Here is a 110,425-nt window from a genome sequence, read left to right as displayed (position 1 = left end):
AAGGTCTCTCTGTCGGATCGGTTTGGCCTGTGGCTGGGCTTTCATCCCTGCTCTCAGGATGAATATCTGTCCATGATTTCAGGCTATTGTGAGGCTTATGGGGTCAGGGTTGACCCGGATACACTGCGCGCGGAAGCAATCGAATGGCAGGCCACGCGCGGTGCCCGGTCGGGCCGGGTGGCGTGGCAGTATTTCGTGGATCTGGCGGGGCGCAAAGGGGTTGCGCTGGGCTGATGGGGGAGGGGCTCTGCCCCTCGGCTTTCAGCCTCACCCCGAGGTATTTGACGCAAGAAAAAGGCATAAGAAAAAGCCCGGCAGGTTTGGCCGGGCTTTTGTTTTTTAATGAAATCAGCCTCTTAAGCCAGCTCACCCTCGGCGGTGATGCGGGTTTTTCCGCGCAGGTAGGGGTGCAGGGCTGCGGGCAGGTCAACGGATCCGTCGGCCTGCTGACCGTTTTCCAGGACAGCAATCAGCGCGCGGCCCACGGCGAGCCCTGATCCGTTCAGCGTGTGCACGAATTGTGGCTTGCCGCCTTCGGCCGGCTTGTAGCGCGCGTTCATGCGGCGGGCCTGGAAATCCCCGCAGGTCGAGACGGAGCTGATCTCGCGATAGGTGTTTTGCCCCGGCAGCCAGACCTCGATATCATGGGTGCGTTTGGCGCCGAACCCGATGTCACCCGTGCAGAGGTTCACGGTGCGGTAGGGCAGTTCCAGTCGTTCGAGAATATCCTCGGCGCAGCGGGTCATACGGGCGTGTTCTGCCTCGCTTTCCTCGGGTTTCGTGACCGACACCATTTCGACTTTTTCAAACTGGTGCTGGCGCAGCATGCCGGCGGTATCGCGCCCTGCGCTGCCTGCTTCTGAGCGGAAGCATTGGGTGTGGGCCACATAGCGGCGCGGCAGGTAGCCTTCGCTCACGGTTTCGCCGTTGACGATGTTGGTCAGGGTCACCTCGGCCGTCGGCACCAGCCACCAGCCATCTTCGGTCTTGTAGCTGTCTTCGCCAAATTTCGGCAATTGCCCGGTGCCATACATCATCTCTTCCTTGACGAGGACCGGCGTCCAGGTTTCGGTCAGGCCGTTTTCTTCGGTGTGCACGTCGAGCATGAATTGCGCCAGCGCCCGGTGGGTGCGGGCCACGGCACCCGAGAGCACCATGAAGCGCGAACCGGACAGTTTGGCGGCGGTTTCGAAATCCAGCCCCGACTGCACGGCGGGCAGGTCGTAATGTTCAACCGGTTTGAAATCCATCTCGCGCGGGGTGCCCCAGCGGTTGATTTCCACGTTGTCGTCTTCGTCTTCGCCAGCCGGCACATCGTCATAGATCGTGTTGGGCAGGCCCATCAGGATCTCGGTGAGCTTGGCATCAAGCGCCTTGGCTTCGTCATTCAGGCGGGCGATTTCGGATTTCTTTTCCCCCACCAGCGCGCGCAGGCGTTCAAACTCTGCCTCATCGCCACGGCCCTTGGCGGCGCCCACTTCCTTGGCGGCTTTGTTCGCCTCGGCCTGCGCGGTCTCAGATGCGAGGATGGCGGCGCGGCGGGTCTCATCCAGCGACAGCAATTCACCTGAGACACCGTCGAGGCCCCGACGGGCCATCGCGGCGTCGAACGCATCAGGGTTGTCACGGATCAGGCGAATATCATGCATGTCATTGTTCCTTAAACACAGGTGGGCGCCCCCTAACGGGCGCTATCGCCCATATGCCAGTTTGGGCGCGGCAGGGGAAGGGGGGATTAGTCGTTGCGGTGTTGGGGCGGGATGTAGGCGTCGGGATCGCTGAGGAAACGCCGATACTCCTCCTGATAGGTCTCATTATCCAGTTTCGCATCCGGCCAGCGATCTATCGGGAAGGGCACATCATCTGGCAGGATCACAGAGCGATCACCGAAAGCTGATTTGACAAACTCTGTGACATATTCAGCATCAGATAGGTTCACCGACCTTAGAGCTGAGGCAGTTGTTTCGGCATCTTTGAGGTCGATGGATTTATCGAACGTTGCCCAATGAAGCCGTGCCCTATTGAGCTTAGCCCCGTTGAGCTCTGCCCCACCGAACTCTACCTCGTTGAGCTCTGTCCCAAAGAGCTTTGCCCTATTGAGTTCTGCCTCATTGAGATGGGCCTGCCTGAGCTTCGCGCCATTGAGCCTTGCCTCATTGAGCTCTGCCCAAATGAGCCTTGCCCCATTGAGTTCTGCCTCATTGAGCTTTGCCTCATTGAGCTTCGCGTTATTGAGCGTTGCCTCATTGAGCTTAGCCCCATTGAGCTTTGCCCCATTGAGCTTTGCCCCATTGAGCAACGCCCCATCCAGATGGCAGTCGTTCAATATCGCATGTTCAAAGTTGAGGTGCTCCAGCCGCATGGCCTGTAGATTAACCCCGGATAAGTCGATGGCGAGATCCTTGGGGGGAATGCCGGTTTTCTCAGACAGGCGCCCCAATACCTGTGCGGCGGATTCCATGTCTGAACGTTTTACCTGTAGATTTTGCGCCCAGTGCCGGATCCCATCTGGGGTTGCGCCCTCTGGTGGTGTCTCCGGCCGGTGTTCGCGGGTCAGTTCGCGCAGATGAACACAAAGGGTGCGGGCGATGCGGGGGGCTTCGAAGGGTCGTTCAATTGCCAGTGCTTCCAACCGGTCAATGGCCCCGTTGCGTTTGATAATGTCGTCTTTCCAGATGTCCACATAGCCGTCATCGCCTTGCCTTTCCGTGACTTGATAGCGGGCATGAAGGCTTTCAATTGCTTCGTTCAGTTTGTCATTGAACAGTTCGTCGCGTGCCGTTTCGACTTGCCTGTGAGCGACGACAGATCTCCAGACGATAAAAGGAAAGCCAACAACAGCCGCGAGGGCGAGGCCTGCGTCTCGGATGTTTGGTATTTCTTTCGAGAACAGAATGGATTGGGCAAGGCGAGTGAAAATGCCGACGATAAGCAAGAAAACCAGCAGAACAAGGATCACCCCAATCAAGCTTCCCAGCCAGCGGGCTTTGGTGAACTCTTTTGGAACCCGGTAACCCAACCAGCCCAGAAGTGATGAATCGTCGTTGCGCATAAATAACCCCAGATTGAATGCGCCCCCACAAAACACCATTGCCCGCCGCCTGTCACCCGCCTTCTTGGTCGCTTGTGCAAACCTTCCCGCGCTCCCTTGCTGGACAAGCAATGGGCCCCCATATAGGGTGCGCGCCAGACAGGTGGGGCGGGTTCTTTGTCGCCCCGGGAAGAAAAGGAAATAAGATGTTTGTAACTCCGGCTTTTGCCCAGGCAGCGGGTGCGCCTGCGGGCGGTATCCTCAATTCGATGCTGATCCCGATGCTGCTCATTTTCGCGATCATGTATTTCTTCATGATCCGTCCGCAGCAAAAGAAGATGAAAGAGCATCAGGCGATGCTGGGGGCGCTGCGCCGCAATGACAAGGTGGTGACCCAGGGTGGCATCATCGGCAAGGTTACCAACGTCAAGGACGAGGCCGAAGTTGAGGTCGAGATTGCCGACGGTGTGAAAGTGCGCGTGATGCGCTCCACCATCGCCAAGGTGGTGTCGAAAACCGAACCGGTCGAGGGTTAAGCCCCTCATCGCGCGGCCCGGGCAAGCCCCCCGAGGCCGCGTTTTCTTTGTTACACGGGCAAATTCGGGCAGGCACATGCTGCAAATTCCGCTTTGGAAACGACTGGTGATCTGGGGTCTGGTGATCCTGGGTCTGTATTTTGCGTCCCCCAACGGGTTTTACACCCGTGTGGAAGTTCACAATGACGCGGTGAAGGCGATTGAAACCACGGGCACCACGGCCGAGCTTGAGGCGGATCGTTCCGCCTGGCCGGACTGGGCGCCGAGCGGCCTTGTCAATCTCGGGCTGGACCTGCGTGGCGGCGCACATTTGCTGGCCGAAGTGCAGGTTGAGGATGTCTATGGCGCGCGTATGGATGCGCTTTGGCCCGAAGTGCGCAACCTGCTGCGCGATGAGCGCGACACGATTGGCACCATTCGCCGTCAGGACAGCAAGCCTGATGAGTTGCGGGTGAAGATCTCACGCCCCGAGGCGCTGCCTGAGGCCATTGCAAAAGTGCAGACACTGGCCCAGCCGGTGGTCAGCCTTCAGGGTGTCGGGTCTACCGATATCGAGGTGAGCGCGGGCCGTGAAGGCGAGTTTGTGGTGACGCTGTCGGAGGCGGAACGCATCGCAACCGACGACCGCACCATCCTGCAAACCCTTGAGATCATTCGCCGCCGTGTGGATGAGGTGGGGACGCGGGAACCGACCATCCAACGGCAGGGGCGGGATCGGATCCTGATCCAGGTGCCGGGCATCGGATCGGCCTCGGAGTTGAAAGAAATCATCGGCAAGACTGCCAAGCTGACCTTCCACCCGGTCACCTCGCGTACGTCGAATGCCAATGCAGATCCCGGTCCCCGGGGCGTTCTCTACCCGTCGCTGGACGAGGAAAACACCTATTACGCGCTGGAAAAAACCGCGGTTGTGACCGGGGAAGAGCTGAATGATGCGCAGCCTGCCTTTGATCAGAACGGCCGGCCTGCGGTGAATTTCCGCTTCAACGTGTCCGGTGCGCGCAAATTCTGCGACTATACCGGCGAAAATGTTGGCTCGCCTTTTGCGATTGTGCTGGATGAAGAGGTGATCTCGGCCCCGCGCATCAATGAGCAGATCTGCGGCGGGTCGGGCATTATCACCGGCAACTTCTCAATCGAGGAATCGACCAATCTGGCGATCCTGCTGCGGGCGGGCGCCTTGCCGGCCGAACTGACCTATGTGGAAGAGCGCACCATCGGCCCGGAACTGGGGCAGGACAGCATTGATGCGGGCAAGATTGCCTCGCTGGTGGCGTTTGCCGGTGTGCTGATCTTCATGGGGCTGGCCTATGGCTGGTTCGGCATGATCGCCAATGTGGCGCTGATCCTGAATGTCGGCATGATCTTTGGCCTTCTGTCGATGATCGGGGCAACCCTGACGCTGCCCGGTATCGCCGGGATCGTGCTGACCATCGGGATGGCGGTTGACGCCAATGTGCTGGTGTTCGAACGGATCCGGGAGGAGCTCAAGGCGGGCAAAGGGCCCGCGCGGGCGATCGAGCTGGGGTATGAAAAGGCGCTGTCGGCCATTCTGGATGCCAATATCACCACCTTCATCACCGCCGTGATCCTGTTTGTCATGGGCTCTGGTCCGGTGCGCGGCTTTGCGGTCACGCTGGGGCTGGGGATCATCACCTCGGTCTTCACCGCGATTTTCCTGACCCGGCTGATGATTGTCATGTGGCATGAGCGAAAAGAGCCGCGTGATCTGGAGATCAAGGGCATTCGTCTGGCGCCGCAAAACCGTGTGTTCGATTTTTTCAAAACCACGCTTGCGACGCTTGGGGCGTCGGGGCTGGCGATGGTGGCCTCGGTTGTGCTGTTCTTCGTGATCGGCCTGAATTTCGGCATCGATTTCCGTGGCGGCACCACGATCCGCACGGAAAGCACGCAGGCCGTGGATGTTGGGGTCTATCGGGATGCACTGGCGCCGCTTGCGTTGGGGGACATCACGATTGTGGAAGTGAATGACGTGAATTTCCGCGACGACCAGCATGTCAGCCAGATCCGCATCGAGGCGCAGGAAGGTCAGGAGGCGATGACGCCCGAGACCATGGCGACCATCGAAAACGCGCTGGCCACGGTGGATCCTGCGATCACCTTTCCAAGCGTGGAATCGGTTGGCCCGAAAGTCTCGGGAGAGCTGATCCTGACGGCGATCTATGCCGTTCTGGCAGCGATCGGCGCGGTGCTGGTCTATATCTGGCTGCGGTTCGAATGGCAGTTCTCGCTGGGGGCGGTGGCCGCTCTTGTGCATGACGTTGTGCTGACCATCGGCGTGTTTGCGCTTCTCGGGATCAAGTTCGACCTTGCGATTATCGCAGCCCTTCTGACCATTGTCGGCTACTCGCTCAATGATACCGTGGTTGTGTTTGACCGGGTGCGTGAGAACCTGCGCCGTTACAAGACGCTGGAGCTCAGGGAAGTGTTGAACCTGTCGATCAATGAAACCCTGTCGCGCACCCTGATGACCTCGCTTACCACGCTGATCGCGCTGATCGCGCTTTACGTGCTGGGCGGTGACGTGATCCGTGGGTTTGTGTTTGCGATGATCTGGGGTGTCGTTGTCGGGACCTACTCGTCGATCTTCGTGGCCTCGGCCATCCTGTTGCGCCTCGGTGTGAAGCGCAATTGGGACAAGACCGAGACGAAGGATCTGGGCAACGAGTTTGCCAATATTGATGCCTGATATCCTGCTCCAAGCCCTGGCCCTGCCGGGGCTTGGAGGACTTTTGGCTGCGGCCTTTCTGGCGGGGCTCGTGCGCGGGTTCGCAGGCTTTGGCACCGCGCTTATCTTTCTTCCCATCGCATCACAGGTGATTGACCCGGTGGCCGCCGTGGCGGTGCTGATTGTGATGGATATTGCCGGCCCGCTGCCTGCCTTGCCCGGCGCGTTGCGTGACGGGCATCTGCGGGACCTGATGCGCCTGATCGGCGGGCTGATCCTCGCTTTGCCGCTGGGGCTTGCGGTGTTGTTTGCGGTGGACCCGTCCGTGTTCAAACTGGCGGTTTCACTGGTCAGCCTTGCAATGGTCCTGGCGCTGGTTTCGGGGTTTCGGTATCACGGCGAGCTGACCCCACGACTGGTCTGGGGCACAGGGGGGATGGCGGGGTTGCTGGGCGGGGCGGCTGGCATTCCCGGCCCGCCGGTGATCCTGCTCTATATGGCCTCCCCCCTTCCGGCCAGGGTGATCCGCGCCAACAATACGGCTTTCCTGCTGGCCTATGACGTGATCTTGCTGGCGGTGTTCTTGCTGCTGGGCCGGCTTGTCGGCCTGCCGCTGGTGCTGGGGCTGGTTGCGCTGTTGCCCAACCTTGCCGGAAACCTTCTGGGCAACTGGCTGTTTCGTCCCCGCCTGAGCGGGCTTTACCGCCGGGTTGCCTATATCATCATCGCGGGATCCGCCCTGTCCGGGCTGGTTTCGGTTCTGAACAGCTGAGGAGTGTCACCCGATGCAATTCCATGAAGTCACGTTTGCGGGGGCCACCCCGGTGGATGGCTATGGCCCCGGTTTCTTTCGTGTGGGCGGTGAGGTGATCCGCGGCCCGATCCTGCTGACGGCAGAGAAGGTGATCAGCTGGGATGGCGAAGACGTGACCCCGCTTGCGGCCTTGGCCGGCGGGATCGACGTGCTGTTTTATGGCACCGGTGCCGAGATTGCCCATGCCCCCACCCCCCTGCGCGAGGCGCTTGAGGCGGCGGGGATCGGCATTGAACCCATGGCCACCGCCGCTGCCTGCCGCACCTATAATGTGCTTCTGGCCGAGGGGCGGCGCATTGCCTTGGCGGCCCTTCCGGTCTAAGCCTCTGGCATGACTGATTTGCCCCGACATACCGCCCGACTCGCGGCCGAGAACCTGACCGTCACCCGTGGTGGCGTGCCGATCCTGCAAGGGGTGGGCTTTTCGCTTGATCCCGGTGAGGTGCTGATCCTGCGCGGGCCGAACGGATCGGGCAAGACCACGCTTCTGCGCACCCTTGCCGGGTTGCAGCCCCCGTTGCACGGAGAGGTTCTGTCCGAGCCGGAGACCCTGACCTATGGCGCCCATGCCGATGGGTTGAAAGCCACGCTGACGGTCGAGGAAAACCTGCGTTTCTGGGCATCGGTGCATGGGCAGGAAGACATTTCCGGCGCGGTGGAAGGGTTCAACCTGGCCGGGCTCTTGAGCCGCCCATCCGCAAATCTTTCCGCCGGACAGAAGCGGCGCCTGGGACTGGCACGGCTGCTGGTGACCGGGCGTCCGATCTGGCTGCTGGATGAGCCGACCGTATCGCTTGACGTGCCTTCGGTCGGGCTGTTTGCCGATGCGGTGCGCGCCCATCAGGCGCGGGGTGGGGCGGCGCTGATCGCCACCCATATTGATCTGGGGCTGGACGCGGCAAGTTTTGATATCGGCCCTTATAAAGCGGATCCAACCACCGCTGCTGATCTTGCCCATTCCGACGGTTTTGACGATGCAGGTGAGGGGGCCTTCCTATGATTGCACTTCTGATCCGAGATCTGCGCCTTGCGATGCGCGCGGGCGGGGGCTTTGGCCTTGGGCTGGCGTTTTTCCTGATCGTGTCCACATTGGTGCCATTTGGCGTCGGGCCAGAGGGCGATATCCTGTCGCGCATTGCCCCCGGTATTCTGTGGGTGGGGGCGCTGCTTGCCTGCCTTTTGTCGCTTGACCGGATCTTTCAGCTCGACTTTGAAGACGGCTCGCTCGACCTGCTGGCCACGTCCCCGATCCCTCTGGAGGGGATCGTGGCAGTGAAGGCCTTGGCGCATTGGCTGGTCACCGGGTTGCCGCTGACGCTGGCTGCTCCGTTTTTCGGGGCGCTGATGCAGTTGGAAAGCCCGGGATTTTCATGGATTTTCGTCACGCTTTTGCTGGGCACACCCGCCCTTTCCATGATCGGTGCCTTCGGGGCTGCGCTGACCGTCGGGCTGAAACGCGGCGGGCTTTTGATGTCGCTTCTGGTGCTGCCGCTTTACATCCCGACGCTGATTTTCGGGGCCGAGGCCGCCACCCGTGGCATGGCCGGGTTTTCCGCCACCACGCCGCTTTTGATGATGGCGGGCATCACGGCGGGGTCCATTGCCCTGCTGCCATTTGCCGCCTCGGCTGCTTTGCGTGTTAATCTTAGATAAGCCTGAGATAAATCAAGTCACCCACTTGTGACCTGGGTTAATGTTGCGCCCAGACCTGCCACCGATTATGGGAGCCGTAGAGGAAACCCGATGACACAAACAACGACCAACCGTTCCGAAAAAAGGTCGCTGGGCCAGCGCATGAATGCGTTGTGGGAATATGCAAACCCGGTGAAATTCATGGCCCTGTCGGGCAAGGTGCTGCCCTGGGCCATTGCCCTGTGCGTCCTCACCCTTGTGCCGGGCCTGATCTGGGGCTTCTTCTTCACCCCGGAGGCGGCGAATTTCGGCAATTCCGTCAAGATCATCTATGTGCATGTGCCGTCGTCAACCATGGCGATCAACATCTGGGTGATGATGCTGGTGACCTCGCTGATCTGGCTGGTGCGCCGCCACCATGTGTCCGCGCTTGCGGCAAAGGCGGCTGCGCTGATCGGGGTGACCATGACGGTGATTTCGCTGATCACCGGGGCCGTATGGGGTCAGCCGATGTGGGGCACCTATTGGGCCTGGGATCCGCGCCTGACCTCGTTTCTGATTCTGTTCCTGTTTTACCTGGGCTACATGGCGCTTTGGGCCGCGATCGAGAACCCGGATACAGCGGCTGACCTGACCTCTGTCCTCTGCGTTGTTGGGTCGGTCTTTGCGCTTTTGTCGCGCTATGCGGTGAATTTCTGGAACCAGGGCCTGCATCAGGGCGCGTCCCTGTCGCTTGATAAGGAAGAGCACGTGGCCAATGTCTATTGGCAGCCGCTTGTCCTGGCGATCATCGGGTTCGGTTTTCTTTTCGTGGTGCTTTTGCTGATGCGCACCCGCACCGAGATCCGCCGCCGCCGCCTGCATGCCCTGATGGCCCGTGAAAGGATGATGGATGCTTGAGCTTGGAAAATATGCGGACGCGATTCTGTGGTCCTGGGGACTGACCCTGGCCCTGGTGGGCGCGTTGATTTTTGTCACGATCCGGTCGGGCCGCAAGGTGAAGGCTGACCTGAATGCCGCTGAGGAGCGTCGTAAAAATGGCTGAGAAAAAGAAGATATCTCCTCTGATGATCCTGCCGCCACTGTTGTTCGCGGCCCTTGCAGGCATGTTCCTGTGGGGCATGTCAAACGGCAAAGACCCGCGCGCACTGCCCTCGACCCGCGAAGGGGGCACGGTGCCCGCGCTGAGTGTGACCCCGCTGGGAACGGGGGTTGAGTTCACCGAGCAGGACCTGAAAGAGGGCGGTGTGAAACTGGTCAATTTCTGGGCCAGCTGGTGTGCGCCCTGCCGCGCGGAACATCCGCAGCTGGAAACACTCGCCCGCGAAGGCGTGACCATCTATGGCATCAACTACAAGGACGAAGACACCAAGGCCCTGCGTTTCCTTGAAGAGCTGGGCAACCCCTATGCCGCGTTGATGGCTGACAAGAAGGGGCGCACCGGCCTGGACTGGGGGCTTTACGGCGTGCCGGAGACCTTTGTGATCGACAAGGACGGGGTGATCCTGAAACGTTTTGCCGGCCCAATCACCGAAGAGGTGCTCGACAGTATCATCCGCCCGGCAATTGCCAAGGCAGGAGAGGTGCAGAGCTCTGACGCGGGTAGCTAAAGCGTTTGTGCTTACCTGAAACAGGGAAAAGCCCACACGGCGTAAGAGATATCACTTCCCTGGGCGTTTCAGAACAAACCCGTGTTTCACGCCTGTTCCCAAACGCGTTACGCCGCGAGGTGCAGCAGGATCAGAAACCCGGTAAAACCGAGGGCTTCGATGATAGGAAAGGGGATATGTCGCAGAAGACGCCGCATATCCCCTTTTTGCATCCGAAGCTTAAGATATGGTGAGTGTCAGAGACGGTATCCGCCAGAAACCGTCAAAACCTCACCGGTGATGAAACCGGCAGCGTCGCTCAGCAAAAATCGGGTGGGTCCCACCATATCAGATGGCAGGCCATTTCGTGCCAGGGCGGTGTTCGCGCGGACCTCAGCCTGCAACGCATCCGGACGTGGCGCATGGGCGCTTTCGACCGGGCCCGGTGCGAGGGCATTGACCCGGATCCCGCGTGGCCCAAGTGTCTTGGCCTGCGCCTTGGTCATGGCCACCAGCGCCGCTTTGCTCGCCGCATAGGCGCCTGCGGTTGCGGGGGGCGACGCGGCATTGACGGATGCAATGTTCAGCACGGCAGAACCGTTTGGCATATGCGGCAGGGTCGCGGCGAGAATGGCCGCGGGGGCGGTGACATTGACCTGATAAAGTGCCGCATGCTCTGCCGGGTCCACGCTGTCGCAGGCCGTTTCGGTGACCCGGCCTGCATTGTTCACGATCGCGTCGATCTTTCCAAAGGCGGATATGGCCAGTTTGACCACCTCCGCAGGCTCTTCGGCATTGGTGAAATCGGCGCGGATGGCGAGGCTGCCGGGATGTTTGACTGCAAACATCTTGCCCGCTGTTTTATCTGAAAAATAGGTGATGATGACGTGATGGTCGCGCGCCAGATCGTCGGCGATTGCGCGCCCGATGCCGCGCCCCCCGCCGGTGACGAGAACGGTTTTACGCATGTGTTCCTCCTGTTCGCCTGTCGTGGATAACAGCTTGCCCTTCTCAGGAAAACGCAAATCCGATTTGTGCCGCTGGCTGGCCCGGGGGGATGCCCCGCAAGCGTGGCTATTTCGCCATGCTGCAAACTGTAACAAAACGCTCGCAAAACCTTGATTGGTCCCGGAGGGTGGCCTGCGCTATTACGGGGTAAGACGAAAAAAGAGGTGTCCGAATGCGGGTGATTTTTGGGGCTGCTATGGCCATGGTAATGGCGGTTGGGGTGGCCACGGCGCAAGATCGGTCGTTGATGGTGGTTGAGCTGTTTACCTCACAGGGCTGTTCCTCCTGCCCGCCGGCGGACCGGCTGCTTGCCGATATGTCCGACCATCCCGACCTGCTGCCGCTGGCGTTCCACGTGGATTACTGGGACTATATCGGCTGGAAAGACACCTTTGCCCAGCCGCAATTCACCCAAAGGCAGGAAGGGTATCGCCGGGTTGCGGAAGCCCGTTACAAATACACGCCGCAAATGGTGATTGGCGGTGTGACGCAGGTGGTGGGCAACCGTCCGATGGATGTTTTTGCAGCACTTGACGATCACCGGGATCGAATGGGGCAGGTGATGTTGTCCTCTCGCGAGACGGATCAGGGCATGGTCGTTCTGGCCAAAACGGTGACCCATGCGGCACTTGAGGCCGAGATGGTTGCGCTTTTGGTGCGTTTCACCCCCTCGGAAATGGTGACAATCACCCGTGGGGAAAATGCCGGACAACAGATTGAATACACCAATATCGTGACCGAACTGACCCCCCTGACAACATGGGACGGGGCGGGGGAGCTGGAACTGACCTTGCCGGTTCTGGAGGATCAGGCCGCAGCGCTGGTGCTTCAGTCGCTAACCCCCAAAGGGTATCCGGGGCCGATACAGGCGGCCATTCGGCTGAAGTGACCAGCGCGCGCGGGCCGTAAGAGATGCCACTGTCGTGGGGGCTCGGAATAAACACGTGGTTCAGTTTTGCCCAAAACGCCTTAACTGCCGTCCTGACGGCGGGCCGGAATGTGCCAGCGGTTATGAACCCAAAGGAACTGCCCCATATTCTGACGAACCTGTGCTTCCAGACTGTCATTGATGGCCTGCATCATCTCGTTGGGATCACCATGCGGGATCGGTTCTTCGATCACCATGTCGAAATCGACCCCGTTGGCGCGCCGCACCCCATAGGCGCAGAACAGATGTGCGTCATATTTCAGGGCCATCTCCGCCGCTGAAATCGGTGTCAGCGCGTCCTGTCCGAAAAACTTCAACCGCTCGCCATCATTGGCGCGCTGGTCGGCAAGGATGGCGATCATGTTGCCGGATCTGAGATGCCGCAACATGTCGGCCAGACCTCTGCGCCCCTGAGGAAAGACCGGCTTGGCCACGGTTTCCAGTGCGCGGCGATAGAACATGTCGAAATATTTGTTGGTAAAGGGGCGATATAGCCCCCCGATCGAGAACCCGTTCTGAACCATGGCAAGGCGCATCACGTCGTAATTCCCGAAATGCCCGGATACGCCAATGATCGGGCGTCCCGCGTCGCGTGCCTTGAGAAGGGCCTCAACCCCCGGACCTTTCAGCTCCAGCTTGCCAAGATGGCGCACGAAATCATCCGAGGAAAACAGCTCCGCCAGCACCCGCCCCGCGTTGTTGGGCACCTCGCGTTCCAGACGGGCCACTTCGGCAGGGGGCATGTCCGGAAACACTTTCAACAGGTTGTTGCGCACCCGCTTGCGATACCCGGCTATGGGGGCGACAACAGCGGATGTCAGCCAGCCAATGGTGGCGATGCGGGTTGTGTAGGGCAAAAGCCGGGGGAGACCAAGAACCGCGCGAAGGCCCAGATAGGCAAGATAGGCCTTGGGTTCAAATTTCGTTTCGGCCATGGGATCCCTTTATTGCACTAAACCTTTCGAGATCAGGTTGCATAGCAGCATACTCTCGAAACGCACGAAACATCGACATGGCATGGGCGTTTCTACTTATTATTGTGATCTAACAATATGTAGAAACGCTTTATCCAATCTGACGGGCAGATTGCCGCATTCTTTCCATGGTATAAAAGCGGCTCTGGCAAAGGGCAAGCTGTGGGGTGGTTTGTGCAGCGAAGGAAACGCGTTTTGACTGGGGCGGGGTGTTTTGGTTTTGACCGGAGACCGGGGGAAACTGAAACACGGGGAGGTCTCAAACCTGCTGGCGGTTCAGGACGTGGAACCGACACAGGGTGATCGCGAAATGCCCTACTCTTCATCCTCCGCGATCAGAAGAATTTCTCCCGCGCCTTCCATCTCTCGGATGCGCGAGATAACGGCATTCATGGCAGCCTCGCCATCTGCGGCTTTGACCTTGCCAAGGCTTTGCATTTCTTCGCGGATCTGCTCTGCCATGCGTTTCGACATGGCCCCGAGGATGAACTCGGCCGAGGCTTCCAATTCGCCGGTTGCAGCCGTCAATGCCGTGATCAGCACCGCCTGATCAATATCCTTGGTGATCTTCGGCACATCGCGCGGGTCGATGCGGGCGGGAATATTGGCGAAGGTAAAGATCGCCTTGCGCACTTCCTCGGCAAAGACCTGATCTTCTTCGTCCAGCCCGTTCAGCACATCGTCGCGGGTGGCCGCGGGGGAGAAGTTGAGGATCGCGCCGACGCGTTCCACCGGCCCGTCAGAGAAGGCGCTGACAGGTTGAGCATCAAGCTGCTCGGCCAGAGACCGGCCAATTTTATGCACCACTTCCGGCGAGATATTTCCGGTCAGTGAGACCGCATAAGCCACTTTTCGCGCGCGCGGGCCGGGCAATTGCCCCAAAAGCTCGGCCGCCACAGAGACTTTGAGCTTCGACAGCAGAACCGCGGCCACTTCGGTGCTTTCCTCTTCCAAGATGGGCAACAGCTTCTTGGGGTCGATCCCTGCAATGGTTTCCCACGGATTGCCCGTGATCTTGACGCCAGCATTTTTGCGCACGCGCGCGATCATGGTCGGGTCCAACGTGCCATCGAGAATGTCCAACGCCCCTTCCAGCCCGCCGGGGAAAGCAAGACCCACCTCCTGCATTTCGCTGATGAACTCTTCGACCACGGCCGCCACGGTGCCTTTGTCGATGAGGCGCATTTCTGACATGTTTTCAATTAGATCGCTCTGCATGGCCTCAGGCAGGCCGGAGAGGGGAAGCTCCGCCCCTTCTGCAAGCAAAAGGCGGATGATGATCGCCGCCTTTTGTTTCTTGGACAATTGTCGGGGCGGGGACATGAAGGGGGGCTGCCCCATGGGGGCACCTTTTGGCATCACGCCAAATTCCGGCAGCTCACCGGGCAAAACCACATCATTGTCCATCGGTGTAAGCGCGTTGTTCAAGGCCTGCTCCTCAATCCCGTCTTGCGGGCATTGTGGCAGAGCGATGTTAACAGCCGCTTACCCCCTGAGAAGAAACTGCAATTCGGCAGGCCGGGTGTCAGCTCGACACCACCGGCACGCAGGTCTTGGCATCCTCATTCCACTCATGCCCCGCCAGGCAGCTTTGCGCCTGTTTTTCATGCTGTTCGCAGGCATAGGCAGGGGTGAGAAACGCGGTGACGGTCAGGACGCACCCAACCAGACATCTCTTAAAAAACATGGGGCCCTCCTTGGTGAAGGGCCCCATGATAGCACGGAACACGATTTTTTCGAAATCGGGTGGTGGTTATTCGCCGAACACCCGTTTGAAGATCGTGTCGACATGTTTGGTGTGATAGCCCATGTCGAATTTCTCGTTGATCGCGTCGACACCAAGAGCTTCAACCACGGCTTCATCGGCCAGCAGCAATTCGCGGAAGTCCAGACGTTCTTCCCAGACCTTAAGCGCGTTGCGCTGCACCATCGAGTAGGCATCTTCACGCGACACACCGGCTTGGGTCAGGGCCAGCAACACGCGCTGCGACATGACCAGACCGGGGAATTTGTTCATGTTGTCCAGCATGTTGTCGGGGAAGATCAGCATCTTGTCGACCACACCGGCCAGGCGGTGCAGGGCAAAATCCAGGGTCACGGTGGCATCCGGCCCAATGCCGCGTTCAACCGACGAGTGCGAAATATCGCGTTCGTGCCAGAGCGCCACGTTTTCCATCGCCGGCACCACGGCCATGCGCACCAGACGGGCCAGACCGGTCAGGTTTTCGGTCAGGACCGGGTTTTTCTTGTGCGGCATGGCGGATGAGCCTTTCTGGCCCATCGAGAAGAACTCGGCGCCTTCCAGAACCTCGGTGCGCTGCATGTGGCGGATTTCCACGGCGATGTTTTCGATCGACGAGGCAATCACACCCAGCGTGGCGAAGAACATGGCGTGGCGGTCACGCGGGATCACCTGGGTCGAGATCGGCTCGGGGCGCAGGCCCAGCTTCTCACAGACATGTTCTTCAACGGCGGGGTCAATATTGGCGAAGGTGCCAACCGCGCCGGAAATCGCGCCGGTGGCCACTTCCCAGCGGGCCTTTTCCAGACGGTTCTTGTTGCGGTCCATTTCGGCGTAGAAACGCGCGAAGGTCAGCCCCATGGTGGTGGGTTCGGCGTGGATACCGTGCGAGCGGCCCACGCGGACCGTGTCCTTGTGCTCCAGCGCGCGTTTCTTCAGGGCGGCCAGAACCTTGTCCATCCCATCAAGCAAGATGTCAGCGGCGCGCACCAGCTGCACGTTCAGGCAGGTGTCCAGCACGTCGGATGAGGTCATGCCCTGGTGCACAAAGCGCGCCTCTTCCGAGCCCACATGTTCAGCGAGGTGGGTGAGGAAGGCGATCACGTCATGTTTGGTCACCGCTTCGATCTCATCAATGCGGGCGACGTCAAACTCGACATCTTTGGCTTTCCAGACGGCATCGGCGTTTTCGCGCGGGATCACGCCCAGATCGGCCATGGCGTCGCAGGCATGGGCCTCGATCTCGTACCAGATCTTGAACTTGGTTTCGGGCGACCAGATGGCGACCATTTCGGGGCGGGAATAGCGTGGGATCATGTCACGGCCTTTTTTGCGTTGTGGCTCCGGTTGGCGGTGTCATAGACTGCTGCGGTGCGGCAGATCAAGAGAAGGGGAGGCAGATGGGGCGGATTGCGGTGCTGTTAGCGACAATCATGCTGGGAAATGTCCAGAATGCGCAGGCCGGGGACGCTTTTCTGCCCATGCGTGGGGATGAGATTCGCGCCGCCCTTACGGATGCACGTGTGGTGTATTCCGGCAAGGATCAGGGTCGCTGGCAACTGTTCCACGCCGATGGGCGCACGCTTTACGTGGCCGGCGCAGAGAGCTGGGGGCGGTGGTTTGTCAAAGAGGATCAGTATTGCTCCTCCTGGCCGCCTGCATCCCATGTGGACTGCTATGACATGCTGCGCGCCGGGGATCAGGTGCGCTTTGTCGGCGTGCGTTGGGCGATTTATGAAGGAGGGATCAAGTGACGCTGCAACTTTCCGATTTCGAAGGCCGTTGGCACCTGACCCGGCGGATAGAAGATGCCAAGGCAGGCAGCACCGGATGTTTCGAAGGGGTTGCCACGTTCACGCCGGATGCGGAGGGGCTGCGCTATGACGAAGCGGGAGAGCTGCGTCTTCCCGCCGGTCCAAACGGCCCGACGGCCATGCAGGCCACCCGCCGCTACCTCTGGCGGCCGGATGCGGATGGGGTGCTCGTGCTGTTTGAAGATGGGCGGGATTTCCACCGTATAGGCCTGTCGGGGGATACCGCCACGGGGTTTCATCACTGCCCCCCTGACGATTATGAAGTCAGTTATAATTTCTCGCGCTGGCCAGACTGGCGCGCCACATGGCGCGTCACCGGCCCACGCAAGGATTACATGATGATCACAGATTTTCGCCGCTGACCCGGCTTGCTGCGGTCCGGCCCCGCGCCGCCGGGGGCTGAGCCACGGCCAGTCGCCGGGGCAGCGCTGCCACTTTTTTCTTGTCTTAAATATCCCCGCCGGAGGCACCGCACATCACGCCTTGGCGCAGGTGGCGGAATGGGCGCTCAATCGATCACCGTCACGCCCTTTTCCGGATGTGCCCGGTAATGGGCCAGACGGGTTTCGAGATCCCCCAGATGCAGCTCCAGCCGATGCCCGTCCGGATCAAGGAAATAAAGCGACGCGCCGTGTGAGCTGTTCTCCTGCCACAGCGCGGCCTGCGTCTGGATGCGATCGGACAGGGCCGCAAACTCAGCCGCTTCACAGGAAAAGGCAAGGTGGGTGTAATCTGTGCGGAAGGGGATGTCGTCCGCCGTTTGCATCAGGCATAGCCAGATGTCCCCCAGCTCCAGATAGGCGCCGCCAGCCCAGTGGGCGCGCAGGGTGGCGCCAAGCAGGTCACGATAAAACCCGACGGACCGGGCGAGGTCGGAGGTGGCCAACGTGATGTGGTTCAATCCTGTCACCACCATCCGTTGTCCTGCCTCCTCCTCATGGGCTGTCTTGCCCTACTGCTCTCTGGCCGCCGGATCGTTCGCCGTGGCCATCTGCTCGATAGAGGGTCCGTGAGTGGAAGCCCTCACCTGTGTTGGGGCGTCAGAACTGCTGATCCGCCCCCTGCTGCCATTCCTTGACCAGATTGCCAAATCGGGTAAAGCGCGCCTCGAAGCTCAGCTCCACCGTGCCAATCGGACCGTGACGCTGCTTGCCCAGAATCACCTCGGCCTTGCCATGCAGGCGCTCCATCTCTTCCTGCCATTCGGCAATCCGGTCCAGCTCGTGATCACCGGGTTTCTCACGCTCTTTGTAATACTCGCCGCGATAGACAAACATCACCACGTCGGCATCCTGCTCGATCGAGCCCGATTCCCGCAGATCCGAGAGTTGCGGGCGTTTGTCATCCCGGCTTTCCACCTGACGAGACAGCTGTGAAAGCGCAATCACCGGGATGTTCAACTCTTTCGCAATCGCCTTCATCCCCATGGAAATCTCGGCAATCTCGTTCACGCGGTTGTCGGCCATGCCGCGACACAGCTGCAGATAGTCGACGATCAGCAGGTCCAGCCCGTGGGTCCGTTTCAGACGCCGCGCCCGCGCGGCCAGTTGCGAAATGGGCAGGGCCGGGGTGTCGTCAATGAAAAGCGGGCAGCTTTCCAGATCCTTGGCGGCCTGCACCAAGCGGCGGAACTCATCCTCCTGGAAATCCCCCTGACGAATGGTGTGGGATGAAATCTCGGCCGCCTCTGCCAGAATCCGGCCCGCGAGCTGTTCGGCCGACATCTCAAGCGAGAAGAACCCGACCACGCCGCCATCAATCGCCCCTTCCGACCCGTCCGGTTTCAGCCCCTTTTTATAGGCTTTGGCAACGTTGAAGGCGATGTTGGTGGCCAATGAGGTTTTCCCCATCGACGGACGCCCGGCCAGAATGATCAGGTCAGACGGGTGCAGCCCGCCCATCTTTTTGTCGAGGTCAATCAGCCCGGTGGAAATCCCGGCCATGCCTCCGCCGCGCTCATACGCGGCATTGGCGTTTTGCACCGCACCGGTGACGGCCTTGAGAAAGGATTGAAACCCGCTGTCGACCTGTCCGGCCTCGCCCAGCTTGTAAAGCTGCTGCTCGGCCTCGACGATCTGTTCCTTGGGTTCCGAGGAAATATCGACCTTCGCGGCCTTGGCGGAAATATCTTCCCCCAGCCGGATCAGCTCACGCCGGATCGCCAGATCGTAAATCATCTGCGCATAATCGCGCGCCGCAAAAGAGGAAATCGCAGCCCCGGCCAGACGCGCCAGATAGGCAGGCCCGCCCAGTTCCTTCAGACCCTCGTCATCTTCCATGAACGCCTTCAGCGTGACCGGAGAGGCCAGCGCGTTCTTGGCAATGCGGCTTGCGGCGATTTCATAGATGCGCTGGTGTACCGGCTCGTAGAAATGGCTGGAATTGATGATCGAGGCGACCCGATCATAGACGTCATTATTGGTCAGGATGGCGCCCAGAAGCTGCTGTTCCGCCTCGATATGGTGCGGCAGGATGCCCTGCACCTCGTCCGGGCGCGCATCTGTTGCAGCGGGCAGGTTGCCCGGTATCGTGCTGATCTCGTTCATGCCTCTGTCCCTCGGCGGAGCGGTGGCAGCTCCCGTCGGGGGGAGTATTACCCCCGATCCCTGCCTCAACGCAAAATGTATGTTTCTGTGAACAATCTGTGGATAAGTCAAAGCACCGGCAGGACCCTACCATATTTGGTGGGATCCTGCAAAAGGGTGCCTAAACTTGGTGGGTTCGGGTTAGCCTTCCATCCGCGCGGCCTGCCAGGCGCGGGGGTCTTTCAGGAACCGCTCCACCTCGTCCAGCGTCTCGGTTGAAAACGCTTCCTGCGCCTTCGCCTCCGCCAGAACATCCCACCAGGTGCACAGGTGGATAAGCTGAACGCCATGATCGGACAGGGTTTTCTCGGTCTCGGGGAAAATGTCGTAATAGAATACAACGGCGGTGGCGCCGCAGGTGGCGCCGGTGTCGCGAATCGCATCGACAAATGACAGTTTCGATCCGCCATCGGTGGTCAGATCCTCGACCAGCAGCACGCGCTGCGCTTCGGACATGGCCCCTTCAATCCGCGCGTTCTTGCCATAGCCCTTGGGCTTCTTGCGCACATAGGTCATCGGCAGGGCCAGACGTTCAGCGACCCAGGCCGAAAAGGGAATGCCCGCAGTTTCGCCACCCGCGATATTGTCAAACGCCTCGAACCCCGCTTCGCGCATGATCGTCACCGCCATGAAATCCATGAGCGTTGAGCGGATGCGCGGGAAAGAGATCAGCTTGCGGCAGTCGATATAGCTGGGCGAGGGCAGACCCGAGGCCAGTGTGAACGGCTCATCCGTGTTGAAATTCACCGCGCCGATCTCAAGCAGCATACGGGCTGTCAGGCGGGCAATTTCGTCTTTGGCGGGGAAGGCGGAAGGGATCATGTGGCAGCGTCCTGTTCGTGTGTCTCAAACTCCCCCGAGATTTGCTCCCGGCCCGAAGGGGGGGCGGTGTCGCACCCGACCTGGGGGGCGGCCGGGTGCGACGCGGATCAGGGATCCGCTCTGTTCAGGTCTCTACCGACCAATGCAGCGGGAAGCCCGGATCAAACACGGTGATCGGGCCGGCGGCACTGTCGATTTTGGTTGGGTAGGTGACAGGTGCCCCCTTGCGCAACGTGATTGTGGCCGCGTTGGCGGGCAGGCCGTAAAAGGCCGGACCATTGAGCGAGGCAAAGGCTTCGAGCTGGTCCAGCGCGCCCTCTTCCTCGAACACTTCCGCAAGGCAGGACATGGTATTTGTCGCGGTGAAACAGCCCGCACAACCACAGGCGCTTTCCTTGTTCGGGTCCGTGTGCGGGGCGCTGTCGGTGCCAAGAAAGAAGGTGGCCTCGCCAGAGGTTGCCGCCTCTCGCAGCGCCAGGCGATGCTCTTCGCGTTTGGCCACCGGAAGGCAGTAGTAATGTGGCTTGATCCCGCCCACGAGGATGTGGTTGCGGTTGATGATCAGGTGGTGCGTGGTGATCGTCGCCCCCAGATTGTCGCCGCCGGCGCGCGCGTAATCGACACCGTTTTTCGTGGTGATATGTTCCATCACCACGCGCAGATCGGGATGGGCGTGGCGGATCGGATCCAGCACCCGGTCGATGAACACGGCTTCGCGGTCGAAGATGTCGATGTCGTGGTCGGTCACTTCGCCATGAACGCAAAGCGGCAGGCCAATCTCGGCCATCTTCTCAAACACCTTTGCCACCTTGGTGAAATCCTGCACCCCCGAGGCCGAGTTGGTGGTGGCCCCGGCGGGGTAGAGCTTGACCGCTTTCACCAGACCGGACGCATGGGCGCGGGCCACATCCTCGGGGTCGGTGTCTTCGGTCAGGTAAAGCACCATCAGCGGGTCAAATGTCATGCCCTCGGGCAGCGCCGCCATGATCCGACCGTGATAGGCCTGGGCGTCGTCAAAGGTCACCACGGGGGGGACAAGGTTGGGCATGATGATACCACGGCCAAAATGGCGTGCGGTTTCGGGCAGGACGGCGTTCAGCACCTCGCCATCGCGCAGGTGCAGGTGCCAGTCATCAGGGCGGCGGATTGTCAGAGTCTGGGTCATCGGTCCCGTGATTAGACCAAGCCTGTCACGCTGGGAAGGGCTTTATTGCCTCAATCCCCGCGCAGAGCCTCAGAAAACAGGTCTGGCGCCCCGAACTCTTCCCCGTCCGGACGATACCGCAGCCCTTTGCCGGAAAAGAGCCCCAACCGTCGTGCCGGACGCTCTGTTGGCAACACGCAGACGCGGGTCTGTTCTCGTGTCGCAAAGAACCTGGGATTTGACTGGATGGCCGGGGGCAGCAACGTGGTATCAAACACCTTGCTGCGGGTGGTTTTTATCACCACGCGGTGCAGGGGACCCTCGCGCGCATCCGGATCGGTGCAGCACAAAAGGTGGTGGCGCAGCTCCGCCTCTCGTTTTCTGAGGCGAGAGATCTGGCGGCGAATATCGGCCAGTTCCTCGGCCGGGTGCAGGGGGAAAAGCGGCAGATCCCGGGGAGTTTCCGCATTGATCGGTGTGCCGCTGAACGGGTGACATGTCTGTTCCATGCGGCCAGATTGCACGAGATTTGATTAAAGTGTTTCGACTTATTATTGAGACACAACAATGAGGCGAAACGCCCGAAACCTACTGATGTTGCGGGCGTTTCGAAATCACCTTGTGTCTCAAGTTCATCTCGAAACGCTTTAAGGTCTGGTAAAAGGTCGTGTCAGAAGATCAGGCATCTTCGAGGATGCGCTCGGCCTCGGTCAGTGCCTTGCGGAACCTGGGGGCGCCGCGCCGTTCGGTCACGTGACGTGACAGGGCGGCCACCAGACGGGGGCGGTCTGTCTGTTGCAGCCGGTCCAGCAGTCGGCGCAGATAGGGCAGGTGGGTGCGGCGGTTGCGCAGGATGTTTCGCGCCACATGGGGGGAGAGCTGGCCCTCGGTGGCGGCTTCGATCATCTGCGGCAGGGCAGCCATCGACCACAGCTCCTCCACCAGCGTGTCGCCCATGTGGCGGCAGGTCAGGTGGTGAATGTGCTCGGCCTGAAACAGGCTGGCATGCATTGCATCCTCGGCATTGGCCGGATCATGTAAAAGATAGACAGCCTCGGCGCCTTCGACCATGTCGGGGGCATAGCCGTAACGGGTGGTGAAATCGGTGCGGCGCATCTTGGGAAAACGTCGGTCCCAGGCGACGCGGGTCATGTCGAGTGTCGCCTGCGGGGAAATGGCGATTACCGTCGCCCCCGGCGCGGCCACGCTATAGGCGCAGGCGGCGTAGCCACTGGGGCCAGCCCCGTAAAACACGACCTGATCGAAATCTTCGAAAAACCCGTCATCCACAAGCCGGTCGAAATAGCCATAAAGGTCCGGGTCGCGAAACCAGCTTTCCTCATGGGCAAGGATGCAGAGATTGGACCACCCGTTTTCTTCGGCAAGATCCCAGCCCAGCGGGCGGGCCTCTTTGCTCTGGCGCACGGATTTGGCGGTTTCGAATGTGACCACCAGGGTTGGGCCGTCATCGGTGAGGATGGCCGAGTGGCGCTGTCCGACAGGTTCGAAATAGCCGCGCTCTTCGCCCATTTCGTCAATCATACTCAGCCACTTGTCAAAATCCACCCCGGCGAGATCACACTCGCGCTGGTCGCGCTCATCTGCCTGGGTCGGGGTGTCGTCCATCATACTGATACCTTTGGCTCGGCCATCCTTAAAGCGTTTCGGGATAAACTTACGATACACGTTTATCCTGAAACGCCCACAACATAGATCTCTCTTGCGGCGTTTCGGTTTGCCCTTTGTCAGGTTGAAACCGAACCGCTTTATAGATGTGCTAAAAGGTAATGCGGGCGGGATTGGGTATGCAATGGGGCAAAAAGGTGAAATGCCGGGTGCGATTTCGTGACTGTCCCGGTCTGGTGGTCAATCCCATCCACCGCGGGCATTTTGTGCATGCTTAAACAGCTCTCGCGCCAGTTTCAGGGGCAGCGGGCGCGCCGGGGGAGACATCATCAACCGCCCCATCAGGGCGCGATTGGGTTCTTCTGCCATCAGGGCCTGAAAGCGGGTCTTGCGCCAGTCAACCGCCTGGGCATGCAGCGTTGCGAGGGTGGGATCGCTGCGATAGCGCCCAAGATGCGGATCGCGCAGCCCGTCGCAGGCCCGGATCGAAAGGTCCTCGACATCGCTCCAGTTGCGTTCGGTCCAGTAATCCAGCCCCAGCAGGTCACCGTCATGCACCGCGCGCCCCCGGGCCCGTTTCAGCACATAGCTTTCCATCGCCCCAAGCGCATAGTGATTGATCTGTGCAAGCCCGTAATTGGCCTGTCCAAACGGGGAGAAGATCTGACCTTTCTGGAACCTCTGGTCCATCTCGCGGCCCTGGCCGTCAAACCAGCGGGTGTGCTCGACCTTGCCATCAACCGGGTCGCGCGGGCGATGCACCCCCAGTTTGCGATAGGCCCCGGTGTTGCGATAAAGGGTTTTGAACATGAAGGCGCGCCAGGGCCAATACATCACTTCGGGCGCGGCGCGGGTGAATTGTTCGCTCACCGGCCGGTCCTGATAGCGCAGCACCCCTGCATTGCCGAAAAGCCGCCATGTGAGCGGGATCGCGTCGGCCTCGGGCAGGGCGGCCCAGAGCGATGACAGGCTGTGATCCCCCACATGGATGTTCACAAACTCATCAATATCCAGCGTCATCAGCCAATCGGATTGCTGCACCAGCGGGTGTTTGTCCGCCAGCTTGTAGCCGGTCCACTGGATGCCGCCATTCCCATACGGCCCGTCATTGCGGATATGGATCAGTTCGCCCATATCCTGCAGCCGGTCCAGCATCGTATCCGTGCCGTCGTCGCAATCATTGGACAGCACCAGAAAATCGGTAAAGCCAATGCCCCGGTGATGGGCCAGCCATTCCAGCAAAAACGCGCCTTCATTGCGCACGCACAGGATGGCGGTGGCGCGCATCTACCAGCCCTTCTTGAAGGTCACGACCTTGGCGTTCGAGTGGCGCGGGAAATAGGTCAGCCCGGCCTTGTGCATGGTGTCAAACACGGTCTGCACCCCGGTTTGCCCGATCCATTGCGGATGCAATTCGATCACGGCGGCCCGGAGACCACTAAGATCCGCCCCGGGCAGAAGGTCTGCCTCGGCCCCTTCGATGTCGCAAACCAGCACCGTTGGTTTGAGCTCTTTCAGGACCGTGTTGAAATTGCGCACTTCCACGTCGACCACATCGGTCACTTCCGCCTTTTCCCCTTTGGGGTTTTCCTCAAGCGAACTGGCAAGGAAGTTGGAGCGCACATAGAATTTGGCCGCCCCTTTGCGCTTGCCCAAAATGGCATTGTGGATATGCGCGGTTTCGACGCCGTTCTCGCGATACACCTCTTCGATATAAGGGATCATATGCGGGTTGGCCTCGTAGGCATGCACCTCTTTCACCTTCATTTTGCGGGCCATGAAGGTGGACATGAACCCCATGCCGGCGCCCAGCTCCAGCACCACGTCGTCGCGGTTGACCGTGGCCTTGACGGCGTCCGCCTCGCGCTCTTCATAGGCGTTGGACCGCAGGGCGCGGCGGCGGGCCGGTGTCAGGTAACGGGGATCATTGGGAAAGCGCATGCCGCGGGATTTCACATAGCGCGGCCCGTCATCGGGATATTGAATGACCGGTTTGGGGTCAGGTATCTGCGGGTTGTGTTCTGTCATTTTTTTACTGCTCATTTTTATCACCCCCTTCTGTTTCGCGTCAAAGGGACCTTAGCTTTCCATGTCCAGGGCCAGCGCATAGGCCACACGTTCCATTTCTGTCAGCTTGGTGTCCAGGGCCTGATCGTAAAGATCTGAAAACTCGGGGTTCTGCCGAAGCTCTGCCGCCTTGGCCCGGTGCCAGTCGACGCCGGATTGATGCAATGCCGCCAGCTTTTTATCGGCCATCAGACGGCCAAGCTCGGCCACCGTGCGCGGGATATTGCGCTTGATGGTCACATCCGTGTTGCCGCCCCAGTCCATCCGCACCCAATAGTTGATGCCGATGGAGCGGTCCACATGCAGCGCACGCCCCCGCTGGCGCTTGATCAGATAGCTTTCCGCCGAACGCAGCGCGTAGTGATTGAGCTGCAGCAGGTCATACCCAACGGTCTTGAGGTCCGAGCGCCAGCCCTTGTCCTTATACCCGTCGGTCATCACCTGGCCGGATCCGTTGACCCAGACCACCTGATCGCGGTGGCTGTCACGCAGCTTGTTCGGGCGGTGGCAGGAAAGCTTTTCATAGGCGCCGACATTCTTGGTCATGGTCTTGAACCCCCAGACCGTATGCGGCTTGGGCGCATATTTCGGCGCGGCGGTGTCGAACTGGTCTATCACCAGATCGTCTGCAAATTCGGTCACGCCATTATGGCCGAACAGGCGCCAGGTCATTGCCACATTGGTGGCATCCGGCACGCGGTCAAGGAAGTCCTGCATCGTGCCATTGCCACAGCGCACATTGATGAACTCATCCACGTCAATATGAATGACCCATTCCGCGTTCAGGATCACGTTTTCCTTCAGCGACTGGTTCAGTGCGTATTGCTGGGGGGAGTTGCCCTTCCAATTGTCATTGTTGCGATGCTGCAAAATGCCCAGATCCTGCAACCGGCCCAGGATCTCTGACGTGCCGTCGGAACAGTCATTGGTGTAGATCAGGAAATTGTCGATCCCCATGGCGCGGTGATAGGCGACCCATTCAAGGATATAGGGGGCCTCGTTCTTCATGCAGCCCACAATCACCCGCCCGGAATTGCCGCCTTTTTTCAGGGCATCCGGCAAGGCGCGCGGGGAAATTTCTTCATACTCCGCTGCCAGCTCCGTCTCATTGACCCGGCCGATATTGTTATGCGGCGCAAACCGTCCGCCGCGCAGGTGGAGGAAGTTTTCCTTGGCCCGCGCACTCATCAGCTTCTCGGCCACCGGGCTGAGCGTGTCGGAAGAGGTCTCTCCCGCGGGGGGCGGGGTCCCGTTGATCTGCCCGGTGATCTGGGTATCTGCCGCCACAACCGGGGCCGGGGCCTTGCCCGCCTTGCGCTGTTCACGGGTGGCCTGATCAATACGCGGCAGCAGGGCGGCCACATATTGCGTGGCGCGAAACCCCATGGTCGGGTCGGCCTCCTGCCAGCCGCCGGGCACGGCCCGGTCGCGTTTCAGGGTCTCAGGTGTCAGGGTTTTGTGGTTTTTTAAAAGCTCTTTATTGCTTTTTTCAAACTCACGGGAAAACTCCACCAGTTCCCCCGGAGCGATGGGGGCGCCGGGCACCAGAACCTGCCCCAGAAGCCTGCGCCACAGCACCGGGGGGATCAGGCGCCCCTTGGCAAGAAGGGCCACAAGCACCTCGTTCATCATGCGTGCGCGGGTCAGGCTGGCGGCGGGGGGACGGGGATAGCCCGATCCTTCCGGGGCCTTGCCGATATTGGCGCGGATCCCGGCCATGCTGCGGATCTCTTCCGTCAGGGCGGCAGAGGCAAACAGATCGGCATCATAAGGGCGCAGCGTGACCGCGCCCGTGCCAAACACCTTTTCCCACCGCTCAACCAGCGAAAGGTAATCCAGCCAATGAGGGGGGGACTGCAATTCGTCGAATTGCTGATGCTCCGGCGCGGGCACCCCCCAGCTTGCCAGGGCGGCCTCGGCCCAGCTTTCCTCACCCTTTTGGGTCACGTTCTGTGCCAGCGTGATTTCGCGTGACAGGGGGGCGGTGCGCCCGCTCAGGATCGTGGCGGCATAATGACGTGTCATCACCCGGCCCTGTTCATCCACATGGGCAATGACCTGAATATCATCCGACAGCGGTTGCAGCAGGGATTTCAGCCGGGCAATCTCGCTGTCATAGGGCAGGGTGCAGAGCTGGCTTGCGGACAGGATCAGTGTCTCGGGCCGGTGCTTTTCAACTTCCTTGAGCAGATCCTCTCCGACCTGCCGGCGCAGCATGTCCTGCTTGTCAGCAGAGGCATAGCCGCGATTGTGGCGCAGGATGTCCACCCGGTCAGGGTCGGTGACCGCCATGTAAAGCCGTGTGTGGTTCTTGCGGCCGGGACTGCGGGCGTAAAGCACACCCTTGTCGGTCAGCTGATCGCGCTTGGCGTCCAGCACCTCCTGCAGACGCTCCGCGCCGCATTGTTCCAGACCGATATGGAGCACAATCCGCATCAGCTGTTTTCCTTACTCTTACGCATGTCACTACTCTCAGGGGCAGGCGGCCCGTCCTGTGCCGCTTCGGCGGGGCGGTTCTCATTGGCGTTTGCCACCCCCCACCAGGGCAGGTCGAGCCCGAGGAAATCCGACAGCCGGTCGCGGGCGGTGTCGTCCTCAATGTCATATTCCAGAAAATCATCGGCCCCGGCGAAAACCTGTCGGCAAAAGGTGAAATGCCCCTCGATCCAGCGGATCCGTTCCGCATCCGTCCTGCCATAGCCTTCCGGCAGGCCGGGAATGGCGTTGGAGGGAAGGCGGGTGCGGCCCAGATTGGACCACCGTCCCATACTGTCGGACAGCTTGACCGGGTCACGATGGGTCAAAACAAACTTGGCCCCCGGATGATGGGCACGAATGGCCGCCAGTAGCCCCCAGTCGCATTGTGGCCAGAGGTTCAGCCCTTCGCGCACCACGTCGATTTCGGTGAACGCATCAAACTCGGCCATTTTCGACAGAGGATCCCCGTCCAGGAAATAGCCATCATACATCAGCTTGCCGACAAAGGTGCGGGCCAGGCGATCATCCTTGCTCTGCCCGCGCCGGATGCGCCAGTCCGCAACATTCATCCCGGCCTGTTTCAGCGCCTGACCCAATGTGGTGGTTCCGGATTTCGGCAGGCCGAGATTGATGACTTTCAGCCCTTTCGGAAATGGCGGTGTGCTCATGGCTTGATCAGCTCCTTCAGGGCGAGTTCCGCCGGGCTTTGTTTCGGGCAGGCTTTCAGCTGGTCGCGCAGGGCGCGGTAATCCGCATCTGCCATCAGCCGCGCAAGCGTGGCGCGATGGGCCGCCACGGCCTCCTCATGCAGGGCGCGGATCTCGGTATCTTCCAAAAGATGCGCCATCTCTTTCTCAAGCCGTGGCAGATAACGCTGGATCGACAGGTCCTCATAGGCGTCGTCATTGCGTTCGCGCCAGTAGGTGTCGTCGAAATTGCGGTTTTCCCGGTTCACGTCACCGCGGTCATTCTTGACCAGATAGCTGTCAAGCGAGCGCAGCGCGTAGTGGTTGAGCGTGGCCAGGCTGCGGGCGCCATCGGCTGGAAATTTGCGGATCCGGCGTTTGTTGGCGGCGGTGCGGAATTTCCATGGCACATCGCGTCCCCCCCCATCTTTCCAGACAGGACGGCGATCCTTGGGCAGCCCTTCTTTCATGAAGGGGCGGTGCGCGCCGTAATATTTCACGGGAAAATCATGGCGGATCAGGGTCTTGACCTCTTGCGCGGTCTGGTCGCACCAGATGTCCGGGTTATGGGACCGGGTGAATTGCGCAATGACCGGACGGTCTTCGAACGCGTCGATATCGCCATTGGCAAAGAACTGGAACGTGACCGAGATCGCATGCGGGTTGTCGCAGGCCTCGATCAGTTCGGGGATCGTGCCCTGACCGACATGAATGTTCAGAAACTCGTCCACATCGGCAATCCAGATCCAGTCCGAGGACAGCACGAGGTCATGGGATTTCGCCGCCTTCAGCGCCTCCATCTGGTAATTGCGCCCCTCGGCCGGGTTGGGCAGATGGCTGACGATGCCCCGCGCCGCCAGCGCATCAAGAAGCCGGTCGGTCGCATCGGTGCAGTCATTTGAATAAAAGAGGAAATCCGTGACGCCCAGCACACGGTTGAAGGCGATCCATTCGATCAGGAACGGGCCCTCGTTCTTCACACAGGTCACGGCTGTTATGCGCATGGGATGCCCTCGGCCGGGAAAAGAGAATACTTGGTCATTACACTGCCTGTTGACGGCCTGTTGTGGCAACTTTTGGGCCGTTTTCCGGGGATTTCATGCTTATCGCGCAAAATCCTTAATATTGTTTCCGTATTTCTGTCAGAGCGGCGAAAATTCGTCAACTTATGCAAATAGATAAACAGTTCCTGTGCTCCTCCTGCCGCAGCCCGCCCTGAGGTATGGCAGCTGGTGTGATGGGGAGAGTTTGCCCGGAAGGGTGCATTGACGCACGGGTAAAATCGAAATAATAAAAACATATGAATATATGAAAGTGAGGATGCCATGCGCATGAACTGGAAACTCGGAGGGGTGGCGCTGGGCCTTGTGTTCTTCCTCGCCGTCGCTCTGGTCAAACCCATTGGCGTATCGACGCAATTCGTGATCCTGAACGGCATTGTCGGTGACGCCGTGAACAGTGAGTTGGTGACGCAAACCGAAGATGGATACAGCTCGACCAACGCCTATCTTGCGAAATCCGGTGGGAAATATGCCAAATCCGTGGCGAACCCGCTGAATTACAGCTTTGTTTTCGTGGTGGCGATGATGGCCGGGGCGGCCCTGTCGATGCTTCTGCGGGGCGGCAATGGCAAGGATGAGAACACGCTGCCTGCGATCCATTATGACAATTTTGGCGACACGCCGGTGACGCGGTATGCCATCGCCCTGGTGGGCGGGTTTGTCGTGCTTTACGGGGCGCGGCTGGCAGGCGGCTGCACCTCGGGCCACATGATGTCCGGCATGATGCAGACGGCGCTGTCGGGCTATATCTTTGCTGCCGGGGCCTTTGCTGCCGCGGTGCCCGTGGCCATGCTGATGTATAAGAAAGGATAAGCCATGCAGATCATACTTGCTCTTGTGATTGGTGCGTTGTTTGGCTTTGTGCTGGACCGCATCGGGGCCACCAACCCGACCGTGCTGATCCGTATGCTGAGCCTGCGCGCGCTGGGCTTGATGAAAGCCATCCTGCTGGCCATCGGGGTCGGGTCGATCCTGATGTTCGGCGGGCAGATGGTGGGGCTGATTGACGTCGGGCACATGTCGGTGAAAACCGCCTATCTGGGCGTGTTTGTCGGTGGGCTGCTGCTCGGTGCGGGCTGGGCAATGTCCGGGTTTTGCCCCGGCACCGGTGTGTGCGCGGCGGCCACGGGCCGGAAAGATGCGCTGTTTTTCATTCTGGGTGGGCTCTTGGGCGCGGCGGCCTACATGATCACCTACCCATCGGTGAAAGCCACCGGGCTGCTTGACGCGATTGCCGGGGGGAAAGTGACCCTGGGCACGGTGCCGGGCGCCAAATATGACGGGCTGACCGCGCTTCCCGGCGATGTTCTTGGCATCGCGCTGGGGCTTTTGTTTATCGTGATCGCCTTTGTGGTGCCCGAGGCACCGCGAGGGCAGGAAGCCGAGGTGCAACCGGCTGAATGATCCTGTCCCGAGACGTCCCTTCGGACGGGTCAGAAAGGTCGCGGTTCTGCCGCGGCCTTTTTCTTTGCGAGCTTGAAGCTGTGACATTTTGCATATAATTTGTCAGCAAGTCTACCTGAAGAGGCCCGCATGACCCCCAGCCGATTTGATCGCATCCCTGAAATCGCCCTCGAATGGCACCGCGCGGATCGCGCCGTGGCGATTGCCACCGTTGCCGCCACCTGGGGCAGTGCGCCACGTCCTGTCGGCAGCCAGATGGTGGTGGCGCTGGACGGCGCCATCGAAGGCTCGGTTTCCGGGGGCTGTGTGGAAGCCGCGGTGGTGGTCGCCGCGCAGGAGGCGATCGGGCAGGGCCGTCCCCGGCTGCTTACTTTCGGCGTCTCCAGTGAGGATGCGTTTGCCGCCGGGCTGGCCTGCGGGGGGGAGATCACGGTGCTGGTCGAACCGGTTGGTGCGCAGGGGGCGGGGCAGGGACTGTCGCCCGCGATGCTGGAACAGATCGTCACGGCACGGTCCTCGCGCGCACCGCTTGCCTATCGGGTTGGGGTCTGGGACTGGTCCCGCCAGATTGCCGTGGCGGACCCGGAGGATGTGACGGGACTTGAGGGGGCGTGCTTCACGCATCTCCACCGTCCGCCCTTGCGGCTGGTGATCGTCGGGGCCGTGCATGTGGCGCAGGCGCTGATCCCGATGGTGCAGGCGGTGGGATATGACATTGCCCTGATCGACCCGCGCAGCGCCTTTGCCACGGAAGATCGGTTTCCCGGCGTGGCGCTTCACGTGGATTTCCCGGAGGATGTGTTGCCCGCGATTGGGCTTGATGCGCATACGGCCCTGGTCACGCTGGCCCATGATCCCAAGATTGACGATCCCGCACTTGACGCAGCCCTCGGGTCCGAGGCGTTTTATATCGGTAGCCTCGGGTCGAAACGCACCCAGGTGCAGCGGCTGGAGCGGCTGGCCGCGCGCGGTGTTTCTGCTGAAAACCTGTCCCGTATCCATGGCCCGGTCGGGCTGGATATCGGCGCGGTGGGACCTGCGGAAATTGCCGTGTCGATTCTGGCGGAGCTGGTGGCCCGCCGTCGATTGTCACGCAGGTGACGGCGGGATGCGGCGCAGCACCACAATGCGTGCCAGCAGGATCAGGGCAAAGCTGACTGTCGCGGCCATGCTTTCCTCCATCCGCCCCAAAAGCAGAAGGTAGATCCCGCCCCCGGCAAGGGAAAGCGTGGCGTAAAGGTCCTCTTTCAACAGGCTGGGGGTCATGTTGCACAGCAGGTCGCGGATCATCCCGCCCGCCGTGCCGGTGATGCATCCGATAACAATGGCCAGAAGCGGTGAAATCCCCGCATCCAGCGCCACCTGAACACCGGTCAGCGTAAAAAGCGCCAGCCCGATTGCATCCAGGTGCATCAGCACCTGAAACCGCCGCCCATTGCCGGCCGACATGCGGGTGGCGATGAAAAAGCTGATCAGGGCAACCGGAACCACCACCGCTAAAAACCGTTCATCCCGCAGCCAAAAGACCGGGGTCAACCCAAGAAACAGGTCGCGCAGGGTGCCGCCCCCCATCGCCGTGGCAATGGCCAGAACAATGGCCCCAAACGGGTCCATATGGGCGCGATGGGCCTGAATTGCGGCAGAGGCGGCCATCACGGCCGTGGCCAGAAGGGATAGGGGAACAAAGAGAAAAGACAGGGTTTCCATGGTGTCAGCTAATGCGTTTTGCGGCGGCAGGACAAGGTGCAAAGAAAAACGCCGCGCGAAAGGCGCGGCGTTTTGTGCGGCTTGGATGGGGGACCCCATCGGCCCGGGCTTACATGCCCAGAGCGGCTTTCACCTGATCAAGCGTGGCGCTCAGCAGTTCCGGGTTGTTGGCGGCCTGCTGAACGGCGGTTTTCAGCGCCAGTTTCTGCACATCGCTCAGCGAGGACCCGTCGATCATCTCAGCCACTTTGCCAGCGTCAAAGCCTTGCGGGGTCAGCACGGCGTTGGGCGCGCTTTCTGCGGCGGCTTCGGTTGCTGCTTCAGTTGCCGCTTCGGTTGCGCCGCTTGCGGCATTTGCTGTCTCTGCAGCGGTTTCGGTGGCGGCACCGGTGACGTTTTCCATGGCGCCTTCAACCGCACCGGTCACGGCGTCGGTTGCGGCCTGGGTGGCTGCGCCAAGGGCGCCGGTCACGGCTTCGCTTTCCCCGACAACCTCGGTCACTGCGTCGCCCACAGCTTCCATGGCGCCTTCGACGGCATTGCTTGCGGCTTCGGTTGCGGCCTCGGTGACCGCGGCGGCAGCAGATGCGGCCTCAGCGGCAGCTTCTTCGGCGGCTTTGGCAGCAGCAGCGGCAGCCTCTTCAGCAGCCTTGGCGGCTTCTGCGGCAGCAGCCTCTTCCTGTGCCTTGGCTTCGGCGGCGGCCTTCTCGGCAGCTTCTGCCTGTGCGGCGGCTTCTTGCTGCGCGGCGGTTTCGGCCTGTGAGTTCTGATACCACTTATACCCGCCAAAGGCGGCAACGGCGGCGATGACGATGGCGATCAGGGACTTGTTCATTTAAATCTTCCTCGAAATCCTGGATTTGGAACGGTGGTACTTGGCCGGTTTGTCCGGCGACAGGGGTGAAATGGGCCATTTGGGTCTCGCGCTCAAGGGGAGTTTCGCGAATGCGACGTCAAAACGCGAAAACCCGCGCGTTTTCAGCTTGAAAGCGCGGGTTCCCGCCTTTACCTTTCGCAACCAGAGAGATTTGAAACTTCAGAAGGAATGGCACAATAGCCCGCAGACCTCATAATGCGCCCCCGCAGCGCGACACTGGCCCACGGATCAACGAACGTATCCGTGCCCCTGAAATTCGCCTGATCGGAGCTGACGGCGAAAACGTGGGCGTTGTGCCCCCGTCACGAGGCATGGAACTGGCAGAGCAGGCGGGGCTGGACCTCGTCGAGATTTCGCCCAACGCCGTGCCGCCCGTGTGCAAGATCATGGATTTCGGCAAGTTCAAATACGAAACCCAGAAACGCGAGGCCGAGGCGCGCAAGAAGCAAAAGACGATCGAAGTCAAAGAGGTCAAGTTCCGTCCGAACACCGACACTCATGATTATGACGTCAAGATGCGCAACGTGGTGAAATTCCTGGAAAAAGGCGACAAGGTCAAAGTGACCCTGCGCTTCCGCGGTCGTGAAATGGCACACCAGAACCTTGGGCGTGAGCTTTTGGAGCGTGTGGCTGAGGACATCAAGGAAATCGGCAAGGTTGAAAATATGCCGAAGATGGAAGGCCGCCAGATGGTGATGATGATCGGACCGGTGCCGAAATAAGCGCCCACCAGATCATGTTCGATTGAAAACGCCTCGCTTTTGCGGGGCGTTTTTTGTTGGCGGAGCAAAAGCGTCTCTCCCGGCCGGTGTTCTTTATGCTGGGGCGTTTCGGCAGGGTCAGCCGGAACGCGGGTCGGTCCAACGAAAAAAGGGACAGCGCCCGGCTGTCCCTTTGTTATTCTGTGCCTGCGCGGTTCTCGGCGATTGCTGCGCATTCGCCTGTCACCTGTTGTGCGAAAGCTGTGCTTTCGAACTTGGCGGCTCTCGGGGATTGTGCCAATCCCCTGCGCCTTATCGGTGAGTTCTTCGAATTCCCCTTAATCAAGGAACGCCTTTTCCACCACGTATTCTGCGGGTTTGGAATTTGCCCCCTCGGTCAGACCGTATTCCTCCAACATCTCTTTCAGTTCGAGGTTGAAGGCGAGGTTGCCACAGATCATCGCACGATCGTTTTTCGGGCAGATCGGCTCCACACCCAGATCCTTGAACGCCTCGCCCGAGCGCATCAGGTCGGTGATGCGGCCCATCTTGGGGCTCTCTTCGCGGGTGGTGGTCGGGTAGTATTTGATCTTCTTCCAGAAGCCTTCGCCGATCACCTCGTTCAGGAGCTCATCGTCTTTCAGCGCCTCGATCAGGTCACGGCCATAGGTCAGCTCCCCCACTTCGCGGCAGGTATGGGTGATGATCACCTCGTCGTAATCCTCATAGGTCTGCGGTTCGCGCAGAAGCGATGCGAAGGGCGCAAAGCCGGTGCCGGTGGCAAAGAACCAGATCCGTTTGCCGGGGATCAGCGCATCATGCACCAGCGTGCCCACCGGTTTCGGGCGCAGGATCACCTCGTCGCCGGGCTGGATGTGCTGCAGTTTGGAGGTCAGCGGGCCGTCCTGCACCTTGATCGAGTAGAACTCCATCTCCTCGTCCCAGCTGGGGGAGGCAATCGAATAGGCGCGCAGAAGCGGCTTTTGCTTGCCGGTCTTGGGATCCGGGTCGCCCATCAGCCCGATCATCACAAACTCGCCCGAGCGGAAGCGCAAGCTTGCAGGGCGCGTGCAGCGGAAGCTGAACAGGCGGTCGGTGTAATGTTTCACCTCGGTCACGGTCTGCGCATCGGGCAGGGTGGGCACGGGTCTTGCTTTGGTTTCGGCATCCATAACGGCGGTCACTTCATTCATGAGCTTTACCGGGGCAAAACACCCCGGCCTTTCATGTTGCTATATATGTTCTGTGCGAGGAAGGGTCTAGGCCGAAGCCGCCCCCATCAGCCGCGACCTATAGTCATAGGCGCGCCAGTCCGCGCGATAGACCCATTCCTGTTCCGGCTGGCGGGCCGCCAGCTCGTCCGAGATTTCCACCTCGTCGAAACCGGAGCGGCGGGCCATGGCATATTGGTCGCTGATCACGTGGCCTGCCGCGCGCAGACGCCCCTGGAACCCCAGGTTGCGCAGCTGGCGGGCAAGGGTGAAGCCGCGCCCATCGGCAAAGGACGGAAAGTCGATACGGATCGCTTCGACACCAAGCATCAGGTGGCCAAGCTCCGCCGGATCGGTGTCCGATGCCAGGTCCAGCCCGCGCGCGTCATTGGCGGCGCGCTCCCCGGCCGGGGCAAAGCCGTAGTCCCAGGTTTCCGGGGTAAAGCCCTCATCACGTACAATCACAGTCATTGTTCAGCTCCAATCCGAACCATCTTGCCATCCACGAAATGGATGCCGCATTCTGTTTTCTCCGCACCGCGCCAGCGGCCCGCCCGCGGGTCCTCACCCGGTTTCACCTCGGATGTGCAGGGGGCGCAGCCGATCGAGGGAAAGCCGCGGCTGACCAGCGGGTGGCGGGGCAGGCGGTTGTTGATCATGTATTCCTGCACGTCTTCCGGCGCCCAATGGGCCAGCGGGTTGACCTTGACCCGACCGTTTTCGATCTCGAAAAACTGCAGATCGACCCGTTTGCCACCCTGAAAGCGTTTGCGCCCGGTGATCCAGCCGTCAAAGGGTGCGATGGCATTGGCCAGCGGCTCCACCTTGCGCAGGTTGCAGCAGGCGTCGGTATCGGCCAGATGCAGGATGTTGTCCGGGTCACGCTTGAACACCTGATCGGCATCCGGGTGAATGACGCGCACATCGGTCAGGCCCAGCTTTTCGCTGACCTCAACCTGATAGTCGAGCGTCTCCTGAAACAGCATCTGCGTGTCCAGAAAAATCACCGGGGTGGTGCGATCAGCCAGCGCCACCATATGGAGCAGCACAACGCTTTCCGCGCCGAAGCTCGAGACCATGGCCAGCGGACCGATTTCCGGGGCAGCCAGTGCATCGCGCACCACCTGCGTGGCGGAATGGTGCTTGTAGCGCGCGTTCAGATCGGCCACGCGCTCTTCAAGAGGGGCGAGGGGGGCTTCAAGCGGCATGGCTTTTCCCTTCCGGATAGAGCGCGGCCTTGAACGGGGCCTCCCCCAGACGGCGGAAGGCCTCGAGGAAGGTTTCCTCGTCACTTTCGCGCAGGTCCAGATAGGCCAGCAGGATCCGTTCGATCGCCGGAACAATCTCGTCATAAGAGAAGCCCGGCCCGGCACGCTTGCCGATCACCGTGTCTGCCCCGCCGTCACCGCCAAGGGTGATCTGGTAGTTTTCAACGCCGGCGCGATCCAGCCCCAGAATGCCGATATGGCCCAGGTGGTGGTGCCCGCAGGCATTGATGCAGCCCGAGATCTTGATCTTGAGTTCGCCAATCTCATGTTCCAGCTTCAATTCGTCAAACCGTTCGGCAATGTTCTGTGCCACCGGGATGGCGCGGGCCGTGGCCAGCGCGCAGTAATCCATGCCAGGGCAGGCGATAATGTCCGAAATCAGCCCGGCATTGGCCGTCGCCAGACCATGGGCGCGCAGCGTGGCATAAAGCGCCGGCAGGTCCGACTTGTGCACATGCGGCAAGATCACGTTCTGCTCATGGCTGATGCGGATATCATCATGGCTGAATTGCTCACCCAGATCGGCGATCACGCGCATCTGCTCGGCGGTGGCGTCACCGGGGGTGGCCCCATGCGCCTTGAGCGAGATGGTCACGATCGCATGTTCCGGGTGGCGATGCGCGGACAGGTTGGTGTCGGCAAAGCTGCGAAAGCCGGGGTCGGTTGCATAGGCGGCGTCAAAGGCGCCGGTGTCGCGGGATTTCAGCTCAGGCTGCGGAAAGCTGGCCTGAATGCGTGCGAAATGCTCCTGATCCACGCCGGTGAATTGCGGGCGGATCTGGGCGAATTTCTCATCCACAAGGGCGCGGATCTTCTCGATCCCGTTTTCCATTGTGGTGATCTTGATGCGCGCCTTGTATTTGTTGTCGCGACGGCCCAGCACGTTGTAAACGCTGACGATGGCCTCGAGATAAGGCAGCAGGTCCGCCTGCGGCAGGAACTCATTCAGCACCTGACCAATGATCGGGGTGCGGCCCAGACCGCCGCCGACGATGATCTGATAGCCGATTTCGCCCGAGCGTTCGACAATCCGGATGCCAATATCATGTGCCTTGGTCACGGCGCGATCCGCCGTTGACCCGGTCACGGCCAGCTTGAACTTGCGTGGCAGGAACTGGAATTCCGGGTGGTCGGTGGACCATTGGCGGATGAGTTCGGCCGTGGGACGCGGATCTGCGATCTCATCCGCCGCTGCGCCCGCGAAATGATCCGCGGTCACGTTACGAATGGTGTTGCCCGAGGTCTGGATCGCGTGCATGCGCACGTCAGCCAGAGCTTCCAGCATATCGGGAATATCCGTCAGCTGCGGCCAGTTATACTGGATGTTCTGACGGGTGGTGAAATGGCCATACCCCTTGTCGAACCGCTCTGCCAGATAGGCGAGCTGACGCATCTGGGCAGAGACCAGCGTGCCATAGGGAATGGCCACCCGCAGCATATAGGCATGCAGCTGCAGATACACGCCATTCATCAGGCGCAGGGGGCGGAACTCGTCTTCGGTCAGCGCGCCCGAAATACGACGCTCCACCTGCTTGCGGAACTGCGCGGTGCGGTTGCGGACAAAGGCGTTGTCGAAATCAGCGTAATCATACATTTGCGTGCACCTCTTCTGCGCGTTCCTGTTTGCCATGAAGCCGGTTCGACGGGCCACGCGCCCGGAACGCTTCGCGGAAATGGATGGGTTCAGGGCCCTTCTCGCCCCGTTTGGCATCGGCCAGATAGGCCCCGACGGTGATATGCGGCTGGGCCACGGCCTCCGCCAGACGGGCATTTGCCACGTCTTCTTCGTCCAGCAAAACGGCCATACACATGTCACGCACCCAGCTGCCATCTTCGGCGAGATAGATCACATCGCCGGTCACAAGATCATTTGCGGTCACAATTTTGGGTGTAAACGGGCGCGGCATGGCCAGTCCTTTCCTGTTGCATTCTCGGGTTATATAGGACATTTTCCCGATAAATGGCACTCACCTGCGGTAGATAAGGAAAATTGTTCCCCTTTGGGCGCCGCATGGAACGCTGGACCTGAAAAAGAGGAAAAACCGGAATGTCCGTTCGGCTCGATGAAATCGACAAGAAAATCCTGCGCGAGCTGCAAAGCGATGCAGGTCAGTCGCTCGACGTGATTGCACGCAAAGTGGGGTCGTCAAAGACACCCGTTTGGAATCGGATCCGCAAGATGCGCGAAGCTGGCATGATCGGCCAGAACACCGTGATCCTGGACGCGGAAAGCCTTGGGTTTGAGGCCTGTTTTTTTGTGCTGATCCGCACCGCCGAGCATGAAGCGGACTGGCAGAACAAATTCCTGAAAGCCCTCAGGGAACGCCCCGAGGTGATGGAAGCGCACCGGCTTGCCGGTGAGATCGACTATATTCTCAAAGTGCGCGTGAAAAACGCCCGCGCCTATGACGAATTTTATCAGGCGCTGATTTCCGAGGTGAAGATTTTCAATGTGACCGCGCTTTTGTCGATGGAAGAGATCAAGTTCTCCACTGAATTGCCGGTCTGAAGCCTGGAAGGGGCGCTGCCCCTCGGCCCCTCTTTGCAAGAGGGCCCTCACCCCGAGGTATTTTGAGCAAGAAAAAGGCGCAATGAATTGTTAACCTTCAGCTGACAAAATGGGTGCGCGGTACAGGCGGAGGCGCCGATGACCGCGCAAGGAAAAAGCAGCAGCTTTGAAAGAGAGGGCCCCCCTCTCTTTTTTCTTGCCGCAAATACCTTCGCCGAAGGCAAGAAAGCTGCCGAGCGACGCGAGGCCATGCCGGTCAGGCAGCAGGGGGGGGCGGACGCCGGTCGGGCCGCGCAGATGACCAGCAAAAAAATGAAACCGGGTGGTCAAGTGGCAGCTGCGTTTCTATGCTCCGCTCATGGTCAAGTCTTTGCGATCCATATGGGTTCTTGCCTTTCTTGTGACGGCTTTGCTGTTTTCAGCAGGGGTCTGGCTTGTTTCGTGGCAATCTGCGTTGACGGCATTGGAAGAACGGGGGCGTATCGACCTGACGCTGGCCTCGGACCGCCTGACCCGCCACCTGCTGCGCTATCGTGAACTGGCGGTTCTGCTGGCCGATCACCCGGAGATGGTGGCACGGCTCAAGGGGCAGGGGGGGGCCAGGGACGCATCGGACCTGCTGCGTGAGATGGTGGACAAGACCGGTGCTGCGGCGATCACCCTTGTGGATCGTGACGGGCAGGTTCTGGCCACCACCAAACCGGGTGCCTCAGCGCCGGATCCGAAAACAGCCCCGCTGGCGCGTGCTTTGAACGGGGCGCTGGGCCGGGCAAATGGGACGCGTTTGGCGACCAACGGCATGACCCGGCGTATGTTCTCCTTTGCGGCGCCGGTTTTTGCGGGGCCGGGGCCTGCGCGTGGCGCCGTTGTCGCCGAGGTTGATATCTGGCTTTTTGAACAGAACTGGCCAACCAGCGCCGCCGCGGTCTATTTCGTCAATGATCAGGGACAGGTTTTTGTGACCAACCGCTCTGAACTGACGCTGACAAACCGGTTCGGCGATGAGGGGTTTCCGGATCACAGCAAGACCCGCTGGTTTGGTCATGACATCTGGTCGCTGAGCGGCGGCCCCTATCTGCCCGGACATGCGTTGCATCTGGCGGCCGATTTGCCGGTGATTGACATGACCGGAGAGATCCTGCTCGACACCTCTCCGACCATTCGCACCGCAAGCCAGCAGGCCGCCGTGGCGGTGGCGGTCTTTCTCGTCTTCGGTGCGGTGCTTTTGGTGCTGGCGGAGCGGCGCCGTGCCCTGTCTGATCGCCTGTCGGTGGAAGCGGCGGTGAATGCGCGGCTTGAGGCGCGGGTCGCCGCGCGCACCCGTGCCTTGCGCGAGGCCAATGACCACCTGCGCCAGGCCCAGGCGGATCTGGTTCAGGCGGGCAAACTGTCGGCTTTGGGGCAGATGTCAGCCGGGATCAGCCATGAGCTTAACCAGCCGCTGATGGCCATTCGCAGCTTTGCCGACAATGGCACGGAATTCCTCAACCGGGGCGCGCCGGAACAGGCGGGCGTCAATCTGGGGCGGATTTCGGAACTGGCGGGGCGGATGGACCGGATCATCAAGAACCTGCGCGCCTTTGCCCGCAATGAAAGCGAACCCCTGGGACGGATCGACATTGTGCATGTCCTTGATACCGCTGTGGATCTGACCGGTGCGCGGCTGCGCGCAGAAGGGGTGGCGCTGCGCTGGGCCCGCCCGTCAGGCCCGGTGTTCGTGCGCGGCGGAGAGGTGCGGCTTGGGCAGGTATTCGTCAATCTGATCAACAACGCCGCGGATGCCATGATCGGACAGGAGCGCCGGGAAATCACCCTTGAGCTGACCCGCGCGGACCGTATCAGCGTCAGTGTCTGCGACACCGGCCCCGGCATCGCGGACCCGGACAAGATTTTCGAACCCTTTTACACGACCAAGGAAGTGGGCGAGGAAGGGATGGGCCTCGGCCTGTCGATCTCTTATGGTCTGGTGCAAAGTTTCGGCGGCGACATTCGGGGCCGCAACAGTGATCAGGGTGCGGTGTTCACCGTGGAACTCGACCGATGGGAGGAGGGTGCATGACCACGCAGGTGCTGCTTGTAGATGATGATGCGATGGTGCGCGAGGCACTGGGTCAGACGCTGGAACTGGCGGGGTATGACGCGGTGCTGGCGGGCAGCTACATCGAGGCGAAAGACCATGTGGCGCGCGATTTTGCGGGCGTGGTGGTCAGCGATATCCGGATGCCGGGCAAGGATGGGTTCCAGCTTCTTGATTGGGTGCAGGGGGTGGATGGCGACCTGCCGGTGATCTTGCTGACCGGCGAAGGTGACATTCCGATGGCGGTGCGGGGCATGACCGCCGGCGCCTTTGATTTTCTGGAAAAACCCTGTGATACCAATGTGTTCCTTTCGGTGGTGGAGCGCGCCCTGGCGACGCGCTCGCTGATCCTTGAAAACCGTGCGCTGAAACATTCGCTGGAAAAGGGCGATGCCGCGTCACGTCTTTTGTTTGGCGAAAGCGTGCTGGCCGAGGAGCTTCGGGCGCGGGTGCGGGCGGTGGCCAAGATGCAGGCCGAAGTGTTGATCTGCGGCGAGCCGGGATCGGGCACTGCCAAGGTGGGCGAGGTGGTGCATCTTCTTTCCGCAGGGGCGATGCGGCCCTTGGTGAAACGCCCGGCGGCGGGGCTGACGCCGGAGGGGTTGGCGGAGGCGTATGAGCGGGCCGAAGGGGGGACATTGTTCCTCGATGAGATTGCCGCTCTGGACCCATCGACGCAGTTTGCGCTTTTGGACCTGTTGGAAAAACAGGGGCAGACCCGTGTGGTGGTGGGCACTTATCGCGATCTGGCCGCGGAGGTCGCGGAAGGCCGGTTCAACCCGGATCTTTTCTACAAGCTCGACGTGCTGCGCGTGCGTATCCCGGCCATTCGCGAACGCAAGGACGATATTCCGGTTCTGTTTCGCCATTATGTGTCGATCGCCAGCGAACAGGCGGCACTGACCCCGCCGGAAATCAGCCAGGAGGTGATCTCGCAACTGATGGCGCAGGATTGGCCGGGCAATGCGCGGGCGCTGATGAACACGGCGATGCGCTTTGCCATGGGATTAGGCTTGGGCGACGTGGAGGATGGTGAGGGCGAACGCCCGGGCCTTGCCCAGCAGCTCGCCCAAGTGGAACGCACCCTGCTGATCGAAGCCCTGCGGCGACACGGCGGCGGCGCCACGGCGGCGGCCCGCGACCTGAAACTCCCGCGTAAGACCTTTTACGATAAGCTCACCCGCCATGGGATTCGGGCGGAGGATTATCGGGGGTGATTGCCCGGATTGCGGACGATTTGTTGCCATCCTGCGAGTTGTTAAAATTGGGGCTTGTTCACCAACGCGAATTTCCGCGCCCGTTGAGCGCAGTAGTGGGAGGGTGCAACTGAGGCCACTTTCCCATCTTCAGTCGGCTACGCACCTGATTTTTGTAGGCATCCGGTGAAAGGGGTCGCTTTGCGCGATGGCGAGTACTGTTACAGTATTTACAGGCCGCCACGATGTTTGTTGGAGAGGTGGGCCCACCTTCAGATGCGGCTACTAAATGTTCTGCAGTGCATTGGTACAAACTTGCCAAACGCCTGGATATGGAATGAGTCGAACAGAAATTTTCTGACGACCCCAGCCACATAGGCTGGTTGCAATAAAAGCAGAGGCCATCTTGAGAAGCGTATTTTTGATTTCGGATTTTTTGTAGTTTTTTTGACATTTCACAACCAGTTTTCGAAAAATTCGAGAACTGGTCGCGAAGGTTTGTAACCTTTTCACAGGCACCGCCTACAGGTTTCTTCAATGCCTTAGCTCTTCACCACGGAAGATGCCATCTTGGCTATTCTTCCGCATTTCGTAAACTAGGACCATTGTAATTTTTGTCAATTGCAGAATGAACTTTCTGGCGTTGGTCAACTTAATATGTGAAGGCGAAGCAGCTATGTCACGATTTTCCTTGGACACACCTATGGAGAGGAAATACATCCGGTATTAGATGTGAGTTATAGACACTCTGGGCTCATTCCGGCCACTGGGTATGCGATGCGACCTCATCCACGATGAGCTGATTCGTTCCAGTTTGCTGCAAAAGCCATGGTGATTCGCCCGATCCGGTCTCGCGCAATGTGCGAAAAACCGCACACACTGAAAATGCCCTGTGTGGAAATTCGCCCACTTGACCAGCCCACGCAATTCCCAATCTGCCATTAACTCAGGCAATCTCATGAAAAATAACGTAAAAATTCAGCGTTAGCGCAACCTCTGCCTCTCCCCTTGGCAGGTCCGTCCCCCCATGCCCCAATGGCTGCAACATCCGTTTTCAGGATGTAGGAAGCAATTCTGTCTGGGAGGACATCTTATGAAATTCCTTACTCTGGCCGTATCGGCCCTCGCTCTGACCGTTTCCATGGGCACCGCGCAGGCCGCCTGTGATGACGGTGAGATCGTGATCAAGTTCAGCCATGTGACCAATGCCGACAAGCACCCGAAGGGGATCGCCGCGTCGCTCTTGGAGAGCCGCGTGAACGACGAGATGAACGGCAAAGCCTGTATGGAGGTGTTCCCGAACTCGACCCTTTATAACGACAACCAGGTGCTGGAAGCGATGCTGCAGGGTGACGTGCAGATGGCCGCCCCGTCGCTGTCGAAGTTCGAAGCCTTCACCAAGAAATTCCGCATCTTTGACCTGCCCTTCATGTTCAAGAACATGGATGCGGTGGACGCGTTCCAACAGTCGGAAACCGGTCAGGCGATGAAAGAAACCATGACCCGTCGTGGCCTTCTGGGCCTCGCGTTCTGGCACAATGGTCTGAAACAATTCTCGGCCAACAAGCCGCTGGAAATGCCGTCTGACGCAGCAGGCCTGAAGTTCCGCGTGCAGACCTCGGACGTGCTGGTGGCACAGATGGAAGCAATCGGGGCAAGCCCGCAGCCGATGGCCTTCTCAGAAGTATACGGCGCGCTGCAGACCGGCGTTGTGGATGGTCAGGAAAACACCTGGTCGAACATCTATGGCAAGAAATTCTTTGAGGTGCAGGACGGCGTGACCGAAACCAACCACGGCATCATCGACTATCTGGTCGTGACCAATGTGGACTGGTGGGAAGGCCTGCCGGGGGATGTGCGTGACCAACTGGCACAGATCCTGAAAGAAGTGTCCCAGCAGCGCAACGGCGAAGCCTTTGCCGTGAACGAGGCCGCCAAGCAGTCGATCATCGACGCCGGTGGCGTGGTGCGCCAGCTGACCGACGAACAGCGCGCGGCCTGGGTCGAAGCCATGAAACCGGTTTGGGCACAGTTTGAAGGTGACGTAGGCGCCGAGAACATCGCTGAAGCACAGAAAACCAACGCAATGTACTAAGCCACTCACGTGTTACGAGTTTCTGCGTGACATCCGGGGCCTGTCCAGAAAATGGGCCCCGGGTTTTCCCAAAATCCTGACATAGCCGCCTGCAATCAATCGACCGGAATGAGGGTTTCAACCGGGTTGCCAGGCCGTGAGCGGGGACGAGAAGGGGGCGAAATGAGCCATTCATCCACACATAAAACAGGTTTCGAAGAGACGGCGATTGCCGTGCTGCTCGGCCTGATGACCATGATCACCTTCACCAACGTGGTACTGCGCTACGTGTTCAACAGCTCGATCATCTGGGGGCTGGAGGTGGTGCTGATCCTCTTTGCCTGGCTTGTGCTGTTCGGTGTGAGCTACGGGGTCAAGATCACGGCCCATCTGGGCGTCGACGCGCTGACCAATGTGTTGCCCACAGGGGTCCGCAAGACGGTTGCGCTGATCGCAGCGGCGGTCTGCATCGCCTATGCCTTCCTGCTGCTCAAGGGGGCGTGGGATTACTGGGCGCCTTATGCCGCGCTTGACCGGACCTCGGGGCGCTGGTTCCCGACCGGGTTCGAAAAGACCCGCGACCAGGCCTGGTATATCACCGATCAGGTGCCGATGCCCGATTTCCTGCGCTTTTTGGAAGGCTGGATCAACCAGGGTGAGGCCTATGACAAGCTGCCACGCGTGATCCCCTATGCCATCCTGCCGATTGGTATGGCGCTGCTTTTGTTCCGGTTCTTGCAGGCCACCCTGCGGATCTGGTCTGGGCGTCAGGACAGCCTGATCGTAAGCCACGAGGTCGAAGACGAAATCGACCAGCTTCAACATGATGATGATGACGGCGATGACGCCGCACAAAAACCGGGGACCTGATCCATGGATGTAGTCTTTCTTTTTCTGATGGTGATCGGGTTTCTGATGATCGGCGTGCCCATTGCGGTGGCGCTGGGCATGAGCTCGATCCTCTTCCTGCTGCTCTTCTCCGACACCTCGCTCGCGTCGGTGGCGCAGAGCTTTTATCAAGCGGAAGCGGGGCATTATACGCTTCTTGCCATTCCGTTCTTCATCCTTGCCTCCAGCTTCATGTCCACCGGCGGCGTGGCGCAGCGGATCATCCGCTTCTCGATTGCCTGTGTGGGCCATATGCGCGGTGGTCTGGCAATTGCGGGTGTGTTTGCCTGTATGCTGTTTGCAGCCCTTTCCGGATCGTCGCCCGCCACCGTGGTGGCAATCGGGACCATTGTGATCGCGGCGATGCGCCAGGTGGGCTACACCAAGGATTTCGCCGCCGGTGTGATCTGTAACGCGGGCACGCTGGGCATCCTCATTCCGCCCTCGATCGTGATGGTGGTTTACGCCTCCGCCGTTGAGGTATCCGTGGGCCGCATGTTCCTGGCCGGCGTTATTCCCGGCATCATGGCCGGTGTCATGCTGATGATCGCGATCTACGTGATCGCCACGATCAAGAATATGCCGAAAGGTGAGTTCGCGGGCATCAAGGAAGTGCTTGAGAGCTTTGGCGATGCGGTCTGGGGTCTGTTGCTGATCGTGATCATCATGGTGGGTATCTATGGCATCCCCGGCATCACCGGTGCGCTTTTCACCCCCACCGAAGCGGCGGCTGTTGCCTCCGTGTATGCGTTCCTCGTGGCGACCTTCATCTATCGCGATATGGGGCCGCTGGCGGACAAGGGTAATGGCAAGAAAACCGTGTTCCAACGCCCGCAGGCGCTGATCACCGCGTTTTTCCACGAAGACACCCGCAAGACGCTGTTTGACGCGGGCAAGCTGACCATCACGCTGATGTTCATTATCGCCAACGCGCTGATCCTGAAACATGTGCTAACCGACGAGCAGATCCCGCAGCAAATCGCAGGCGCGATGCTGTCGGCTGGTTTCGGCAAGATCATGTTCCTGATCATCGTCAACGTGATCCTGCTGATCGGCGGGCAGTTCATGGAGCCCTCGGGCCTGATCGTGATCGTGGCACCGCTGGTGTTCCCGATTGCCATCGAACTGGGTGTGGACCCGATCCACCTGGGCATCATCATGGTGGTGAACATGGAAATCGGCATGATCACCCCGCCGGTTGGTCTGAACCTCTTCGTGACCTCGGGTGTTGCCGGGATGCCGATGATGAAGGTGGTGAAGGCGGCTGCACCCTTCCTGGCCGTGCTGTTCGTCTTCCTGATCATGGTGACCTATATCCCGTTCCTGTCGACCTGGTTGCCGACCACGCTGATGGGGCCAGAGATCATAACGAAGTAGATATGTCCCGGGGAAGGGGCTCTGCCCCTCGCGAGGCAAGCTCGCTTACCCCGGAGTATTTGAGCCAAGAAGAAAGGCGCGGGTTTTCGGACCTGCGCCTTTTCGCTTTCTAGATGATTTCCCCAGGAGGGGCCGCGCACAAAAAACAGGAGCCGCGACTTGCGGCCCCTGCGGACTGGCTACTTACAGACTGAAACTCAGCTGTGGTCTGGGAATGTGAACACAGCGGTACAACTCAACACTTCCCTAGGGATACAGTGTAAAAGTTGCAAAAAGCTTTATTGTTTCATCTTGCAGGTTTTAATGCCCAGAATAGCGTAGGGCGGGCACCAGCCCAAGATGGCGGTGGCCATCGGCACGATGCCGATCCAAGCCCAGATCGGGCCGCCCATGATGGCCCAGACAATCAGGGCCGCGCCGATTGCGATTCGGATAATGCGGTCGATGCCGCCGATATTCTTGGTCATGAGACGTCTCCTGTTCTATCTGGCATCAGGATAGAGGAGGGGGGCGGGCATGGCATGTGACCCTGTCACACAGAGAGGAAAAAACCTGCTCAGAATGCCGGGGCGCGGCAAATCTCTTCCAGCCCCTTTCGGTCCAGAACCGTCACAACCCCGCGTTCATGGGCCACCAGCCCGGATTGTGCCAGCCTGTCAAGCCGACGCGAGATCACCTCGCGCGCCGTGCCGATGGCGCGTCCGATTTCGGCCTGCGTCATTTTCAGGCAATTGTCAGGCCCCGCCCGGTCAAGGATCAAGGTCGCAAGCCGCGCCTCCACCGACATGAAACTGACATTTTCGATCAGTTGCATCATCGCCTGCATTCGTTCCGCGAACGCCCCGAAAACGAGGCGGCGAAATCCGGGAGAGCTGTCGATCAGCGCGAAAAACACATCTTTCGGAATGAGAACAAGGCGGGACGGGCTCTGGGCCATGGCCTCCGCGGTGTATTCCTCCCCGCCCAAAAGGCCCAGGGTGGACTGGATGCAGCTCTGACCGGGGGCCACACGATAGAGCAGAATGTCACGCCCGTTGGGTCCGATCAGGTTCACTTCCACCTGCCCCGAAAGCATGACAACATAGCCCTTCACCGCTTCGCCCGGTGCAAACAGAATGGCCCCTTTGGGCACATCCAAAGGGGCCAGCGTGTTCAAAAGAGCACGGGCCGGGGCGTCCAGCCCGGCCATCTCGTCGCTGTCCTGCGTCCAGCTCATGCGAACCTCCCACAGTTCGTAATCTCTTTTTACCATGTTGCAGATGCAACGACATGGCGCAGATGGTCACACCTTGTTAAAAACTCCGCCCCCGTAAAAGACAGAGCCCCAAACCGCGCCCCTTTTTCTTGCCCAAAATACCTCGGGGGTTCGAAGGGGGCAGAGCCCCCTCGTCGCCGATGTCAGTTGCGCCCGCGCTTTTCAAACCGCGGCAGCATGGCCGAGAAATCCATGCCCTGCCCATCCTCGTCCTCGACAAAGCTGGTGTAAAGCTCGGTGGCGCGCAGCCCCATCGGCGTGTCCGCATCCGCAGCTTCCGCAGCCTGCTGGCTCAGACGCAAATCCTTCAGCATCAATTCTGCCGCAAAGCCCGGCTTGTAATCATTGTCCGCAGGGGATTGCGGCCCGACACCCGGTGCGGGGCAATAGGCGTTCATGGTCCAGCTATAGCCAGAGGAGGTCGACACCACGTCAAACATTTTCTGGCGATCCAGACCCAGCTTGTCGGCCAGGGCAAAGGCTTCGCAGGTGCCAACCATGGTGATGCCGAGGATCATGTTGTTGCAGATTTTAGCGGCCTGACCGGCGCCGGAGGCCCCGCAATGCACCGCTTTCTGCCCCATGATGTCAAACAGCGGCTCTGCCTTGGCAAAAGCATCATCCGAGCCGCCTGCCATGAAGGTAAGCGTGCCACCCGCAGCCCCGCCAACGCCGCCTGAAACCGGTGCGTCCACCGCGAGCAGCCCCGCCGCCACCGCCTGTTCCGCCACCGCGCGGGCACTTTCCACATCCACGGTTGAGCAATCGACAAAAGCCGCACCTGCGCTCATCGCAGGGATGATCTCATTGGCAACGGCCCGCAGGATCTGGCCATTGGGCAGCATGGTGACCACCACGTCGGCACCGGTCGCGGCCTCTGCGCCCGAGGCCGCCATGGTCACGCCTTCGATGTCGACCGGTGCCATGTCGAACCCGACAACCTCGTGGCCGGCCCCCGCCAGGTTGGCCGCCATCGGGCCGCCCATATTGCCTAATCCGATAAATCCGATTTTCATGTTTTTCCTCCTCAGAATGTCAGTTCCAACGCGCCCAGATCGGCCTGCATGATGGCAAGATCCTGTTCTGGCAGGGCGTCGATGTCATGTTTCCAGCGCGGGCTGCGGTCCTTGTCGATGATCGCGGCACGAATACCCTCGATGAAATCCCCATGTTCCATGGCCCGCGCGGTAAAGCGGTATTCCAGCTGCAACGCGTCGCGCAGATTGCGGTTGCCTCTGAGCTGATGCAGCATCCAGATCGTGTACGCCAGCGCCAGCGGAGAGGCCCCCTCGATGACCTGCAGCGCTGCGCGCGCCAAGTCTCCCTCTGCCCTGCGCAACCGCGCAAGCAGCAGGGGCAGGGTGGGGGCATCAAACAGCGCGTCAATGTCGGACCTTGCGGCCATTACAGGGCCTTCGGGGGCAGGCTGGGCTGCCGCGGTCAGGCAGGTCACATCACCGGTTGCCTCAAGTGTCTCTATCAGGGCAGGCCAGTCCGCCTCGGGAATGAACAGATCCGCAAAGCCAAGGGCAATTGCATCCCCCGCTTTCAGGCGTGTCCCGGTCAGGCCTGCATAAAGCCCGGTCCAGCCCGGTGCATTGGCCAGCATCATTGAACCGCCCACATCCGGCACCAGGCCAATCAGGCATTCGGGCATTGAGATCTTGCTCGTCTCGCCCACAATCCGATGCGATCCGTGGCAGCCAAGGCCAACCCCGCCCCCCAGCACCAGACCGTGCAGAAAGCTGATGATCGGTTTGGGATATTCCCGCAGCTTGGCGTTCAGCCGGTATTCGTCACGCCAGAAGGCCTGTCCAAAGGCAAAGTCGCCCCGGATGCCGCTGTCATAAAGCGCGGCAATATCGCCCCCGGCCGAAAAGGCCTTTTCACCGGCCGCATCCATGATGATCACGCCCACCGCGTCGTCGTCGCGCCAGACCTCCAGCGCGCCCTCGACTTCGCGGCACATGTCATGGGTGACGGCATTCAGCGCCTTGGGGCGGTTAAGGGTGATGCGCCCGGCCTTGCCTATCCGTCGCGTGGTGATATCGGTCATATGCCCGTCTGTCCTGTTGCTTTGTTGTCCGGGCCTTACGCCCCCGTCAAGCACAGGGTTTACCCCCGATCCCGTTCGATGAGCAACTGGCGTGAGACAATCAACCGCATGATTTCATTGGTCCCTTCAAGAATTTGATGCACCCGCAGGTCGCGCACGATCTTCTCGATCCCATAATCCGAAAGATAGCCATAGCCCCCATGAAGCTGCAAACAGCCATTGGCCACGTCAAAGGCGGCATCCGTCACCATCAGCTTGGCCATGGCGCAGAATTTCGACGCATCATGCGCCCCATTGTCCAGCTTCCACGCCGCCTGGCGCAGGAAAATGCGCGCCGCCTGCAGCCGGGTCTCATATTCCGCCAACCGAAATTGCAGCGCCTGAAACTGGTCGAGAGTCTTCCCAAAGGCCTTGCGCTCACCCATATACTGAAGCGTCAGATCCAGCGCCTTCTGCGCGCCCCCAAGAGCCCCGGCCGAAATGTTCAGGCGGCCCCCGTCCAGCCCCGCCATCGCATAGGCAAAGCCCTTGCCCTCTTCCCCCAGCAGATTTTCCTCAGACACCAGACAATCGTCGAACTGCACCTGAGAGGTCGGCTGCGCCTTCCAGCCCATCTTGCGTTCATTGGCGCCGAAACTCAGACCCGGTGTGCCGTTTTCCACCACCAGGGTCGAAATCCCCTTGGGGCCATCCGCGCCGGTCCGGCACATGGTCACATAGACATCCGAATAATTGCCGCCCGAAATGAAGGCCTTGTTGCCATTCATCCGATACCCGCCATCAACCTTCTCGGCACGGGTTTTCAACGCGGCCGCGTCCGAGCCCGAACCGGGTTCAGTCAGGCAATAGGAAAAGATCTTCTCCATCGAACACAGGTCCGGCAGCCACTTGGCCTTGTCCTCGGGCGTGCCGAATTTATCAATCATGCCGCCGCACATATTGTGGATCGACAGAAGCGAACCGACCGACGGGCAGGACATCGCCAGTGCCTCGAACACCAGCGTTGCATCCAGACGCGACAGGCCCGAGCCACCATATTCCTCTGACACATACACCCCGCCAAGCCCCAGCTCAGCCAGCCCTTTCCAAAGGTCACGTGGAATGGTGCCTTCGATCTCCCACGCCTCGGCATGAGGGGCGATATGCTCCTCGCCAAAGCCCTTGGCCATGTCGAAAATAAGGGTCTGTTCCTCGGAAAGCGCAAAATCCATGCCGGTCTCCTCCCGTCCGCGTGATTGGCTTGCGTGAACGCTATCGGCCAATTCTTTCAGGAGTTTTTCAGCCAGCGCCCGCCACCGGAAAAAATCGCGCCTCAGACATGGGGCTGAGCGCCCGGGCTTTCGCTCATTTTCTGGTCAGAAATATCCCGGGGTTCGAGGTGCTCCTCGGAATTGATCTGGGGGATCAATTCGCCCGAAGAACGGGCGGAGCCCAGACAAAGTCCGAGGGGCAGAGCCCCTTCTCGCCGTGCGCAGCCGCCGCCGAGTGGCTTACAAATCTGCGTGGTATTCGTCGATCAAATGGCGCACCACGTCCTTCAGCGCCTCGGGGACAGGTTTTTCCGCCTCAACCGAATCCAGAAACACCGCGCGTTGGCGATCAGCGGGGACGCCTTGGGTCAGGATGGCGCGGGCGGCTTCGACCTCGGCCGTGGATCCCAGCGCCGCCGCATCCTCCTCCACCAGGGTGAGCATATCCTCAAGCAACTGGTCAAACGGGATAATTTCACCGCAGCCAAAATCAATCAACCCACCGGACACGCCGTATCGCTGGGCCCGCCAGCGGTTCTCGGCGATGAGGAAATTGTCATAGGTGCGCCAGCGCTGGTTTTTCTGCTTCAGGCGCCACAGCATCCGGGTCAGGGCCTGGATCAGGGCAGCAAGGCTGAGGGTGTTTTCCAACCGGGGCTGCACATCACAGATCCGCGCCTCGATGGTCGGAAAGCGCGAGGAGGGGCGCAGGTCCCACCAGATTTTTGAACTGTCCTCGATCACGCCGATATCCACCAGCGCCTGCACGGACCGCTCATATTCGGACCAGCTGGACAGATGGGGCGGCAGGCCGGTGCGGGGCAGGTTGTCAAAAACCGTCAGACGGTAACTCGCCAGCCCGGTATCTTCGCCCTGCCAGAACGGGGACGAGGCCGACAGCGCGAGCAGGTGGGGCAGGAAATAGCTCAGCTGGTTCATCAGGTCGATGCGCGTGTCGGGGGTGGGAATGCCCACATGCACATGCATGCCGCAGATCAGCATCCGCCGCACCACGCCAGCCAGGTCGCGGCGCAGATCGTTGTAACGGTCCTTGTCCACGTGATGCTGGTCTTTCCAGTCGGCAAAGGGATGGCAGGAGGCCGCGATCGGCGCAAGATCATAGCGCGCGGCATGTTTGGAGACAGCGGCGCGCAGATGTTTGAGATCCTCACGCGCCTGCGCCACATTGGCGCAGACCTTGGTGCCGATCTCGATCTGGCATTGCAGGAATTCCGGGCTGACCTGCCCCTCCAGTTCCGCCAGACAATCCTGCATCATCTGGTCCGGGGCGCGGGCCAGTTCATAACTGTTGCGGTCGACCAGAAGGTATTCTTCTTCGATGCCGATGGAAAAAGCCGGTTCCTGACGTGCCATTTGCCCCCCTTTTGCGGGGCGAAGTGGCCACCCTGCCTGATCATCATGCAGGAAATCGCCCGGTGGGCAAGCGCCGCACATGTGTTTTGCCAGTAAAGGATTGCTTGCAGGGCGGAGTTGGTTAACATGTGACGCAATCGGCGCCGCTTGGGCCGCTGATGCGGTAATGGGTTTGCGCAAGTCACGAAGGAGGAGGGGATGCCTCAGTCAGCGCGGTATTATCCGGACCTGAAACTGGTCCATGTCCGGCTTTGGGGGGCGATCAGCATGACCTCTCTGGCGGGGCGGATGGCGGAATGGATGTATGGGTTCCATGTGCCAAAGGGCTATGTCTGCCTGACCGATTCACGTGCCCTGCTTGCGGTGGACAGTTCTGAGACCGGGATGAAAGAACTGGTCAATCTGCAATCGAAAGTCTACGAAGACCTGCCGTGCCCCGAGAAGTGCGCCATCCTTGTCGACAGCCCGGTCGGCTTTGTGCTCTCACGATTGTTTGAGCAGATGGCCGAAGGGGTGCTGGAGGAGCAGGTCAGCCTGTTTCGCGCCGAACAGGACGCGCTGCGGTTCCTGGGCTTTGAAAGCGCAGATCTGGATGCGCTGCTGGGGGACCAGCGAAATGTGCAGCACATGGATTAAGCAGCACAGGGATGAAAGCGTGTCCAATTGAACTGAACACGCTTTCATGCGTTTCGATATTCCGTTGATCAGCGCGATAGGAAAACGCGTTAGGCCGAAGCCGCCGAGGCGTTGCGCTCAGCACGTTCCAGATGATCGCGCAGGGTCTCAAGCCGTCGCTCCGAACGGTGCAGAAAAGCCAGGGCTTCCTCTTCCTCTCGCATCACCGCCAGATCCAGCGCCAGCTCCCCCTGCGCCAGTTGTTCCAGCATACGACAGGTGCCAAAGGCCAGATCACCGGGGGCCCAGATCGCGATGCGGTTGGGCGGGCGATGGGTTTTCTGTCGCGCTTTGCGTGCGCGCACCAGCGTGGCCATGCCGGTGAAACTGCAGTCAATATCGGTGGCCCCGGACAGGTCGATCAGCGCATCATACCCTCCGGGCGGGACGGGATGGTCTTGCAGGTCTGGCAGCAGGAGGCCCAGCTGAGACAGCCCGATTTCCCCGGACAGGGACTGACACAGCAATGCGCTGGTGGGAAAATACTCACTCTTCACCATTTCAGTATCCGAAAAACAATCAGTGGTTGTTGAAAATGCTAAGTTATTGCGCGAGGGAAGTCGATTCAATTCACTGAAATATTCCATAATTTATGAAAATAAAAGGAAAAATCTATTTTTACCGATTTTCCGATGAACAACCCAAGCGGTAGTTTGCGGGGCTGGGATGCATAAAAAACGCCCCGAGATTTCTCTCGGGGCGCTCTGGGTCTTAACGGTTCCTCAGCCCGCAGATTGCGCGGATCTGATGTTATGGATCAGTCCATGGCCTTGAAGTTGAACTCGCCACCTTCCTTGATGCCCGACGGCCAGCGCGAGGTCACGGTTTTGGTGCGGGTGTAGAATTTGAACGCGTCCGGGCCGTGCTGGTTCAGATCGCCAAAGCCCGATTTCTTCCAGCCACCAAAGGTGTGATAGGCCAGCGGAACCGGGATCGGAACGTTGATGCCGACCATGCCGATGTTGATCCGGTTGGCGAAATCACGGGCGGTGTCACCGTCGCGGGTATAGATCGCGGTGCCGTTGCCATATTCGTGGTCCATGGCATAGCCGATGGCCTCTTCATAGCTTTCCGCGCGCACCATCGACAGAACCGGGCCAAAGATCTCTTGCTTGTAGATATCCATGTCGGTGGTGACGTTGTCGAACAGATGCGGGCCAACAAAGAAGCCCTCTTCATAGCCCTGCAGGCTGAAGTCGCGGTTGTCCACAACCAGATCAGCGCCCTGATCAACACCGGTCTGGATCAGACGCAGGATGTTTTCCTTGGCGGCCGAGGTCACAACCGGGCCGTAATCCACGTCGTCGCCAGCAGTGTAGGGCGCCACTTTCAGCTTCTCGATGCGCGGCACCAGGGCGTCACGCAGCTTGTCTGCGGTCTCAGCCCCAACCGGAACAGCAACCGAGATCGCCATGCAGCGTTCGCCAGCGGCGCCGAAGCCCGCGCCGACCAGAGCGTCAGCTGCCTGCTCCATGTCGGCGTCGGGCATGATGATCATGTGGTTCTTCGCACCACCGAAACACTGCGCGCGCTTGCCGTTGGCGGTGGCACGCGAATAGATGTAATGCGCAATCGGGGTCGAGCCGACGAAAGCCACGGCCTGAACCGTGTCATTGTCAAGGATCGCGTCCACCGCATCCTTGTCGCCATTCACCACCTGCAGCACACCATCAGGCAGGCCTGCTTCTTTGCACAGTGCGGCCAGCATCAGCGGCACCGAGGGGTCACGCTCGGACGGTTTCAGGATCATCGCGTTGCCCGCGGCCAGCGCCGGGCCCATGCCCCAAAGCGGGATCATGGCGGGGAAGTTGAAGGGCGTGATCGAGGCGACAACACCCAGCGGCTGGCGCATGGAATACATGTCGATGCCGGGGCCGGCGCTGTCGGTGAACTCACCTTTCAGCATCTGCGGCGCACCGATGCAGTATTCGATCACTTCCAGACCGCGCTGCACGTCGCCCTTGGCGTCGGGGATGGTCTTGCCGTGCTCAGCCGACAGGGCCTCGGCCAGCTTGTCCATATCGCGGTTGATCAGGCCAACCAGTGCCATCATCACGCGGGCCCGTTTCTGCGGGTTGGTGGCGCCCCAGATTTTCTGGGCTTCGGCCGCGCTTGCAACAGCGGCGTCCAGCTCGGCCTTGGTGGCCAGGGCAACCTGTGCCTGCACTTCGCCGGTGGCGGGGTTGTAGACGTCAGCGGTGCGGCCCGAGGTGCCGTCGACCAGTTGACCATTGATCCAGTGACCAAGTTGTTTCATGGTGGTTCTCCCAAATTTCTGCGCGCAGGTTAGTCTTGCGTTTGTGCGGTTGGAAAGAGGGTATTTCTCAAAAGGGTTTTGCAAAAATGCAAAATGAGTGATAGCAGGAGAGGGGCGCTTCGGCTCACGCCTCAGCGCGCTGTTGGTGGCTCACTGCGTGAGCCTGATGGGGGGCTTTGCCCCCGCCTCACCCTGCGGGTGGGACTCCCCCAGGATATTTATGACCAGAAAATAAAGGGGAGGAGAGAGGGCGGAGGAAGCCTTGGACTGGGATGATCTGAAAGTGTTTCTGGCGGTGGCGCGGGCGGAAAGCCTGTCGCGGGCGGGCAGGGGGCTCAAGCGCGATGCGGCCACGGTGGGGCGGCGGGTGGCCAAGCTCGAGGGCGATCTGGGGCAGGTTCTGTTCACCAAGTCACCGCAGGGCTATGCGCTGACCGAGGCGGGCTCGCGTCTGTTGTCCCATGCGGAACGGGCAGAGCAGGCGGTTCTGTCCGGGGCGGATGAGCTGCGTGGACAGTCCGGGCAATTGTCCGGTCAGGTGCGGATTGGCGCCACGGATGGCTGCGCCAGTTATATCCTGCCGCAGGTCTGTGCGCAGATTCAGCGCCAGCACCCGGAGCTGGAATTGCAGGTCGTGGCGCTGCCCCGTGTGATCAACCTGTCAAAACGGGAAGCGGATATGGCGATTACCGTCAGCCCCCCGCAGGCAGGCCGGGTCACCGTGCAGCGGATCACCGACTATCACCTGCATCTTGCGGCAAGTGAGACCTATCTGCGGCACGCCCCCCGGCTGGAGCGGCTGGCGGATCTGCGGGATCATCCGATTGTGGGGTATATTCAGGACATGATCTTTTATCCCGAGCTTGATTTCCTGACCAAGCTGGGGATTGAGCGGGTGCAGCTGGCCTCCAACCTGGTGGCGGTGCAGCTGGGCATGGTGCGCCAGGGGGGCGGGGTTGGCATCACCCATGATTTCATCCTGCCTTTTGCGCCGGAACTGCGGCGGGTGCTGACCGACCAGCTGTCGATCACGCGGTCCTTTTATCTGGTGCGCCACGAAGGGGATGCGCGGGTGGAGCGTTTTGCGCGTGTGGCAGAGGAGTTGGCGCAGGGAATCCGGGCAGAGGTGGCGCGGTTGGAAAACATGGTAGAAACACTCTAAGGTGCCGAATGTTCTTGACATATTGTTGCGTGAGGGGTGACGCTGGAGACATAAATTATAATTCCCCAGGAGGTTCAGATGCTCGTCAGCCAAATTCTCAAAGACAAACCGATCAGCGGTGTTGCCACGATTAAACCGGGCAGTTCGATCACCGAGGCGGTGGCGCTTTTGTCGGAGAAAAAGATTGGCGCGGTGATTGTGTCCGAGGATGGCGTGCGCCCGGCGGGGATCGTGTCGGAACGCGATGTCGTCAGTGCCCTTGGGGCGTCGGGCACGGGGTGCCTGACCGACACTGTTGACAGTATCATGACCGCCAAACTGGTCAGCTGCGCCCCCGGCGACCGGGCCATTCAGGTGTTGCAGACCATGACCGAAGGTCGGTTTCGCCATATGCCGGTGATGGAAGGTGACGAGATGGTCGGGCTGGTGTCGATCGGTGACGTGGTCAAGGCGCGTCTGGATGAGCTGTCGAGCCAGGCCGAAGCGCTGACCAATATGATCATGGGCTACTGAGCGCATTTTAGCGCATTGTGCCGTTACGTAGAACTACGTGGCGGCACCAAAAGTCTTGAAAAACCACGCGCAATATTGTTGCGTGCGCCCCAGCTTTAAAGCGTTTCGACGTTCACCTGAGACAGGGAAAAGTCGAAACGCCGTAAGTGATAACAATGTTGTGGGCGCTTCGGAATAAACATGTGTCTCAAGTTTATCCCGAAACGCTTTAGGAGGCACGAATATGCGCGTTGGTCTTTATCCCGGAACTTTTGACCCGATCACGCTCGGGCATACCGACATCATCCGCCGTGCCTGTGCGCTGGTGGATCGGTTGGTGATTGGGGTGGCGATCAACACCGGCAAGGGGCCGATGTTCTCGCTGGAAGAACGCGTGGCGATGGTCGAAGAGGAATGCGCCAAGCTGGCCCAGGAAACCGGGACCGAGATCATTGCCCATCCGTTTGAAAACCTTCTGATCGACTGTGCCCATGATGTCGGCGCCCAGATCATCGTGCGGGGCCTGCGGGCGGTGACGGATTTTGAGTATGAATATCAGATGGTTGGTATGAACCGGGCGATGGATTCATCGGTTGAGACCGTGTTTTTGATGGCTGAGGCGAAATATCAGGCAATTGCCTCGAAACTGGTGAAAGAGATCGCCAAGCTGGACGGCGACGTGTCGAAATTCGTGACACCTGAGGTGAAAGAAAAGCTGCTCGCGAAAATCGGGTAAGGGGTGGCGCGACCCGGTTTGCGAATGTGCTATTTGTAAAGTGCGGCGTAGCGCGGGGCGAAATAGGTGATGAACGCCTTCACTTCCGGGCGCCGGTAGGCTTCTGGTGAAATCAGGATCAGATGTGGCGCTGACAGGTCCGAAATCCTGTCAAAACACGGGATTAGTCTCTCTTCTCCTTCGACAAGCTTTAAGTTGCTGATCCCCAGCCCCTGGCCCGACCGTATCGCGGCATGCATCAGGTCAAGCTCGCTATAGGTGGCGACAATCTGGTCCGGCTGCACCCTGCGCGTAAGCCATTCATGGAAAACATTCGGCACATCGTCCCGCTGGAAGGTGACGAATTTATGCCCGGCAAGATCGGTAAGGGACTGGGGAAGCCCATATTCTTCTGCATAGGACGGCCCGCCAAAAAGCGTCCAATGCGCGTCACTGACCTTTCGGCGGATCAGGTTGGGATCGGGATTGGTTCTGGCCAGACGCAGCGCAATATCGGCCTCGCCGGACATCAGATCAAGCGCCTTCACCGAGGGAATGAACTCAAACGCGACCTCCGGGTTTTCTGCTGAGAACTGATTTACAATATCAATCATGCGTGGGGAGAAATTGCCGGAATAGGCCGTGATCCGGATCGGTTTGCCCAATGCCAATTCGCCCGCCCGTTGCGCAAATGCCGACGTGGCAGCTTCGACCTTTTCCGCATGGCGCAGCAGGTCTCTCCCACTCTCGGTTGGCACGAAGCCCCGATTGCTGCGTTCAAAAAGGATCAGGCCGGTTGCATGTTCCAGCGCCTCGATCCGTCTTGCCACGGTGGGTTGTGCCATGCCCAACCTGCGGGACGCGGCAAGGGTGGAGCCCTCCCGGATAACTGCCAGAAAGACGCGGATATCAGACCAGTTGCGGAATGCGTTCTGCATTTTTGAAGAACAGCACAAAAAGGAATGCCGTTCCAGAAAAACCGATCATTTCCTAGCCTGAAGGCAGATCCACGGAACCGGAGGAACCGCAAATGACGTCCCTGACACATGTACCAAGTTTCTGGGAGAGGCTGACGGGGGGCATGTTCGGCCAGCCCCGCCCGGATCGCAACCGGGACCGCAGGTCGCCTTCACAAGAGGAACGGAAAGCCGAGCGGGACATTTTGAGAGATATGATGTGGAGCAATCCCGATGCCTGTGCAACCGAGAGCGATCTGCAAAATATGCTGCATATGTATCCGGGGCGTTTCTAACGCGTTTCGGGCTGACCCTGGAACACAGGGTTATTCCGAACCGCTTTAAGAGAAATAAACCCCTATGGAAACACAAAAGCCGGGGCGTTCCCCGGCTTTTGTTGTAACGTTTCGACGTGTTTACAGGTGTTTCCCCATTTCCGCTGCCGTATCCAGCATCCGGTTTGAAAATCCCCATTCATTGTCATACCAGCTGAGAATGCGCACCATATTGCCGTCCATCACACGGGTCTGATCGGTGGCAAAGGTCGAGCTTTCGGGGGCGTGGTTGAAATCCACCGAGACAAGCGGTTTGTCGGTCACGCTGAGCACCCCGCGAAGCGGCCCATGGGCGGCGGCATGTATCGCGGCATTGATCTCGTCTGCATCCGTGGCACGCGCCGCCTCGATGGTCAGATCCACGCAGGAGACATTCGGTGTCGGCACCCGGATCGCCACCCCATCCAGCCTGCCGGCCAGCTCCGGCAGCACCAGTCCGACGGCGCGGGCGGCGCCTGTGGTGGTGGGGATCATGCTCATCGCGGCGGCACGGGCACGGTAGAAATCTTTCTTGTGCAACCGGTCCAGCGTCGGCTGATCGCCGGTATAGGAATGCACGGTGGTCATGAACCCCTTCACGATCCCAACCGTTTCATGCAGCACCTTGGCCACCGGCGCCAGGCAATTGGTGGTGCAGGACGCGTTGGAGACATGCACATGGTCTGAGGTCAGGCTGTCATGGTTCACGCCATAGACCACGGTGTTATGTGCTCCCGAAGACGGGGCCGAAACCAGCACCCGGCTGGAGCCATTGCCAAGATGCACCAGCGCCTTGTCGCCTTTGAAAATCCCGGTGCATTCCAGGACAATATCCACATGCGCCCAGGGCAGGTCGTCGGGGTTGCGCATCGCGGTGACGGCAATCTTGCCGCGCCCCACATCCATCCAGTCTTCGCCATAGGTGACCGTGCCGGGGAACCGCCCATGAACGCTGTCAAACTCCAGCAGATGTGCATTCATCTCAACCGAGCCGAGATCGTTGATCGCCACCACCTCAAGATCGTCACGTCCCTGTTCCGCAAGCGCCCGCAGCACCAGTCTGCCGATACGCCCAAACCCATTGATGGCCAGTTTCACACTCATGTCGTCTTTCCTTCCGGGGGGCGCGCACAAGACGCTGCCGCATGTCATGTTGGCGCTAACATGACTTTTTTGGCGGAAAGGTCAAGAGAGGGTCACGCAGAAGTGCAACCCGTTGCCAAAATGTCAGATGAATACCAGGGCGATCAGCGCCAGAAGGCCATCCATTCGGTCAGCTCCAGGAATTTTCTCCCTAAGAACAAGCTGTTGGAAAGGTCTGATAGGGCATAATCCAGCCCCAGAGCGACCAGGATCACAAAGGCAATGGAAAAGGCGATCTGATTGGTCACAGGCTGCTCCTGTCGTTGAGGCCACGAAAGCGTTTCGACGTTCACCTGAGACAGGGAAAAGTTGAAACTCTGCCAGAGATATCAAAGTTGTGGGCGTTTCGGAATAAACATGTGTCGCAAGTTTGTCTCGAAACGCTTTATCACCGGGATGCGGCGACAGGGCAAGGGGGGCAGGGGGCAAAGGATCGTGAGGGATCCCCACGAAAAACCCCCGGCAGGCAGGGCCGACCGGGGGTCTGATTTTTCATCGGATCAAAGGGTCAGATCGAGCCCATCTTGACGGCCACGTCGCCCATACGGGTCGAGAAGCCCCATTCATTGTCATACCAGGCCAGCACGCGCAGCAGGCGGCCGCCGATCACCTTGGTCTGGTCGGCTGCGAAGATCGAGCTTTCCTCGGTGTGGTTGAAATCGGTCGAAACCAGTTTTTCTTCGGTGTACCCCAGAACGCCCTTCATCGGGCCTTCCGACATCTCTTTCATCACCGCGTTCACGTCGGCTTCCGACACGTCTTTGTTCAGCACCACGGTCAGGTCCACGGCCGAGACATTCGGGGTCGGCACGCGCACGGCAGAGCCATCCAGCTTGCCTTTCAGCGCGGGCAGAACCTCGCCCAGGGCTTTCGCGGCACCGGTTGAGGTCGGGATCATCGACATGGCAGCGGCGCGGGCGCGATACAGATCCTTGTGGCGACGGTCCAGCGTCGGCTGGTCACCGGTATAGGCGTGGATCGTGGTCATGATGCCGCTTTCGATGCCAAAGGCGTTGTTCAGCACCTTGGCCACCGGGGCCAGACAGTTGGTGGTGCAGGAGCCGTTCGACACCATCACGTCAGACGCTTCCAGCATCTCGTCATTCACGCCGAAGACGATGGTCTTGTCCACGTTCTTGCCGGGGGCGGACAGCAGCACCTTCTTGGCGCCGCGCTCAATATGCGCCTTGGCCTTTTCGCCGTCATTGAACTTGCCGGTGCATTCCAGAACCACGTCACAGCCGGACCAGTCCAGCTCGTTCATGTCATAGGTCGACATCAGCTGCATCGGGCCCTGACCCACATCCATGGTGCCGTCACCCAGCACCACCTCGTTGGGGAACCGCCCGTGCACGCTGTCATATTTCAGCAGATGCGCGGCGCTTTCGGCCGGGCCCGTGGCGTTCAGTTTCACAACCTGGATGTCCTTGCGGCCAGATGCGGCGATCTGAGCGAGCGTGCAGCGGCCAATGCGGCCAAATCCGTTGATCCCGACTTTCACAGTCATCGAAGTACCTCTTGAATTCCGGCCACCCCCCAGGCGGCCATTGGCATTTGCGCCGGGTATAGACGGGGGGCGGGCATGGTCCAATGTCGAATTCGCCTTTCCCCTCCGCATGTTAGCGAAAACATGCCATGTTAGCGCAATCTTCGGCGCAATCCCCAGCGCAACCCCGGTGAAATCTGCCGCCTCAATCGCCGCAGAGGCGCGCGCCGCAGAACGCCATGGCCCAGACAATCTCCCCGCGCCAACCGGCTGCCCCTTGCCCCTCCCGTGGCCAACCCGTAGGATTCGCCGGAACGCGCAGTTGATACGGGGCAGGGGTGATGAGTGGTCTGATTGCATTGCTGGATGATGTGGCGGGGATCGCCAAAGTGGCGGCCGCCTCGGTTGATGACGTGGCCGCCCAGGCCGCAAAGGCCGGGGTCAAGGCCGCAGGCGCGGTGATTGATGATGCGGCTGTGACACCAAAATACGTGCAGGGCTTTGCGCCCGCGCGCGAGTTGCCGATCATCGGGCGCATTGCCTGGGGGTCGATCAAGAACAAGCTTCTGATCCTGCTGCCTGCCGCCCTCCTCCTGTCCACCTTCGCCCCCTGGCTGGTTGCCCCCCTCCTGATGCTGGGCGGGGCCTACCTGTGCTTTGAAGGGGCAGAGAAGGTCTGGCATGTGCTCTTTCCGCACGAACATAAATGGGATCACGCAGACCACGAAGAAGGCGATCCGACCCACCTGGAAGAAAGCAAGGTCGCAGGCGCCATCAAAACCGATTTCATCCTGTCGGCCGAAATCATGACAATCATCCTCGCCGCCCTGCCGGAAGGGTCCATCTACGCCAAGGCGGGCGGGCTGGCCATTGCCGGGATCGGCATCACCATCGCCGTCTACGGCTCCGTGGCGATCATCGTGAAAATGGATGATGTGGGGCTGTTCCTGGCCCGGACAGGGCGTCTCGGCCTGACCCGAAACTTCGGTCTCGGGTTGGTGAAATTCATGCCCATCTTCATGAAATTGCTCACAATTATCGGCACCGCTGCAATGATCTGGGTGGGTGGTTCCATCGTGATCCACGGCGCGCATGAACTTGGCCTGCATGAACCCTACAACTCGATCCACCACATCGCTGAGGCCGCCGCGCATTCCGTCACACAGGCGCAGGGCTTTGTCGCATGGGCGGTGACCGCGGCCCTTGATGGCGTGGTGGGCCTGATCCTGGGGATCCTCCTTATTCCCCTCGCCACCCGGATCATCGCCCCGATCTGGCAAGCGATCTTCAAGGGAAAGGCGTAACTCGTCGCCTTTTCCTCTTGCCGCAAATATCCTGGGGTGAGGGCGCAGCCCGAGGGGCAAAGCCCCTTACCGCCAGCGTTCTGATCCGCATCTGAAACATCCCGCCTGCTTCCCCGCTGCCAGGCTTACCTGTGCCCCCGCGCGGGGCGTCGCAACAAAACCACCCCGCTTGAGACAATCACCAAAGACCCCAGCAGCGTCATCAGATCCGGCTGCTCGCCAAACACCGTGATGCCCAGGATCAGCGCAAAAAGCAGCCGGGAATAGCGAAACGGCGTCACAACCGACACCTCTCCGACCCGCATTGCACGGGTAAGCGCCGCATAAGCCAGAACCCCGATCACACTGGCCATCGCTACAAAACCAAGGCTGGCCGGTGTCGGGCGTGCAACACCGCCAAAGCCGATCAAAACCACTCCCGCCAGCGTCAGCATCGCAAACCCGGCCACGCCCAGTTGCGCGGAAGACATCGACACGGGGCTGGCCCGCGTTGCCAGATCGCGCCCGGCAAAGCCCAGCATGCCCAGAACGGCAAAACCCGACAGCGGGTCAAACGCGTCCAGCCCCGGTCGCAGGATCATCAGGACGCCGATAAACCCCATGGCAATGGCCATCCAGCGGCGCAGACCGACCCGCTCACCAAACACAAGCACCGCCCCCAGCGCCACCACCAGGGGCGTGGCCTGCAGGATGGCCGAGGCGCTCGACAGCGGGGTCAACGCAATGGCCAGCGCGTAAAACAAGCGCCCGGAAATCTCAAACAGCGACCGCCAGATCAGCACCGGGGACAGCAGATCCGGGTGAAAGATCCGTTGTCCCTGCGCACGCGCCATTAGGGCAAAAATCACCATTCCTGCGGCGCCAAACAGCGCCACCGCTTGACCGATCGGGATGTCGCGGGCGGCGGCCTTCAGGGCCATGTCCTCCAGCGCAAAGGCCCCCATGGAAAACACCATGAACAGCGCACCCCGTAAATTATCGCGCAGATTGCCGTGCGGATTATCGGGCAGATTTTTGGCAAGGGAGGGGGGCATCTTGGGGTCCTGCTGTCAGACAGGTTTCAACCTGTCTGATCGGGGCGCGAAGGGGAAGCGAAAACCCCTGTGATCATGTCTGAAAACTTTAATCTTTCGAATTTTGGTGGCGGAAAAGTTTAAACTTTCCGGTTTCAGGGCCCGACAAAGTTTAAACTTTCCAAGAAAAGACGCCCCAACCTGTCGGCGGGGCGTCCGGGTTTTTCAGCAAGGATTTGCAGCCTTAGCCGAGCAGGGTTTTTGCCGTCTCGACCACGTTGTCAGAGGTGATGCCAAACTTCTCATACAGCACGTCTGCCGGGGCTGATGCGCCGAAGCCGTCCATGCCGACAAATGCCTGCTTCGCTTCGCGTCCACGCTCGCCCAGAAGCCAACGGTCCCAGCCGCCATCGCGCACAGCCGCTTCCACGCCCACACGGACGGGGCCAGCGGGCAGAACTTTACGGCGATACGCCTCGTCCTGCTGGGCAAACAGCTCCATACAGGGCATGGAGACCACGCGGGTGCCGATGCCCTGGGCTTCAAGCGCGGCCCGCGCTTCCATCGCCAGGGACACTTCGGACCCGGTGGCGATCAGGATCACCTGACGCTTGCCGCATTCCGCATCGGCCAGCACGTAAGCCCCTTGAGAAACAAGGTTTTTCTGCTTGTACTCGGTGCGCAGCGTCGGCAGGTTCTGACGGGTCAGAACCATGGTGGACGGGGTGTTTTTTTCGCTCAGGGCAATCTCCCACGCCTCTGCAGTTTCAGCCGTGTCGGCCGGGCGGAAGGTGAAGCTGTTCGGGGTTGCGCGGCAGATCGACAGGTGTTCCACCGGCTGGTGGGTCGGGCCATCTTCGCCCACGCCAATGCTGTCATGGGTCATCACAAACACGGTCGGAATGCCCATCAGCGCCGCCAGACGCATCGAGGGACGCGCATAGTCGGTGAAGCAGAAGAACGTGCCGCCATAGGGGCGCATGCCGCCATGCAGCGCCATCCCGTTCATCGCCGCTGCCATGCCGTGTTCACGGATGCCCCAATAGACGTAACGGCCTTTGCGGTTGTCGGTGTCGAACACGCCCAGATCGCCGGTCTTGGTGTTGTTCGAACCGGTCAGGTCAGCCGAGCCACCCACGGTTTCCGGCATCACCGGGTTGATCACAGCCAGCGCCATTTCAGACGATTTACGGGTTGCGACCTTGGGCTGCTCCTCGGCGACCTGCTTTTTCAGCTGGCGCACGACAGCCGACAATTTCTTAGGAGCTTCAAGGGCATAGGCGCGATTGAACTCGCCCTGTTTGCGCTCGGAAATCTCGGCAAAGCGGGCTTCCCAGGCTTCGCGATCGGCCACGCCACGTGCGCCGATGGCTTCCCAGGCTGCTTTCACATTGGCGGGAACCGCGAAGGGCTCAAGCGGGCAGCCGTAAGCTTCTTTCGCAGCTTTAAGCTGCTCTGCATCGGTCAGCGCACCATGGCCTTTGGAGGTGTCCTGGGCGGCGTGGCCCAGGGCGATATGGGTTTTGCAGGCGATCATCGACGGCTTCTTGGTCGTCTTGGCCTTGGTGATCGCGGCGTCGATCTGCTCCGGATCATGGCCGTCGATTTCGATCACATGCCAGCCCGAGGCTTTGAACCGCTGAACCTGATCGGTGCGATCCGACAGGGACACCTTGCCGTCGATGGTGATGTCGTTGTTGTCCCAAAGCACAATCAGCTTGCCCAGCTCGTGACGGCCAGCCAGACCGATGGCTTCCTGGCTCACGCCTTCCATCAGGCAACCGTCGCCAGCGATCACGTAAGTGTAGTGATCCACGACCTTTTTGCCGTAGCGGGCGCGCTGGATTTCTTCGGCCATGGCAAAGCCCACGGCGTTTGAAATGCCCTGACCCAGCGGGCCAGTGGTGGTTTCCACACCCGACACATGGCCATATTCCGGGTGACCAGCCGTGATCGCACCCCATTGGCGGAAGTTCTTGATCTGCTCCAGCGTCACGTCTTCGTAACCGGTAAGATAAAGCAGCGAATAGATCAGCATCGAGCCGTGGCCCGCCGACAGGATGAACCGGTCACGGTCCGCCCAACGCGGCTGTGAGGCGTCGAATTTCAGGTGATTTTCGAACAGGACTGTCGCCACGTCAGCCATGCCCATCGGCATGCCGGAGTGACCGGAATTGGCCGCCGCCACCGCGTCAAGCGTCAGCGCACGGATGGCCGCAGCCTTGTTCCAGTGGTCGGGATGGTTTTTGCGAAGGGTTGCGATATCCAAGGCCCAGATCCTTTGGCTAAGTAGAGTTGCGACGGGTTTAACAGCCATTTTGTGCGGGTCAAGCCAAGCTGTGGCAAACCGGACGCAAGGAGGGACGGAACACGGGCTGGGGGGTGTCCGGGCCACAGTTTGCGCGAAAAACCGGGTTGGAAAGTGCTTTATCGTCAATTGGAAACAGGCTTTTTCCCGGTTTTTCGGTGATTTTTGCTGATCAGGCGGGGCCGCATTGGAACAGGCGTTTTATAATTTCTTCTCATCGGCTAAAACGGAGGTCATCATGGAATGACTAAGCCCTCGGCGCGCAACGATTCGCCTTTTGCAATGCCGCGTGCAAGGGAAAGTGATTTGAACAGGGCAGAGTGAACAAGGACGAGCATGAGCGATATTTCCGAACTGGAGACCCGCATCACCACCGCGTTGGAACGGATTGGTGCAGGGATTGACACGCTTACTCCCGCCAAGCCGGATCAAAGTGACGAGGTTGCCCGGCTGAGCGCCGCACTGGAAGATGAACGCATCGTGAATGCGCAGCTGGAAGAGCGCGTGAAGGCAATCAAGGAAAAACAGGACAGCACCGTTCAGGCGCTGTCTGCTGAGGTGGAGCGTTTGACGGCACTTCTGGCGAGCGAGGAAAAGGCGCTTGCCAAGCTGCGCCAGGTCAACGCGGATCTGCGCCACAATAATGATGCGTTGCGTGAGGCGGCCAATCAGGGTGTGGTGGAACCCCATCTGATCAACAAGTCGATGATGGCAGAGCTGGAAGGGCTGCGTGCGGCGCAGACGGCGGACCGGACCGAGCTGAATGCGGTTCTGGGGGAGCTGAACAGCCTGATATCAAAAGCGGAAACCCAGCAAGCGGAAGCGGCCCAAACTCAGGAGAATATGGATGCCTGATGTCGTGATCAAAATCGGTGGTCGTGGATTTGAAGTCGCCTGCCAGGAGGGGGAAGAGCATTTCCTGAAATCGGCTGCGGCCATGCTGGATGCCGAAGCCTCGGTGTTGGTGTCGCAGATCAATCATCTGACCGAAAGCCGGATGTTGCTGATGTCCGGCTTGATGCTGGCGGACAAAACGGCAGGTATGGATGACAAGCTGAAAGACGCGGAAAAGAAGATCGCTGATCTTCAGGCAGAAATTTCATCTTTGAAAAATGCGGAACCGGTCAAGGTTGAGGTGCCCGTGGTGCCATCGAGCGTGACCGATACATTGGCCGAAATCGCCGCGCGCGCCGAGGCAATGGCCGCAGCCGTGGAAGAAAAAACAGCGGGTTAACCCCTCTGACAGTCGCAAAAAAAGGCGCTCAGATCTGAGCGCCTTTTCTTGTTTGGTAGGTCAAGATTATGCGTTGGCTTCGCGGATCTTGTCGGCCGCTTCTTTCGAATAGGCCACGCCATTGTCGTCAAAGAGCGTGTCCAGCTCGCCTGACAGGGTCATCTCGGTGATGATGTCACAGCCGCCGACAAATTCGCCTTTGACGTAAAGCTGCGGGATGGTCGGCCAGTCGGAATATTCCTTGATGCCTGCGCGGATTTCCTCATCCGCCAGCACGTTCACATCGGTATAGTCCACCCCCATGAAGTTCAGCACGCCAGCCACGCGGGAGGAAAACCCGCATTGCGGCATGTCCTTGGTGCCTTTCATGTAGAGCACAACGTCGTTGGATTTGACGAGTTCATCGATTTGGGTTTTTGCGTCGGTCATTTACGTTTCTTCCTGGTGTCATCCCGCGACATCATCGCGCGGGCTTGGTGTTGTGGGTCCTTCGAAACGACCCAAGTTTTTTGTCCGTGTGTTCCAGAGCGAGGCGAGGTCCAGCCGGGTGTGTGTACGACTGCATCATTGCCGCGCAGTCGCTCGGGATTATTTGGGTCATCCCATCGACGGTTGTCGCCACCGTGACGGGCGAGTGGGCGTTTCTTTCCTCTTCGGAGCAGCGCTTCGCCCACGGCAGCGGATACGATCAGGCCGATCAGCCCAAGTGCTATCCACCCAAGGCTCATCTGTTACTCCGGCGCCTTGGTGGTCAGCGCCAGCGCGTGCAATTCACCTGAATCGATCTGTGCTTTCACCGTTGCGTTCACCGCGCGTTGCTGTTGCACACGGTTCATGCCACGAAAGCTCTCGTCCACCACTTCTGCCGCCCAGTGATTGCCGTCGCCAGCCAGGTCGGTGATGGTGATCTTGGCGTCAGGAAAACCTGCGCGGATCAGGTCTTCGATTTGTTGCGCTTCCATGGCCATGTGGCGGGATCCTTGTTTAAGCAATTGTTGGGATGAATTTAGGCATGCGGGGCAGGGGCTTCAAGCAAGAAGCGAGATTTGCGCTTGCCCGCGACCGGTTGGGGATGGACTTCGCTAGAAAACTAGAAAACTAGAAAACTAGAAAACTAGAAAACTAGAAAACTGGTTTTGCCATCTTCACGGTTTGCGTGCGTAAGCGGATCGGAATGTGGCAAGCACAGTCTGCAAGCGACCAAACAATCCATCTGCTTCAGATCTTTTCAGGCTCTCCTCACTCCATCCTTCCTTCGGTATCAGCGACGATAGGGCGGCCTGCCGGGCCGCCTCTTGATCCGCGTCAAGTGGCAGGGATTTCGCAAGGGTGAAGATCTCAAGCAGGTCATGCACCCGGCGCAGGCGGCGATAGCTCTCGGCCATGGCGGCCTTTTGGTCCGGGTTGTCGCGCCAGGACTTGCCCGGATAAACCACCTGGGTCAGATATTGCCCCGCCCCTTTGCAGTCGAATTTTTCACAGGCAGAAAACCCGTGCCATTCAAGATTGCGATAGATCTTGCAACGATCCCGGTTGTCCAGATGCGGGCAGGGGGTCAGCGCGGGTTTTGACAGGGCAAACTCTGCGCTTTTTTCAAAACTGGGGGCCACACAGCAGATGCCCATGCAGGCCTGACAGTCGGCGGTGAGGGCCGGAATGGCCCCCCCCGTGTTTGCAGATGACATCAACGATGGGCCTTGTCGAAACCTGTGCGGTAAATCTCGCGCATGTCTTCCAAAGACGCTTCCGAGCTGCCCAGTTTTACGGTGTCGCCGGTGAAGCGGCCCACCGAGGTGAGTTTGACCCCGGCCTGACCTGCAGCAATCATCAGGGCTTCCGCCTGATCAAAGTTCAGCGCAACGAGATAGCGGCCCTGATCCTCGCCAAAGAGGGTCGGCGTGTCTGCCACGTCCAGTTGAACACCAACATTCCCGGCCTCTGCCATTTCAAACGCCGCCATGGCCAGACCGCCATCTGAAATGTCGGTGCAGGCCTTGATCAGGTCACGGTTTGCACGGATGAACTCACCGTTTCTTTTCTCGGCCTCAAGATCCACATGGGGCGCATCGCCGTCTTCGCGGTTGAACACTTCCGCCAGCAGGGCGGATTGGCCAAGATGGCCAACCATGTCACCCACCATCATCGCCACGTGACCGTCGCGGGCATCGCCGCAGATCAGGTGATCGAGATCTTCGATCAGCCCCACGGCACCAATGGTCGGGGTGGGCAGGATCGCCTGACCGTCGGTTTCGTTGTAAAGCGAGACGTTGCCGGACACGATGGGCACATCCAGGGCTGCCACGGCTTCGCCGATGCCTTTGATAGCGCCCACGAACTGTCCCATGATTTCGGGCTTTTCCGGGTTGCCGAAGTTCAGGTTGTCGGTGGTGGCCAGCGGTTTGGCCCCCACGGCCGTCAGGTTGCGATAGGCCTCGGCCACTGCCTGACGCCCGCCTTCCAGCGGGTTGGCGCGCACATAGCGCGGCGTCACGTCCGAGGTGAACGCCAGTGCCTTGTTGGTGCCATGCACCCGCACGATGCCCGCGCCCAGACCCGGTGCGCGCACCGTGTCGGCCATCACCATGTGGTCATATTGCTCATAAACCCAGTTCTTGGCGGCGTAGTTGGGCGAGCCCAGCAGCGCCTTCAGCCCGTCGATCCCGTCGATTTCCGGCACATCGGCCAGTTCCTCGGCCTGCGGAGTTTCCACCCAGGGGCGGTCATATTCAGGCGCACGGCCAGACAGCGGCGACAGCGGCAGGTCGGCTTTCACCTCGCCATTATGCATGATCAGGAAGCGGTCTTCCGGCAGGGTTTCGCCCACGATGGCAAAGTCCAGATCCCATTTTTCAAAGACCGCGCGGGCTGCGTCTTCCAGGTCGGGGTTCAGCACCATCAACATGCGTTCCTGGCTTTCCGAGAGCATCATCTCGTAAGCGGTCATGTTCTCTTCGCGCTGCGGCACGTCTTCGAGGTTGAGCTTGACGCCCAGCCCGCCTTTGTCACCCATTTCAACGGCCGAACAGGTCAGGCCAGCAGCCCCCATATCCTGGATCGAAATCACCGCGCCGGTCTGCATCAGCTCCAGCGTGGCCTCCATCAGGCGCTTTTCGGTGAACGGGTCGCCCACCTGCACGGTGGGGCGCTTTTCTTCGATCGTGTCGTCAAATTCGGCTGAGGCCATCGTGGCGCCGCCCACGCCGTCACGGCCGGTTTTTGCCCCCAGATACACAACGGGCATCCCGACGCCCGAGGCCGCCGAGTAGAAGATCTTGTCGGCATCCGCGAGACCCGCCGCAAAGGCGTTCACAAGACAGTTGCCGTTATAGGCCGGGTGGAAACGCACTTCGCCGCCCACATTGGGAACGCCGAAACAGTTGCCATAGCCGCCGATCCCTTCGACCACGCCATTGACCAGTGTCTTGGTCTTCGGGTGATCCACCTCGCCAAAGGACAGCGCATTCATTGCCGCAATCGGACGGGCGCCCATGGTGAACACGTCGCGCAGGATGCCGCCCACACCGGTGGCCGCGCCCTGATAGGGTTCGATGTAAGACGGGTGGTTGTGGCTTTCCATCTTGAAGATGACCGCCTGACCGTCGCCAATATCCACCACGCCCGCGTTTTCGCCGGGACCGCAGATCACCTGCGGGCCTTCGGTGGGCAGGGTGCGCAGCCATTTCTTCGAGGATTTGTAGGAACAGTGCTCGTTCCACATGGCCGAGAAAATACCAAGTTCGGTGAAGCTCGGCTCGCGTCCGATGATCTCCAGAATGAGCTCATATTCATCCGGCTTGAGCCCGTGGGCTTCGATGAGATCTGTGGTGATCGCTGGCTCTTGCATCTGGCGCATGTCCCCTTTTGGCGCGTCCCGCCTGGGTCATGGGGCGGGCGCAATGGCAGTTTCGGCATCTCATATGGGAAAAGAGGGCGCGTGGGAAGCCTGCTCAATAGGGGATTTGTCGAGTTGCGGCGATAACACCGCAAATTGTTGCTGTGGGAGGTGAAAGGCAAAAAAAAGGCCGGGCATAGCCCGGCCAAGTCCAACAGGGAGGTAAAAGCCGAAGGACATGTGCCCGTGCTCGGCTTTGAGCCTGATTTAGGCCTTGAATGCTTGGGTGACAAGGGTAAATGCTGCATTGCGGCTATGCGCCTCATGCATAGCTATCGCAAACATCTGACACGGGTGGATTTCAATCCGCTGAAAGGTCAGGATTTTTCGCGTTTGCGCTGTGCGATGATTTCTTCAGTGACAAAATCCCGGAAGGCCGCAATACGCTGGGATTGGCGCAATTCTTCGGGATAGGCGAGGTAAACCGGGATGTCTTTGCTTTCGGCCTGCGGCAAAACCCGCTGCAGTTCCGGGAAATCCTCGATGATGTAATCTGGCAAAACGCCAATGCCCAAACCGTTCAGCGTGGCTTGCAGCACGCCGAAATAATTGTTCACGGTCAGGCTGGAGCTGACGCCGTGGGCGATCAGTTGCTTGACCAGGGCCGCACCGGCAGAAACCTGGTGGGCAGAGGTGCTTTGACAGATGATCTTGTGCTTGGTCAGGTCATCATAACTCTCTGGTGTGCCATGGCTTTCCAGGTAACCGGGGGACGCATAAAGGCGCATGTGGACATCCATCAGGCGCTTGCGAATGAGGTCGGCCTGGCTGGGTTCTTTCATGCGGATGGCCACGTCAGCCTCGCGCATCGGCAGGTCAAGCACCCGCTCCTCAAGCATCAGGTCAATGGTCAGATCCGGGTATTTCTCATAGAATTTCGGCAGGCGCGGCGCGAGCCAGAGCGATCCGAAAGCGGTTGTGGTGGTCACGCGCAGCTCGCCATAGACCTCTTCCTTGCTGTCACGAATACGCGCCACCGCGGCTTCCAGCCGGTGATTCATGGCATTGGTCGCCTCGAACAGCAGCTCGCCCTGTTCGGTGAGAATCAGTCCGCGCGCATGGCGATGAAACAGGGTGGCGTTCAGGCTTTCTTCCAGCGCGCGTATTTGGCGCGACACCGCAGATTGAGACAGGTGCAGCGCATCGCCGGCGTGGGTCAGGGATCCCGCATCCGCCACCGCATGAAATATTCTGAGCTTGTCCCAATCCATCACGTAAGGATCCGTATGTTGTTCGCGTATTCAGCTTGCCAGAAGTTATCGCGGGAAATGCCCAAGAAACCAATGTTTAATCCGACAATTTTTCTGTGAAAAGCGCAAGCGTGGCGGAAATAAAACAATTGAAAGGTCAGAAATTATGACCTAAAATACGGATCAGCAAGACCACAACTCCACAAGACGACGACTCCAGAGGAGGGTGCCATGGGCAAGCCAGAAGTGACGCTGAATGACCGGTTTGATCTGTCCAAAGAGCATGTGCTGCTCAATGGCACACAGGCGTTGGTGCGCTTGATGTTGATGCAGAAGGAACGCGACCGCCGGGCGGGGCTGGAAACGGCTGGTCTGGTTTCCGGCTATCGCGGCTCGCCGGTCGGGGGCGTTGACCTGTGGATGGATCGGTCTAACAAGCTTTTGAAAGAAAACGATATCCTCTTTCAGCCTGGATTGAACGAGGACCTTGCCGCGACCGCGCTTTGGGGCAGTCAGCAGGCTGAGCTGCGAGGCGAAGGCGCTTATGATGGCGTCTTTGGGTTGTGGTATGGCAAAGGCCCGGGGGTGGACCGCACCGGGGATGTCATGCGCCATGCCAATATGGCGGGCTCATCGCCGCATGGTGGCGTGCTGATGGCAATGGGGGATGACCACACGGGGGAAAGCTCGACCGTGCTGCACCAGTCAGATTGGGCGATGGTGGATGCCTATATTCCGGTTCTGTCCCCCGCAGGTGTGCAGGAAATCCTTGATTACGGCATCTATGGCTATGGTCTGAGCCGCTTTGCCGGGGTCTGGGCTGGTTTGAAAGTGATGAAGGATACGGTTGAGGCGACCTCTGTCGTGGATGGGCGTCCGGATCGTATGCAGCTGGTCACCCCGGACTTCGACATGCCCGAAGGGGGGCTGAACATCCGTCTGGGCGACGCACCGGTTGCGCAGGAAGCGCGGATGATTGACTACAAGCGGTTTGCCGCAGAAGCCTATGCGCGCGCCAACAAGATTGACCGCCGCGTCTGGGGCAAACCCGGTGCCAAGATCGGTTTTGTCGCGGCGGGCAAGAACTGGCTTGATCTGGTGCATGCAATGAACCTGCTGGGCGTTGACGGGGACGAGGCAGAACGTCTTGGGATCACCACCTACAAGATCGGTCAGACTTTCCCACTGGACATGACCAGTTTTGAAGAATGGGCCGAGGGCCTCGATCTTATTGTTGTTGTTGAAGAAAAGCGGAAACTGATTGAGGTCCAGATCAAGGAGGCCATCTTTGATAATCGCCAGGGGCGTCGCGTTTACGGCTGGCATAAAGGCGAGTTGACCGAGGGCGGCAAGCCGATCGAACTGTTCCCGACCCGGTATGCGCTGGACCCGATCATGATTGCCGAAAAGCTTGGCCAGATCCTGATTGAAGAGGGGCGTGGCACCGACGCAGTCAAAGCGGGTCTAGTGGAAATCGACAGGGCAAAACAGGCGGATAACGCGCCGCAACTGGCGGCGCGACTGCCCTATTTCTGTTCCGGTTGCCCGCATAACAGCTCAACCCGCGTCCCGGATGGGTCGCGTGCCTATGCGGGGATTGGCTGCCACTACATGGTGCAGTGGATGGATCGCTCTACCGTTGGTTTTACGCAGATGGGGGGCGAAGGGGCCAACTGGATTGGCGAGGCGCCGTTTTCCAAGACCGGGCATGTGTTCCAGAACCTTGGCGATGGCACCTATAACCATTCGGGTGTTCTGGCGATCCGGGCGGCGCTCGCGGCTGGGACCACGATCACCTACAAGATCCTGTTCAATGACGCGGTGGCCATGACCGGTGGCCAGACCAATGAAGGCGGTTTGGACGCGGTGCGCATTGCGCGTGAAGTGCAGGCGATGGGCGTGCAGAACATCTTTGTGGTCTATGACGACAAAGAAGATGTGGAAGCCGGTCAGTTCCCTGCAGGGATGAGCTTCCATACCCGCGATGAGCTTCTGGCGATCGAAAAGAAATGCCGGGATATCAAGGGGGTGTCGGTCATCCTCTATATCCAGACATGTGCTGCTGAAAAGCGTCGCCGTCGCAAGCGCGGCCTCTTTCCCGATCCTGACAAGCGGGTCTTCATCAATACCGATATCTGCGAAGGCTGTGGCGATTGCGGGGTGCAGTCGAACTGCGTGTCGATTGTGCCGGTTGACACTGAGCTGGGGCGCAAACGTGCCATTGACCAGTCGTCCTGCAACAAGGATTTCTCCTGTGTGAACGGGTTCTGCCCCAGCTTTGTCACCATCGAGGGGGCAAAGATCAAAAAGGCTGCAACCGCTGCACTGGACCTGCCGGATCTGCCCAGCCCGGTCTTGCCGGCGATCAACGGCACCTTCAACACGGTGATCACCGGTGTGGGCGGCACGGGTGTTGTCACCATCGGGGCCATTTTAGCACAGGCTGCACATATCGACGGCAAAGGCGCGGGCATGATGGAAATGGCCGGCCTTGCCCAGAAAGGCGGCGCTGTCACGGTGCATCTGCGGCTGGCAGAACGGCCCGAAGATATCTCGGCCATCCGGGTGGCAACCGGGGAGCTGGATGCGCTGATCGGGTGCGAACTTGTCGTGTCCGCCGCCTCCACCACGCTTGGCCTGACCAAAACCGGTCGCACCGGGGCGGTGGTGGACAGCCATGAAACCGTGACCGGTGAGTTCACGCGCAACAAGGATTTCACCTTGCCGGGGGATCAGCTGCGCCTGTCCCTTGAGGCGCGCCTTCGCGACCAGTTGCACATGTTTGACGCGAGCGAGCTGGCCCGGGTTCTGATGGGGGACAGCATCTTCTCCAACATGATGGTGCTCGGGGCGAGCTGGCAGGCGGGCAATGTGCCGCTGACCCATGAGGCGCTGATGCAGGCCATTGACCTCAATGGTCAGGCGCCGGAGCGCAACAAGCGCGCCTTTGAAATCGGGCGCTGGGCGGTGCTTTATCCCGAACAGGCCTCCGGTTATCTGCAGGGCGACGTTGTCAAACTGCCCCAGACGCTGGAAGAAAAGATCAGTTTCCGGGTGGAGCACCTGACCGCGTACCAAAATGAAAGCTACGCCGCCCGTTACCGTGCCTTTGTCGAGCGCGCCCCGGAGGAACTGCGCGAGGCGGTGGCGCTGAGCTATCACAAGCTTCTGGCGTATAAGGACGAATATGAAGTGGCGCGGCTGCTGTGTGACACCAAGGCCAAGGCGCATGCCGAGTTTGATGGCGATCTGAAACTGACCTACCATCTGGCCCCACCGATCCTGGGCGGCACCGACCCGAATGGTCGCCCGCGCAAACGCGCCTTTGGCGCGTGGTTTGAGCGGCTTGCCCCGACGCTGGCCCGACTGAAATTCCTGCGTGGCACGGCCTGGGATGTGTTTGCCTGGTCCGAAGAGCGCCAGATGGAACGCGGGTTGATTGCCCAGTTTGAAGAGGACATGGGGCGGGCCTTTGCGATTTTGAACGACGACAACCTGCCGCTTGTCAAAACGCTGGCAGAGCTTCCGATGGATATTCGCGGCTTTGGTCCGGTGAAGGCGGAAAATGTCGCAAAAACCAGTAAGAAACGGGAAAATCTGCTGCAGCGACTGTTTGATACAGAGGGGCAGGTTCAGACCGCGGAGTGATCTGCGGGTTGAAATCCCGACCTGTTGGCGCTCTCACCCGCGTTGAGGCAAATCCGCGATGGATTTCCTGTGCAAACGGACATAATCCTTGAACCATGGCCTTTGCGTTGCGGGGGCTGGGGCTAGAAAAACAAGCACAAGGATAAGACAGATGGCAGTAGGGGTGTTCGATTCGGGACTAGGTGGTCTGACAGTGTTGGATGCGGTGACCAAACGCTTGCCAGATGTCGATTTTGTCTATTTCGGGGACAATGCCCATGCGCCTTACGGGGTGCGCGATGCAGATGACGTCTATGACCTGACCACAAAGGCGGTGGCGCGACTGTGGGACGAGGGCTGTGATCTGGTGATTCTCGCCTGTAATACCGCCTCGGCCGCTGCCCTGCGCCGGATGCAGGAAAGCTGGATCCCGCCCAACAAGCGGGTGTTGGGCGTGTTTGTGCCGTTGATCGAGGCGCTGACGGAACGATCCTGGGGCGACAACACGCCGCCGCGTGAAGTGGAAACCAAACATGTGGCGCTGTTTGCTACCCCTGCCACCGTGGCCAGCCGCGCGTTTCAACGCGAGCTCGCGTTCCGCGCCATCGGTGTGGATGTCGAGGCGCAGAGCTGTGGTGGTGTGGTCGATGCCATTGAAGAAGGTGACATGATCCTGGCGGAGGCGCTGGTGAACTCGCATGTGGATGCGCTGAAACGGAAAATGCCAAATCCCGAGGCCGCCATTCTGGGCTGCACTCATTACCCGTTGATGGAAAAGGAATTTCAGGCAGCACTTGGCCCGGATGTGAAAGTGTTCAGCCAGGCCGGTTTGGTGGCAGAAAGCCTGGCGGATTATCTGGACCGGCATCCGGAGATGAAGGGCGCGGGCACGGAAAGCAAGTTCCTGACCACGGGCAGCCCCGCGCAGGTCTCCTCGCGTGCCACCCAGTTCTTGCGACGAAAGATCACGTTTGAAGCCGCCTGATTGAAGGCTGTCGTAAAAACGATTAGATCATTCCCAACTCGCAAGGAGGTCGTGATGACCCATAAAATCGCTATTCTTGGCGCGTCCGGCTATACCGGCGCTGAACTGGTCCGGCTGATCGCCACCCATCCGACGATGGAAATTGTCGCCCTCTCCGCGGATCGTAAGGCGGGGATGGAGATGGCTGAGGTCTATCCTCATCTGCGTCATCTGGATCTGCCGAAACTGGTCAAGATGGATGAAATCGACTTTTCCAAGGTGGATCTGGCCTTCGCGGCCCTTCCCCACGGGCTTAGCCAGGCGCTGGTGCGTGATCTTCCCGAAAATGTGAAGATTGTTGATCTGGGCGCGGATTTCCGGCTGCGTGATCCGGCGGAATACGAAAAATGGTATGGGGCCGAACATGTGGCCATCGAGCTGCAGAAAACCGCGGTCTACGGCCTGACCGAGTTTTACCGCGATGAGATCAAAGATGCGCGTTTGGTGGCAGGAACCGGCTGCAATGCCGCAACGGTGCAATTTGCGCTGCGCCCCTTGATTTCCAAGGGGTTGGTGGATCTGGACACGATCATCTGTGACCTGAAAAACGGTATCTCGGGTGCTGGGCGGGCGCTGAAGGAAAACATGTTGTTTGCCGAACGCTCGACCGATGTTCTGGGCTATGCACAGGGCGGAAAACACCGCCATTTGGGCGAGTTTGACCAGGAGTTTTCCCTGCTCGCAGGGCGTGAGGTGCGGATCATGTTCACCCCTCATCTGGTGCCTGTGAACCGGGGCATTCTGGCCGATTGCTATGTGCAGGGCGACCCGGAAGCGATACACGCAGCACTTGTTGAGCAATATCAAGACGAGCCGTTTGTGACCGTGTTACCGATGGGCCAATTGCCCGGCATGGGTCAGGTGATGGGCTCGAACCAATGCCATCTTGGGGTGGTCGGCGACCGCGTTCCCGGTCGGGCCTTGGTCGTCTCGGCCTTGGACAACCTGTGCAAGGGATCGTCAGGACAGGCCCTGCAGAATGCCAACCTGATGCTGGGTGAAAAAGAAACCACGGGACTTGAGCTGGTGCCGGTCTTTCCATAAGGCCCGCCGCCGCCCGCGCGCGAACAGAAAAAAGGAGTGTCCCGCCATGGCTGGGATGAAGAACCTGAAGAAAACCCGCCGGATCCAGATCATCGTTCTGGCTTTTGTGGCACTTGGTATTGCAACCGGCCTGATCGGCTATGCGCTGCAAGACGGGATCAACTATTACCGGTCCCCCAGCGAAGTGATTGCCGAACCGCCCGCTTCTAACGAGGTTTTCCGCATGGGGGGTCTCGTCACCGAAGGCTCGATTGTGCGCGGGCAGGGCGAGACGGTCAGCTTCTCGGTCACCGATGGGGGCGAGATTGTGCCGGTGCGTTTCACCGGGGTGCTGCCGGATCTTTTTGCTGAGAACCAGGGCATGATCGGCACCGGAACCTATGTGGACGGCGTGTTCGAAGCGTCGGAGATCCTTGCCAAACATGACGAGAATTACATGCCGAAAGAGGTGGTCGACAGCCTCAAGGAAACCGGCGTCTACGTGGATCCGAACTCCTGATTTCAACAATCTTAACGTAATTTAACGAGCCTTGTCCCCGTTTCAGGTAACGGGGGCGAGGCCCGATGAAAAGCGTTGAAGAGATTGCAGATGAAATCATTGCCCGCGAAGGCGGGTATGTGAATGACCCCGATGACCCGGGCGGGGCGACGAAATACGGGGTTACCCTCAACACCATGCGTGGGCTGGGGATTGACCTGACCGGGGATGGAAAGATCACCTCTCAGGACGTCAAGGCCCTGACCCGCGATCAGGCGCGCGAGATCTTTGTGCGCCATTATTTCCACCGACCTCGATTAGCAGATTTGCCGACCCCGCTGCAGCCCAGCGTGTTTGACATGTATGTGAATGCAGGCGGGAACGCGGTGCGTATCCTGCAACGGCTGGTGGGCAAGATGGGCTATTCCGTTGCCGTGGATGGCGTGCTTGGCCCGCGCTCCCTGCGCGCTGTGCGTCTGGCCATGGCCGCAGCCCCGGACCATCTGGCAGATGCGTATGGGATCGAGCGGCGCAATTATTATTACCGCCTTGCGGATCAGCGACCGAAATCGCGCAAATACGCGCGCCGCCGCGATGGGGGCAAAGGTGGATGGATCACGCGGGCCGAGGAATTCATCTCGGAAAAATATCATCTTTCGAACCTGGAACATCGGGAAAGGGTCGAAAAATGGGGCTGATTGGTGGCATTTTGAACATTCTGTTTGGTGCCAATCGGAATGTGATCCGGGACACCGCAGAGGTATTTGTGGAGAACCGCGAAGCCGGGGCCGCGCGCGATGCAGATCTGCATCAGGCCACGTTGGAGGCTTATGCGGCGGAGTTTCTGGTGGCCCGCAAAGGTGGGTTTGACCGGTTTATGGATGGGCTGAACCGGCTTCCACGCCCGGCCCTTGCATTGGGAACTCTGGCTCTTTTTCTGGCGGCAATGGTGGATCCGGTCTGGTTTTCCTCCCGAATGCAGGGGGTGGCTTTGGTGCCGGAACCGCTCTGGTGGCTGCTGGGCGCAATTGTGAGTTTCTATTTCGGCGCGCGCCACCAGGCGAAGGGTCAGGCGTTCCAGCAGGAAATCGCCATATCGCTTGCGCGCACGCCTGAAGTTGTGGCCAATTTGAGGGCTCTGGAGGGGCTGCGGCGCCAAAACGCTGCGCAAGCCGATGCTCCACCAGCCCCGCTTTTGACCCCTGTGCCATCCGTGCCATCCGGGTCAGTGGATGTATCCGGCAATGCGGCTTTGCAGGATTGGGTGAAAGCTGGGGGAGGGCGCGATGGGCAGTGACCTGATCCTGAAACTTGTGTCAGAGCATGGCCCCTGGGTGCTCTTGGTTTTTTACCTTCTTTACCGGGATCTTCAAAAAGATCAGGCCACCAGGGCTGTGCTGGACAAAAACTCATCCATCCTGATCGAGATCACCACAATTATTCGCGAACGGCTTCCGGCAGGAGGGCGCGAGCGATGACACGGCTGATTTCCCTTCTCAAAGAGCTGATTTTTGGCGCCAAGCTGCGCCAGTCGATCGAAAGAAACAAACATGCCGCCGCCGAACTGGATGTGGTGGTGCGAGAGGTTTTGCAGAAATGAAACAGGCCTTTGCGTTGATGATGGTGATCGCCGTGGTGTTGCAGCTGGGGTATCTTTGGGCGGGATACGAGGCGATTTACCAGATCGGATATGGGGCGATCACGCTGATGGGGTTGATGATCTCACTGACCTTTCTGTGGCTTTACGTGGTGCGTGCCACGCCGCTTGCCCTGGGAATGGCCTATAGCTGGTCCGGGGCCAGCCTGGTTCTGGGCTGGTGGTGGATTTTCTCGGTATTGGGGGAGCCTGCCTGGGCGGCGGAAAGCCCGGCGCATTTCGTGTTCCTGGCCCTGTATCTTGTGGGTGCCCTTCTACACTTTTCCGTGATTAATCGGTCCTTTGGACTGCATGGAGCCATGTTTTTATGGCCCGTGCTCGGGGCGGTGTGTCTGTCGGGCTTGATTTACATCATAACCTGAAGGGGTTTCTTCGGGTTTAAGGGGCGGGCACATCGGTTAACGGCGTGACCAGCTGCCACAGGGCAAGATCCTTAACGGGGCTGGTCGGCCCCCGCGAGAAGGATTAGAATTCGCCCCATGATTACCGAGCTTGGACATTTTGCGCTGATCATGGCGCTGGGCGTGGCAACCATCCAGATGGTGGTGCCACTGATTGGGGCACATAAGGGCTGGCGCAGCTGGATGGAGCTGGCAGTGCCAGCAGCCACGCTGCAGGTTGCGTTTGTTGCAGTTGCGTTCGCCGCGCTGACCTACGCGTTTGTGACCTCAGATTTTTCGGTGCAGTTGGTTTATTTCAACTCGCACAGCGCGAAACCGATGATCTACAAGATCTCGGGCGTGTGGGGCAACCATGAAGGTTCGATGCTTTTGTGGGTGATGAGCGTGTCGCTTTTCGGCGCGATGGCCGCCTGGTTCGGGGGCAACCTGCCGCTGAGCCTGCGCGCGCGTGTGCTGTCAGTGCAAAGTGCCATTGCGGTGGCCTTTCTGGCCTTCATCCTCTTTACCTCGAACCCGTTCCTGCGGTTTGAAAGCCCGCCCTTTGATGGGCGCGACCTGAACCCGCTGTTGCAGGATATCGGCCTCGCCCTGCACCCGCCTTTCCTCTATCTGGGCTATGTGGGCCTGTCGATGGCGTTCTCTTTTGCCGTGGCTGCCCTGATCGAAGGGCGCATTGACGCGGCTTGGGGGCGCTGGGTGCGCCCGTGGACGCTGGCGGCCTGGGTGTTTCTGACCATCGGGATCGCGTTGGGATCGTGGTGGGCCTATTACGAGCTGGGCTGGGGCGGTTTCTGGTTCTGGGATCCGGTTGAAAACGCGTCCTTCATGCCATGGCTTTTTGCTGCAGCCCTGTTGCATTCCGCCATTGTGGTTGAAAAGCGCGAAAGCCTGAAAAGCTGGACGATCCTGCTGGCAATCCTTGCTTTCGGCTTCTCGCTTATCGGCACGTTCCTTGTGCGTTCGGGGGTGATCACCTCGGTCCACGCCTTTGCGTCGGACCCGGAACGTGGCGTGTTCATCTTGCTGATTCTTGCCGTCTTTACCGGTGGTGCGCTGACGCTCTTTGCCGCCCGCGCCAATGCGATGGAAGCGAAAGGTGTCTTTTCGATCGTCAGCCGGGAAAGTGCGCTTGTGTTCAACAATGTGCTCCTCGCGGTGAGCTCGATCGTGGTCTTCATCGGGACGATCTGGCCGCTGATTGGCGAGATATTTGATCGCAAGGTGTCGGTTGGCGCACCGTTTTTCGAGGCCGCCTTTACCCCCTTCATGGTCGTGCTTGCGCTGATCTTGCCAATAGGGGCCATGCTGTCGTGGAAACGCGCCAAGCTGGGCCGGGTGGTAAAGCAGCTTGTCCCGGCGATGATCGCTGCGTTGTCGGTGCTGGCCCTGGTCTGGGCGATGCAGACCGGCAAGTCGGCGCTGGGGCCGATTGGCATGTTCCTTGGAACCTGGCTGGTGGCGGGGTCTATTGTCGATATCATGGGGCGCACCGGACGAGGGGCCCTTGTCGGGCGCCTGTCGCGCCTCACCCGTCTGCCTCGTGCAGATTGGGGCAAGTTTGCCGCCCATGTGGGGCTTGGGGTGACCATGATGGGGATCTCGGGGCTGGAAGCGTGGCAACATGAAGATATCCGGACCACGATGATCGGAGAGCCGTTTGAGGTGTCGGGTTATACCGTGACGCTGGAAGAGGTGAACCGCGAGCAAGGACCAAACTACATCTCCACAAAGGCCACAATGCGGATTGAGCAGGACGGCCAGACCGTGGCGTTGCTCCACCCTGAGAAACGCGTCTACCCGGTGCAGGCGATGCCAACCACCGAAGCGGCGATTTCCAACGGGTTCTGGGGGGATATCTATGTGGTGATCGGCGACCCGCAGGATGATGGAGGCTGGGCGGTGCGCACCTTTATCAAACCCTTTGTGAACTGGATCTGGGTCGGTTGTACGCTGATGGCGCTGGGGGGGCTGATCAGCTTGTCCGACCGCCGTTTCCGTGTCGCGGCAGGTGCTGCCCGAACCCGTGCCCCGAAAGGAGTACCCGCAGAATGATGACCCGTATCAAACGTCTGATTGCCGCGGCCGTGTTTCTTGCCAGTCTGGCGTCCCCAACACTGGCGGTGAACCCGGATGAAGTGCTGGATGATCCGGTGCTGGAACAACGGGCCCGTGATATCTCGGCGGATCTGCGCTGTGTGGTCTGCCGTGGTGAGAATATCGACGAAAGCAATGCCGAAATCGCCAAGGATCTTCGTCTGCTGGTGCGCGAGCGTCTGGTGGAAGGGGACAGCAACAGCGAAGTGGTCGACTTCATCGTTGAACGCTACGGCGAGTATGTGCTGATGAAACCCACCGCCACCGGGGCAAATATCGTGCTGTGGCTGGCCGGGCCGGTGTTGTTCCTGATTGCGGCGATCACCGGTGTGATTTATCTGCGCCGCCGCGCCCAGGGGCGCGAAAAGGATGACGGGTTGTCTAAAGATGAAGCCAAACGCCTTGAAGAGTTGATGAAGGACTAAAGCGTCTTGGAACAAACATGTGTTTCAGGGGTGCCCTGAAACGCTTTAGGCGGGCGATCAGCCTCGTTCAAATGACCGTTTGATTGCAGAAAGGGGAGCGTGCCGTCACGTTCCCCTTTTTACCGTCCGCTTGGTCAGCTATAAACGCGCCAAGCTCAGGGAGAATGCGATGAAATACGACACGATCACCTATGAAATCACTGACGGGCTGGCGGTTCTGACCCTGAACCGGCCGGATAAGATGAATGCGCTCAATACCCAGATGCGTGCCGAGATTGCCCATGCGGTGACGGATGCCGGGAACAACGCCCGCGCCCTGGTGATCGTGGGAGAAGGGCGCGCCTTCTGCTCGGGGCAGGATCTGGGGGACCGTGCCAACGCGGATTCAGTGGATCTGGAACGCACCCTGAAGGATGAATATGAACCGCTGTTGCAGGCGATTTATAATGCGCCGATCCCGGTGATCTGTGCGGTCAACGGCGCGGCTGCCGGGGCAGGGGCGAATATCGCACTGGCCGCTGACGTGGTGATCGCGAAGGAAAGCGCCTATTTCATGCAGGCGTTTTCGCGCATCGGCCTGATCCCGGATGCGGGCGGCACCTATTGGATGCCGCGCACCATGGGCTTTGCCAAGGCAATGGGCGCTGCCCTTTTTGCTGAGAAGCTGCCTGCGAAAGAGGCGGCTGAGCTGGGGCTGATCTGGGAATGCGTGGCGGATGATGATTTCGAAGCGGCCTGGAAAGCGCGCGGTGCCTATCTTGCCAATGGTCCGACCATGAGTTTTGCCAATATCAAAAAGGCGATGCGTGCGTCGCTGAGCAACTCTCTGGACGAGCAATTGGCGCTGGAGGCCCATCTGCAAGGCGAATGTGGCCGCTCGCGTGATTTCAAAGAAGGCGTTCTGGCCTTCCTCGAAAAGCGCACGCCGAAATATGAAGGGCGTTGATCCCGGTCAGGCAAGGCGTTTTCTATCAGGGGGCTTTGGCCCCCTTTTTTTATGCGCCGGGTTTCGATGGTGCTGGGGGGGACGACCCCAGTGAGAAATAGAGCGGCAAAAGAAAAGGGGCCGCCAGCGGCAGCCCCTTGGAATTTACGTATGTCGTAGGATCAGCGGGTTTCCACATCCGTGTAATCGCGGGCGGTGGCACCGAGATAGAGCTGACGCGGACGACCGATTTTCTGGCCCGGATCACCCAGCATCTCTTTCCATTGCGAAATCCAGCCCACGGTGCGCGACAGCGCGAAGATCGGGGTGAACATCGAGGTCGGGAAGCCCATGGCCTCCAGAATGATGCCGGAATAGAAATCCACATTCGGGTAGAGTTTCTTGTCAACGAAATACGGATCTTCCAGCGCGATGCGCTCCAGTTCCTTGGCCACTTTCAGGGTCTCGTTGTCCTCGATGCCCAGAAGGCCGAGCACTTCGTCGGCGCTTTCTTTCATCACCTTCGCACGCGGATCGAAGTTCTTGTAGACGCGGTGACCAAAACCCATCAGGCGGAACGGATCGTTCTTATCCTTGGCGCGGGCCACATATTCCGGGATGTTGTCCACCGACCCGATTTCACGCAGCATCTCGAGGCAGGCCTGGTTGGCGCCACCATGGGCAGGGCCCCACAGACAGGCGATACCGGCAGCAATACAGGCGAACGGGTTGGCACCCGACGACCCGGCCAGACGCACGGTCGAGGTCGAGGCGTTCTGTTCGTGATCTGCGTGCAGGGTAAAGATCCGGTCCATGGCGCGGCTCAGGATCGGGTTCACCACATATTCTTCGGCAGGCACGGCGAAACACATGCGCAGGAAGTTCGAGGCATAGTCCAGATCGTTGCGCGGATACACAAACGGCTGGCCGATCGAGTATTTGTAGGCCATCGCGGTGATGGTCGGGATCTTGGCGATCATGCGAACCGCTGCAACTTCGCGCTGCCACGGGTCATTGATGTCAAGCGAGTCATGATAGAAGGCTGACATGGCCCCCATCACGCCGGTGATGATCGCCATCGGGTGTGCGTCGCGACGGAAGCCCGAGAAGAACTTGATCATCTGCTCATGCACCATCGTGTGGTTGGTCACGCGGCTTTCGAAATCCTCAAGCTCGGTGGCCGAAGGCAGTTCACCGTAAAGCAGCAGGTAGCACACTTCGAGGTAATGCGATTTTTCCGCCAGCTGGTCGATCGGATAGCCGCGATACAGAAGCTCGCCCTTGTCGCCATCAATGAAGGTGATGGTCGAATCGCAGCTTGCCGTCGAGGTGAAGCCGGGGTCATAGGTGAAGACATCGCCCTGGGCATAGAGCTTGCGAATGTCGATCACATCCGGGCCTGCCGTCGGCGAGTACATCGGCAATTCCAGTTCCTTATCCCCAAAGGTGAGTTTCGCGGTTCCGGTTTGTTCAGCCATTCTAGTTCCCTTCGTGCAAGACCCGGCCCGTTCAGGCGGGTGGTGTCGTATTGGTATATTATGTGCTCGCGTCGTTTAGTCGGGCAATGGTTTCGTCCGGCCCAAGCACCAGCATCATGTCAAAAACGCTGGGGGTTACGGCGCGTCCCGCGAGGGCAGCGCGCAGTGGGGCGGCCAGCTTTCCGAACTTCAGCCCATGGGCTTCGGCAAGGCCATTGAGGATCCCCTCAAGCGTGTTGCGATCCCAGCTAGCATTTTGCAGCTGCGGCGTCAATTCTCTCAGTATACTACGGGATACATCGTCCAGCGCCTTTTGGGCCTTCTCATCGCGATCCAATGGACGAGACGCCAAAACAAAATGAGCTTTTTCAGTGAGTTGAGGGAAGGTTTTGGCGCTGGTTTTCAGCACATACATCGCTTTTGACAAAAGTTCACTTTGCAGTGCTGTCAGATCTACTTCTCCTGTGACGCTACGGAATGCTGCATATGCGGCTAAAATCGCCTCGTCTTCCATTGCGGCCATATGCTGACCGGACAGGTTGTCGAGCTTCTTGAAATCGAACCGGGCAGGAGATTTGCCGATTCCCTTCAGGTCGAACCATTCCAGCGCCTGCGCATCCGAGAAGAACTCGTCATCCCCATGCGACCAGCCCAGTCGGGCCAGGTAATTGCGCATCGCCTCAGCCGGGTATCCCATCGCCTGATATTCCTCGACCCCCAATGCGCCATGGCGCTTCGACAGCTTCTTGCCGTCGGGGCCGTGGATCAGTGGAATATGGGCCCAGACCGGAATGTCCCAGCCCATGGCCTGATAGACAAGTTGCTGACGGGCTGCGTTGTTCAGGTGGTCATCCCCCCGAATGGCATGGGTCACCCCCATATCATGATCGTCCACAACAACGGCCAGCATATAGGTGGGTGTGCCATCGGAACGTAAACAAATCATGTCATCGAGCTGATCATTGCGGATCGTGACATTGCCCTGCACCGCGTCCTCGATCACCGTGACGCCTTCGCGCGGGGCTTTCAGGCGCACCACGAAGGGGGCATCCGGGTGGGTGGCCGGATCCGCATCGCGCCAGGGCGATTGATAGAGGGTGGATTTCCCCTCGGCCTTGGCCTGATCGCGGAAGGCCTGGATCTCGTCCTGGGTGGCGAAGCATTTATAGGCATGGCCCTTGGCCAGCATCTCATGCGCCACTTCTGCATGACGGTCCGCGCGGTCGAATTGAGAGATCACCTCCCCATCGTGATCAAGCCCAAGCCATTCCATCCCCCTCAGGATCGCATCCGTTGCTTCGGGCGTTGAGCGTGCCCGATCGGTGTCTTCGATGCGCAGCAGAAACTTGCCTCCGCGGCCGCGGGCGTAAAGCCAGTTAAACAGCGCCGTGCGGGCGCCGCCGATATGCAGATAACCGGTGGGCGAGGGGGCGAAGCGGGTGACGACCTGATCAGCGTTCATGAGATGTTAACCTTTTGGAAACCATGTGAGGCGTATGCCTGTAGATGCGTTAAGGGCGTGTTAAAGCAAAAGGGAGGCCAAGAACAAGCGTGCTGGCTAGGATCAGCCCCTTATCTGTCATGCAGGCGGGCCTCACCCGGGTCGAACGGGAACGGGGACGGTTCCTGCACTGGGTGCCGATTTTCCTCGGAACAGGGGTCGGGATCTATTTCCTGTTGCCGGTAGAGCCGGGCCCTCTTGTTTACGGAGCACTTGTTGTTCTCCTCCTCCTCTCTGTCCTGATCACCCGTTTCTGGCCCTGGGGGCTTGGTCCCGTGTCTCGGGGCGTGGCATTGATTGCCGCCGGGATCTGCCTGGCCGGGGCAAGGGCACATTACGTGGCGGCGCCGGTCCTTGATTTTCGCTATTACGGCCCGGTTGAGGGGCGGATCATTGCCATGGACCGCTCGCAAAAAGATGCGGTGCGGCTGACGTTGGATCAGCTTCGGCTGGCGGATACGTCTCCGGATCGGGTGCCACGAAAGGCGCGGATATCCCTTTATGGGAATGACAGTTTCACCACGCCGCAGATCGGGATGCGCGTGGCCGCGACCGCCCATCTGTCTGGCCCGAACGGTCCGGTTGAACCCGGAGGGTTCGATTTTCAGCGCATGGCGTGGTTCAGGGGGATCGGGGCAATTGGCTATACCCGCAACCCGGTGCTGGAGCTTGATCCGCCGGATGGCGGCTGGGGTGTGGTGCAGATCAATCGCTTGCGCATGGCGCTTTCGGCCTGGGTGCAGGGGATCCTGCCCGGCGAAGCGGGCGCATTTGCCGCCGCCATCACCACGGGGGATCGTTCCGCGATCAGCCGTCCCACATTGGAGGCGTTGCGCGGATCGAACCTTGCGCATCTGCTGGCCATTTCCGGGTTGCATATGGGGCTGCTCACCGGGTTTGTCTATCAGGCTGCGCGCTATCTGATGGCATTGTTGCCCGGATTGGCCCTGCGACGCCCGACCAAGAAAATCGCGGCGGTTCTGGCGATTGGGGCAGGTGCGTCCTATTTGCTTCTGTCCGGGGGAAACGTGTCGACCGAACGGGCCTTTATCATGGTGAGCACCATGTTTGTCGGCGTCCTGTTTGATCGCCGCGCGCTGAGCCTCAGGGCCGTGGCCATGGCGGCGGTGATTGTTCTTTTGCTGCATCCCGAGGCCCTGACCGAACCCGGTTTCCAGATGTCGTTTGCCGCGACCACGGCACTGGTGGCGGTGTTCGGCTGGCTTGGTCCTTATCGGCGGTTTTTCGGGCCGCGCTGGCTGCAGCCGGTTATGGCGGTGGTGCTGTCCTCTGCCGTGGCGGCGGCCGCGACCGCCCCGTTTGCAGCGGCGCATTTCAATCAGGTCAGCCATTTCGGCCTGTTGGCCAACCTTCTGTCCGTGCCGCTGATGGGCAGTATTGTCATGCCCGCGGCGGTGCTTGCGGCATTGCTCAGCCCGTTTGGGCTGGGGTGGGTGGCGATCAAGGTGATGGGCCCACCGATCAACTGGATCATTGGGGTTGCCGGTTTTGTTTCCTCGCTGGATGGGGCGGTTGGACATGTGCCGCAACCGATGTCTTCGGTTTTGCCCTTGGTGGCGTTCGGAGGGCTTTTGCTGGTTTTGCTGTCCCGATGGGAAAAGCTGCTGGGGGCGCTGGTGTTTGGGGGTGGGCTGTTTTTATGGAGCAGTGTTGACAGACCCCCGGTTCTGATCAGCCAGACAGGTGGATTGGTTGGTGTCATGACCGAGCAGGGGCGCGCTTTGTCCAAACCCAAGGGAGAGGGGTTTGCGGCCCGGATCTGGCTGGAAAACGATGGTGCGCCCGCCGAGCAGATTGAGGCCCATGCGCTTGGGGCTTTTACGGGGGACAACGGCTATGCCGAAATGGTTCTTGCCGGGCGCCCGATGGTGCATCTCAGCGGAAAACGCGGGGCGGGACGACTGGTTGAGGCCTGTGCCACCGGGGGGATTGTGGTCATGAACCAGCCCTCTGTGGCAAAGATGCCGCCAGATTGCTGGATCATCAGCCCGACAGATTTGCGCGAGACCGGATCCCTTGCGCTGTGGCCTCAGGGGACGGGCTGGCGCATGATTACGGCGCGCGACCAGCAGGGGGAGCGGTTGTGGACGCGTTGATCGCGGCGGATGTTGATTGCCCCGGGTAAAGACCCTAGCCTGTGGCGATGTGGCAAGGAGCGCGGAAATGGTCGAAACCGTGGGCAAAATTACCTTCTGGGGCGTGGAAGTCTTTGTGGCCATTGCTGATGAGCGCGCAATTTCGGCGGCGGCGCGGCGCCTTGGGGCAAGCCCCTCTGCCGTCAGCCAGCAACTGAGCAACCTGGAACTGTCGCTGGGGACGGAGCTTTTCAACCGGTCTGCCCGGCCGTTGACCCTGACCCCGGCGGGTGAGCTGTTTCTGAAACGGGCCCAGGCCATTTTGAACGAAGCTGAGCAGGCTCGTGCAGAACTGGCCCAGAGTGAATTGGCCAGTTTGATGCGCCTGCGGCTTGGCGTGATTGAGGACCTTGATGCGGAAGTGACCCCGCTATTGCTGACGCAGCTTTCACAACAGCTTGGAACAACTCAGTTTTTATTGGAAACCGGGGCGTCGCATCGGTTGTATGAACAGTTGGAGGCACGGGCACTGGATGTGATTGTCGCCGCTGACATTGGTGCAGCGGCCCATTGGATGGAGATCCACCCCGTGTTGCAGGATCCGTTTGTGGCTGTTGTGCCAAGGGGATATCTGCGTGGCAAGGACAGTGCAGAGCTGCTCTCTGGTCTGCCCCTGGTGCGATATAGTGCGCGCCATTACATGGGGCGGCAGATTTCCGACTATATCGCACGGCACCATTTGCGTATGGAATGCCGGTTTGAACTGGACAGCTATCACGCGATCATGGCGATGGTGGCAAAGGGAGGGGCGTGGAGCGTGCTCACGCCGCTGGCCTATCTTCATGCGCAGCAATTTCGTGAGGATGTCGAATTGGTGCCCCTGCCTTTTGGCGCGCTGAAGCGGCAGATCTCTCTGGTGGCGCGGCGCGATGTGCTGGGGGGGCTCCCGCTGGATATCGCACAATCGCTACAAAGCATTTTGTCGCAAACCGTGCTGGAGCCTGCGCTGGCTGAAATGCCGTGGTTGCAAAAGGACTTGCGGCTGCTTTGAGGGCAAGATTTCTGCTTGGCAGGGGCTGGCAGGGGCGTATTTCGAAGAAAACTAGAAAACTAGAAAACTAGAAAACTAGAAAACTAGAAAACTAGAAAACTAGAAAACTAGAAAACTAGAAAACTAGTTTTCTGGTTTTCTGTGCGGTCAGCGTGGGGGCTGTTTCAGGCTCATCTCAGGCGGCGGAGTGTTGCCGGAGTTGAACAACCTCATCCGCGGCCTTGATCAGCGCCTGTGCGATGAATTCCAACTCATCTTGTTTCAGGCGAACAGGCAGGCGTGTGTCACAGGCACGCATCAGCATTTTGCGGGTTTGCGGCAAAGGGCCCGGATCCGGAATGAACTGCCAGTTCCAGAACGCCCGGGCGTTGTCTTCACTGGCCCCAAACACCTGAACGGATACGCCACGCGCCTTGGCCGCATCCTGGAATTTCAGCGTTTCCTGATCGGAAAACCCAACAAGATTAAACTGGATCGAATCCGGGGCGCGGGTTTCCGGTTCAAGCGGTGGTGGGACAACCAGCCAGGGGCTTTGGTTCAGACGTTCGGCGACATAATCATGATTGGCCAACCCGTCGGTGACGCGTCTGGAAAGCTCGGGGATCTGGGGGCGAATGACCGCGGCGGACAGGTTTGACAGGCGGGTATTGTAGAGAGGCAGCCTGTTTTGCCAGCGGGCAAAGGCATCTGTAAGTTCAGGCGAGTTGTCGCCGAGGGGCGTTTTGTGCTTTTGCCAGTTATGCTCGTAAGCGCCGGACATGATGATGGCACGGGCAGCGAGATTGGCATCGTCCGTAATCAGGATGCCCCCTTCACCAGCATTCAGCATTTTATAGCTCTGGAAGGAAAAACAGCCAATTTTGCCGATGGTGCCAATTTTCCGGTCATGCCAAAGCGTGCCAAGCGAATGGGCCGCATCCTCAATCACCGGGACACCGCGCGCGTCACACAGTGCCATGATGGCGTCCATGTCCGAGGTATGCCCACGCATGTGGCTAATGATCACCGCACCGATATCGTCTTGCAGCTTTGCCTCGAAATCAGTCAGGTCCACGCGATAATTGTCGCCAACTTCGACCAGCACCGGCACGCAATCCGCATGAACGACGGAACTGGGGACAGCGGCGAAGGTGAAGGCCGGAATGATCACCTTGGTGTCACGCGGCAGGTCGAGCGCCTTGAGCGAAAGAAACAGCGCGGCAGAGCAGCTCGCCACCGCCAACGCATATTTCGCCCCCATCTCTGCGGCGAATTCCTCTTCAAGAAGCGCAACCGGCGCATCCTGGGCAGCGGTATAGCGAAACAGATCCCCCGATTGCAGCAGGCGATCAATTTCAGCGCGCGCGGCAGCCGGGATGGGTTCGGCGTCATAGACATTGGGGGCAAGCGACATGGGAGCTCCTGCTTTGTCAAAGGCGATTGGGGCTGAAGGCGGGTTTGATTTTCAGCTTTCCCAAAACTACTCTTTCAAAATACTAAAACAGGTTGCGGGGGCTGACCATAAAAAACCCGCCTTCCATCCAGGGAAAGCGGGCTTTCTGCGCGTGATCATCTGCTCAGGTCAGACGTTCAGCAGAAGGTGTTCACGCTCCCACGGGCTGATAACCTGCAGGAATTCTTCATATTCCGTCCGTTTGATGATGGAATAGACACGGGCAAAATCCGGTCCAAGGATGTTTTGCATTTCCGTGGCGTTATCAAACAGATCCAGGGCGCTTCCCAACCCCTTGGGGATGTCCCCTTCGCCTTCATACGCGTCCCCCCTGTATTGGGCATTGGGGCGTTTTTGTTCGATCAGTCCAAGATACCCGGCCGCAAGTGAGGCCGCGATCCCGAGATAGGGGTTGCAATCCATCCCGCCAATCCGGTTTTCAACCCGTCGGGCCTTGGGTGACGCGATCGGCACACGAATGCCCGTGGTGCGATTGTCGCGTCCCCATTCCAGATTGATCGGGGCGGCGTTGTCCTTCACATAACGGCGATAGGAGTTCACATAAGGCGCAAGAACGGCAACGGCGCTGGGCAGGTGGTTCTGCAGCCCCGCGATAAAATGGAAAAACGCATCCGTTTCCCCGCCTTGCGGGCCGGTAAAGATATTCTCGCCCGTTTCACGATCCAGAACCGAATGGTGGATATGCATGGCCGATCCCGGCTCTTCCTCAATCGGTTTGGCCATGAAGGTGGCAAAACAATCGTGGCGCAGCGCAGCTTCACGGATCAGCCGTTTGAAGTAGAACACCTCATCGGCCAGTTTGATCGGGTCGCCGTGGATCAGGTTGATTTCCAACTGGCCGGCGCCGCCTTCCTGCGTGATCCCGTCAATCTCGAAACCCTGCGCTTCGGCAAAGTCGTAAATATCGTCGATCACCGGGCCAAACTCATCAACGGCCGTCATCGAATAGGCCTGCCGTGCGGCAGCGGGACGTCCGGATCGGCCCATCATGGGTTTGATCGCTTCAGCCGGGTCCAGATTGCGGGCAACGAGATAGAACTCCATTTCCGGGGCCACAACCGGTTCCCACCCTTTGGCACGGTATAACTCAACCACCCGTTTCAGGACGTTGCGAGGAGAGAAGGGCACCGGGTCGCCATTGCGGTCATAAGCGTCATGGATCACCTGCAGGGTCCAGTCTCCGGTCCAGGGGGCGGCCGTGGCGGTGGACATGTCTGGCTTCAGGATCATGTCGCGTTCGATAAACCCCTCGTCCCCCGCAGCTTCCCCCCAATCTCCGGTGATGGTTTGGAAAAAGATGCTGTCCGGCAGGTGAAAATGCTCCTGCCGGCCAAACTTTGCCGCCGGAACCGCTTTGCCACGGGCAATGCCCGGCAGATCAGAGATCACACATTCCACCTCGTCCAGACGTTTCCCGTGCAGATAATCCTGTGCTGCTTCCGGCAGGGTGTCGATCCAGGCGGTTGTCGTTTTGCTGGACTGTCCCATCACTTTGCCCCCTTTTTCAGAACCTGCGCCATGCGTTCCGCAAAACGGGCATTGTCGGTGGCTGTTGAAAGCTGCTGCTCTGCCTCATCCAGCAGCGCGTCCGGCACCTTGCCCCGCCCCCGATGTTCAATCAGCCCGGCAATCAGATCTGCGGTGAATTCCGGATGTGGTTGGATTGTCAGGATCCTGTCTCCGTAGATCACCGCGGCATTGGCACAAAAGTCGGTTGATGCGATCACCTCAGCGCCTTCGGGCAATTCGGTCACCTGATCCTGATGCCAGGCATTAAGCGCAAGCACCTCATCGCCGAAATCATATTCCGTCCGGCCAACGGACCAGCCACCAGAAAACTTCTCAACCTTGCCGCCCAGGGCCTGCGCGATGATCTGATGCCCAAAGCAGACACCGACCAAAGGCTGGCCAGCCGCACGAATGTCGCGGATCAGCTCTTCCAGCGGCCCGATCCAGTTATGGTCCTCATAAGCACCATGTTTGGATCCGGTAATCAGCCAGCCATCCGCAGCGTCGATGCCCGGAGGGAACTCTCCATCCACCACCGAAAAAATCTCAAACTCAAACCCGTGCCCATCGAGGAGCCGGGTAAACATTTCGCCGTAATTTCCGACGCTGTCTCGAACTTCGTCGGGCGAATGGCCCGCTTGCAGGATACCGATCTTCATGTGACACCAAATTTGATCAAATTTCAGCTCCTAACCTAGACGAGCAGATGCGGCCCGGCAAGCCACTTTGAAGAAAGGTTGTCCGGATTGACGCTCACACAGGATATTACAGGCAGGAACGCCTGTTTTCACGGCTTATTTTCTTGTCACAAATATCCCGGGGTGAGCCTTGGAGAGGCGAGGGGCAGCGCCCCTTTCCCCGTCAAGTGAACCTTGTGAAAGCGGGTCGAGTCGGATGCAGAAGGCCCTCTATGGCCACGTTGTCCTACCGAAACAGGTTCAAACGGACCCTGGCAGGTTTGCGCCGTTCCTGTGGCAGGTGCCGGTTCAGATGACGGTTGGCCAGGCCAAAAACCGTAATCACCACCAGCGTGAGCAGGATGAAATACATCGCAAGGATCGGGTATGGGACAAACGGGTTGAAGGTCTTGTCGGCGAAATAGCTGGCGTAATAGAGCGCATCGCCCTGCTGGCCGCGCACCGGAAAACTGGAAAAGGACACCAGGGCCGTGGCATGAAACAGAAAGATCGCCTCGTTTGTATAAGATGGCCAGGCCAGCCGCAGCATGGTTGGAAAGGTGATCCGCCGGAACCGGTTAAGCCCCATGATCCCATAGGCATCCGCCGCTTCCAGATCCCCTTTGGGGATGGACCGAAGCGCGCCATAAAAGATCTCGGCGGAATAGGCGGAGGTATTGCAAAAGAGCACAACCGTCGCCCCAAGCCATGCGGCGGTCAGCGGCTGAAACACCGGATAGGCCTGTTTCAGCGACAAAAACACCGCATAGGCAAAGAAAAACTGGATGAACAGCGGAGAACCGCGGAACACATAGATGAAAAACTCTGCCGGTTTGCGGGCGAGCGCATGACGGCTGTTTTTTCCCATGGCCAGGGCCACGGCAAAGAAAAAGCCAAAGAAGATCGCCACGATCCCGTAATAGATATTCCAGATCATCCCCGAGCCAATCAGGGTGAATTGGTCACACAGGGTGAAATCCGTGCGCGGCAGCAGTCGTTCTCCATACCCGATCGAGCGGAGCGCGTAGTCCTGGATGGTTTGAAGACAGCTCATGCCGCGGCCTTTCTTTGTGCTTCACCGGCTGCGGTGGCCTGCCCTTTGGACAGGCGGGCCGAGATCTTTTTGAAGACGCGCTCTGACAGGCTGGTAAAGGCCAGGTAAAACACCAGCAGTCCGAAATAATAATACATATGCCAGTTGGAATGTGGGTAGTCCGAGAACTTGGCCGTTTTGGTCGCGCCCAGTTCCTTGGCCCAATACACCGCGTCTTCGACCCCCAGAAGGAACAGAAGGGGCGTGGCCTTGATCAGGATCATCCACAGGTTCGACAGGCCGGGCAGGGCGTAAACCCACATCTGCGGCACCATGATCCGCCAGAACGCCTGCCGATGGGACATGCCATAGGCCTCGGCGGTTTCCATCTGCGCCCGCGGCACCGCCTTCATCGCACCAAAGATCACATTGGCCGCAAAGGCGCCAAACACGATGGAGAAGGTCAGCACAGCCAGGAAAAACCCATAGGTCTCATGCACCCATTGCGCACTGGTCGACAGCGGCAGCTTCGCCTCGGAACAGACCACGAAATCATTGCCCTGCCGGATCGGATCGGTCCAGTCGGGGCATTTTACTTTATGGCGCATCCATTCAAACGCCTGATCCAGTGCGATCACGAAGAACAGGAAAAACGCGATATCCGGCACGCCACGCACGATTGAAGTGTAGGCTTTGCCGACCCAACGAAACGGCGCAAAGCGTGCACGAGAGGCCATGGCGCCCAGAAAGCCAAAGCCAAGGGCCACCGGCGCGGTGATTGCCAACAACACCAGAACTGTCCCGAAAGACAGGTAGAAAGACATGTGCTTGCCCGTGGTCAGGTAGCACGAAAGCCACTGAAAGCCTTCAAGCGTCGAGGGGTCGGTGCAGTAGGAAAACATCGCAGGATCCGAAGGGCGGGGGCCGTGAGCGGTCTGCATCCGGTGGGAGTGCAGGCCCGTCAGGCGGCCAGGTTTGAAAGGGGGCCCGCCAATCCGGCAGGCCCCGAACATCAGAAAGTCAGATCACCACTGTGACGAGACTTCCCATTTTGCGATCAAGGTGTTCAGCGTGCCATCGTCTTTCATCGACTGGATGGCGGCGTCGAATTTGGCGCGCAGTTCCGGATCCGATTCACGGATACCCATGCCCACGCCACCACCGATGGCTTCCATGCGCTCCAGCATCACCAGACCGTCCTGGCCGACCATGGTGTCAAGGAACGATTTGTCTGCCAGCACCGCGTCAGCTTCGCCGTTTTTCACGGCTGCCACGGTTTCTTCCGGGGTCGCAAACTCGATCAGGGTCCAGCCCTGAGCAGCCACAAAGCCGGCCTGAATGGTGGTGGCCTGTGCGGCAACCACGGCGTTGGCCGGGTCCACATCTGCCGACATGGCGGCATAGGCCGAGGGATCGGGCGGCGTATAGGCTTGGGTGAAGTCGATCACTTCGTCGCGTTCGTCCGTGATCGACATGCCCGCGATGATGGTGTCATAGTTGCCCGACACGAGGTTCGGAATAATGCTGTCCCAGTCGTTTTTCACCCAGGTGCATTCCAGCTCGGCGCGTTTGCAAAGCTCGTCGCCCAGCTCACGCTCGAACCCGTCGATTTCGCCGGCATCGTTGACGAAGTTCCACGGAGCATAGGCGCCTTCGGTGCCCATGCGCACAGTGTCCGCCATAGCGAACCCTGCGCTCACAGCCAGGGCGGCCGTGGTCAGGATCAGTTTCTTCATATTGTTCTCCCTTGGTTATTCTGTTGTTAGTCTGCGGATAACCCGCTGAAAATCAATGTCGAATGTCGCAGCCTGACGTTCAGGCCGGATGCGAATGGGACAGGAATTGTTTCAGGCGGTCGCTTTTCGGATTGCCAAAGAGTTCTGCAGGCGCGCCTTCTTCTTCGATCAGACCCTGATGCAGGAACACGACGTGGTCCGAGATATCGGCGGCCATGCGCATGTCATGGGTCACGATGACCATGGTGCGCCCTTCGGCGGCCAGATCCTTGATCACCTTGATCACCTCTTGTTCCAGCTCGGGATCAAGCGCCGAGGTCGGTTCGTCAAACAGCAGGGCGCGCGGCTCCATGCACAGCCCGCGCGCAATCGCTGCGCGTTGCTGCTGGCCACCCGACAGCTGCGAGGGCCACATGTCGCATTTGTCGCCAATGCCAACCTTGTCGAGATAGTAACGCGCCTTTTCCTCCACCTCTGCCTTGTCACGCCCCATCACCGTGATCGGTGCTTCCATTACGTTTTGCAGAATGGTCATGTGGGACCAGAGGTTGAATTGCTGGAACACCATCGACAGGTTGGTGCGGATCCGGGTGACCTGTTTGCGGTCCGCCGGGTGGCGATCCAGCCCGTGCCCACGCCAGGCAATCGGCTCGCCTTCGAACCTGATCTCTCCCTGCTGGCTTTCCTCAAGCAGGTTGGCGCAGCGCAGAAGAGTGGATTTGCCGGAGCCGGAAGAGCCGATCAGCGACACCACATGGCCACGCGGGGCGACAAGATCGACCCCTTTGAGAACTTCCAATGCGCCATAGCTTTTATGCAGGTCGCGGATTTCGATCACGGGCGTGTCAGCAGTGTGTGCAGGGTCAGATATCGTGTCTGGGGTCACAGAATGGATCCGGAGTTGCCTTGTTCATTGACCCGTGAGTAGGGCGCAAATCTTGCACAAATGCAACGGCGAAAAGGCGGTGGCGTTGGGTAAGCTTTGGCTAAAGGGCGGCAATTCCGACGATTTGTCAACGAGATGCGCCGGGGGCCGGAAAGACACACGTCTGGCGGGTGCCGCGCCCGGCTGGACTATCCCTTCTGGGCCCGGATCCGAGCCAGGTTCGAATCGCGGTCATTGACCCCCAGAAGATGCGCCACCATTCGCATCAGGGCGTCCTCTTCCTCGGCGCGGGTCCCATCCGCAAGGACCACCGACCAGGCAGCTTCGATCACCGCAACACGGTCTTCAAGCCCCACCGCATCCTTGATCGCCCGGGTAAATCGGACAGTGTCAGGGGCCTGGGTTTCGAAGGTTTCGGCCTGATGCCTCAGGGCTGCGGCTGCGTCCGGAGACAGACCGTAGCGATCGGTGAGAGCCGCATCTATCGCGGCGATTTCCGTTGCCGCATAATCCCCGTCAGACCGCGCCAGCCGCACCAGCAGGGCTGACAGGGCAAGCCGGGCGTCGTCCTGATTGAGGGGCGCGGGGGCGGGGGCAAACAGCCGGTCGAACAATGAAGCAATCATGGGATCAGATATAGGGGGGCAAGGGCGCGCTGAAAAGGTGGATCACAAAGGGTTTTGGGGTGGGCAGGGGATCGGGTGTATCCCCTGTGCTCCCATGTGGTGAGAAAGGGGCGCTGCCCCTCGCGCTGCGCGCTCACCCCGGGATATTTGTGGCAAGAGGAAGAGGGCGGTGGCTCAGCCCTCATATCCTTCGATGATGATCAGATCGCCGCTGCTGACGGGGTCGCGCAGGGATTTGGCCTGTTGGTAGGCGGCGCTGGCATAGCAGTCTTTTGCGGCTTGGTAGCTCGGAAACTCGATCACAACATTTCGGGAACGGGCCGATCCTTCGACAGTTTCAAACGCACCGCCCCGCACCAGAAAGCGCGCGTCGAACGCGGCGAAGGCGGGGCCGTTGGCCGCAACGTATTTCTTGTATTCATCGAGGTTCGAGACGTCGATCCGGCCAATCCAATATCCTTTGGGCATATTCACATCCATCTGTTGTCAACTTTGGGAAAAAGGGGCGGCGGCAGGACACCGTGCTTTTGGTACACGCGGCCGACCAGGCGCGGCCAGCTGCTGCGATGTGTCAAGGCGCCCCGTTCGCATTGGTGATGTCGTCGCGGGTCAACCCAAGCTCGCGGGCGACACGGGTGACAAAACAGCTTTCCTCATCGCGCACGATCCCGTCGGCACGCGAGACCCCCCAAAGGGCGGAAAGCATCTGAAGGCGGGTTTCAGAGGAAACGCCTTCGCGCACCAGCGCGGTCAGTTCAGAGGTGTCCGGGGCTTCGGCTTCGAGCTTTTCGCAGGTGGCGCGGGCTTTGGCCGCCTCGACCGGGTTGAGGTTTCCGTATCGGGAAAACAGCCTGTCGATCATGGCGATTTCTTCCACAGCGTAGTTCTGATCGGCCTTGGCAAGCCGCACCAAAAGAACCCCCATGGCAATCCGCCCATCCAGTTCGGGCAGAGGGGGGGCCTCTTGCGGGGTTTTTCGGAACTTCTGAAAGAATTCGGACAGCATTGGATCCTCTCCTGTGTTGCGGCGAGCCTAAAGCGTTTCGATTTTAATCTAAAGCGTTTCTACATATTGTTGGATCATAATAAAGCGTTTCGGTTTTAACCTGACACAGGGCAAAACCGAAACGCGGCAAGAGACATCTAAGCTGTGGCGTTTTTGGATCCACATGTGCCCCGGCAGTCCCCCAGAGCGTTTTCATGCCGGAGGGGGCGCCGAGAACAGGACAACAAAAAAGGCGCGCCGCAGCTGTGCGACGCGCCTTTGATGTCAGGGTTGGCTGGGTCAGACCAGACGTTCCACCTCTTTTGCCGCGCGGATGAAATCGGCGAACAAGGGGGCCGGGTCGAAGGGTTTCGATTTCAGTTCCGGGTGGAACTGCACACCGATAAACCAGGGATGATCTTTCCACTCAACGATTTCGGGCAGGCGGCCATCGGGCGACATGCCCGAGAATTGCAGACCGCAGGCTTCAAGCTGATCCCGGTATTGCGCATCCACCTCGTAGCGATGGCGGTGGCGCTCTTCCAGTTCGGTTGCGCCGTAGATGCGCGCGACGTTTGATCCTTCGCTCAGCGTGGCGGAATAGGCCCCAAGGCGCATGGTGCCGCCCTTGTCGTCGCCTAGCTTGCGCTTGACCTTGTAATTGCCCTGCACCCATTCCTTCAGGTGGTAGATGACGGGGGTGAAGCGGGTCTGCCCCGCCTCGAGGTCAAATTCTTCCGATCCTGCATCAGCGATGCCGGCCACGTTGCGCGCGGCCTCGACCACGGCCATCTGCATGCCCAGACAGATGCCCAGATAGGGGATCTTGCGTTCCCGGGCGAATTGCGCGGCCTTGATTTTGCCTTCGGTGCCGCGTTCGCCAAACCCGCCGGGCACGAGGATTGCGTGGAACCCTTCCAGATGCGGGGCAGGGTCGCCCTTGTCGAAAAGCTCGGCATCGACCCATTCCAGTTTCACCTTGGTGCGGTTGGCCATGCCGCCGTGGGTCAGCGCCTCTTTGATCGACTTATACGCATCTTCGAGCTGGGTATATTTGCCCACAACGGCCACTTTCACCTCGCCCTCGGCATTGTGAATGCGGTCTTCCACATCTTCCCAGCGACGCAGGTCAGGTTTCGGGGCCGGCGCGATCTGGAAGGCGTCCAGAACGGCTTGATCGAGGCCAACCTTGTGATAGGCCATTGGCGCTTCGTAGATCGATTTCAGGTCATAGGCGGGGATCACGGCTTCCTGACGCACGTTACAGAACAGGCCGATTTTGGCGCGTTCCTTGTCCGGGATCGGGTGTTCCGAGCGGCAGACCAGCACATCAGGGGCAATACCGATCGAGCGCAGCTCTTTCACGCTGTGCTGGGTCGGTTTGGTTTTCAGTTCTCCCGAGGCGGCCAGATAGGGCAGCAGGGTCAGGTGCATGAAGATACATTGCCCACGCGGGCGTTCCTGGCTGAACTGGCGGATAGCTTCGAAAAAGGGCAGGGCTTCGATATCGCCCACCGTGCCACCGATTTCGCACAGCATGAAATCAACCTCGTCATCGCCAATGGCAATGAAGTCTTTGATTTCATTGGTGACATGCGGGATCACCTGAATGGTTTTGCCCAGATAGTCCCCGCGCCGCTCTTTCTCCAGCACATTGGTGTAGATCCGGCCGGATGAGACAGAATCAGTGTTGCGCGCGGCCACGCCGGTGAAGCGTTCGTAATGGCCCAGATCAAGATCGGTCTCAGCCCCATCGTCGGTCACAAACACCTCGCCATGTTCGAACGGGCTCATCGTGCCAGGGTCGACATTCAGGTAAGGGTCCAGTTTGCGCAGGCGAACCGAATAGCCACGGGCCTGCAACAGTGCCCCCAAAGCGGCCGAGGTCAGCCCTTTGCCAAGAGAGGAAACAACACCACCGGTGATGAAGATGTAACGTGCCATAAGCTTGGCTGCCCCCGTGAAAATGGGCCTCTGGCGCTTTGCTGAGGGGCCCGGTCAATTCTTTTGGAATACGCAAAAACCTGTCGGTGACGGGCCCCTGCGAATCCGCGTTCCACGGGATTTAAGACTTACACGATTCCGGGCACCCGCGCAACCGAACCGCAAGATAAAGGGCGGAAAAACCGCCCTTTCACAATCTGTAGTAAATTACTCGGCGCGTGGAGGCGTCAGGCTTTCGTCGGTCGATACCGGCGGCAGCAAGCTTTCCACATCCGGAAGCGCCGGAGTTGCCGGGGCCTCTTCCGTTGCCGTGGGCAGGCCAAGCGCATCTGTGACCGAGCTGTCTGCTGCGTTTTTCGCAGCGATGACCGTCAGGGAGATCGAGGTGATCAGGAAGGCAATTGCCAGACCCCAAGTCACTTTTGCAAGGGCTGTTGCCGCTCCGCGGGCGGACATCAGGCCGCCCCCCCCGCCACCGATTCCAAGACCACCGCCCTCAGAACGCTGAAGAAGCACAACACCGATCAGTGACAGTGCCAGAATCAGATGAATGACGAGGACGACATTTTCCATAAGGGGGTCCAATATTCGGTTACGACGGTCTTCGCGGGTATTTAGGCGAAAGGGCGCTGCAGCGCAACCCGCGTTTCGGGGCGTTCTGCCTTCATAAGGAAAAAGCCCCGTTTCTGCCTGAATATGAAATTTTTCTTGCGGGGCGGCCAACTGGGGTGTTCGACGAAAACTAGAAAACTAGAAAACTAGAAAACTAGAAAACTAGAAAACTAGAAAACTAGAAAACTAGAAAACTAGAAAACTAGAAAACTAGTATTCTGGTATTGCGCCTCACTCCCGCCTTTTTGCATCTGCGGCGAATTAGGTGTTTCCCCAGCGCGCGCCAGCCGCTATGACGGGCCGGGTTTTCTTTGAGATAGGAACAGACCATGGCAAATGTTGTCGTCGTAGGCGCCCAGTGGGGTGACGAAGGTAAAGGCAAAATCGTTGACTGGCTCAGCGAACGCGCAGATGTGATCTGCCGGTTTCAGGGCGGGCACAATGCGGGCCACACTCTTGTGATCGACGGCAAGGTTTACAAGCTGCATGCGCTGCCCTCTGGGGTTGTGCGCGGGGGCAAGCTCAGCGTGATCGGCAACGGTGTTGTGCTGGATCCCTGGAACCTTCTGAAAGAAATTGAAACGGTAACGGCACAGGGCGTGGATATCTCGCCCGAGACGCTGATGATTGCGGAAAACACCCCGCTGATCCTGCCCTTCCACGGTGAATTGGATCGCGCCCGCGAAGAGGCCGCGTCCAAAGGCACCAAAATCGGCACCACCGGCCGCGGCATTGGTCCGTGTTATGAAGACAAGGTCGGGCGTCGTGCGATCCGAGTGGCCGACCTGGCCGATGATGCCACGCTTGAGGCCCGTGTGGACCGCGCCCTGCAGCACCATGATCCGCTGCGCAAAGGTCTGGGCGTTGAACCCATCGACCGGGACGCTCTGATCGCGCAACTCAAAGAAGTTGCACCGAAAATTCTGCATTTTGCAGCTCCCGTCTGGAAGGTGCTTAATGAAAAGCGCAAATCGGGCAAACGGATCCTGTTCGAAGGCGCCCAGGGTGCGCTTCTGGATATCGACTTCGGCACCTATCCGTTCGTGACTTCGTCCAACGTGATTGCCGGTCAGGCCGCCACCGGCGTGGGCATTGGTCCCGGTTCGATTGACTATGTGTTGGGGATCGTAAAAGCCTATACCACTCGCGTGGGCGAAGGCCCGTTCCCGACCGAACTTCTGAACGCAGACGGCACCCCGGATGCAGATGGTGAACGCCTTGGCACCCGTGGCCACGAATTTGGCACCACCACTGGACGTCAGCGTCGTTGCGGCTGGTTTGACGCGGCCCTGGTGCGCCAGACCTGCGCCACCTCCGGCGTGTCCGGCATCTCGTTGACCAAGCTTGACGTTCTGGACGGGTTCGAAACGCTGAAAATCTGCGTGGGCTATGAACTGGACGGCGAGCGTCTGGATTACCTGCCCACTGCTGCCGACCAACAGGCCCGCTGCACCCCGATCTATGAAGAGATGCCGGGTTGGAGCGAATCGACCGAAGGGGCGCGCAGCTGGAATGACCTGCCCGCCAACGCGATCAAATACGTTAAACGCGTGGAAGAGCTGATCGACTGCCCGGTGGCGCTTTTGTCGACCAGCCCGGAACGGGATGATACGATCCTGGTGACCGATCCGTTCGCGGATTGATCCGCCGGTTGAAGCCGTGAATTGAAGGCGGGTGCGGGAAACCGTTGCCCGCCTTTTTCAAACGAAGGAAACGCCGATGGCCCTGAGTTACAAAACCCGCAAGCGTCTGTCCCTGCTCATCCTTGTGCTGGGTTTGCCCGCCTATATCATCATGGCGATCTGGGTTGTGTCGCTGTTCAATCGCCCGCCGATCTGGCTGGAGCTGATCATTTATGTCGGTCTTGGTTTCCTCTGGATGCTGCCGTTCAAGAAAGTGTTCCTTGGGGTGGGAAAGGCTGATCCGGACGAGGATCCTGCCAACTACCCACACGACCCGGCAGGGAAATATGCACTGAAAGACGAAGACAAACGGAACGATTGATGGCGGAACGGCAGATGCCGGTATCGCTCTAAAAATCTCACCACAAAAAAGGCCCCTGCAATGCAGGGGCCTTTTTCTGTTTGATGCCGGGTCACGCAGATTGGCGCCCGTCGGTCTCTCCGTCTGACCCGCTGCCGGGACGGAAGCGAGTGCTTTCGGTCAGGGCGAACTGGCCGCGTTTCAGGCGTTTGATCCGCCCTTCGCGCAGCAGTTTGCCAAAGGCGCGCAGACCTTCTTCACGCGAAAACTCCTCTTCGCCCACATAGCGGCGCACCATGCCCATCACGCGGGGACGGGTAAAGCTTTCATACCCGTTCAGCAGCACGGTGTGGCAGGCCGCAGCTTCCAGCAGCTCTCCCAGCTCATGGGCACCGGTTTGTTCGACATAGTCGATAAACCCGGCATCCAGCTGTTCGGTTGCCGTGTCTTCAGAGATCTCGTCCTGTGCGAGGTCGGCCTGCGGGTTACGCAGAACGCGGCGCGGGCGCACGATATCGCTGGAGGCCGGAACCGCTGGGGCCTCATCAATTGTTTCCATTTCGTCAACGCGTTGTTCGGACACCAGAACCAGGGGGGGCATCCGGCGCGACGACCCTCCGGAAATGCCGGGGCGACGCGGACGCACAACACGGGCAAGGTCATCGCGATAGGCGCCGACGCTGTCGTCACCATTTTTACCCGACGCATCCTCATGTGTGTCATCTGCGCGTTTGGCCTGAACAGCTGCCTTGAGATGTGCGATGGCAGACCGGCGGCGACTGACCTCGGTGCTGGCCATATGCGTGTCGGCCTCAGCCAGCAGTCGGTCCAGCGCGTCTTCGCTGTCGCTGACGCCGCCATCATCAAATGCGGTGAGCTTCGGCAGGTCAGGTGTTTCAGCGCGTTCTTCTGTGGCGACCTCAGCTGTTTTGTCTTCGATGGCCTCTTCAAGCGTCGCATCCGCCGCAGAATTGTCTGTTTGCCCGCTCTCGATTGTGGTGTCCCCGGCGGGGGTCTCCTCGATGGCGGGTGCGTCTTCGATCTGCGGGGCCTGAGCAGAGGTTTCGTCTGTCTGCGCGGCAACAGCTTCGGCTTCCGCCTCAGCCAGCTCTGCCATCAGCTCAGCCTCAGCCTCCGGGGTCAGCATTGCATTTTCATTGTCCTGCGATGCGTCTTCCTCGGGGGACGAAAGCTGCCCGCCTTTCACGTGGCGCACACGAATCACACGGGGTTTGCGCAGAGCGACCGGGCGAGGGGAGGTGTCCTCTTCCTGGGCAGCGTCCTCTTCGGCAGTCTCCTCGGCGTGCAGGTCATCACGCTCCGTGGCCGCTTCTTCGGCGATGTCCAGATCGATATCTTCCGGGGCGATGTCATCCTGTTCGGCAAGATCAGCCTCGGTTTCTGCACTCTCAGAGATTTCTGGCTCAGTGACTTCCGGCTCAGTGATTTCTGCGCTTGCCTCTTCCGGGGCCTCTTCCGCCTTGGGCTCGTTGTTCAGTCGCGACAGGATCCCGGAAATCGTATCCTCACCCTGTCCACGCTCCTGATCGAGAGCTTCAGGCTCGGCAGTTTCTGCAACAGATGCGGAAGGTTGGTTGTCCTGATCGGCTGCCTCGTCGTCGAGGGTCACATTGCTGCGCCCATGTTTCGCGACCGTGGCAAGAACGGATGAAATGGACGAGGAGCCATCCGCAATGTCGTTCTCGTCTTCCAGATCTTCGTCCTGCAGGCTTTCTTCCTGCGCGTCCTCACGGGGCTGCGCGTCCTCTTCAAGCCCCTGCTCCTGGAGTTCAGAAACCGGTTGCTCGTCGTCCTCATCCTCGTCTTGCGACATACCCTGTGCGGCCAGTTCTGCGCGTGCAAGTTCACGCAGACGTTGGGCGCGCTGGGCGCGGCGAGAGCGACGCAGCTTGCGGATCTCTGCCGGAGACAGATTCTCTTCTTCTTCCGCGGTCAGAGCGTCCGGCAGGGGGGCTTCGTCATCCTCAGAACGCAGGTCCTGAGGGGGCTGGGCGTCCTCGCCTTCCGCATCCTGCGCAGCAGTGTCCGTATCGGCGGCCGTGTCGGGGTCCATTTCGACCTCGGTCCCGGCGGCGTCCGGAAGGTCTTCAATTTCGTCGGCATCCACAAAGAGATTGGAAACGTCGGCCCGATCCAGCTCCTGATCTTCGGCATACTGATCGGTGGCGACAAAGGCTGCGGCTCCTTCGGCGCGCTTTTCATCGACCACCGCGCGAATGCGGCTGAGCTTGTCAGCAATCGAGCCGGAAACAGGTGTGTTCAGCGGTGCGTCATCGGTCTGCAGGGCTTCTGCAACCGGAGCGTCCGGTTGGGCGATGTCCTCATCCTCAGCCACCGACGGGGTCGGCGCGTCCTGAGCAATGTCGGGCTGCGATGTGGGGGCGTGTTCGGAAGCGGAGCTTTCAGCGGCAGCGGTGGACGCGTCGGTCAACAGGTGACCCGCCTCCACGGCGGTTGCGCCAATGGCGGTTTGGGTGGTCACGTCGGCATCGGCCTGACGCAGGACGACACCGTCCTTTTCCACGCGGGCTTCAACCCGTTTCTGAATCTCACGTTCAGCGATGCGATGCAGCATCTCTGCATCCGGCGTGGGTGGTTCCGCGCCGAAGTAGCGATCGTCTGCCGCCAGATCACGGAAATACTCCGCAATTGACTTCATCGTGTTGAAAGGTTCGTCAAAACCCTCCAACGTGCACGAAAATGTGCCGTAAGATACAGTGAGAATCTTGCTATTGCTCACCATAAATAACTCGCTTTCTCCCCCGATCCAGCAGGAACCTGTTTACCATGCACTGGTTCGGGAAAATGAACAAAACCGGGAAAATCGCGGTATTTTTTCTGGGCAGGAATGTGTTTTTTTGCCGATTTGGAAACAATAACCGCATGAAAGGGGATATTTTGCAACAATTGGCGTCAATAACACTGCTTGGAGGGGGGCGGGTTAACCACTCGATTCTGCGTGAGAGCCTTGAATTTGCCCCCCGCCTCGTGGCGGTGGATGGTGCGGCCGGGACCGCTGTGTCGCTGGATCTGATGCCAGAGGCGGTGGTCGGGGATCTGGACAGCCTGACCCCCGAGGTTCGTGCCGTGTTCGACCCTGCCTGTATTGTGGAAACCCCCGACCAGAACCGAACGGATTTCGACAAGGCGTTGCAATGGGCGGTTGAGCAGGGACAGGCGCCCTTGGTGCTGGGGGTTGGGTTCATGGGCGGACGGCTGGATCATGAACTTGCCTGTTACAACGCCTTGGTGCGCAGCACCGCGCCCTGTGTCTTGCTGGGGGAGGAGGATCTTTGTTTCCACCTTGCGGACAATATCAAGCTGGCGCTGCCATTGGGGACGCGTTTGTCACTTTTCCCGATGGCGGAAGTGACCGGGAACTGCACCGGGTTGCGCTGGCCGGTTGACGGGCTGACCCTGTCCCCCTGGGGGCGGGTCGGGACCTCAAATGAGGTGGCCGAGGGCCACGTGACCCTGTCCTTTGATCGGCCGGGCATGTTGGTGATCCTGCCGCGCGCCCATCTTGGTGCGGTCATCAAGGCCCTGCTCGGCTAAGCCAGACTGTCAGGCAGGGCGCCGCGCCTGACACTGTGCCTGACGCCGCGCCTGCCTGTGCTCGCGCGTAATCACGTAAAGCCCGGCTGCCACGGTAATGGCGATTCCCAGCGCGGCGAGCCCGTTGGGTAGGTCGTGAAAGGCAAGCCAGCCGATCAGCGTGGCGAAGGGAATTTCCAGATATTGCATCGGTGCCAGCGTGGCAGAAGGGGCGTATTTCAGGCTGGCGGTCATCAAAATTGCCGACGCGGTCCCGATCACTCCGAACATGACCAGATCTGGCGCAAGATGCAGCGGCGGCAGGGCGTCTGCCCCGGAAATGCCCCAGAGCGGCAGCAAAATGACAGCACCGAGAGATCCATTGGCCACCTGGATCGCCAGCGGATCCATTGCGCGTGAAATCTTGCGTGTGATCATTGCGAAGATGGCAAAGCCAAGCGCGACCCCAAGCGGCATGAGCGCCACCAGCCCCACCGCCACGAAATTGGGCTGGATCACCAGAAGCGTGCCGATGAAACCAACCAGGGCGGCGCCAATCCGGTGTGGCCCAACCTGTTCGCCCAGCACCAGCGCCCCAAGGGCCAGCATGATGAACGGAGCCACAAAGGCAATTGCCACCGCATCCGCCAGTGGCAGAAATCGCAGGGACTGATACATCAACCCCATCGAGATCAGCAAAACCAGCGTGCGCGCCAGCATCCAGATCCGGGTGCCCTTGGGCGGCAGGCACGGGATATTGCGCGCCTTCAGCCAGGGGTAAAGCAAAAGGGGAAACAGAAATCGCAGGGTGATCAGGGCCAAAAGCGCCACCTCTCCTCCCAGCGCCTTGGCCTGGGCATCCGACAACGGCACCAACATGCAAAATCCCAGCATCAACAGGATGCCAAGGAAGGGGCGGTCATGAGAGGTTGAGGATGTGATGGAACCGGACATGGGGCGACCCTACGCCGCCCCGGTCAGAAGTCAATTCACCCTATGACGGATCAGCAGTTCGGCACATTCACGGCAAGCCCGCCCAGAGAGGTCTCTTTATACTTCTCCATCATGTCCTGCCCGGTTTCGAACATGGTTTTCACACAGGCATCCAGCGGCACAAGATGGGTGCCATCCCCGCGCAGTGCCAGCGATGCTGCCGAGACCGCCTTGATCGCGCCCACGCCATTGCGTTCGATACATGGCACCTGAACCAGCCCCTTGATCGGGTCGCAGGTCAGGCCAAGGTGGTGTTCCAGCGCGATTTCGGCGGCGTTTTCCACCTGCATCGGCGTGCCGCCCATCACGGCGCACAGCCCGGCCGCCGCCATGGCACTGGCCGATCCGACCTCCGCCTGGCAGCCCGCCTCTGCCCCTGAAATCGAGGCATTGTGCTTGACGATCCCGCCAATCGCCGACGCGGTCAAAAGGAACTCGCCGATCTTGTCGCGGCTTGCACCCGGCACATGGTTGAGCCAGTACATGATGGTTGCAGGCAATACCCCCGCCGCCCCGTTGGTCGGGGCGGTGACCACCTGTCCGCCAGCGGCGTTTTCTTCGTTCACCGCCATGGCATAGACGCTCATCCAGTCATTGATGGTATGAGGTGCGGTCAGGTTCAGCCCCTTCTCCGCCTGCAAGGCCTCGTAAATGCCGCGCGCGCGTCGTTTCACCGACAGGCCACCGGGCAGGATGCCCTCGCGATCCAGTCCGCGGGTGATGCAATCCTCCATCACCTGCCACAGGCGCGTGATGCCCGCATCCAGCGATGCCGGCCCCATATGCTCCAGCTCGTTGGCGCGCTTCATTTCGGCAATCGATTTGCCGGACATGGCTGCCATCTCAAGCATTTGTTCCGCGGTTTCAAAAGGATAAGGATGGGTTTTGGCATCTTCCTTGTCGCGGACCGGCTCTTCGGCCTGTTCGGCTTCGGTCACCACGAACCCCCCACCGATCGAGTAATAGGTCTCGCGAACCACAACATCCCCCTGCGCATCCGTGGCCATCAGCACCATACCGTTGGCGTGGCCGGGCAGCGGGTGGTCATAGTCAAAGATCAGGTCCGTGGCAGGATCGAATTTCAGCGCCCCCAACCCCTCCGGATTGACCGTCTTGCTGGCGTTGATGGCGTCCAGGCAGGCCTCTGCCGCCGCATGTTCATAGCTGTCGGGCAGAAACCCAGCGAGGCCCAGAATGGTTGCCCGGTCCGTGGCATGGCCCACGCCGGTAAAGGCCAAAGACCCGTGCAGGGACGCCCGCAACCCAGCCACCTGAAACGGCTGCTCACGCAGCAGATCCAGAAACCGGCCGCCGGCCACCATCGGTCCCATCGTGTGGGACGAACTGGGGCCAACCCCAACCTTGAACATGTCAAAGACAGACAGGAACATGAGACCCTCGCGCATTTGGTCAACAAGCAATAGACCCCAGCATGGCAAATTTTAGAACATATGACGGGCGGAAAGCGACATATTCGTGCTTAGTCAGGACGTGTGAGCACAAAAGCCGCGCCCGCCGCGATCAAAATCCCCTGCAGGGTCAGAACCCAAAGCGGCAATCCCTTCCACACCGAAAACGCAATCACCAATGCCATCATGCTGGTTGCCAGAAGTTTCGCGCGCCGGGAAATCGCGCCTCGCTCTTCCCAATCCCGAATGGTCGGACCAAAATGGGCGTGTTCAATCAGCCATTTGCGCGCCCGGGGGCTGGATTTCCCAAAGGCAAACGCCGCCACCAGCAGAAAGGGAGTGGTCGGCACCACCGGCAGCACGATACCCAACAGGCCAAGGCCCACGGCGCCCCAGCCCAACGCGATAAAGAAAAACCTGCCCATGCCGTTTGCCGCACTCCAGAACGACCGTATCCGCCCCCATGCTGGTGCAATCTTTTCAGAATGTCCAGCAATCAGCATGGGCGCGCTAAGCCTCTCTTTTTCTTGCTGAAAATATCTCGGGGTGAGGCTCGAAGAGCCGAGGGGCAGCGCCCCTTTTGCAGCGGTCGGATCAGACCCTCTCGCCACGGGGCAACATCTGATTTATAAC

At 59.7% G+C, this 110,425-nt stretch carries 113 protein-coding genes (1 of these 113 cut by a window edge); 49 read left to right on the top strand and 64 right to left on the bottom strand.

Annotation, left to right across the window (positions count from 1 at the left end):
- A protein-coding gene (locus tag K3J57_RS09480; protein WP_055189631.1) for an ATP-binding protein crosses the window boundary here: on the top strand, positions 1–234 show its 3' end. It extends 624 nt beyond the left edge of the window; 234 of the gene's 858 nt are visible here — the last part of the coding sequence; the start codon falls outside the window, past its left edge; its stop codon occupies positions 232–234.
- Positions 235–356: 122 nt separating this feature from the next.
- Here the strand turns inward: K3J57_RS09480 and serS are convergent, their stop codons facing one another.
- Together serS and K3J57_RS16110 are read right to left on the bottom strand one after the other, a co-directional pair.
- Positions 357–1,649 (bottom strand): serine--tRNA ligase, encoded by a 1,293-nt coding sequence (gene serS, locus K3J57_RS09475; RefSeq protein WP_259795561.1) that lies wholly within the window; start codon positions 1,647–1,649, stop codon positions 357–359.
- Between the two features lie 86 nt (positions 1,650–1,735).
- On the bottom strand, positions 1,736–2,173 hold the full coding sequence (locus K3J57_RS16110; protein ID WP_511261546.1) for a pentapeptide repeat-containing protein: 438 nt from the start codon (positions 2,171–2,173) through the stop codon (positions 1,736–1,738).
- On the opposite strand from K3J57_RS16110, the gene K3J57_RS16105 reads away from it, so the two are divergent.
- From K3J57_RS16105 to K3J57_RS09425, 10 genes are all read left to right on the top strand, one after another.
- Complete coding sequence (locus tag K3J57_RS16105) at positions 2,067–2,570, top strand: pentapeptide repeat-containing protein (RefSeq protein ID WP_511261547.1); 504 nt, start codon at positions 2,067–2,069, stop codon at positions 2,568–2,570. The genes K3J57_RS16110 and K3J57_RS16105 overlap by 107 nt on opposite strands.
- Positions 2,571–3,237: 667 nt before the next feature.
- Entirely contained in the window at positions 3,238–3,567 is a 330-nt protein-coding gene (gene yajC, locus K3J57_RS09465; RefSeq protein ID WP_173486647.1) for a preprotein translocase subunit YajC, read from the top strand.
- A gap of 76 nt (positions 3,568–3,643) precedes the next feature.
- Complete coding sequence (gene secD, locus K3J57_RS09460) at positions 3,644–6,277, top strand: protein translocase subunit SecD (protein ID WP_259795559.1); 2,634 nt, start codon at positions 3,644–3,646, stop codon at positions 6,275–6,277.
- Entirely contained in the window at positions 6,270–7,028 is a 759-nt protein-coding gene (locus K3J57_RS09455) for a sulfite exporter TauE/SafE family protein (protein ID WP_259795558.1), read from the top strand. The genes secD and K3J57_RS09455 overlap by 8 nt, the downstream gene beginning before the upstream one ends.
- A gap of 13 nt (positions 7,029–7,041) precedes the next feature.
- The gene (locus tag K3J57_RS09450) at positions 7,042–7,392 is read left to right on the top strand and encodes an Mth938-like domain-containing protein (protein ID WP_259795554.1); all 351 of its coding nucleotides are present in this window, start codon (positions 7,042–7,044) and stop codon (positions 7,390–7,392) included.
- Between the two features lie 9 nt (positions 7,393–7,401).
- Positions 7,402–8,070, top strand: coding sequence for a heme ABC exporter ATP-binding protein CcmA (gene ccmA, locus K3J57_RS09445; protein ID WP_259777969.1), 669 nt, complete (start codon positions 7,402–7,404; stop codon positions 8,068–8,070).
- Complete coding sequence (ccmB, locus tag K3J57_RS09440) at positions 8,067–8,723, top strand: heme exporter protein CcmB (RefSeq protein WP_055189618.1); 657 nt, start codon at positions 8,067–8,069, stop codon at positions 8,721–8,723. Before ccmA ends, ccmB begins: the two co-directional genes overlap by 4 nt.
- Positions 8,724–8,864: 141 nt before the next feature.
- On the top strand, positions 8,865–9,602 hold the full coding sequence (locus K3J57_RS09435; protein ID WP_375542840.1) for a heme ABC transporter permease: 738 nt from the start codon (positions 8,865–8,867) through the stop codon (positions 9,600–9,602).
- Entirely contained in the window at positions 9,595–9,747 is a 153-nt protein-coding gene (locus K3J57_RS09430) for a heme exporter protein CcmD (protein ID WP_173486642.1), read from the top strand. Before K3J57_RS09435 ends, K3J57_RS09430 begins: the two co-directional genes overlap by 8 nt.
- Positions 9,740–10,312 (top strand): DsbE family thiol:disulfide interchange protein, encoded by a 573-nt coding sequence (locus tag K3J57_RS09425; RefSeq protein ID WP_259774154.1) that lies wholly within the window; start codon positions 9,740–9,742, stop codon positions 10,310–10,312. The genes K3J57_RS09430 and K3J57_RS09425 overlap by 8 nt, the downstream gene beginning before the upstream one ends.
- Positions 10,313–10,548: 236 nt before the next feature.
- Here the strand turns inward: K3J57_RS09425 and K3J57_RS09420 are convergent, their stop codons facing one another.
- Positions 10,549–11,259 (bottom strand): SDR family NAD(P)-dependent oxidoreductase, encoded by a 711-nt coding sequence (locus tag K3J57_RS09420; protein ID WP_259795551.1) that lies wholly within the window; start codon positions 11,257–11,259, stop codon positions 10,549–10,551.
- A gap of 212 nt (positions 11,260–11,471) precedes the next feature.
- On the opposite strand from K3J57_RS09420, the gene K3J57_RS09415 reads away from it, so the two are divergent.
- Positions 11,472–12,188, top strand: coding sequence for a DUF1223 domain-containing protein (locus K3J57_RS09415; RefSeq protein ID WP_259791011.1), 717 nt, complete (start codon positions 11,472–11,474; stop codon positions 12,186–12,188).
- An 80-nt stretch (positions 12,189–12,268) separates the two neighbouring features.
- Here K3J57_RS09415 and K3J57_RS09410 read toward each other — a convergent pair whose 3' ends face one another.
- The 4 genes from K3J57_RS09410 to purB form a co-directional block, all read right to left on the bottom strand.
- Entirely contained in the window at positions 12,269–13,162 is an 894-nt protein-coding gene (locus tag K3J57_RS09410) for a lysophospholipid acyltransferase family protein (protein WP_055189611.1), read from the bottom strand.
- A 354-nt stretch (positions 13,163–13,516) separates the two neighbouring features.
- Positions 13,517–14,629: a flagellar motor switch protein FliG gene (locus tag K3J57_RS09405; protein WP_259791008.1), complete on the bottom strand. Its 1,113-nt coding sequence runs from the start codon at positions 14,627–14,629 to the stop codon at positions 13,517–13,519.
- 97 nt (positions 14,630–14,726) lie between these two features.
- On the bottom strand, positions 14,727–14,888 hold the full coding sequence (locus K3J57_RS09400; protein WP_259791005.1) for a hypothetical protein: 162 nt from the start codon (positions 14,886–14,888) through the stop codon (positions 14,727–14,729).
- A gap of 66 nt (positions 14,889–14,954) precedes the next feature.
- A complete protein-coding gene (gene purB / locus K3J57_RS09395; RefSeq protein ID WP_259795549.1) occupies positions 14,955–16,259 on the bottom strand; it encodes an adenylosuccinate lyase in 1,305 nt (434 codons plus the stop codon).
- 83 nt (positions 16,260–16,342) lie between these two features.
- Between purB and K3J57_RS09390 the strand changes: the two genes are divergently transcribed.
- Positions 16,343–16,696: a hypothetical protein gene (locus tag K3J57_RS09390; protein ID WP_259791002.1), complete on the top strand. Its 354-nt coding sequence runs from the start codon at positions 16,343–16,345 to the stop codon at positions 16,694–16,696.
- Positions 16,693–17,118, top strand: a complete 426-nt coding sequence (locus tag K3J57_RS09385; protein ID WP_259791000.1) for a DUF6314 family protein — start codon at positions 16,693–16,695, stop codon at positions 17,116–17,118. The genes K3J57_RS09390 and K3J57_RS09385 overlap by 4 nt, the downstream gene beginning before the upstream one ends.
- 146 nt (positions 17,119–17,264) lie before the next feature.
- Here K3J57_RS09385 and K3J57_RS09380 read toward each other — a convergent pair whose 3' ends face one another.
- The 11 genes from K3J57_RS09380 to K3J57_RS09330 form a co-directional block, all read right to left on the bottom strand.
- On the bottom strand, positions 17,265–17,669 hold the full coding sequence (locus K3J57_RS09380; RefSeq protein WP_259797759.1) for a VOC family protein: 405 nt from the start codon (positions 17,667–17,669) through the stop codon (positions 17,265–17,267).
- A 127-nt stretch (positions 17,670–17,796) separates the two neighbouring features.
- The gene (locus K3J57_RS09375) at positions 17,797–19,302 is read right to left on the bottom strand and encodes a replicative DNA helicase (RefSeq protein ID WP_055189604.1); all 1,506 of its coding nucleotides are present in this window, start codon (positions 19,300–19,302) and stop codon (positions 17,797–17,799) included.
- Positions 19,303–19,482: 180 nt separating this feature from the next.
- Entirely contained in the window at positions 19,483–20,163 is a 681-nt protein-coding gene (locus K3J57_RS09370; RefSeq protein WP_259795547.1) for an orotate phosphoribosyltransferase, read from the bottom strand.
- Positions 20,164–20,287: 124 nt separating this feature from the next.
- On the bottom strand, positions 20,288–21,328 hold the full coding sequence (pyrC, locus tag K3J57_RS09365) for a dihydroorotase (protein ID WP_055189600.1): 1,041 nt from the start codon (positions 21,326–21,328) through the stop codon (positions 20,288–20,290).
- A gap of 50 nt (positions 21,329–21,378) precedes the next feature.
- Positions 21,379–21,816, bottom strand: coding sequence for a hypothetical protein (locus K3J57_RS09360; RefSeq protein WP_259790991.1), 438 nt, complete (start codon positions 21,814–21,816; stop codon positions 21,379–21,381).
- 169 nt (positions 21,817–21,985) lie between these two features.
- Positions 21,986–22,936 (bottom strand): phosphoadenosine phosphosulfate reductase, encoded by a 951-nt coding sequence (locus tag K3J57_RS09355; RefSeq protein ID WP_259790988.1) that lies wholly within the window; start codon positions 22,934–22,936, stop codon positions 21,986–21,988.
- A 237-nt stretch (positions 22,937–23,173) separates the two neighbouring features.
- Positions 23,174–24,220 (bottom strand): glycosyltransferase family 2 protein, encoded by a 1,047-nt coding sequence (locus K3J57_RS09350; RefSeq protein WP_259783906.1) that lies wholly within the window; start codon positions 24,218–24,220, stop codon positions 23,174–23,176.
- A complete protein-coding gene (locus K3J57_RS09345) occupies positions 24,221–24,976 on the bottom strand; it encodes an FkbM family methyltransferase (RefSeq protein WP_259790965.1) in 756 nt (251 codons plus the stop codon).
- A gap of 36 nt (positions 24,977–25,012) precedes the next feature.
- The gene (locus K3J57_RS09340) at positions 25,013–27,436 is read right to left on the bottom strand and encodes a glycosyltransferase family 2 protein (protein ID WP_259795545.1); all 2,424 of its coding nucleotides are present in this window, start codon (positions 27,434–27,436) and stop codon (positions 25,013–25,015) included.
- Positions 27,436–28,146 carry a sulfotransferase gene (locus tag K3J57_RS09335; RefSeq protein ID WP_259795542.1) on the bottom strand — a complete coding sequence of 237 codons (711 nt, stop codon included), beginning with the start codon at positions 28,144–28,146 and terminating at the stop codon, positions 27,436–27,438. The genes K3J57_RS09340 and K3J57_RS09335 overlap by 1 nt, the downstream gene beginning before the upstream one ends.
- Complete coding sequence (locus K3J57_RS09330) at positions 28,143–29,168, bottom strand: glycosyltransferase family 2 protein (protein WP_259795539.1); 1,026 nt, start codon at positions 29,166–29,168, stop codon at positions 28,143–28,145. The genes K3J57_RS09335 and K3J57_RS09330 overlap by 4 nt, the downstream gene beginning before the upstream one ends.
- A 327-nt stretch (positions 29,169–29,495) precedes the next feature.
- Here K3J57_RS09330 and K3J57_RS09325 point away from each other — a divergent pair, with 327 nt between their 5' ends.
- The 3 genes from K3J57_RS09325 to K3J57_RS09315 all read left to right on the top strand — a co-directional run bounded on the left by K3J57_RS09325 (position 29,496) and on the right by K3J57_RS09315 (position 31,730).
- Positions 29,496–30,038, top strand: coding sequence for a YeeE/YedE thiosulfate transporter family protein (locus tag K3J57_RS09325; protein WP_259783897.1), 543 nt, complete (start codon positions 29,496–29,498; stop codon positions 30,036–30,038).
- A gap of 3 nt (positions 30,039–30,041) precedes the next feature.
- Positions 30,042–30,629 carry a DUF6691 family protein gene (locus K3J57_RS09320; RefSeq protein WP_259775528.1) on the top strand — a complete coding sequence of 196 codons (588 nt, stop codon included), beginning with the start codon at positions 30,042–30,044 and terminating at the stop codon, positions 30,627–30,629.
- 129 nt (positions 30,630–30,758) lie between these two features.
- Positions 30,759–31,730, top strand: a complete 972-nt coding sequence (locus K3J57_RS09315; protein ID WP_259795536.1) for an XdhC family protein — start codon at positions 30,759–30,761, stop codon at positions 31,728–31,730.
- On the opposite strand, the gene K3J57_RS09310 is transcribed toward K3J57_RS09315, so the two are convergent.
- Positions 31,719–32,336: a trimeric intracellular cation channel family protein gene (locus K3J57_RS09310; RefSeq protein WP_259795533.1), complete on the bottom strand. Its 618-nt coding sequence runs from the start codon at positions 32,334–32,336 to the stop codon at positions 31,719–31,721. The genes K3J57_RS09315 and K3J57_RS09310 overlap by 12 nt on opposite strands.
- 109 nt (positions 32,337–32,445) lie before the next feature.
- Complete coding sequence (locus tag K3J57_RS09305) at positions 32,446–33,171, bottom strand: translation initiation factor 3 (RefSeq protein ID WP_259795530.1); 726 nt, start codon at positions 33,169–33,171, stop codon at positions 32,446–32,448.
- A 218-nt stretch (positions 33,172–33,389) separates the two neighbouring features.
- Here K3J57_RS09305 and infC point away from each other — a divergent pair, with 218 nt between their 5' ends.
- On the top strand, positions 33,390–33,935 hold the full coding sequence (gene infC, locus K3J57_RS09300) for a translation initiation factor IF-3 (protein WP_259774844.1): 546 nt from the start codon (positions 33,390–33,392) through the stop codon (positions 33,933–33,935).
- 317 nt (positions 33,936–34,252) lie between these two features.
- On the opposite strand, the gene K3J57_RS09295 is transcribed toward infC, so the two are convergent.
- The 5 genes from K3J57_RS09295 to K3J57_RS09275 form a co-directional block, all read right to left on the bottom strand.
- Positions 34,253–35,107, bottom strand: coding sequence for a ferredoxin--NADP reductase (locus K3J57_RS09295; protein ID WP_055189575.1), 855 nt, complete (start codon positions 35,105–35,107; stop codon positions 34,253–34,255).
- A 66-nt stretch (positions 35,108–35,173) separates the two neighbouring features.
- A complete protein-coding gene (locus K3J57_RS09290) occupies positions 35,174–35,596 on the bottom strand; it encodes a DUF934 domain-containing protein (RefSeq protein WP_055189572.1) in 423 nt (140 codons plus the stop codon).
- A complete protein-coding gene (locus tag K3J57_RS09285; protein ID WP_259795529.1) occupies positions 35,593–36,333 on the bottom strand; it encodes a phosphoadenylyl-sulfate reductase in 741 nt (246 codons plus the stop codon). Before K3J57_RS09285 ends, K3J57_RS09290 begins: the two co-directional genes overlap by 4 nt.
- On the bottom strand, positions 36,323–37,987 hold the full coding sequence (locus K3J57_RS09280) for a nitrite/sulfite reductase (RefSeq protein ID WP_259795526.1): 1,665 nt from the start codon (positions 37,985–37,987) through the stop codon (positions 36,323–36,325). The genes K3J57_RS09285 and K3J57_RS09280 overlap by 11 nt, the downstream gene beginning before the upstream one ends.
- Complete coding sequence (locus tag K3J57_RS09275; protein ID WP_259775523.1) at positions 37,980–38,300, bottom strand: DUF2849 domain-containing protein; 321 nt, start codon at positions 38,298–38,300, stop codon at positions 37,980–37,982. The genes K3J57_RS09280 and K3J57_RS09275 overlap by 8 nt, the downstream gene beginning before the upstream one ends.
- Positions 38,301–38,440: 140 nt before the next feature.
- On the opposite strand from K3J57_RS09275, the gene K3J57_RS09270 reads away from it, so the two are divergent.
- Positions 38,441–38,902 carry an Lrp/AsnC family transcriptional regulator gene (locus K3J57_RS09270; RefSeq protein WP_055189564.1) on the top strand — a complete coding sequence of 154 codons (462 nt, stop codon included), beginning with the start codon at positions 38,441–38,443 and terminating at the stop codon, positions 38,900–38,902.
- A 90-nt stretch (positions 38,903–38,992) separates the two neighbouring features.
- Here K3J57_RS09270 and K3J57_RS09265 read toward each other — a convergent pair whose 3' ends face one another.
- Positions 38,993–39,232, bottom strand: coding sequence for a hypothetical protein (locus tag K3J57_RS09265; protein WP_259795523.1), 240 nt, complete (start codon positions 39,230–39,232; stop codon positions 38,993–38,995).
- 28 nt (positions 39,233–39,260) lie between these two features.
- Between K3J57_RS09265 and K3J57_RS09260 the strand changes: the two genes are divergently transcribed.
- Complete coding sequence (locus K3J57_RS09260) at positions 39,261–40,961, top strand: sensor histidine kinase (RefSeq protein WP_259795520.1); 1,701 nt, start codon at positions 39,261–39,263, stop codon at positions 40,959–40,961.
- Complete coding sequence (locus K3J57_RS09255; RefSeq protein WP_259777951.1) at positions 40,958–42,196, top strand: sigma-54-dependent transcriptional regulator; 1,239 nt, start codon at positions 40,958–40,960, stop codon at positions 42,194–42,196. The genes K3J57_RS09260 and K3J57_RS09255 overlap by 4 nt, the downstream gene beginning before the upstream one ends.
- 58 nt (positions 42,197–42,254) lie before the next feature.
- On the opposite strand, the gene K3J57_RS16090 is transcribed toward K3J57_RS09255, so the two are convergent.
- Positions 42,255–42,551, bottom strand: coding sequence for an HNH endonuclease (locus K3J57_RS16090; RefSeq protein WP_375542839.1), 297 nt, complete (start codon positions 42,549–42,551; stop codon positions 42,255–42,257).
- A gap of 717 nt (positions 42,552–43,268) precedes the next feature.
- Here K3J57_RS16090 and K3J57_RS09250 point away from each other — a divergent pair.
- The 3 genes from K3J57_RS09250 to K3J57_RS09240 all read left to right on the top strand — a co-directional run bounded on the left by K3J57_RS09250 (position 43,269) and on the right by K3J57_RS09240 (position 46,514).
- Positions 43,269–44,270 (top strand): DctP family TRAP transporter solute-binding subunit, encoded by a 1,002-nt coding sequence (locus K3J57_RS09250; protein ID WP_259795518.1) that lies wholly within the window; start codon positions 43,269–43,271, stop codon positions 44,268–44,270.
- 162 nt (positions 44,271–44,432) lie between these two features.
- Positions 44,433–45,119, top strand: coding sequence for a TRAP transporter small permease (locus K3J57_RS09245; protein WP_259783856.1), 687 nt, complete (start codon positions 44,433–44,435; stop codon positions 45,117–45,119).
- Positions 45,120–45,122: 3 nt separating this feature from the next.
- Positions 45,123–46,514 (top strand): TRAP transporter large permease, encoded by a 1,392-nt coding sequence (locus K3J57_RS09240; protein ID WP_259774184.1) that lies wholly within the window; start codon positions 45,123–45,125, stop codon positions 46,512–46,514.
- Between the two features lie 278 nt (positions 46,515–46,792).
- Here K3J57_RS09240 and K3J57_RS09235 read toward each other — a convergent pair whose 3' ends face one another.
- From K3J57_RS09235 to K3J57_RS09210, 6 genes are all read right to left on the bottom strand, one after another.
- Positions 46,793–46,981, bottom strand: a complete 189-nt coding sequence (locus K3J57_RS09235) for a YgaP family membrane protein (RefSeq protein ID WP_173486610.1) — start codon at positions 46,979–46,981, stop codon at positions 46,793–46,795.
- A gap of 89 nt (positions 46,982–47,070) precedes the next feature.
- Positions 47,071–47,730 (bottom strand): Crp/Fnr family transcriptional regulator, encoded by a 660-nt coding sequence (locus K3J57_RS09230; RefSeq protein ID WP_259783854.1) that lies wholly within the window; start codon positions 47,728–47,730, stop codon positions 47,071–47,073.
- 182 nt (positions 47,731–47,912) lie between these two features.
- Entirely contained in the window at positions 47,913–48,785 is an 873-nt protein-coding gene (gene mmsB / locus K3J57_RS09225) for a 3-hydroxyisobutyrate dehydrogenase (protein ID WP_259783852.1), read from the bottom strand.
- Between the two features lie 11 nt (positions 48,786–48,796).
- Positions 48,797–49,825, bottom strand: a complete 1,029-nt coding sequence (locus K3J57_RS09220) for an enoyl-CoA hydratase/isomerase family protein (protein WP_259790926.1) — start codon at positions 49,823–49,825, stop codon at positions 48,797–48,799.
- A 59-nt stretch (positions 49,826–49,884) separates the two neighbouring features.
- Complete coding sequence (locus tag K3J57_RS09215; RefSeq protein WP_259795513.1) at positions 49,885–51,036, bottom strand: acyl-CoA dehydrogenase family protein; 1,152 nt, start codon at positions 51,034–51,036, stop codon at positions 49,885–49,887.
- A 279-nt stretch (positions 51,037–51,315) separates the two neighbouring features.
- A complete protein-coding gene (locus K3J57_RS09210; protein ID WP_259795509.1) occupies positions 51,316–52,449 on the bottom strand; it encodes a carboxylate-amine ligase in 1,134 nt (377 codons plus the stop codon).
- 198 nt (positions 52,450–52,647) lie between these two features.
- Between K3J57_RS09210 and K3J57_RS09205 the strand changes: the two genes are divergently transcribed.
- Positions 52,648–53,085: a hypothetical protein gene (locus K3J57_RS09205; RefSeq protein ID WP_259795505.1), complete on the top strand. Its 438-nt coding sequence runs from the start codon at positions 52,648–52,650 to the stop codon at positions 53,083–53,085.
- 89 nt (positions 53,086–53,174) lie between these two features.
- Here K3J57_RS09205 and K3J57_RS09200 read toward each other — a convergent pair whose 3' ends face one another.
- Together K3J57_RS09200 and K3J57_RS09195 are read right to left on the bottom strand one after the other, a co-directional pair.
- On the bottom strand, positions 53,175–53,624 hold the full coding sequence (locus tag K3J57_RS09200) for a hypothetical protein (protein ID WP_259795501.1): 450 nt from the start codon (positions 53,622–53,624) through the stop codon (positions 53,175–53,177).
- Positions 53,625–53,881: 257 nt separating this feature from the next.
- Complete coding sequence (locus K3J57_RS09195) at positions 53,882–55,381, bottom strand: CoA-acylating methylmalonate-semialdehyde dehydrogenase (RefSeq protein ID WP_259774192.1); 1,500 nt, start codon at positions 55,379–55,381, stop codon at positions 53,882–53,884.
- Between the two features lie 262 nt (positions 55,382–55,643).
- On the opposite strand from K3J57_RS09195, the gene K3J57_RS09190 reads away from it, so the two are divergent.
- From K3J57_RS09190 to coaD, 3 genes are all read left to right on the top strand, one after another.
- Entirely contained in the window at positions 55,644–56,543 is a 900-nt protein-coding gene (locus K3J57_RS09190) for a LysR family transcriptional regulator (protein ID WP_259795498.1), read from the top strand.
- A gap of 78 nt (positions 56,544–56,621) precedes the next feature.
- Positions 56,622–57,056, top strand: coding sequence for a CBS domain-containing protein (locus K3J57_RS09185; protein WP_173486600.1), 435 nt, complete (start codon positions 56,622–56,624; stop codon positions 57,054–57,056).
- A 223-nt stretch (positions 57,057–57,279) separates the two neighbouring features.
- The gene (gene coaD, locus K3J57_RS09180) at positions 57,280–57,771 is read left to right on the top strand and encodes a pantetheine-phosphate adenylyltransferase (protein ID WP_259790905.1); all 492 of its coding nucleotides are present in this window, start codon (positions 57,280–57,282) and stop codon (positions 57,769–57,771) included.
- 29 nt (positions 57,772–57,800) lie between these two features.
- On the opposite strand, the gene K3J57_RS09175 is transcribed toward coaD, so the two are convergent.
- Positions 57,801–58,688, bottom strand: coding sequence for a LysR family transcriptional regulator (locus K3J57_RS09175; protein WP_259795495.1), 888 nt, complete (start codon positions 58,686–58,688; stop codon positions 57,801–57,803).
- 92 nt (positions 58,689–58,780) lie between these two features.
- Between K3J57_RS09175 and K3J57_RS09170 the strand changes: the two genes are divergently transcribed.
- Entirely contained in the window at positions 58,781–59,002 is a 222-nt protein-coding gene (locus K3J57_RS09170; protein WP_259790900.1) for a hypothetical protein, read from the top strand.
- 120 nt (positions 59,003–59,122) lie between these two features.
- Here the strand turns inward: K3J57_RS09170 and gap (K3J57_RS09165) are convergent, their stop codons facing one another.
- The 3 genes from gap (K3J57_RS09165) to gap (K3J57_RS09155) all read right to left on the bottom strand — a co-directional run bounded on the left by gap (K3J57_RS09165) (position 59,123) and on the right by gap (K3J57_RS09155) (position 61,670).
- Positions 59,123–60,124 carry a type I glyceraldehyde-3-phosphate dehydrogenase gene (gene gap, locus K3J57_RS09165; protein ID WP_259790899.1) on the bottom strand — a complete coding sequence of 334 codons (1,002 nt, stop codon included), beginning with the start codon at positions 60,122–60,124 and terminating at the stop codon, positions 59,123–59,125.
- A 143-nt stretch (positions 60,125–60,267) separates the two neighbouring features.
- Complete coding sequence (locus tag K3J57_RS09160; RefSeq protein ID WP_055189513.1) at positions 60,268–60,411, bottom strand: hypothetical protein; 144 nt, start codon at positions 60,409–60,411, stop codon at positions 60,268–60,270.
- A gap of 260 nt (positions 60,412–60,671) precedes the next feature.
- Complete coding sequence (gap, locus tag K3J57_RS09155; RefSeq protein ID WP_173486597.1) at positions 60,672–61,670, bottom strand: type I glyceraldehyde-3-phosphate dehydrogenase; 999 nt, start codon at positions 61,668–61,670, stop codon at positions 60,672–60,674.
- 320 nt (positions 61,671–61,990) lie between these two features.
- Here gap (K3J57_RS09155) and K3J57_RS09150 point away from each other — a divergent pair, with 320 nt between their 5' ends.
- Positions 61,991–62,953 carry a DUF808 domain-containing protein gene (locus K3J57_RS09150; protein WP_259783819.1) on the top strand — a complete coding sequence of 321 codons (963 nt, stop codon included), beginning with the start codon at positions 61,991–61,993 and terminating at the stop codon, positions 62,951–62,953.
- Between the two features lie 125 nt (positions 62,954–63,078).
- On the opposite strand, the gene K3J57_RS09145 is transcribed toward K3J57_RS09150, so the two are convergent.
- Complete coding sequence (locus tag K3J57_RS09145; protein WP_259795492.1) at positions 63,079–63,987, bottom strand: DMT family transporter; 909 nt, start codon at positions 63,985–63,987, stop codon at positions 63,079–63,081.
- 223 nt (positions 63,988–64,210) lie between these two features.
- Positions 64,211–66,235 (bottom strand): transketolase, encoded by a 2,025-nt coding sequence (tkt, locus tag K3J57_RS09140; RefSeq protein WP_259795489.1) that lies wholly within the window; start codon positions 66,233–66,235, stop codon positions 64,211–64,213.
- Positions 66,236–66,610: 375 nt separating this feature from the next.
- Between tkt and K3J57_RS09135 the strand changes: the two genes are divergently transcribed.
- The gene (locus tag K3J57_RS09135; protein ID WP_173486593.1) at positions 66,611–67,129 is read left to right on the top strand and encodes a hypothetical protein; all 519 of its coding nucleotides are present in this window, start codon (positions 66,611–66,613) and stop codon (positions 67,127–67,129) included.
- Positions 67,122–67,508: a cell division protein ZapA gene (locus tag K3J57_RS09130; protein WP_173486592.1), complete on the top strand. Its 387-nt coding sequence runs from the start codon at positions 67,122–67,124 to the stop codon at positions 67,506–67,508. Before K3J57_RS09135 ends, K3J57_RS09130 begins: the two co-directional genes overlap by 8 nt.
- Before the next feature lie 66 nt (positions 67,509–67,574).
- Here K3J57_RS09130 and grxD read toward each other — a convergent pair whose 3' ends face one another.
- From grxD to K3J57_RS09105, 5 genes are all read right to left on the bottom strand, one after another.
- Complete coding sequence (grxD, locus tag K3J57_RS09125) at positions 67,575–67,937, bottom strand: Grx4 family monothiol glutaredoxin (protein WP_259775504.1); 363 nt, start codon at positions 67,935–67,937, stop codon at positions 67,575–67,577.
- A gap of 302 nt (positions 67,938–68,239) precedes the next feature.
- Positions 68,240–68,476, bottom strand: coding sequence for a BolA family protein (locus tag K3J57_RS09120; protein ID WP_055189497.1), 237 nt, complete (start codon positions 68,474–68,476; stop codon positions 68,240–68,242).
- Between the two features lie 177 nt (positions 68,477–68,653).
- Positions 68,654–69,193 (bottom strand): hypothetical protein, encoded by a 540-nt coding sequence (locus tag K3J57_RS09115; protein WP_259783805.1) that lies wholly within the window; start codon positions 69,191–69,193, stop codon positions 68,654–68,656.
- Entirely contained in the window at positions 69,193–71,352 is a 2,160-nt protein-coding gene (purL, locus tag K3J57_RS09110) for a phosphoribosylformylglycinamidine synthase subunit PurL (RefSeq protein WP_259777450.1), read from the bottom strand. The genes K3J57_RS09115 and purL overlap by 1 nt, the downstream gene beginning before the upstream one ends.
- Before the next feature lie 365 nt (positions 71,353–71,717).
- A complete protein-coding gene (locus K3J57_RS09105; protein ID WP_173486698.1) occupies positions 71,718–72,611 on the bottom strand; it encodes a LysR family transcriptional regulator in 894 nt (297 codons plus the stop codon).
- Between the two features lie 210 nt (positions 72,612–72,821).
- Here K3J57_RS09105 and K3J57_RS09100 point away from each other — a divergent pair, with 210 nt between their 5' ends.
- The 12 genes from K3J57_RS09100 (at position 72,822) to K3J57_RS09045 (ending at position 84,286) form a co-directional block, all read left to right on the top strand.
- Positions 72,822–76,238: an indolepyruvate ferredoxin oxidoreductase family protein gene (locus tag K3J57_RS09100; RefSeq protein WP_259795485.1), complete on the top strand. Its 3,417-nt coding sequence runs from the start codon at positions 72,822–72,824 to the stop codon at positions 76,236–76,238.
- Positions 76,239–76,389: 151 nt separating this feature from the next.
- Entirely contained in the window at positions 76,390–77,202 is an 813-nt protein-coding gene (gene murI, locus K3J57_RS09095) for a glutamate racemase (protein WP_259790890.1), read from the top strand.
- Positions 77,203–77,256: 54 nt separating this feature from the next.
- Positions 77,257–78,285, top strand: coding sequence for an N-acetyl-gamma-glutamyl-phosphate reductase (gene argC, locus K3J57_RS09090; protein ID WP_055189488.1), 1,029 nt, complete (start codon positions 77,257–77,259; stop codon positions 78,283–78,285).
- A 55-nt stretch (positions 78,286–78,340) separates the two neighbouring features.
- Entirely contained in the window at positions 78,341–78,784 is a 444-nt protein-coding gene (gene ccmE / locus K3J57_RS09085; RefSeq protein WP_173486697.1) for a cytochrome c maturation protein CcmE, read from the top strand.
- Between the two features lie 65 nt (positions 78,785–78,849).
- Positions 78,850–79,461: a holin-associated N-acetylmuramidase gene (locus K3J57_RS09080; RefSeq protein WP_259795481.1), complete on the top strand. Its 612-nt coding sequence runs from the start codon at positions 78,850–78,852 to the stop codon at positions 79,459–79,461.
- Positions 79,452–80,060, top strand: a complete 609-nt coding sequence (locus K3J57_RS09075; protein WP_259783799.1) for a holin family protein — start codon at positions 79,452–79,454, stop codon at positions 80,058–80,060. The genes K3J57_RS09080 and K3J57_RS09075 overlap by 10 nt, the downstream gene beginning before the upstream one ends.
- A complete protein-coding gene (locus K3J57_RS09070) occupies positions 80,050–80,241 on the top strand; it encodes a hypothetical protein (RefSeq protein ID WP_055189483.1) in 192 nt (63 codons plus the stop codon). The genes K3J57_RS09075 and K3J57_RS09070 overlap by 11 nt, the downstream gene beginning before the upstream one ends.
- Complete coding sequence (locus tag K3J57_RS09065; RefSeq protein WP_256415703.1) at positions 80,238–80,363, top strand: hypothetical protein; 126 nt, start codon at positions 80,238–80,240, stop codon at positions 80,361–80,363. The genes K3J57_RS09070 and K3J57_RS09065 overlap by 4 nt, the downstream gene beginning before the upstream one ends.
- Positions 80,360–80,782, top strand: a complete 423-nt coding sequence (locus K3J57_RS09060) for a hypothetical protein (protein ID WP_259795478.1) — start codon at positions 80,360–80,362, stop codon at positions 80,780–80,782. Before K3J57_RS09065 ends, K3J57_RS09060 begins: the two co-directional genes overlap by 4 nt.
- Positions 80,783–80,899: 117 nt before the next feature.
- Positions 80,900–82,873, top strand: coding sequence for a heme lyase CcmF/NrfE family subunit (locus K3J57_RS09055; RefSeq protein WP_259790882.1), 1,974 nt, complete (start codon positions 80,900–80,902; stop codon positions 82,871–82,873).
- Positions 82,870–83,340, top strand: coding sequence for a cytochrome c-type biogenesis protein (locus K3J57_RS09050; RefSeq protein ID WP_259790880.1), 471 nt, complete (start codon positions 82,870–82,872; stop codon positions 83,338–83,340). Before K3J57_RS09055 ends, K3J57_RS09050 begins: the two co-directional genes overlap by 4 nt.
- 169 nt (positions 83,341–83,509) lie before the next feature.
- The gene (locus K3J57_RS09045; protein WP_259783793.1) at positions 83,510–84,286 is read left to right on the top strand and encodes an enoyl-CoA hydratase-related protein; all 777 of its coding nucleotides are present in this window, start codon (positions 83,510–83,512) and stop codon (positions 84,284–84,286) included.
- A 161-nt stretch (positions 84,287–84,447) separates the two neighbouring features.
- On the opposite strand, the gene gltA is transcribed toward K3J57_RS09045, so the two are convergent.
- Both gltA and gltX read right to left on the bottom strand, forming a co-directional pair.
- Positions 84,448–85,743 carry a citrate synthase gene (gltA, locus tag K3J57_RS09040; protein WP_259774209.1) on the bottom strand — a complete coding sequence of 432 codons (1,296 nt, stop codon included), beginning with the start codon at positions 85,741–85,743 and terminating at the stop codon, positions 84,448–84,450.
- A 58-nt stretch (positions 85,744–85,801) separates the two neighbouring features.
- On the bottom strand, positions 85,802–87,205 hold the full coding sequence (gltX, locus tag K3J57_RS09035; RefSeq protein ID WP_259783792.1) for a glutamate--tRNA ligase: 1,404 nt from the start codon (positions 87,203–87,205) through the stop codon (positions 85,802–85,804).
- A gap of 119 nt (positions 87,206–87,324) precedes the next feature.
- On the opposite strand from gltX, the gene K3J57_RS09030 reads away from it, so the two are divergent.
- Together K3J57_RS09030 and K3J57_RS09025 are read left to right on the top strand one after the other, a co-directional pair.
- The gene (locus K3J57_RS09030) at positions 87,325–89,361 is read left to right on the top strand and encodes a ComEC/Rec2 family competence protein (protein WP_259795474.1); all 2,037 of its coding nucleotides are present in this window, start codon (positions 87,325–87,327) and stop codon (positions 89,359–89,361) included.
- 67 nt (positions 89,362–89,428) lie between these two features.
- Positions 89,429–90,391, top strand: coding sequence for a LysR family transcriptional regulator (locus K3J57_RS09025; protein ID WP_259795473.1), 963 nt, complete (start codon positions 89,429–89,431; stop codon positions 90,389–90,391).
- A gap of 175 nt (positions 90,392–90,566) precedes the next feature.
- Here the strand turns inward: K3J57_RS09025 and K3J57_RS09020 are convergent, their stop codons facing one another.
- The 12 genes from K3J57_RS09020 to secG all read right to left on the bottom strand — a co-directional run bounded on the left by K3J57_RS09020 (position 90,567) and on the right by secG (position 101,813).
- Complete coding sequence (locus K3J57_RS09020; protein WP_259790871.1) at positions 90,567–91,784, bottom strand: DegT/DnrJ/EryC1/StrS family aminotransferase; 1,218 nt, start codon at positions 91,782–91,784, stop codon at positions 90,567–90,569.
- 168 nt (positions 91,785–91,952) lie between these two features.
- Entirely contained in the window at positions 91,953–93,332 is a 1,380-nt protein-coding gene (locus K3J57_RS09015; protein WP_259795471.1) for a glutamine synthetase family protein, read from the bottom strand.
- Positions 93,332–94,012, bottom strand: coding sequence for a type 1 glutamine amidotransferase (locus K3J57_RS09010; RefSeq protein ID WP_259795468.1), 681 nt, complete (start codon positions 94,010–94,012; stop codon positions 93,332–93,334). The genes K3J57_RS09015 and K3J57_RS09010 overlap by 1 nt, the downstream gene beginning before the upstream one ends.
- Before the next feature lie 265 nt (positions 94,013–94,277).
- On the bottom strand, positions 94,278–95,084 hold the full coding sequence (locus K3J57_RS09005) for an ABC transporter permease (protein ID WP_259774216.1): 807 nt from the start codon (positions 95,082–95,084) through the stop codon (positions 94,278–94,280).
- On the bottom strand, positions 95,081–95,965 hold the full coding sequence (locus K3J57_RS09000; RefSeq protein ID WP_259774846.1) for an ABC transporter permease: 885 nt from the start codon (positions 95,963–95,965) through the stop codon (positions 95,081–95,083). Before K3J57_RS09000 ends, K3J57_RS09005 begins: the two co-directional genes overlap by 4 nt.
- A 123-nt stretch (positions 95,966–96,088) precedes the next feature.
- Positions 96,089–96,799, bottom strand: a complete 711-nt coding sequence (locus K3J57_RS08995) for a transporter substrate-binding domain-containing protein (RefSeq protein WP_259795466.1) — start codon at positions 96,797–96,799, stop codon at positions 96,089–96,091.
- Between the two features lie 79 nt (positions 96,800–96,878).
- Entirely contained in the window at positions 96,879–97,637 is a 759-nt protein-coding gene (locus K3J57_RS08990; protein ID WP_259783774.1) for an ABC transporter ATP-binding protein, read from the bottom strand.
- A 236-nt stretch (positions 97,638–97,873) separates the two neighbouring features.
- Complete coding sequence (locus K3J57_RS08985; RefSeq protein ID WP_259783772.1) at positions 97,874–98,311, bottom strand: tellurite resistance TerB family protein; 438 nt, start codon at positions 98,309–98,311, stop codon at positions 97,874–97,876.
- Positions 98,312–98,485: 174 nt separating this feature from the next.
- Positions 98,486–98,779 (bottom strand): DUF1330 domain-containing protein, encoded by a 294-nt coding sequence (locus tag K3J57_RS08980; RefSeq protein WP_259783771.1) that lies wholly within the window; start codon positions 98,777–98,779, stop codon positions 98,486–98,488.
- A 103-nt stretch (positions 98,780–98,882) separates the two neighbouring features.
- Positions 98,883–99,317, bottom strand: coding sequence for a tellurite resistance TerB family protein (locus tag K3J57_RS08975; RefSeq protein WP_055189459.1), 435 nt, complete (start codon positions 99,315–99,317; stop codon positions 98,883–98,885).
- Positions 99,318–99,596: 279 nt separating this feature from the next.
- The gene (pyrG, locus tag K3J57_RS08970; RefSeq protein WP_259795464.1) at positions 99,597–101,240 is read right to left on the bottom strand and encodes a CTP synthase; all 1,644 of its coding nucleotides are present in this window, start codon (positions 101,238–101,240) and stop codon (positions 99,597–99,599) included.
- A 207-nt stretch (positions 101,241–101,447) separates the two neighbouring features.
- Positions 101,448–101,813, bottom strand: coding sequence for a preprotein translocase subunit SecG (gene secG / locus K3J57_RS08965; protein WP_259774220.1), 366 nt, complete (start codon positions 101,811–101,813; stop codon positions 101,448–101,450).
- A gap of 368 nt (positions 101,814–102,181) precedes the next feature.
- Between secG and K3J57_RS08960 the strand changes: the two genes are divergently transcribed.
- Positions 102,182–103,495 (top strand): adenylosuccinate synthase, encoded by a 1,314-nt coding sequence (locus K3J57_RS08960; protein ID WP_259795462.1) that lies wholly within the window; start codon positions 102,182–102,184, stop codon positions 103,493–103,495.
- A 76-nt stretch (positions 103,496–103,571) separates the two neighbouring features.
- Entirely contained in the window at positions 103,572–103,856 is a 285-nt protein-coding gene (locus K3J57_RS08955) for a DUF2842 domain-containing protein (RefSeq protein ID WP_259783757.1), read from the top strand.
- 91 nt (positions 103,857–103,947) lie between these two features.
- Here the strand turns inward: K3J57_RS08955 and K3J57_RS08950 are convergent, their stop codons facing one another.
- Positions 103,948–106,515, bottom strand: a complete 2,568-nt coding sequence (locus K3J57_RS08950) for a hypothetical protein (RefSeq protein ID WP_259795459.1) — start codon at positions 106,513–106,515, stop codon at positions 103,948–103,950.
- Positions 106,516–106,739: 224 nt separating this feature from the next.
- Here K3J57_RS08950 and K3J57_RS08945 point away from each other — a divergent pair, with 224 nt between their 5' ends.
- Positions 106,740–107,411: a thiamine diphosphokinase gene (locus tag K3J57_RS08945; RefSeq protein ID WP_259783744.1), complete on the top strand. Its 672-nt coding sequence runs from the start codon at positions 106,740–106,742 to the stop codon at positions 107,409–107,411.
- Between the two features lie 9 nt (positions 107,412–107,420).
- On the opposite strand, the gene K3J57_RS08940 is transcribed toward K3J57_RS08945, so the two are convergent.
- From K3J57_RS08940 to K3J57_RS08930, 3 genes are all read right to left on the bottom strand, one after another.
- Positions 107,421–108,344: a DMT family transporter gene (locus K3J57_RS08940; protein ID WP_259795457.1), complete on the bottom strand. Its 924-nt coding sequence runs from the start codon at positions 108,342–108,344 to the stop codon at positions 107,421–107,423.
- 50 nt (positions 108,345–108,394) lie between these two features.
- Positions 108,395–109,774: an L-serine ammonia-lyase gene (locus tag K3J57_RS08935; RefSeq protein WP_259777449.1), complete on the bottom strand. Its 1,380-nt coding sequence runs from the start codon at positions 109,772–109,774 to the stop codon at positions 108,395–108,397.
- Between the two features lie 89 nt (positions 109,775–109,863).
- Complete coding sequence (locus K3J57_RS08930) at positions 109,864–110,295, bottom strand: YbaN family protein (protein WP_254449712.1); 432 nt, start codon at positions 110,293–110,295, stop codon at positions 109,864–109,866.
- Positions 110,296–110,425 lie beyond the last annotated feature (130 nt).

Source organism: Aliiroseovarius crassostreae (assembly GCF_025137635.1).
Classification (GTDB): domain Bacteria; phylum Pseudomonadota; class Alphaproteobacteria; order Rhodobacterales; family Rhodobacteraceae; genus Aliiroseovarius; species Aliiroseovarius crassostreae.
Note: the sequence above shows the minus strand (reverse complement) of the source record. Positions and strands in the feature narration are given on the sequence as shown.

What these genes read in the sequence shown, in the direction of transcription:
- gltX (WP_259783792.1), bottom strand. Translation starts at nt 87,205, where the DNA reads ATGAACGCTGATCAGGTCGTCACCCGCTTCGCCCCCTCGCCCACCGGT.
- secG (WP_259774220.1), bottom strand. Translation starts at nt 101,813, where the DNA reads ATGGAAAATGTCGTCCTCGTCATTCATCTGATTCTGGCACTGTCACTG.
- K3J57_RS09450 (WP_259795554.1), top strand. Translation starts at nt 7,042, where the DNA reads ATGCAATTCCATGAAGTCACGTTTGCGGGGGCCACCCCGGTGGATGGC.
- K3J57_RS09410 (WP_055189611.1), bottom strand. Translation starts at nt 13,162, where the DNA reads ATGGCCGAAACGAAATTTGAACCCAAGGCCTATCTTGCCTATCTGGGC.
- K3J57_RS09015 (WP_259795471.1), bottom strand. Translation starts at nt 93,332, where the DNA reads ATGGGACAGTCCAGCAAAACGACAACCGCCTGGATCGACACCCTGCCG.
- K3J57_RS09435 (WP_375542840.1), top strand. Translation starts at nt 8,865, where the DNA reads ATGAATGCGTTGTGGGAATATGCAAACCCGGTGAAATTCATGGCCCTG.
- K3J57_RS09455 (WP_259795558.1), top strand. Translation starts at nt 6,270, where the DNA reads ATGCCTGATATCCTGCTCCAAGCCCTGGCCCTGCCGGGGCTTGGAGGA.
- K3J57_RS09025 (WP_259795473.1), top strand. Translation starts at nt 89,429, where the DNA reads ATGGTCGAAACCGTGGGCAAAATTACCTTCTGGGGCGTGGAAGTCTTT.
- K3J57_RS08960 (WP_259795462.1), top strand. Translation starts at nt 102,182, where the DNA reads ATGGCAAATGTTGTCGTCGTAGGCGCCCAGTGGGGTGACGAAGGTAAA.
- K3J57_RS09000 (WP_259774846.1), bottom strand. Translation starts at nt 95,965, where the DNA reads ATGTTTTCCTACTGCACCGACCCCTCGACGCTTGAAGGCTTTCAGTGG.
- K3J57_RS08935 (WP_259777449.1), bottom strand. Translation starts at nt 109,774, where the DNA reads ATGTTCCTGTCTGTCTTTGACATGTTCAAGGTTGGGGTTGGCCCCAGT.
- K3J57_RS09270 (WP_055189564.1), top strand. Translation starts at nt 38,441, where the DNA reads ATGTCCGTTCGGCTCGATGAAATCGACAAGAAAATCCTGCGCGAGCTG.
- K3J57_RS08930 (WP_254449712.1), bottom strand. Translation starts at nt 110,295, where the DNA reads ATGCTGATTGCTGGACATTCTGAAAAGATTGCACCAGCATGGGGGCGG.
- K3J57_RS08995 (WP_259795466.1), bottom strand. Translation starts at nt 96,799, where the DNA reads ATGAAGAAACTGATCCTGACCACGGCCGCCCTGGCTGTGAGCGCAGGG.
- K3J57_RS09150 (WP_259783819.1), top strand. Translation starts at nt 61,991, where the DNA reads ATGAGTGGTCTGATTGCATTGCTGGATGATGTGGCGGGGATCGCCAAA.
- K3J57_RS09430 (WP_173486642.1), top strand. Translation starts at nt 9,595, where the DNA reads ATGCTTGAGCTTGGAAAATATGCGGACGCGATTCTGTGGTCCTGGGGA.
- K3J57_RS09310 (WP_259795533.1), bottom strand. Translation starts at nt 32,336, where the DNA reads ATGGAAACCCTGTCTTTTCTCTTTGTTCCCCTATCCCTTCTGGCCACG.
- pyrC (WP_055189600.1), bottom strand. Translation starts at nt 21,328, where the DNA reads ATGACCCAGACTCTGACAATCCGCCGCCCTGATGACTGGCACCTGCAC.
- K3J57_RS09080 (WP_259795481.1), top strand. Translation starts at nt 78,850, where the DNA reads ATGAAAAGCGTTGAAGAGATTGCAGATGAAATCATTGCCCGCGAAGGC.
- K3J57_RS09260 (WP_259795520.1), top strand. Translation starts at nt 39,261, where the DNA reads ATGGTCAAGTCTTTGCGATCCATATGGGTTCTTGCCTTTCTTGTGACG.
- K3J57_RS09060 (WP_259795478.1), top strand. Translation starts at nt 80,360, where the DNA reads ATGAAACAGGCCTTTGCGTTGATGATGGTGATCGCCGTGGTGTTGCAG.
- K3J57_RS09070 (WP_055189483.1), top strand. Translation starts at nt 80,050, where the DNA reads ATGGGCAGTGACCTGATCCTGAAACTTGTGTCAGAGCATGGCCCCTGG.
- pyrG (WP_259795464.1), bottom strand. Translation starts at nt 101,240, where the DNA reads ATGGCACGTTACATCTTCATCACCGGTGGTGTTGTTTCCTCTCTTGGC.
- K3J57_RS09285 (WP_259795529.1), bottom strand. Translation starts at nt 36,333, where the DNA reads ATGCCGCTTGAAGCCCCCCTCGCCCCTCTTGAAGAGCGCGTGGCCGAT.
- K3J57_RS08980 (WP_259783771.1), bottom strand. Translation starts at nt 98,779, where the DNA reads ATGCCCAAAGGATATTGGATTGGCCGGATCGACGTCTCGAACCTCGAT.
- gltA (WP_259774209.1), bottom strand. Translation starts at nt 85,743, where the DNA reads ATGGCTGAACAAACCGGAACCGCGAAACTCACCTTTGGGGATAAGGAA.
- grxD (WP_259775504.1), bottom strand. Translation starts at nt 67,937, where the DNA reads ATGACCGACGCAAAAACCCAAATCGATGAACTCGTCAAATCCAACGAC.
- K3J57_RS09290 (WP_055189572.1), bottom strand. Translation starts at nt 35,596, where the DNA reads ATGACTGTGATTGTACGTGATGAGGGCTTTACCCCGGAAACCTGGGAC.
- K3J57_RS09130 (WP_173486592.1), top strand. Translation starts at nt 67,122, where the DNA reads ATGCCTGATGTCGTGATCAAAATCGGTGGTCGTGGATTTGAAGTCGCC.
- K3J57_RS09055 (WP_259790882.1), top strand. Translation starts at nt 80,900, where the DNA reads ATGATTACCGAGCTTGGACATTTTGCGCTGATCATGGCGCTGGGCGTG.
- K3J57_RS08985 (WP_259783772.1), bottom strand. Translation starts at nt 98,311, where the DNA reads ATGATTGCTTCATTGTTCGACCGGCTGTTTGCCCCCGCCCCCGCGCCC.
- argC (WP_055189488.1), top strand. Translation starts at nt 77,257, where the DNA reads ATGACCCATAAAATCGCTATTCTTGGCGCGTCCGGCTATACCGGCGCT.
- K3J57_RS09135 (WP_173486593.1), top strand. Translation starts at nt 66,611, where the DNA reads ATGAGCGATATTTCCGAACTGGAGACCCGCATCACCACCGCGTTGGAA.
- K3J57_RS08945 (WP_259783744.1), top strand. Translation starts at nt 106,740, where the DNA reads ATGAAAGGGGATATTTTGCAACAATTGGCGTCAATAACACTGCTTGGA.
- K3J57_RS08955 (WP_259783757.1), top strand. Translation starts at nt 103,572, where the DNA reads ATGGCCCTGAGTTACAAAACCCGCAAGCGTCTGTCCCTGCTCATCCTT.
- K3J57_RS09240 (WP_259774184.1), top strand. Translation starts at nt 45,123, where the DNA reads ATGGATGTAGTCTTTCTTTTTCTGATGGTGATCGGGTTTCTGATGATC.
- secD (WP_259795559.1), top strand. Translation starts at nt 3,644, where the DNA reads ATGCTGCAAATTCCGCTTTGGAAACGACTGGTGATCTGGGGTCTGGTG.
- murI (WP_259790890.1), top strand. Translation starts at nt 76,390, where the DNA reads ATGGCAGTAGGGGTGTTCGATTCGGGACTAGGTGGTCTGACAGTGTTG.
- K3J57_RS09295 (WP_055189575.1), bottom strand. Translation starts at nt 35,107, where the DNA reads ATGAATGAAGTGACCGCCGTTATGGATGCCGAAACCAAAGCAAGACCC.
- K3J57_RS09065 (WP_256415703.1), top strand. Translation starts at nt 80,238, where the DNA reads ATGACACGGCTGATTTCCCTTCTCAAAGAGCTGATTTTTGGCGCCAAG.
- K3J57_RS09245 (WP_259783856.1), top strand. Translation starts at nt 44,433, where the DNA reads ATGAGCCATTCATCCACACATAAAACAGGTTTCGAAGAGACGGCGATT.
- gap (WP_173486597.1), bottom strand. Translation starts at nt 61,670, where the DNA reads ATGACTGTGAAAGTCGGGATCAACGGATTTGGCCGCATTGGCCGCTGC.
- K3J57_RS09075 (WP_259783799.1), top strand. Translation starts at nt 79,452, where the DNA reads ATGGGGCTGATTGGTGGCATTTTGAACATTCTGTTTGGTGCCAATCGG.
- K3J57_RS09100 (WP_259795485.1), top strand. Translation starts at nt 72,822, where the DNA reads ATGGGCAAGCCAGAAGTGACGCTGAATGACCGGTTTGATCTGTCCAAA.
- ccmB (WP_055189618.1), top strand. Translation starts at nt 8,067, where the DNA reads ATGATTGCACTTCTGATCCGAGATCTGCGCCTTGCGATGCGCGCGGGC.
- purB (WP_259795549.1), bottom strand. Translation starts at nt 16,259, where the DNA reads ATGATCCCACGCTATTCCCGCCCCGAAATGGTCGCCATCTGGTCGCCC.
- mmsB (WP_259783852.1), bottom strand. Translation starts at nt 48,785, where the DNA reads ATGAAAATCGGATTTATCGGATTAGGCAATATGGGCGGCCCGATGGCG.
- K3J57_RS09325 (WP_259783897.1), top strand. Translation starts at nt 29,496, where the DNA reads ATGAACTGGAAACTCGGAGGGGTGGCGCTGGGCCTTGTGTTCTTCCTC.
- K3J57_RS09250 (WP_259795518.1), top strand. Translation starts at nt 43,269, where the DNA reads ATGAAATTCCTTACTCTGGCCGTATCGGCCCTCGCTCTGACCGTTTCC.
- K3J57_RS09120 (WP_055189497.1), bottom strand. Translation starts at nt 68,476, where the DNA reads ATGGCCATGGAAGCGCAACAAATCGAAGACCTGATCCGCGCAGGTTTT.
- K3J57_RS09030 (WP_259795474.1), top strand. Translation starts at nt 87,325, where the DNA reads ATGCAGGCGGGCCTCACCCGGGTCGAACGGGAACGGGGACGGTTCCTG.
- K3J57_RS09115 (WP_259783805.1), bottom strand. Translation starts at nt 69,193, where the DNA reads ATGTCATCTGCAAACACGGGGGGGGCCATTCCGGCCCTCACCGCCGAC.
- K3J57_RS09145 (WP_259795492.1), bottom strand. Translation starts at nt 63,987, where the DNA reads ATGCCCCCCTCCCTTGCCAAAAATCTGCCCGATAATCCGCACGGCAAT.
- K3J57_RS09020 (WP_259790871.1), bottom strand. Translation starts at nt 91,784, where the DNA reads ATGTCGCTTGCCCCCAATGTCTATGACGCCGAACCCATCCCGGCTGCC.
- coaD (WP_259790905.1), top strand. Translation starts at nt 57,280, where the DNA reads ATGCGCGTTGGTCTTTATCCCGGAACTTTTGACCCGATCACGCTCGGG.
- K3J57_RS09045 (WP_259783793.1), top strand. Translation starts at nt 83,510, where the DNA reads ATGAAATACGACACGATCACCTATGAAATCACTGACGGGCTGGCGGTT.
- K3J57_RS09360 (WP_259790991.1), bottom strand. Translation starts at nt 21,816, where the DNA reads ATGGAACAGACATGTCACCCGTTCAGCGGCACACCGATCAATGCGGAA.
- K3J57_RS09390 (WP_259791002.1), top strand. Translation starts at nt 16,343, where the DNA reads ATGGGGCGGATTGCGGTGCTGTTAGCGACAATCATGCTGGGAAATGTC.
- serS (WP_259795561.1), bottom strand. Translation starts at nt 1,649, where the DNA reads ATGCATGATATTCGCCTGATCCGTGACAACCCTGATGCGTTCGACGCC.
- K3J57_RS09280 (WP_259795526.1), bottom strand. Translation starts at nt 37,987, where the DNA reads ATGTATGATTACGCTGATTTCGACAACGCCTTTGTCCGCAACCGCACC.
- K3J57_RS09305 (WP_259795530.1), bottom strand. Translation starts at nt 33,171, where the DNA reads ATGAACAAGTCCCTGATCGCCATCGTCATCGCCGCCGTTGCCGCCTTT.
- K3J57_RS09105 (WP_173486698.1), bottom strand. Translation starts at nt 72,611, where the DNA reads ATGGATTGGGACAAGCTCAGAATATTTCATGCGGTGGCGGATGCGGGA.
- K3J57_RS09175 (WP_259795495.1), bottom strand. Translation starts at nt 58,688, where the DNA reads ATGCAGAACGCATTCCGCAACTGGTCTGATATCCGCGTCTTTCTGGCA.
- K3J57_RS09235 (WP_173486610.1), bottom strand. Translation starts at nt 46,981, where the DNA reads ATGACCAAGAATATCGGCGGCATCGACCGCATTATCCGAATCGCAATC.
- K3J57_RS09345 (WP_259790965.1), bottom strand. Translation starts at nt 24,976, where the DNA reads ATGAGCAGTAAAAAAATGACAGAACACAACCCGCAGATACCTGACCCC.
- K3J57_RS09170 (WP_259790900.1), top strand. Translation starts at nt 58,781, where the DNA reads ATGACGTCCCTGACACATGTACCAAGTTTCTGGGAGAGGCTGACGGGG.
- purL (WP_259777450.1), bottom strand. Translation starts at nt 71,352, where the DNA reads ATGCAAGAGCCAGCGATCACCACAGATCTCATCGAAGCCCACGGGCTC.
- K3J57_RS08975 (WP_055189459.1), bottom strand. Translation starts at nt 99,317, where the DNA reads ATGCTGTCCGAATTCTTTCAGAAGTTCCGAAAAACCCCGCAAGAGGCC.
- K3J57_RS09050 (WP_259790880.1), top strand. Translation starts at nt 82,870, where the DNA reads ATGATGACCCGTATCAAACGTCTGATTGCCGCGGCCGTGTTTCTTGCC.
- yajC (WP_173486647.1), top strand. Translation starts at nt 3,238, where the DNA reads ATGTTTGTAACTCCGGCTTTTGCCCAGGCAGCGGGTGCGCCTGCGGGC.
- K3J57_RS09215 (WP_259795513.1), bottom strand. Translation starts at nt 51,036, where the DNA reads ATGGATTTTGCGCTTTCCGAGGAACAGACCCTTATTTTCGACATGGCC.
- K3J57_RS09370 (WP_259795547.1), bottom strand. Translation starts at nt 20,163, where the DNA reads ATGATCCCTTCCGCCTTCCCCGCCAAAGACGAAATTGCCCGCCTGACA.
- ccmE (WP_173486697.1), top strand. Translation starts at nt 78,341, where the DNA reads ATGAAGAACCTGAAGAAAACCCGCCGGATCCAGATCATCGTTCTGGCT.
- K3J57_RS09320 (WP_259775528.1), top strand. Translation starts at nt 30,042, where the DNA reads ATGCAGATCATACTTGCTCTTGTGATTGGTGCGTTGTTTGGCTTTGTG.
- K3J57_RS09335 (WP_259795542.1), bottom strand. Translation starts at nt 28,146, where the DNA reads ATGAGCACACCGCCATTTCCGAAAGGGCTGAAAGTCATCAATCTCGGC.
- K3J57_RS09375 (WP_055189604.1), bottom strand. Translation starts at nt 19,302, where the DNA reads ATGAACGAGATCAGCACGATACCGGGCAACCTGCCCGCTGCAACAGAT.
- K3J57_RS09205 (WP_259795505.1), top strand. Translation starts at nt 52,648, where the DNA reads ATGCCTCAGTCAGCGCGGTATTATCCGGACCTGAAACTGGTCCATGTC.
- K3J57_RS09340 (WP_259795545.1), bottom strand. Translation starts at nt 27,436, where the DNA reads ATGCGGATTGTGCTCCATATCGGTCTGGAACAATGCGGCGCGGAGCGT.
- K3J57_RS09185 (WP_173486600.1), top strand. Translation starts at nt 56,622, where the DNA reads ATGCTCGTCAGCCAAATTCTCAAAGACAAACCGATCAGCGGTGTTGCC.
- K3J57_RS09330 (WP_259795539.1), bottom strand. Translation starts at nt 29,168, where the DNA reads ATGCGCATAACAGCCGTGACCTGTGTGAAGAACGAGGGCCCGTTCCTG.
- K3J57_RS09420 (WP_259795551.1), bottom strand. Translation starts at nt 11,259, where the DNA reads ATGCGTAAAACCGTTCTCGTCACCGGCGGGGGGCGCGGCATCGGGCGC.
- K3J57_RS09275 (WP_259775523.1), bottom strand. Translation starts at nt 38,300, where the DNA reads ATGCCGCGCCCGTTTACACCCAAAATTGTGACCGCAAATGATCTTGTG.
- K3J57_RS09200 (WP_259795501.1), bottom strand. Translation starts at nt 53,624, where the DNA reads ATGGTGAAGAGTGAGTATTTTCCCACCAGCGCATTGCTGTGTCAGTCC.
- K3J57_RS09195 (WP_259774192.1), bottom strand. Translation starts at nt 55,381, where the DNA reads ATGAAACAACTTGGTCACTGGATCAATGGTCAACTGGTCGACGGCACC.
- K3J57_RS09425 (WP_259774154.1), top strand. Translation starts at nt 9,740, where the DNA reads ATGGCTGAGAAAAAGAAGATATCTCCTCTGATGATCCTGCCGCCACTG.
- K3J57_RS16090 (WP_375542839.1), bottom strand. Translation starts at nt 42,551, where the DNA reads ATGTGGCTGGGGTCGTCAGAAAATTTCTGTTCGACTCATTCCATATCC.
- K3J57_RS09005 (WP_259774216.1), bottom strand. Translation starts at nt 95,084, where the DNA reads ATGAGCTGTCTTCAAACCATCCAGGACTACGCGCTCCGCTCGATCGGG.
- K3J57_RS08950 (WP_259795459.1), bottom strand. Translation starts at nt 106,515, where the DNA reads ATGAAGTCAATTGCGGAGTATTTCCGTGATCTGGCGGCAGACGATCGC.
- K3J57_RS09010 (WP_259795468.1), bottom strand. Translation starts at nt 94,012, where the DNA reads ATGAAGATCGGTATCCTGCAAGCGGGCCATTCGCCCGACGAAGTTCGA.
- K3J57_RS09355 (WP_259790988.1), bottom strand. Translation starts at nt 22,936, where the DNA reads ATGATGGACGACACCCCGACCCAGGCAGATGAGCGCGACCAGCGCGAG.
- K3J57_RS09315 (WP_259795536.1), top strand. Translation starts at nt 30,759, where the DNA reads ATGACCCCCAGCCGATTTGATCGCATCCCTGAAATCGCCCTCGAATGG.
- K3J57_RS09400 (WP_259791005.1), bottom strand. Translation starts at nt 14,888, where the DNA reads ATGTTTTTTAAGAGATGTCTGGTTGGGTGCGTCCTGACCGTCACCGCG.
- gap (WP_259790899.1), bottom strand. Translation starts at nt 60,124, where the DNA reads ATGAGTGTGAAACTGGCCATCAATGGGTTTGGGCGTATCGGCAGACTG.
- K3J57_RS08940 (WP_259795457.1), bottom strand. Translation starts at nt 108,344, where the DNA reads ATGTCCGGTTCCATCACATCCTCAACCTCTCATGACCGCCCCTTCCTT.
- K3J57_RS09230 (WP_259783854.1), bottom strand. Translation starts at nt 47,730, where the DNA reads ATGAGCTGGACGCAGGACAGCGACGAGATGGCCGGGCTGGACGCCCCG.
- K3J57_RS09350 (WP_259783906.1), bottom strand. Translation starts at nt 24,220, where the DNA reads ATGCGCGCCACCGCCATCCTGTGCGTGCGCAATGAAGGCGCGTTTTTG.
- ccmA (WP_259777969.1), top strand. Translation starts at nt 7,402, where the DNA reads ATGACTGATTTGCCCCGACATACCGCCCGACTCGCGGCCGAGAACCTG.
- K3J57_RS09255 (WP_259777951.1), top strand. Translation starts at nt 40,958, where the DNA reads ATGACCACGCAGGTGCTGCTTGTAGATGATGATGCGATGGTGCGCGAG.
- K3J57_RS09415 (WP_259791011.1), top strand. Translation starts at nt 11,472, where the DNA reads ATGCGGGTGATTTTTGGGGCTGCTATGGCCATGGTAATGGCGGTTGGG.
- K3J57_RS09220 (WP_259790926.1), bottom strand. Translation starts at nt 49,825, where the DNA reads ATGACCGATATCACCACGCGACGGATAGGCAAGGCCGGGCGCATCACC.
- K3J57_RS09210 (WP_259795509.1), bottom strand. Translation starts at nt 52,449, where the DNA reads ATGGCACGTCAGGAACCGGCTTTTTCCATCGGCATCGAAGAAGAATAC.